General features: G+C 55.9%; 106 protein-coding genes (2 of these 106 running past the window's edge). 85 read left to right on the top strand and 21 right to left on the bottom strand.

Annotation, left to right across the window (positions count from 1 at the left end):
- The 5 genes from rplA to rpoC form a co-directional block, all read left to right on the top strand.
- Positions 1-694: the 3' portion of a 50S ribosomal protein L1 gene (gene rplA / locus ACFPM8_RS03655; RefSeq protein WP_378995073.1), read on the top strand. Its footprint begins 2 nt before the window's first position; only the last 694 of its 696 coding nucleotides appear in the window; its start codon straddles the left edge of the window (only 1 of its three bases is visible, at position 1); it ends in the stop codon at positions 692-694.
- Positions 695-1,039: 345 nt separating this feature from the next.
- On the top strand, positions 1,040-1,537 hold the full coding sequence (gene rplJ, locus ACFPM8_RS03650; protein WP_378995071.1) for a 50S ribosomal protein L10: 498 nt from the start codon (positions 1,040-1,042) through the stop codon (positions 1,535-1,537).
- A gap of 78 nt (positions 1,538-1,615) precedes the next feature.
- On the top strand, positions 1,616-1,993 hold the full coding sequence (rplL, locus tag ACFPM8_RS03645; RefSeq protein ID WP_378995069.1) for a 50S ribosomal protein L7/L12: 378 nt from the start codon (positions 1,616-1,618) through the stop codon (positions 1,991-1,993).
- Between the two features lie 353 nt (positions 1,994-2,346).
- Positions 2,347-6,453, top strand: coding sequence for a DNA-directed RNA polymerase subunit beta (gene rpoB, locus ACFPM8_RS03640; protein ID WP_378995066.1), 4,107 nt, complete (start codon positions 2,347-2,349; stop codon positions 6,451-6,453).
- Between the two features lie 272 nt (positions 6,454-6,725).
- Positions 6,726-10,961: a DNA-directed RNA polymerase subunit beta' gene (gene rpoC / locus ACFPM8_RS03635; RefSeq protein WP_378995064.1), complete on the top strand. Its 4,236-nt coding sequence runs from the start codon at positions 6,726-6,728 to the stop codon at positions 10,959-10,961.
- Between the two features lie 139 nt (positions 10,962-11,100).
- Here the strand turns inward: rpoC and ACFPM8_RS03630 are convergent, their stop codons facing one another.
- Positions 11,101-12,903, bottom strand: coding sequence for a phosphoethanolamine transferase (locus ACFPM8_RS03630; RefSeq protein WP_378995062.1), 1,803 nt, complete (start codon positions 12,901-12,903; stop codon positions 11,101-11,103).
- Between the two features lie 349 nt (positions 12,904-13,252).
- Between ACFPM8_RS03630 and rpsL the strand changes: the two genes are divergently transcribed.
- The 38 genes from rpsL to ACFPM8_RS03440 all read left to right on the top strand — a co-directional run bounded on the left by rpsL (position 13,253) and on the right by ACFPM8_RS03440 (position 37,791).
- Positions 13,253-13,636 (top strand): 30S ribosomal protein S12, encoded by a 384-nt coding sequence (rpsL, locus tag ACFPM8_RS03625; RefSeq protein WP_014004389.1) that lies wholly within the window; start codon positions 13,253-13,255, stop codon positions 13,634-13,636.
- A 162-nt stretch (positions 13,637-13,798) separates the two neighbouring features.
- Complete coding sequence (gene rpsG, locus ACFPM8_RS03620) at positions 13,799-14,269, top strand: 30S ribosomal protein S7 (protein ID WP_378995059.1); 471 nt, start codon at positions 13,799-13,801, stop codon at positions 14,267-14,269.
- 123 nt (positions 14,270-14,392) lie between these two features.
- A complete protein-coding gene (fusA, locus tag ACFPM8_RS03615; protein ID WP_378995057.1) occupies positions 14,393-16,498 on the top strand; it encodes an elongation factor G in 2,106 nt (701 codons plus the stop codon).
- A 99-nt stretch (positions 16,499-16,597) separates the two neighbouring features.
- Positions 16,598-17,794 carry an elongation factor Tu gene (gene tuf, locus ACFPM8_RS03610; RefSeq protein WP_378995055.1) on the top strand — a complete coding sequence of 399 codons (1,197 nt, stop codon included), beginning with the start codon at positions 16,598-16,600 and terminating at the stop codon, positions 17,792-17,794.
- An 83-nt stretch (positions 17,795-17,877) separates the two neighbouring features.
- Positions 17,878-18,195: a 30S ribosomal protein S10 gene (rpsJ, locus tag ACFPM8_RS03605; protein ID WP_108441493.1), complete on the top strand. Its 318-nt coding sequence runs from the start codon at positions 17,878-17,880 to the stop codon at positions 18,193-18,195.
- Positions 18,196-18,380: 185 nt separating this feature from the next.
- Complete coding sequence (gene rplC / locus ACFPM8_RS03600; protein ID WP_378995052.1) at positions 18,381-19,037, top strand: 50S ribosomal protein L3; 657 nt, start codon at positions 18,381-18,383, stop codon at positions 19,035-19,037.
- A gap of 3 nt (positions 19,038-19,040) precedes the next feature.
- The gene (rplD, locus tag ACFPM8_RS03595; RefSeq protein ID WP_378995050.1) at positions 19,041-19,661 is read left to right on the top strand and encodes a 50S ribosomal protein L4; all 621 of its coding nucleotides are present in this window, start codon (positions 19,041-19,043) and stop codon (positions 19,659-19,661) included.
- Positions 19,658-19,975, top strand: coding sequence for a 50S ribosomal protein L23 (rplW, locus tag ACFPM8_RS03590; RefSeq protein ID WP_092394418.1), 318 nt, complete (start codon positions 19,658-19,660; stop codon positions 19,973-19,975). The genes rplD and rplW overlap by 4 nt, the downstream gene beginning before the upstream one ends.
- Positions 19,975-20,802: a 50S ribosomal protein L2 gene (rplB, locus tag ACFPM8_RS03585; protein WP_378995048.1), complete on the top strand. Its 828-nt coding sequence runs from the start codon at positions 19,975-19,977 to the stop codon at positions 20,800-20,802. The genes rplW and rplB overlap by 1 nt, the downstream gene beginning before the upstream one ends.
- A 10-nt stretch (positions 20,803-20,812) precedes the next feature.
- Positions 20,813-21,088: a 30S ribosomal protein S19 gene (rpsS, locus tag ACFPM8_RS03580; protein WP_105530985.1), complete on the top strand. Its 276-nt coding sequence runs from the start codon at positions 20,813-20,815 to the stop codon at positions 21,086-21,088.
- A gap of 6 nt (positions 21,089-21,094) precedes the next feature.
- On the top strand, positions 21,095-21,427 hold the full coding sequence (gene rplV / locus ACFPM8_RS03575; protein WP_172656933.1) for a 50S ribosomal protein L22: 333 nt from the start codon (positions 21,095-21,097) through the stop codon (positions 21,425-21,427).
- A 9-nt stretch (positions 21,428-21,436) separates the two neighbouring features.
- Positions 21,437-22,273, top strand: coding sequence for a 30S ribosomal protein S3 (gene rpsC / locus ACFPM8_RS03570; protein WP_378995045.1), 837 nt, complete (start codon positions 21,437-21,439; stop codon positions 22,271-22,273).
- 2 nt (positions 22,274-22,275) lie between these two features.
- Complete coding sequence (gene rplP, locus ACFPM8_RS03565; RefSeq protein ID WP_378995043.1) at positions 22,276-22,695, top strand: 50S ribosomal protein L16; 420 nt, start codon at positions 22,276-22,278, stop codon at positions 22,693-22,695.
- Between the two features lie 12 nt (positions 22,696-22,707).
- On the top strand, positions 22,708-22,899 hold the full coding sequence (rpmC, locus tag ACFPM8_RS03560; protein WP_378995041.1) for a 50S ribosomal protein L29: 192 nt from the start codon (positions 22,708-22,710) through the stop codon (positions 22,897-22,899).
- A complete protein-coding gene (gene rpsQ, locus ACFPM8_RS03555; protein WP_014004402.1) occupies positions 22,899-23,171 on the top strand; it encodes a 30S ribosomal protein S17 in 273 nt (90 codons plus the stop codon). Before rpmC ends, rpsQ begins: the two co-directional genes overlap by 1 nt.
- A gap of 227 nt (positions 23,172-23,398) precedes the next feature.
- A complete protein-coding gene (gene rplN / locus ACFPM8_RS03550; RefSeq protein WP_014004403.1) occupies positions 23,399-23,767 on the top strand; it encodes a 50S ribosomal protein L14 in 369 nt (122 codons plus the stop codon).
- A gap of 9 nt (positions 23,768-23,776) precedes the next feature.
- Positions 23,777-24,091, top strand: coding sequence for a 50S ribosomal protein L24 (rplX, locus tag ACFPM8_RS03545; RefSeq protein ID WP_378995039.1), 315 nt, complete (start codon positions 23,777-23,779; stop codon positions 24,089-24,091).
- Positions 24,092-24,097: 6 nt separating this feature from the next.
- A complete protein-coding gene (gene rplE / locus ACFPM8_RS03540; protein WP_211460602.1) occupies positions 24,098-24,637 on the top strand; it encodes a 50S ribosomal protein L5 in 540 nt (179 codons plus the stop codon).
- Positions 24,638-24,644: 7 nt separating this feature from the next.
- The gene (rpsN, locus tag ACFPM8_RS03535; protein WP_014004406.1) at positions 24,645-24,950 is read left to right on the top strand and encodes a 30S ribosomal protein S14; all 306 of its coding nucleotides are present in this window, start codon (positions 24,645-24,647) and stop codon (positions 24,948-24,950) included.
- 14 nt (positions 24,951-24,964) lie between these two features.
- Positions 24,965-25,360, top strand: a complete 396-nt coding sequence (gene rpsH, locus ACFPM8_RS03530; RefSeq protein WP_378995036.1) for a 30S ribosomal protein S8 — start codon at positions 24,965-24,967, stop codon at positions 25,358-25,360.
- 10 nt (positions 25,361-25,370) lie between these two features.
- Complete coding sequence (gene rplF / locus ACFPM8_RS03525; protein WP_378995034.1) at positions 25,371-25,904, top strand: 50S ribosomal protein L6; 534 nt, start codon at positions 25,371-25,373, stop codon at positions 25,902-25,904.
- Positions 25,905-25,916: 12 nt separating this feature from the next.
- Positions 25,917-26,279: a 50S ribosomal protein L18 gene (gene rplR, locus ACFPM8_RS03520; RefSeq protein WP_041741098.1), complete on the top strand. Its 363-nt coding sequence runs from the start codon at positions 25,917-25,919 to the stop codon at positions 26,277-26,279.
- A gap of 12 nt (positions 26,280-26,291) precedes the next feature.
- Positions 26,292-26,810 (top strand): 30S ribosomal protein S5, encoded by a 519-nt coding sequence (gene rpsE / locus ACFPM8_RS03515; RefSeq protein WP_378995032.1) that lies wholly within the window; start codon positions 26,292-26,294, stop codon positions 26,808-26,810.
- A gap of 10 nt (positions 26,811-26,820) precedes the next feature.
- A complete protein-coding gene (rpmD, locus tag ACFPM8_RS03510; protein ID WP_061535113.1) occupies positions 26,821-27,000 on the top strand; it encodes a 50S ribosomal protein L30 in 180 nt (59 codons plus the stop codon).
- A gap of 26 nt (positions 27,001-27,026) precedes the next feature.
- The gene (gene rplO / locus ACFPM8_RS03505; RefSeq protein WP_061532022.1) at positions 27,027-27,458 is read left to right on the top strand and encodes a 50S ribosomal protein L15; all 432 of its coding nucleotides are present in this window, start codon (positions 27,027-27,029) and stop codon (positions 27,456-27,458) included.
- Between the two features lie 26 nt (positions 27,459-27,484).
- The gene (gene secY, locus ACFPM8_RS03500) at positions 27,485-28,816 is read left to right on the top strand and encodes a preprotein translocase subunit SecY (RefSeq protein WP_378995029.1); all 1,332 of its coding nucleotides are present in this window, start codon (positions 27,485-27,487) and stop codon (positions 28,814-28,816) included.
- A gap of 35 nt (positions 28,817-28,851) precedes the next feature.
- Positions 28,852-29,070, top strand: a complete 219-nt coding sequence (gene infA, locus ACFPM8_RS03495; protein ID WP_014004414.1) for a translation initiation factor IF-1 — start codon at positions 28,852-28,854, stop codon at positions 29,068-29,070.
- A 34-nt stretch (positions 29,071-29,104) separates the two neighbouring features.
- The gene (gene rpmJ / locus ACFPM8_RS03490) at positions 29,105-29,218 is read left to right on the top strand and encodes a 50S ribosomal protein L36 (protein WP_014004415.1); all 114 of its coding nucleotides are present in this window, start codon (positions 29,105-29,107) and stop codon (positions 29,216-29,218) included.
- Positions 29,219-29,245: 27 nt separating this feature from the next.
- Positions 29,246-29,611 carry a 30S ribosomal protein S13 gene (gene rpsM / locus ACFPM8_RS03485; RefSeq protein WP_378995026.1) on the top strand — a complete coding sequence of 122 codons (366 nt, stop codon included), beginning with the start codon at positions 29,246-29,248 and terminating at the stop codon, positions 29,609-29,611.
- A 111-nt stretch (positions 29,612-29,722) separates the two neighbouring features.
- Positions 29,723-30,127 (top strand): 30S ribosomal protein S11, encoded by a 405-nt coding sequence (gene rpsK, locus ACFPM8_RS03480; RefSeq protein ID WP_378995024.1) that lies wholly within the window; start codon positions 29,723-29,725, stop codon positions 30,125-30,127.
- Between the two features lie 176 nt (positions 30,128-30,303).
- Positions 30,304-30,927: a 30S ribosomal protein S4 gene (rpsD, locus tag ACFPM8_RS03475; protein ID WP_378995022.1), complete on the top strand. Its 624-nt coding sequence runs from the start codon at positions 30,304-30,306 to the stop codon at positions 30,925-30,927.
- A gap of 99 nt (positions 30,928-31,026) precedes the next feature.
- The gene (locus ACFPM8_RS03470) at positions 31,027-32,004 is read left to right on the top strand and encodes a DNA-directed RNA polymerase subunit alpha (protein WP_014004419.1); all 978 of its coding nucleotides are present in this window, start codon (positions 31,027-31,029) and stop codon (positions 32,002-32,004) included.
- Positions 32,005-32,163: 159 nt separating this feature from the next.
- Entirely contained in the window at positions 32,164-32,559 is a 396-nt protein-coding gene (gene rplQ, locus ACFPM8_RS03465) for a 50S ribosomal protein L17 (protein WP_378995019.1), read from the top strand.
- A gap of 117 nt (positions 32,560-32,676) precedes the next feature.
- On the top strand, positions 32,677-33,630 hold the full coding sequence (locus ACFPM8_RS03460) for an ATP-binding cassette domain-containing protein (protein WP_378995017.1): 954 nt from the start codon (positions 32,677-32,679) through the stop codon (positions 33,628-33,630).
- 345 nt (positions 33,631-33,975) lie between these two features.
- On the top strand, positions 33,976-34,752 hold the full coding sequence (locus ACFPM8_RS03455) for an ABC transporter permease (protein WP_378995015.1): 777 nt from the start codon (positions 33,976-33,978) through the stop codon (positions 34,750-34,752).
- Positions 34,753-34,774: 22 nt separating this feature from the next.
- Positions 34,775-35,107 carry a divalent-cation tolerance protein CutA gene (gene cutA, locus ACFPM8_RS03450; protein ID WP_378995013.1) on the top strand — a complete coding sequence of 111 codons (333 nt, stop codon included), beginning with the start codon at positions 34,775-34,777 and terminating at the stop codon, positions 35,105-35,107.
- Entirely contained in the window at positions 35,100-36,947 is a 1,848-nt protein-coding gene (gene dsbD / locus ACFPM8_RS03445) for a protein-disulfide reductase DsbD (RefSeq protein WP_378995011.1), read from the top strand. The genes cutA and dsbD overlap by 8 nt, the downstream gene beginning before the upstream one ends.
- 202 nt (positions 36,948-37,149) lie before the next feature.
- The gene (locus tag ACFPM8_RS03440; RefSeq protein WP_378995009.1) at positions 37,150-37,791 is read left to right on the top strand and encodes a peroxiredoxin; all 642 of its coding nucleotides are present in this window, start codon (positions 37,150-37,152) and stop codon (positions 37,789-37,791) included.
- A 102-nt stretch (positions 37,792-37,893) separates the two neighbouring features.
- On the opposite strand, the gene ACFPM8_RS03435 is transcribed toward ACFPM8_RS03440, so the two are convergent.
- The 4 genes from ACFPM8_RS03435 to yihA all read right to left on the bottom strand — a co-directional run bounded on the left by ACFPM8_RS03435 (position 37,894) and on the right by yihA (position 42,564).
- On the bottom strand, positions 37,894-39,048 hold the full coding sequence (locus tag ACFPM8_RS03435; RefSeq protein WP_378995007.1) for a magnesium transporter CorA family protein: 1,155 nt from the start codon (positions 39,046-39,048) through the stop codon (positions 37,894-37,896).
- Positions 39,026-40,282, bottom strand: a complete 1,257-nt coding sequence (locus ACFPM8_RS03430) for a sterol desaturase family protein (protein WP_378995005.1) — start codon at positions 40,280-40,282, stop codon at positions 39,026-39,028. Before ACFPM8_RS03430 ends, ACFPM8_RS03435 begins: the two co-directional genes overlap by 23 nt.
- A gap of 193 nt (positions 40,283-40,475) precedes the next feature.
- Positions 40,476-41,489 carry a porphobilinogen synthase gene (gene hemB, locus ACFPM8_RS03425; protein ID WP_378995003.1) on the bottom strand — a complete coding sequence of 338 codons (1,014 nt, stop codon included), beginning with the start codon at positions 41,487-41,489 and terminating at the stop codon, positions 40,476-40,478.
- A 367-nt stretch (positions 41,490-41,856) separates the two neighbouring features.
- Positions 41,857-42,564, bottom strand: a complete 708-nt coding sequence (gene yihA / locus ACFPM8_RS03420; RefSeq protein ID WP_378995001.1) for a ribosome biogenesis GTP-binding protein YihA/YsxC — start codon at positions 42,562-42,564, stop codon at positions 41,857-41,859.
- Positions 42,565-42,902: 338 nt separating this feature from the next.
- Between yihA and ACFPM8_RS03415 the strand changes: the two genes are divergently transcribed.
- The 3 genes from ACFPM8_RS03415 (at position 42,903) to ccsB (ending at position 47,023) form a co-directional block, all read left to right on the top strand.
- The gene (locus tag ACFPM8_RS03415) at positions 42,903-43,568 is read left to right on the top strand and encodes a c-type cytochrome (RefSeq protein WP_378994999.1); all 666 of its coding nucleotides are present in this window, start codon (positions 42,903-42,905) and stop codon (positions 43,566-43,568) included.
- Between the two features lie 72 nt (positions 43,569-43,640).
- Positions 43,641-45,770: a cytochrome c biogenesis protein ResB gene (locus ACFPM8_RS03410; RefSeq protein ID WP_378994998.1), complete on the top strand. Its 2,130-nt coding sequence runs from the start codon at positions 43,641-43,643 to the stop codon at positions 45,768-45,770.
- A gap of 107 nt (positions 45,771-45,877) precedes the next feature.
- On the top strand, positions 45,878-47,023 hold the full coding sequence (gene ccsB / locus ACFPM8_RS03405) for a c-type cytochrome biogenesis protein CcsB (RefSeq protein ID WP_378994997.1): 1,146 nt from the start codon (positions 45,878-45,880) through the stop codon (positions 47,021-47,023).
- A gap of 188 nt (positions 47,024-47,211) precedes the next feature.
- On the opposite strand, the gene lysA is transcribed toward ccsB, so the two are convergent.
- The gene (gene lysA, locus ACFPM8_RS03400) at positions 47,212-48,495 is read right to left on the bottom strand and encodes a diaminopimelate decarboxylase (protein WP_378994995.1); all 1,284 of its coding nucleotides are present in this window, start codon (positions 48,493-48,495) and stop codon (positions 47,212-47,214) included.
- Positions 48,496-48,506: 11 nt separating this feature from the next.
- Positions 48,507-48,710 (bottom strand): LPS translocon maturation chaperone LptM, encoded by a 204-nt coding sequence (lptM, locus tag ACFPM8_RS03395; protein WP_378994993.1) that lies wholly within the window; start codon positions 48,708-48,710, stop codon positions 48,507-48,509.
- 41 nt (positions 48,711-48,751) lie between these two features.
- On the opposite strand from lptM, the gene cyaY reads away from it, so the two are divergent.
- The 5 genes from cyaY to ACFPM8_RS03370 all read left to right on the top strand — a co-directional run bounded on the left by cyaY (position 48,752) and on the right by ACFPM8_RS03370 (position 53,309).
- Positions 48,752-49,078, top strand: coding sequence for an iron donor protein CyaY (cyaY, locus tag ACFPM8_RS03390; RefSeq protein ID WP_378994991.1), 327 nt, complete (start codon positions 48,752-48,754; stop codon positions 49,076-49,078).
- Positions 49,079-49,192: 114 nt separating this feature from the next.
- Positions 49,193-49,774: a hypothetical protein gene (locus tag ACFPM8_RS03385; RefSeq protein WP_378994989.1), complete on the top strand. Its 582-nt coding sequence runs from the start codon at positions 49,193-49,195 to the stop codon at positions 49,772-49,774.
- Positions 49,775-49,818: 44 nt separating this feature from the next.
- Positions 49,819-50,967, top strand: coding sequence for a DUF2827 domain-containing protein (locus ACFPM8_RS03380; RefSeq protein WP_378994987.1), 1,149 nt, complete (start codon positions 49,819-49,821; stop codon positions 50,965-50,967).
- A gap of 42 nt (positions 50,968-51,009) precedes the next feature.
- Complete coding sequence (locus ACFPM8_RS03375; RefSeq protein WP_378994985.1) at positions 51,010-52,167, top strand: DUF2827 domain-containing protein; 1,158 nt, start codon at positions 51,010-51,012, stop codon at positions 52,165-52,167.
- On the top strand, positions 52,164-53,309 hold the full coding sequence (locus ACFPM8_RS03370; RefSeq protein WP_378994983.1) for a DUF2827 domain-containing protein: 1,146 nt from the start codon (positions 52,164-52,166) through the stop codon (positions 53,307-53,309). Before ACFPM8_RS03375 ends, ACFPM8_RS03370 begins: the two co-directional genes overlap by 4 nt.
- 51 nt (positions 53,310-53,360) lie before the next feature.
- Here ACFPM8_RS03370 and ACFPM8_RS03365 read toward each other — a convergent pair whose 3' ends face one another.
- Entirely contained in the window at positions 53,361-55,727 is a 2,367-nt protein-coding gene (locus ACFPM8_RS03365) for a penicillin-binding protein 1A (RefSeq protein WP_378994981.1), read from the bottom strand.
- A gap of 378 nt (positions 55,728-56,105) precedes the next feature.
- Between ACFPM8_RS03365 and ACFPM8_RS03360 the strand changes: the two genes are divergently transcribed.
- The 8 genes from ACFPM8_RS03360 to ACFPM8_RS03325 all read left to right on the top strand — a co-directional run bounded on the left by ACFPM8_RS03360 (position 56,106) and on the right by ACFPM8_RS03325 (position 64,942).
- Complete coding sequence (locus ACFPM8_RS03360) at positions 56,106-57,185, top strand: pilus assembly protein PilM (protein WP_378994979.1); 1,080 nt, start codon at positions 56,106-56,108, stop codon at positions 57,183-57,185.
- Complete coding sequence (locus tag ACFPM8_RS03355; protein ID WP_378994977.1) at positions 57,185-57,820, top strand: PilN domain-containing protein; 636 nt, start codon at positions 57,185-57,187, stop codon at positions 57,818-57,820. The genes ACFPM8_RS03360 and ACFPM8_RS03355 overlap by 1 nt, the downstream gene beginning before the upstream one ends.
- 15 nt (positions 57,821-57,835) lie before the next feature.
- Positions 57,836-58,495, top strand: a complete 660-nt coding sequence (locus ACFPM8_RS03350) for a type IV pilus inner membrane component PilO (protein ID WP_378994975.1) — start codon at positions 57,836-57,838, stop codon at positions 58,493-58,495.
- A complete protein-coding gene (locus ACFPM8_RS03345) occupies positions 58,492-59,040 on the top strand; it encodes a pilus assembly protein PilP (RefSeq protein WP_378994973.1) in 549 nt (182 codons plus the stop codon). The genes ACFPM8_RS03350 and ACFPM8_RS03345 overlap by 4 nt, the downstream gene beginning before the upstream one ends.
- Positions 59,037-61,250, top strand: a complete 2,214-nt coding sequence (pilQ, locus tag ACFPM8_RS03340; RefSeq protein ID WP_378994971.1) for a type IV pilus secretin PilQ — start codon at positions 59,037-59,039, stop codon at positions 61,248-61,250. Before ACFPM8_RS03345 ends, pilQ begins: the two co-directional genes overlap by 4 nt.
- Before the next feature lie 74 nt (positions 61,251-61,324).
- Positions 61,325-63,055 (top strand): bifunctional shikimate kinase/3-dehydroquinate synthase AroKB, encoded by a 1,731-nt coding sequence (aroKB, locus tag ACFPM8_RS03335; RefSeq protein ID WP_378994969.1) that lies wholly within the window; start codon positions 61,325-61,327, stop codon positions 63,053-63,055.
- Positions 63,052-64,212, top strand: a complete 1,161-nt coding sequence (locus ACFPM8_RS03330) for a deoxyguanosinetriphosphate triphosphohydrolase (RefSeq protein WP_378994967.1) — start codon at positions 63,052-63,054, stop codon at positions 64,210-64,212. Before aroKB ends, ACFPM8_RS03330 begins: the two co-directional genes overlap by 4 nt.
- 73 nt (positions 64,213-64,285) lie before the next feature.
- Positions 64,286-64,942 carry a DUF4197 domain-containing protein gene (locus ACFPM8_RS03325; protein WP_378994966.1) on the top strand — a complete coding sequence of 219 codons (657 nt, stop codon included), beginning with the start codon at positions 64,286-64,288 and terminating at the stop codon, positions 64,940-64,942.
- Between the two features lie 157 nt (positions 64,943-65,099).
- Here the strand turns inward: ACFPM8_RS03325 and hpf are convergent, their stop codons facing one another.
- The 7 genes from hpf to ACFPM8_RS03290 form a co-directional block, all read right to left on the bottom strand.
- Positions 65,100-65,453 carry a ribosome hibernation-promoting factor, HPF/YfiA family gene (gene hpf / locus ACFPM8_RS03320; RefSeq protein ID WP_378994964.1) on the bottom strand — a complete coding sequence of 118 codons (354 nt, stop codon included), beginning with the start codon at positions 65,451-65,453 and terminating at the stop codon, positions 65,100-65,102.
- Between the two features lie 148 nt (positions 65,454-65,601).
- A complete protein-coding gene (locus tag ACFPM8_RS03315; RefSeq protein ID WP_378994962.1) occupies positions 65,602-67,071 on the bottom strand; it encodes an RNA polymerase factor sigma-54 in 1,470 nt (489 codons plus the stop codon).
- An 8-nt stretch (positions 67,072-67,079) separates the two neighbouring features.
- A complete protein-coding gene (gene lptB / locus ACFPM8_RS03310) occupies positions 67,080-67,826 on the bottom strand; it encodes an LPS export ABC transporter ATP-binding protein (protein ID WP_378994960.1) in 747 nt (248 codons plus the stop codon).
- Complete coding sequence (gene lptA / locus ACFPM8_RS03305; protein WP_378994958.1) at positions 67,823-68,371, bottom strand: lipopolysaccharide transport periplasmic protein LptA; 549 nt, start codon at positions 68,369-68,371, stop codon at positions 67,823-67,825. Before lptA ends, lptB begins: the two co-directional genes overlap by 4 nt.
- 54 nt (positions 68,372-68,425) lie before the next feature.
- Positions 68,426-69,019 carry an LPS export ABC transporter periplasmic protein LptC gene (gene lptC / locus ACFPM8_RS03300; protein ID WP_378994956.1) on the bottom strand — a complete coding sequence of 198 codons (594 nt, stop codon included), beginning with the start codon at positions 69,017-69,019 and terminating at the stop codon, positions 68,426-68,428.
- Positions 69,016-69,612, bottom strand: a complete 597-nt coding sequence (locus ACFPM8_RS03295) for a KdsC family phosphatase (protein WP_378994953.1) — start codon at positions 69,610-69,612, stop codon at positions 69,016-69,018. Before ACFPM8_RS03295 ends, lptC begins: the two co-directional genes overlap by 4 nt.
- Complete coding sequence (locus ACFPM8_RS03290) at positions 69,612-70,631, bottom strand: KpsF/GutQ family sugar-phosphate isomerase (RefSeq protein WP_378994951.1); 1,020 nt, start codon at positions 70,629-70,631, stop codon at positions 69,612-69,614. The genes ACFPM8_RS03295 and ACFPM8_RS03290 overlap by 1 nt, the downstream gene beginning before the upstream one ends.
- Before the next feature lie 167 nt (positions 70,632-70,798).
- Here ACFPM8_RS03290 and ACFPM8_RS03285 point away from each other — a divergent pair, with 167 nt between their 5' ends.
- Entirely contained in the window at positions 70,799-72,787 is a 1,989-nt protein-coding gene (locus ACFPM8_RS03285) for a monovalent cation:proton antiporter family protein (RefSeq protein WP_378995723.1), read from the top strand.
- A 15-nt stretch (positions 72,788-72,802) separates the two neighbouring features.
- Here the strand turns inward: ACFPM8_RS03285 and ACFPM8_RS03280 are convergent, their stop codons facing one another.
- From ACFPM8_RS03280 to ACFPM8_RS03265, 4 genes are all read right to left on the bottom strand, one after another.
- Entirely contained in the window at positions 72,803-73,402 is a 600-nt protein-coding gene (locus ACFPM8_RS03280) for a LysE/ArgO family amino acid transporter (protein ID WP_378994949.1), read from the bottom strand.
- Positions 73,403-74,182 carry a phytanoyl-CoA dioxygenase family protein gene (locus ACFPM8_RS03275; protein ID WP_378994947.1) on the bottom strand — a complete coding sequence of 260 codons (780 nt, stop codon included), beginning with the start codon at positions 74,180-74,182 and terminating at the stop codon, positions 73,403-73,405.
- A 149-nt stretch (positions 74,183-74,331) separates the two neighbouring features.
- Entirely contained in the window at positions 74,332-77,184 is a 2,853-nt protein-coding gene (gene uvrA / locus ACFPM8_RS03270; RefSeq protein ID WP_378994945.1) for an excinuclease ABC subunit UvrA, read from the bottom strand.
- Between the two features lie 386 nt (positions 77,185-77,570).
- Complete coding sequence (locus ACFPM8_RS03265) at positions 77,571-78,398, bottom strand: hypothetical protein (protein ID WP_378994943.1); 828 nt, start codon at positions 78,396-78,398, stop codon at positions 77,571-77,573.
- 917 nt (positions 78,399-79,315) lie between these two features.
- Here ACFPM8_RS03265 and ACFPM8_RS03260 point away from each other — a divergent pair.
- Both ACFPM8_RS03260 and ssb read left to right on the top strand, forming a co-directional pair.
- Entirely contained in the window at positions 79,316-80,569 is a 1,254-nt protein-coding gene (locus ACFPM8_RS03260) for an MFS transporter (RefSeq protein ID WP_378994941.1), read from the top strand.
- A gap of 106 nt (positions 80,570-80,675) precedes the next feature.
- On the top strand, positions 80,676-81,170 hold the full coding sequence (gene ssb / locus ACFPM8_RS03255) for a single-stranded DNA-binding protein (RefSeq protein WP_378994939.1): 495 nt from the start codon (positions 80,676-80,678) through the stop codon (positions 81,168-81,170).
- Positions 81,171-81,359: 189 nt separating this feature from the next.
- Here the strand turns inward: ssb and ACFPM8_RS03250 are convergent, their stop codons facing one another.
- Both ACFPM8_RS03250 and ACFPM8_RS03245 read right to left on the bottom strand, forming a co-directional pair.
- A complete protein-coding gene (locus ACFPM8_RS03250; protein WP_378994937.1) occupies positions 81,360-82,520 on the bottom strand; it encodes a Fic family protein in 1,161 nt (386 codons plus the stop codon).
- A 171-nt stretch (positions 82,521-82,691) separates the two neighbouring features.
- Positions 82,692-84,407 carry a GMC family oxidoreductase gene (locus ACFPM8_RS03245; protein WP_378994935.1) on the bottom strand — a complete coding sequence of 572 codons (1,716 nt, stop codon included), beginning with the start codon at positions 84,405-84,407 and terminating at the stop codon, positions 82,692-82,694.
- Positions 84,408-85,095: 688 nt separating this feature from the next.
- Here ACFPM8_RS03245 and ACFPM8_RS03240 point away from each other — a divergent pair.
- The 23 genes from ACFPM8_RS03240 to ACFPM8_RS03130 all read left to right on the top strand — a co-directional run.
- Complete coding sequence (locus tag ACFPM8_RS03240; protein ID WP_378994933.1) at positions 85,096-85,803, top strand: SDR family oxidoreductase; 708 nt, start codon at positions 85,096-85,098, stop codon at positions 85,801-85,803.
- 162 nt (positions 85,804-85,965) lie between these two features.
- On the top strand, positions 85,966-87,021 hold the full coding sequence (locus ACFPM8_RS03235; RefSeq protein ID WP_378994931.1) for a Rieske 2Fe-2S domain-containing protein: 1,056 nt from the start codon (positions 85,966-85,968) through the stop codon (positions 87,019-87,021).
- A 720-nt stretch (positions 87,022-87,741) separates the two neighbouring features.
- On the top strand, positions 87,742-89,562 hold the full coding sequence (locus tag ACFPM8_RS03230) for a S53 family peptidase (RefSeq protein WP_378994929.1): 1,821 nt from the start codon (positions 87,742-87,744) through the stop codon (positions 89,560-89,562).
- A gap of 181 nt (positions 89,563-89,743) precedes the next feature.
- Positions 89,744-91,606 (top strand): S53 family peptidase, encoded by a 1,863-nt coding sequence (locus ACFPM8_RS03225; RefSeq protein ID WP_378994927.1) that lies wholly within the window; start codon positions 89,744-89,746, stop codon positions 91,604-91,606.
- A gap of 121 nt (positions 91,607-91,727) precedes the next feature.
- Entirely contained in the window at positions 91,728-91,955 is a 228-nt protein-coding gene (locus tag ACFPM8_RS03220; RefSeq protein WP_378994925.1) for a hypothetical protein, read from the top strand.
- A 206-nt stretch (positions 91,956-92,161) separates the two neighbouring features.
- Positions 92,162-94,012: a S53 family peptidase gene (locus ACFPM8_RS03215; RefSeq protein ID WP_378994923.1), complete on the top strand. Its 1,851-nt coding sequence runs from the start codon at positions 92,162-92,164 to the stop codon at positions 94,010-94,012.
- A 102-nt stretch (positions 94,013-94,114) separates the two neighbouring features.
- Positions 94,115-96,010, top strand: coding sequence for a S53 family peptidase (locus tag ACFPM8_RS03210; RefSeq protein ID WP_378994921.1), 1,896 nt, complete (start codon positions 94,115-94,117; stop codon positions 96,008-96,010).
- Between the two features lie 188 nt (positions 96,011-96,198).
- Positions 96,199-98,898 carry a TonB-dependent receptor plug domain-containing protein gene (locus tag ACFPM8_RS03205; RefSeq protein ID WP_378994919.1) on the top strand — a complete coding sequence of 900 codons (2,700 nt, stop codon included), beginning with the start codon at positions 96,199-96,201 and terminating at the stop codon, positions 98,896-98,898.
- Positions 98,899-98,972: 74 nt separating this feature from the next.
- Complete coding sequence (locus tag ACFPM8_RS03200; protein ID WP_378994916.1) at positions 98,973-100,526, top strand: thioredoxin family protein; 1,554 nt, start codon at positions 98,973-98,975, stop codon at positions 100,524-100,526.
- A gap of 159 nt (positions 100,527-100,685) precedes the next feature.
- The gene (locus tag ACFPM8_RS03195) at positions 100,686-102,176 is read left to right on the top strand and encodes an AMP nucleosidase (RefSeq protein WP_378994914.1); all 1,491 of its coding nucleotides are present in this window, start codon (positions 100,686-100,688) and stop codon (positions 102,174-102,176) included.
- Positions 102,177-102,413: 237 nt separating this feature from the next.
- Complete coding sequence (locus tag ACFPM8_RS03190; protein ID WP_378994912.1) at positions 102,414-102,644, top strand: hypothetical protein; 231 nt, start codon at positions 102,414-102,416, stop codon at positions 102,642-102,644.
- A 32-nt stretch (positions 102,645-102,676) separates the two neighbouring features.
- Positions 102,677-102,877, top strand: coding sequence for a DUF1653 domain-containing protein (locus tag ACFPM8_RS03185; RefSeq protein WP_378994910.1), 201 nt, complete (start codon positions 102,677-102,679; stop codon positions 102,875-102,877).
- Between the two features lie 53 nt (positions 102,878-102,930).
- A complete protein-coding gene (locus tag ACFPM8_RS03180) occupies positions 102,931-103,149 on the top strand; it encodes a VF530 family protein (RefSeq protein WP_378994908.1) in 219 nt (72 codons plus the stop codon).
- Between the two features lie 208 nt (positions 103,150-103,357).
- A complete protein-coding gene (locus ACFPM8_RS03175; protein ID WP_378995721.1) occupies positions 103,358-104,089 on the top strand; it encodes a transposase in 732 nt (243 codons plus the stop codon).
- Between the two features lie 172 nt (positions 104,090-104,261).
- Positions 104,262-108,944: a glutamate synthase-related protein gene (locus ACFPM8_RS03170; protein ID WP_378994906.1), complete on the top strand. Its 4,683-nt coding sequence runs from the start codon at positions 104,262-104,264 to the stop codon at positions 108,942-108,944.
- Positions 108,945-109,022: 78 nt separating this feature from the next.
- A complete protein-coding gene (locus tag ACFPM8_RS03165) occupies positions 109,023-110,486 on the top strand; it encodes a glutamate synthase subunit beta (protein WP_378994904.1) in 1,464 nt (487 codons plus the stop codon).
- 250 nt (positions 110,487-110,736) lie between these two features.
- Positions 110,737-111,540: an ABC transporter ATP-binding protein gene (locus ACFPM8_RS03160; RefSeq protein WP_378994902.1), complete on the top strand. Its 804-nt coding sequence runs from the start codon at positions 110,737-110,739 to the stop codon at positions 111,538-111,540.
- Positions 111,537-112,316 carry a lipid asymmetry maintenance ABC transporter permease subunit MlaE gene (mlaE, locus tag ACFPM8_RS03155; protein ID WP_378994900.1) on the top strand — a complete coding sequence of 260 codons (780 nt, stop codon included), beginning with the start codon at positions 111,537-111,539 and terminating at the stop codon, positions 112,314-112,316. The genes ACFPM8_RS03160 and mlaE overlap by 4 nt, the downstream gene beginning before the upstream one ends.
- Before the next feature lie 123 nt (positions 112,317-112,439).
- A complete protein-coding gene (gene mlaD, locus ACFPM8_RS03150) occupies positions 112,440-112,913 on the top strand; it encodes an outer membrane lipid asymmetry maintenance protein MlaD (RefSeq protein WP_378994898.1) in 474 nt (157 codons plus the stop codon).
- A complete protein-coding gene (locus tag ACFPM8_RS03145) occupies positions 112,910-113,629 on the top strand; it encodes an MlaA family lipoprotein (RefSeq protein WP_378994896.1) in 720 nt (239 codons plus the stop codon). The genes mlaD and ACFPM8_RS03145 overlap by 4 nt, the downstream gene beginning before the upstream one ends.
- Before the next feature lie 136 nt (positions 113,630-113,765).
- Positions 113,766-114,398: an MlaC/ttg2D family ABC transporter substrate-binding protein gene (locus ACFPM8_RS03140; RefSeq protein WP_378994894.1), complete on the top strand. Its 633-nt coding sequence runs from the start codon at positions 113,766-113,768 to the stop codon at positions 114,396-114,398.
- Positions 114,399-114,432: 34 nt separating this feature from the next.
- The gene (locus ACFPM8_RS03135) at positions 114,433-114,735 is read left to right on the top strand and encodes an STAS domain-containing protein (protein WP_378994892.1); all 303 of its coding nucleotides are present in this window, start codon (positions 114,433-114,435) and stop codon (positions 114,733-114,735) included.
- Between the two features lie 154 nt (positions 114,736-114,889).
- On the top strand, positions 114,890-115,343 hold the beginning of the coding sequence (locus tag ACFPM8_RS03130; RefSeq protein ID WP_378994889.1) for an ABC transporter ATP-binding protein. It continues 488 nt past the right edge of the window; only the first 454 of its 942 coding nucleotides appear in the window; it begins with the start codon at positions 114,890-114,892; the stop codon falls past the right edge of the window.

The raw sequence follows: 115,343 nt of genomic DNA, 5'->3' as shown, positions 1-115,343 counted from the left end.
GGCTAAGTTAACTAAACGCGCAAAAGCAATCAAAGCTAAAGTTGATCGCACCAAGGCATATCCATTCGATAACGCTGTTGCGTTGATCAAGGAATGCGCAACTGCAAAGTTCAACGAATCGATCGACGTGTCCGTCCAATTGGGCGTTGATGCAAAGAAATCGGACCAAGTGGTTCGTGGTTCTGTCGTGTTGCCAGCTGGCACCGGCAAGAGCGTTCGCGTAGCGGTATTTGCTTCCGGCGAAAAAGCCGAACAAGCTAAGGCTGCTGGCGCCGACGTGGTTGGTATGGACGACCTGGCTGAACAAATCAAAGCCGGCAACATGCCTTTCGACATCGTGATCGCCTCGCCGGACACCATGCGTATCGTTGGTACGCTGGGTCAGATCCTGGGACCACGTGGCTTGATGCCAAACCCGAAGGTCGGCACTGTTACTCCTGACGTCGCTACTGCCGTCAAGAACGCCAAAGCCGGTCAAGTGCAATACCGTACCGACAAGGCCGGTATCATTCACGCAACCATCGGTCGTAAATCGTTTAGCGATGCAGAATTGAAGTCCAACTTGTTGGCACTGATCGACGCATTGAGCAAAGCCAAGCCAGCAACCAGCAAGGGTGTCTACCTGCGCAAGATTTCGCTGTCGTCAACCATGGGCGCTGGCGTCCGTGTTGATCAGTCGACTTTGGCTGCTTAATACTGCTTAGGCATATTGAATCAAGTCCTGACCGCGATGTGCAAAGCGCATCGCAATCAGGCGAATCTTTGGGCTGGTCCCGCATGGTTAATAGCGATGCTGGGCCAGACAATCAAAGACCGTTGGGCAGTGTGCATGCAGGTGGTGCACAAAGTTAAACGTCAAACGAGAAATCATTTGGCACCCAGCGCAGATGGTGTACCCGAACAAGTTTTGTAGTCTCAACGCTGCGTTTTAACGCGCCAGTACTGAACTCCTAACTTCGGACGCCGTGTTCGAACCGATGTGAGGTAAGTAACCACTTGCGGTTATGTAGTTACCAAGCATCATTTTTGGAGGTTGATCTTGAGTCTCAATCTGAATGACAAAAAGGCCGTCGTCGCCGAAGTTTCTGCCCAAGTGAAAACTGCGCAGACCATCGTCGTGGCCGAATACCGTGGCATCCAGGTTGGTCACTTGACGCAACTGCGCGCCAATGCGCGTACCCAAGGTGTGTACTTGCGTGTATTGAAAAATACACTGGCACGTCGCGCTGTTGAAGGTACCGCTTTTGCCGACCTCGCCCCGCAAATGACCGGCCCGTTGATCTATTCGATCTCCGCGGATGCTGTTGCTGCTGCAAAAGTCATCAATGACTTTGCAAAAACCAACGACAAACTGGTCGTCAAGGCAGGTAACTACGCTGGTAAGTCGCTTGATAAAGCGGCTGTGCAAGCGTTGGCAAGCATTCCAAGTCGCGAAGTTCTGCTGGCCCAAGTTGTGGGCATGATGCAGATGCCGATTGCTGGATTTGCGCGTGCTTTGGCTGCTCTGGCAGCAAAAAAAGAAGCCGAAGCTGCTTAATATTAAGCAAAGCCTCGGCGCTTTTTTTAGCGTTAATACCAATCAGATGTATTTATAGTAAAAAATTAGGAGTTTCACATGGCTTTTGATAAAGACGCATTCCTGGCACAAATCGATTCCCTGAGTGTTATGGAATTGAATGACCTGGTTAAGGCATTCGAAGAGAAGTTTGGCGTTTCCGCAGCTGCTGTTGCAGTTGCTGGTGGTGGTGCTGGCGGCGGCGCAGCTGCTGCAGCTGAAGAGCAAACCGAGTTCACCGTTGTTCTGTCGGAAGTCGGCGCGAACAAGGTTGGCGTGATTAAGGCAGTTCGCGAAATCACCGGTCTGGGCTTGAAAGAAGCTAAAGACCTGGTTGACGGTGCACCGAAGCCAGTTAAAGAAGGCGTTTCCAAAGCCGACGCAGAAGCAGCACAGAAGAAGCTGGTTGAAGCTGGCGCAAAAGCTGACCTCAAGTAATTTCAGCTTTTTAGAGCGCATTCGTGCGCTGGAGTCAAAGTGCAGAATTCCCAAAAATGGGAATTCGGCTTTGGCTCCTTTGTCGTTTTCGATTTTTGTTGTTGAATTTGTTGTCGTATTTGTTGTGTTGAGTATTTTTTGTGTCGGCTGACGTACTTTCAACCCAGTCGAATCCTTATCGCCATCAAGCTTGAAGGGCTGAGACTTGAGGTTTCGCAGTTGTTGGGTTTGGCAGTTTATCCAGCGCATTCACTAAATAAATGATGGTCCGGTTTCTTTAGTGTTGTCTGGTTCGACTGAAAAATCTAGCGAATCCTGAATTCTCTATCCTTCCTGTCACTCACGGAGTGTTCATGCACTACTCATTTACTGAGAAGAAGCGTATTCGTAAATCCTTTGCGAAACGCGCTAACGTTCACCACGTTCCGTTCCTGCTGGCAACCCAGCTCGAGTCGTATCTTGGCTTTTTGCAAGCAGACAAAGTACCGTCTCAACGTAAAAATGAGGGCCTTCAATCGGCTTTCACTTCTATTTTCCCTATCGTTTCGCACAATGGTTTTGCGCGTCTCGAATTCCTGTCGTACGTTCTCGGTGATCCACCGTTTGACGTCAAGGAATGCCAACAGCGCGGATTGACTTTCGCGTCGCCACTGCGCGCCAAGGTGCGTCTGGTGATTCTGGATAAAGAATCGCCGACCAAGCCGGTCGTCAAAGAAATGAAAGAGCAGGAAGTTTACATGGGCGAATTGCCGCTCATGACAACCACCGGCTCGTTCGTGATCAATGGCACCGAGCGCGTGATCGTATCGCAGCTGCACCGTTCGCCAGGCGTGTTCTTTGAACATGACCGTGGCAAGACTCACTCGTCCGGTAAATTGCTGTTCTCGGCAAGAATTATTCCTTACCGCGGTTCCTGGCTCGACTTCGAATTCGATCCGAAAGACATCCTGTTCTTCCGCGTCGACCGTCGCCGCAAGATGCCGGTCACGATTCTGTTGAAAGCGATCGGCATGTCGGTCGAACAGATCCTGGCTAACTTCTTCGTGTTCGACAACTTCGCGTTGCGCAACGAAGGCGCCGAGATGGAATTCGTTTCCGAGCGTCTGCGCGGCGAAGTTGCGCGTTTCGATATCACCGACAAGTCGGGCAAGGTATTGGTCGCGAAAGACAAGCGTATCAACTCCAAGCACGTGCGCGATATCGAAGCTGCCGGCATCAAGCATATCTCGGTACCGGAAGACTACTTGCTGGGCCGCGTACTGGCTCGCAACATTGTCGACGGCGATACCGGCGAAGTGGTTGCCAACGCCAACGATGAGTTGACCGAAGAATTGCTGGCCAAGCTGCGCGAAGCCGACATCTCCGACATCCAGACTCTGTACACCAACGACCTGGATCAAGGTGGCTACATTTCGCAAACTCTGCGCAGTGACGATACCAACGACCAGATGGCTGCCCGCGTTGCGATCTATCGCATGATGCGACCAGGCGAACCGCCAACCGAAGACTCGGTTGAGGCGTTGTTCAACGGTCTGTTCTATAACGAAGATCGTTACGATCTGTCGGCTGTCGGCCGCATGAAGTTCAACCGCCGCATTGGTCGCGATGAGCTGACCGGCGCGATGACCTTGTCGAACGAAGACGTATTGGCTGTTATCAAGATCCTGGTTGAATTGCGTAACGGCCGCGGCGAAGTGGACGATATCGATCACCTGGGCAACCGTCGTGTGCGTTGCGTCGGCGAACTGGCAGAGAACCAATTCCGTGCCGGTCTGGTGCGGGTTGAGCGCGCAGTCAAGGAACGTCTCGGCCAAGCCGAAGCGGACAACCTGATGCCGCATGACCTGATCAACTCCAAGCCGATCTCGGCCGCTATCCGTGAGTTCTTCGGTTCGTCGCAGTTGTCGCAGTTTATGGACCAAACCAATCCGTTGTCGGAAATCACCCACAAGCGCCGCGTATCGGCACTTGGACCGGGCGGTTTGACCCGTGAACGCGCCGGCTTTGAAGTCCGCGACGTGCATCCGACCCACTATGGCCGCGTATGCCCGATCGAAACACCGGAAGGTCCGAACATTGGTCTGATCAACTCGCTGGCGTTGTATGCCCGCCTGAACGAATACGGCTTCCTCGAAACACCGTATCGTAAGGTTGAAGACAGCAAGGTGACCGATCAGATCGACTACCTATCGGCGATTGAAGAGGGCCGCTACATCATCGCTCAGGCGAATGCGACTATCGACAAATCCGGCAAGCTGTCCGATGAACTGGTATCCGCACGTGAAGCCGGCGAAACCATCCTGGTCTCGCCAGAACGCGTTCAGTACATGGACGTGGCGCCAGGCCAAGTGGTTTCGGTTGCAGCCTCGCTGATCCCGTTCCTCGAACACGATGACGCGAACCGCGCATTGATGGGCGCCAACATGCAACGTCAGGCGGTTCCTTGCCTGCGTCCAGAGAAGGCATTGGTCGGTACCGGTATCGAACGTACCGTGGCAGTCGACTCCGGCACTACCGTGCAGGCATTGCGTGGCGGTATCGTCGATTACGTCGATGCCGGCCGTGTTGTGATCCGGGTGAACGATGAAGAAGCGACTGCCGGCGAAGTCGGTGTCGATATCTACAATCTGATCAAGTACACACGTTCCAACCAGAACACCAACATCAACCAGCGGCCTATCGTGCAAGTGGGCGACCGCGTCGCCAAGCACGACGTGATCGCCGACGGCGCATCGACCGACCTGGGCGAACTGGCTCTGGGTCAGAACATGCTGGTCGCGTTTATGCCATGGAACGGCTACAACTTCGAAGATTCGATCCTGATCTCCGAAAAAGTTGTGGCTGACGACCGCTACACCTCGATTCATATCGAAGAACTGTCGGTTGTTGCACGCGACACCAAGCTGGGCGCTGAAGAAATCACCCGCGACATTTCCAATCTGGCCGAAAACCAGTTGGCGCGTCTGGATGAGTCCGGCATCGTCTACATCGGTGCTGAAGTGGAAGCCGGCGACACGCTGGTCGGTAAAGTGACACCGAAGGGTGAAACCCAGCTGACGCCGGAAGAAAAACTGCTGCGCGCGATTTTCGGCGAAAAAGCATCGGACGTAAAAGACACCTCGCTGCGCGTGCCATCCGGCATGGTCGGCACCGTGATTGACGTGCAAGTGTTCACTCGCGAAGGCATCCAGCGCGACAAACGCGCACAGCAAATTATTGACGACGAACTGCAACGCTATCGTCTGGACCTGAACGACCAGTTGCGGATCGTTGAAGGCGATGCCTTCGAACGTCTGGAGCGGATGCTGATCGGCAAGGTTGTCAACGGCGGTCCGAAGAAATTGGCCAAGGGCACCAAGCTGACCAAGGAATACCTGGCAGACCTGGACAAATACCATTGGTTCGACATTCGTCCGGCAGATGACGATGCAGCAGTAGCGCTGGAAGCGATCAAGGAATCGATCGCCGAGAAGCGCCACCAGTTCGATCTGGCATTTGAAGAAAAGCGCAAGAAGCTGACCCAAGGCGACGAACTGCAGCCTGGCGTGCAAAAGATGGTCAAGGTTTACCTGGCTGTCAAGCGCCGTCTGCAACCCGGCGACAAGATGGCGGGTCGTCACGGTAACAAGGGTGTGGTTTCGCGCATCCTGCCGATCGAAGACATGCCGCATATGGCCGACGGTACACCGGCAGACATCGTGCTGAACCCGCTGGGCGTTCCATCGCGGATGAACATCGGTCAGGTGTTGGAAGTGCATTTGGGCTGGGCTGCCAAGGGGCTGGGCCTGCGTATCGGCGAAATGCTGAAGGCGCAAACCAAGATCGCCGAACTGCGTAAATACCTGGGCGTTATTTATAACGAATCGGGCAAGACGGAAGATCTGGACAGCATGTCGGATGACGAAATTTTCCATCTGGCCAACAACCTGAAGCAAGGCGTGCCGTTTGCGACGCCGGTGTTTGACGGTGCGCACGAAGAAGAAATCCGTCGCATGCTCGATCTGGCTTATCCGGACGCTATCGCCAAGCAGTTGGGCATGACGCCATCGAAGAACCAGGTCACGATGTATGACGGTCGTACCGGCGAGGCTTTCGAGCGCAGCGTCACGGTCGGCTACATGCATTACCTGAAACTGCACCATCTGGTCGATGACAAGATGCATGCGCGTTCCACCGGTCCGTACTCGCTGGTGACGCAGCAACCGCTGGGTGGTAAAGCGCAGTTCGGCGGCCAGCGCTTCGGTGAGATGGAAGTTTGGGCATTGGAAGCTTACGGCGCATCGTATGTGCTGCAAGAAATGTTGACAGTGAAGTCGGATGACGTGAACGGCCGTACCAAAGTGTACGAGAACCTGGTCAAGGGCGACCACATCATCGACGCTGGCATGCCGGAATCCTTCAACGTGTTGTTGAAAGAAATCCGCTCGCTGGGGATTGATATGGATTTGGATCGCGAATAAGCGATCCAAATCGACCGTCCATCCTTGCGGGACAGAGTTTAAGAGGCACCGAAGCGTGCCGATTTACTCTGTCCCCAACTGACTAGAAAAGCAGTCCGAGCCAAACTCGGTGTCAGCAGAAGAAAAGATGGGGTGGCGGTTCCGTCAGAAGCCGTATTTGAGCATCAGCAAAAAGCATAAATAGTGTTGGGGGCAGAGTAAGTCGTCGCAAGGTCAATCTTGCTGCCGCTTGAACCCTGTCCCGCAATTGAGTCAATCACCTGGAGTGATACATGAAAGCACTGCTCGATTTATTCAAGCAAGTTCAGCAAAATGAACAGTTCGACTCGATCAAGATTGGTCTGGCGTCGCCCGAAAAAATCCGTTCTTGGTCTTACGGCGAAGTTAAAAAGCCGGAAACCATCAACTACCGTACCTTCAAGCCAGAGCGCGACGGTCTGTTTTGCGCCAAGATTTTTGGCCCGATCAAAGACTACGAATGCCTGTGCGGCAAGTACAAACGCCTGAAGCACCGCGGCGTCATCTGCGAAAAATGCGGCGTTGAAGTCACGCTGGCCAAAGTGCGCCGCGAGCGCATGGGCCACATCGAATTGGCATCGCCAACCGCGCACATCTGGTTCCTGAAATCGCTGCCGTCCCGTCTGGGCATGGTGCTCGACATGACGTTGCGGGACATCGAACGCGTCCTGTATTTTGAAGCCTACGTCATCACCGATCCAGGCATGACGCCGCTGAAGCGCTGCCAGATCATGTCGGAAGACGACTACGCCGCCAAGTACGAAGAGTACGGCGACGACTTCACCGCATTCATGGGCGCCGAAGGCATCCGCGAGTTGCTGCGCGCGATCGATATCGACCGCGATGCGGAAACTCTGCGTCAGGAATTGAAAGATTCGAAATCCGAAGCCAAGATCAAGAAATACGCGAAGCGCCTGAAAGTGCTGGAAGCGTTCCAACGTTCGGGCATCAAGCCGGACTGGATGATCATGGAAGTGTTGCCGGTGCTGCCGCCAGAGTTGCGTCCGCTGGTGCCGCTGGATGGCGGCCGTTTCGCTACCTCCGACCTGAACGATCTGTATCGCCGCGTCATCAACCGTAACAACCGTCTGAAGCGCCTGATGGAATTGCGCGCTCCGGAAATCATCACCCGCAACGAAAAGCGGATGTTGCAGGAAGCGGTTGACTCGTTGCTGGACAACGGCCGTCGCGGCAAGGCAATGACTGGCGCCAACAAGCGTCCGCTGAAATCCCTGGCAGAAATGATCAAGGGTAAGGGTGGTCGTTTCCGTCAGAACTTGCTGGGTAAGCGGGTCGACTATTCCGGCCGTTCGGTGATCGTGGTGGGTCCGCAACTGAAACTGCATCAATGCGGCTTGCCGAAATTGATGGCGCTGGAATTGTTCAAGCCATTCATTTTCCACAAGCTGGAAGTGATGGGCATCGCCAGCACCATCAAGGCAGCCAAGAAGGAAGTCGAGAATCAAACTTCCGTGGTGTGGGACATCCTGGAAGACGTGATCCGCGAACATCCGGTCATGCTGAACCGTGCGCCTACCTTGCACCGCCTGGGTATTCAAGCGTTTGAACCGGTTCTGATCGAAGGCAAGGCAATTCAGTTGCATCCGCTGGTTTGCGCTGCATTCAACGCCGACTTCGACGGTGACCAGATGGCGGTCCACGTTCCTTTGTCGATTGAAGCACAGATGGAAGCGCGCACCTTGATGCTGGCTTCCAACAACATCCTGTTCCCATCGAACGGCGAACCGTCGATCGTACCGTCGCAGGATATCGTGTTGGGTCTGTACTACGCCACCCGTGAGCAAATCAACGGCAAGGGCGAGGGCATGATGTTCCCTGACGTGTCGGAAGCCATCCGCGCTTACGACAACAAGGAAGTCGAGCTGACTACCCGCGTGACAGTGCGCATCACCGAGTATCCGAAAGATCCGGCGACAGGCGAATTCGTCAAGACCATCAAGCGTTACGAAACCACGGTTGGCCGCGCGATCCTGTCGGAGATTCTGCCTAAGGGTCTGCCGTTCACCGTGCTGAACCGCGCGTTGAAGAAAAAAGAAATTTCGAAGCTGATCAACACTTCGTTCCGTAAGTGCGGTCTGCGCGCGACGGTGGTGTTCGCCGATCAACTGATGCAGTCCGGTTTCCGTTTGGCGACCCGTGCCGGCATCTCGATTTGCGTCGACGACATGCTGGTGCCGCCACAAAAGGCGACCATCATCGCTACCGCAGAACATGAAGTTAAACAGATCGAACAGCAATATTCGTCCGGTCTGGTGACTGCCGGCGAACGCTACAACAAAGTGGTGGACATCTGGGGCAAGGCCGGCGACGACGTCGGCAAGGCCATGATGGAACAGCTCAAGGTGGAAGACGTGACCCGTCGCGACGGCACCAAGGGCACACAAGAATCGTTCAACGCGATTTACATGATGGCCGACTCTGGTGCGCGTGGTTCCGCTGCACAGATTCGTCAGCTGGCCGGTATGCGTGGCCTGATGGCGAAACCGGACGGTTCGATTATCGAAACGCCGATTACCGCGAACTTCCGCGAAGGTCTGAACGTTTTGCAGTACTTCATCTCGACTCACGGTGCACGTAAAGGCTTGGCCGATACCGCGCTGAAGACGGCGAACTCGGGTTACCTGACCCGTCGTCTGGTCGACGTGACGCAGGATCTGGTGGTGATCGAGGACGATTGCGGCACTTCGAACGGCGCCTCCATGAAGGCAATGGTCGAAGGCGGTGAAGTGATCGAAGCGCTGCGCGACCGTATCCTCGGCCGTGTTGCCGCGAACGACATCGTCAATCCGGAAACCCAAGGCACGCTGTACGAATCCGGCACCTTGCTGGACGAAGACGCAGTGGAAGAAATCGAACGTCTGGGCATCGACGAAGTCAAGGTCCGCACCCCGCTGACTTGCGACACACGCTACGGTCTGTGCGCGCAATGTTACGGTCGCGACCTGGGCCGCGGCATGCTGGTCAACAACGGTGAAGCAGTCGGCGTGGTGGCTGCGCAGTCGATCGGTGAGCCAGGTACCCAGCTGACCATGCGTACCTTCCACATCGGTGGTGCGGCATCGCGTTCGGCAGTGGCATCCAGCGTCGAAGCGAAGTCGAACGGCACGGTCCGTTTCACGGCAACCATGCGTTACGTGACCAATGGCAAGGGCGAGCTGATCGTGATTTCCCGTTCCGGCGAAGTCCTGATCACCGACGACCACGGCCGTGAGCGCGAGCGTCATAAAGTACCTTACGGCGCGACCCTGATCGTCAAGGACGGCCTGAGCATCAAGGCTGGCACGCCATTGGCAACATGGGATCCGCTGACCCGTCCGATCATTACCGAGTACACCGGTACGGTGCGCTTCGAGAACGTCGAAGAAGGTTCGACCGTGGCTCGCCAGATCGACGAAGTTACCGGTCTGTCGACTTTGGTTGTTATCGATGCGAAGCGTCGTGGTTCGGTCACCAAAACCGTGCGTCCGCAGGTCAAACTGTTGAACGAACAAGGCGAAGAAGTCAAGATCGCCGGTACCGAACATGCTGTAACGATCGGCTTCCAGGTCGGTGCGCTGATTACCGTGAAAGACGGTCAGCAAGTGCACGTCGGTGAAGTGCTGGCACGTATCCCGACCGAATCGCAAAAGACCCGTGACATTACCGGTGGTCTGCCGCGCGTTGCCGAGTTGTTCGAAGCGCGTTCGCCGAAGGATGCAGGTATGCTGGCCGAAGTGACCGGTACAGTTGCGTTCGGTAAGGAAACCAAGGGTAAGCAGCGTCTGGAAATCACAGACATGGACGGCAACAAGCACGAGTTCCTGATTACCAAGGACAAGCAAGTGCTGGTACATGACGGCCAAGTCGTGAACAAGGGTGAAATGATTGTCGACGGCCCAGCCGATCCGCAAGACATTCTGCGCTTGTTGGGTATCGAAGCGCTGGCCCGTTACATCGTCGACGAAGTGCAGGACGTGTACCGTTTGCAAGGCGTGAAGATCAACGACAAGCATATTGAAGTGATCGTCCGCCAGATGTTGCGCCGGGTGCAGATCGTTGATGCAGGAGATGCTTCCTACATCACCGGTGAACAGGTCGAGCGTTCCGAACTGCTGGACGAAAACGACCGCGTGATCGCCGCCGGCAAGATCCCTGCAACTTACGAAAACGTATTGCTGGGTATTACCAAGGCATCGCTGTCGACCGATTCGTTCATCTCGGCTGCATCGTTCCAGGAAACCACACGGGTGTTGACCGAAGCCGCAATCATGGGCAAGAAAGACACGCTGCGCGGCCTGAAGGAAAACGTCATCGTCGGCCGTCTGATTCCAGCCGGTACCGGTCTCGCGTTCCACCGTGCTCGCAAGGAAAAGGACAGCTGGGAAGCGGAAGAGCGCACAGCACTGTTGCAAGCCGAACAAATGGCACGCAACGCCGCTGCCGAAGCGCGCTCGGCAGAAGCAATGGGGACGCCTGACGGAGAAGCGTAATTCTCTAGTCTCGTTTCAATGCAAAACGGCACCGGGTAGTCTACCGGTGCCGTTTTTGTTTGTACTGTCATACGCGTCTACGGCAAGTTTTGCCGCGAGACTTTACAGTCCCCTCGATCGGCCGAACTCCGCATCGTAATTAGTGACGAATTTGTCGCAGCGGTTTGCCGTTGTCGATTACTTCCCGGCAGTCGCCCTTGAGGGTGGAATTGTCGTAATCGCTCCAGCCGTAACTGTCGACATAACGTGTGTGCGGCCGCAGCTTGCCGCTCAAGAAGCTCCACTCCAGGTGCTCGCTCGGATAGCGTATATCGGACAGGTCCAGCAGCGAATGGAACACGTTTTCAGTAGTCATCCTGGCGCGTTTATGGCGAATCAGCTGCTTCACTTTTTCGGGATAGGTCTGCTGGTATAAATCGGAGTACCACATCAGCGCCGGAATATGGAATTCGTATTGCGTGTTGTGTCCATGAAACGCAACCTTGCAGCTGCCGTCATAGAGCGTTTGACCATGGTCGGCAAAATACATCATCGCGCTTAACTGGTTCGACGCCTTCAGCTCGGCAATCACTTGCGATAAGAACCAGTCGACGTAGAGAATCGAGTTGTCGTAGCTATTGTTGAGTGCCGGCTTATTGGCAAGGTTGGTGTAGGCTGGATTGGCAATGCCGAACAGCGATGGCTGCCATTTGTCGAATTCCTGCGGATAGCGATGGCTATAGTTCCAGTGATTGCCAAGGGTGTGCAGCACGATTAACTTCTTCGGCGCCGGGTCCTGCATCGCCTTCTGTAGTGACGACAGCAGCACATTGTCAAAATTGGAGGTGTCGGTAAAGCCGCCGAGATTAAGGAATTCGGTCACATCGGCCTCATTCGCGAAAACCGACACCGGGGTATCGAACTTGCCGTATGACATTTGATTCGAAATCCAGTAAGTCTTGAATCCAGCTTCCTTGTAGCCGGTGACAAAGGATTTCTCGGAAAAACCGGCGTTCAGGCTTTCGAGCGCCGGTTTGCGGGAAATCATGACCGGCACCGACAGCCGGGTCGCCGATACCGGCGTGACCACATCTGAAAAGCTGACCAGATTGGCCTCTTGCTTCAACAGTGGATTGGTCTCGCGCTGATAGCCATTCAGGCTCCAGCGATCATAACGGGAAGACTCGCCGATCACCATGACCACAATCTGCGGAGCGCCTGGTTCGGGCGTCTGGCGTGCGCCAAAACTGAAGTGATTATTTTTCTGCTCAAGGTTAGCCAGGTATTTGCGTTCGTTCCAGAAGTCATAAGCGCGAACCGCGAGCCCGAATGGCCAGGTGTGTCCAAATGCTTCCGCTTCGAACGGGATGCTGGCCCAATTGGGCAGTTCTCCGAAGCGCTGGCTGGCCGCATCCGGGGTGATCGGATGGGAGGTGGTAGACGCGGTTTTAACCGGCGTCTGGATGCCGACTTCCTGTCCATACAGCCAGATGCAAAAGCCGGCGGTCAGCAGCGCGCCGCATGTCCAGCGCGATTTGTGGCTCCAGTCCAGGTCGCGGGTGCGACCAGCAGCGAACCAGCTCAGCCCCCACCAGATCACAACGCAAATAAGGATAAATGCCAGCAGCCAAATCTTGTCGCTCAAGAATTCGATGGCTTCGGTCGGACTTGTCTCGGCAATGATGCCGAGATGATGTGTAGAAATTCCCTGGCCGTAAAACTTGCGCAGATATAACTCGAGCGGCAATGCAATGAATGCGGGAAGCAGCAGCCAATGAAAACGTGCCGGTCGTTTGAATGCCGCCCATATTGCCAACCACGAGATGATTTCTATCGTCGCGACACGGCCCGGGCGTTCGATTGTTTGTCCAAACAGTAAGCCTGCAAACGGTACCAGCGACAGCGCCAGATAGGTGGTCAGCACGAACAGATTATTACGGCGCAGCAAGGAAGGCATCGTCATTTAGAAAGGCAAAGGAGAGGGATTATCCAGCAAAGCAGAGGCGCCAAGTTCGGAGGACGACCTGGGAGTGCAAGCCGGAGATAGGGCATGTTGTAATATGCGCCGAATATTCCCAGTGCTGATTGACTGGATGAAATCATTGGAGTACACTCGCGGGTTCTCGATTGTAGGCTCTTCTGGGCTGAGCGTTCTTTGGTCTGCTTCCGCTTTCTATAGCGCGTTTCCCCTTTATTGCCGAATTGAGCTGTGTGCGAACTGCGCGGTTTCTCGTGCAAGTATCTGTCCAATCCCGGACAACCGATTTCGGGATTGTTGTTATTAACGTCGTAATTTTGTTGGATATATAACGATGCCAACCATCAATCAATTGATTCGCCAACCGCGCGTTTCTGCGGTCGTAAAGAGCAAATCACCGGCGCTGGAAAACAGCCCGCAAAAACGTGGCGTATGCACCCGCGTTTATACGACAACTCCAAAGAAGCCAAACTCGGCTTTGCGTAAAGTTGCCAAAGTTCGCCTGACCAACGGTTTCGAAGTTATTTCGTACATCGGCGGTGAAGGCCATAACCTGCAAGAACATAGCGTCGTGCTGCTGCGCGGCGGTCGTGTAAAAGACTTGCCAGGTGTGCGTTACCACATGGTTCGCGGTGCACTGGATACCCAGGGCGTCAAGGATCGTAAACAAGCGCGTTCGAAGTACGGTGCAAAGCGTGCTAAGGCTGCAAAGAAATAAGTGTTTTCGTCCGCTCTAAGTGCTAACCGCAAGGTGGTTGCTTAGCTAGGTCGATCATGTGTCGGTCCCCAATGGGCCGAGTAAGTGGGTGCTATGATGGCTCCCTCGAGTGTGCAGAAACAAAAGATCTGCGTGCTCAACTGAAGATTGAAAGGAATCGAAATGCCACGTCGTCGTGAAGTTCCCAAGCGGGAGATTCTGCCGGATCCAAAGTTCGGTAATGTTGATGTTGCGAAGTTCGTCAACGTCCTGATGCTGTCCGGTAAGAAGTCGGTCGCAGAAAATATCATTTACGGTGCTTTCGAGCACATCCAGGCTAAATCCGGCAAAGATCCGCTGGAAGTGTTTGCTGCCGCAATCGGCAATTGCAAACCGCTGGTTGAAGTAAAGTCGCGTCGCGTTGGTGGTGCAAACTACCAGGTGCCAGTAGAAGTTCGCCCTGTCCGTCGTATGGCGTTGTCGATGCGCTGGTTGCGTGAAGCAGCTAACAAGCGTAGCGAAAAATCGATGCCGCAACGACTCGGTGGCGAATTGATGGAAGCCGCAGAAGGTCGCGGCGGCGCTATGAAAAAGCGTGACGAAGTGCACCGTATGGCAGAAGCGAACAAGGCGTTCTCGCACTTCCGCTTCTAATGGAATGGATGGCCGGCCCCTATATGGCGCCGCCTGTTCGCATCTGAAATTTGTTCGAGCCGAGCGCATATTTTTTCCAAAAATAGCGCTCGGTTTCGTACATTAAAGACTTAGGAATAAATCATGGCTCGCAAGACCCCCCTAGAGCGTTACCGCAATATCGGTATTTCGGCTCACATTGATGCAGGTAAGACCACGACGACAGAGCGCGTGCTGTTTTACACCGGCGTAAATCACAAGATTGGTGAAGTGCATGATGGCGCGGCCACCATGGACTGGATGGAGCAAGAGCAAGAGCGTGGCATCACGATTACTTCTGCTGCGACTACCTGCTTCTGGAAGGGTATGGCGAGTAATTTCCAGCCACACCATATCAATATCATTGATACTCCGGGCCACGTTGACTTCACGATTGAAGTTGAGCGTTCGATGCGCGTGCTGGACGGCGCCTGCATGGTTTACTGTGCGGTCGGCGGTGTGCAGCCGCAATCGGAAACCGTTTGGCGTCAAGCTAACAAGTACAAAGTCCCACGTTTGGCATTCGTCAACAAGATGGACCGTACTGGCGCGAACTTCTTCAAGGTCTTCGACCAAATGCGCGCGCGCTTGAAGGCTAACCCGGTTCCTATGCAAGTGCCTATCGGCGCCGAAGACAAGTTCGAAGGCGTGATCGATCTGGTCAAGATGAAGGCGATCTATTGGCACGATGATACCCAAGGGATGACCTTCGATTACCGTGATATTCCTGCTAATTTGGCTGACGAAGCTGCCAAGTGGCGTGAAAACATGGTTGAAGCCGCGGCCGAAGCATCAGAAGAATTGATGAACAAGTATCTGGAAGAAGGCGATTTGACTGAAGCCGAGATCAAGGCTGCGATTCGTCAACGTACGCTGTCCAGCGAAATCGTTCCAATGATGTGCGGCACCGCGTTTAAAAACAAGGGCGTGCAAGCGATGTTGGACGGCGTGATCGAATACCTGCCATCGCCAATGGATATTCCTCCGGTGCCAGGCCTGGATGAAGATGATCAGCCGATCGTCCGTAAAGCGGAAGATACCGAGAAATTCTCGGCATTGGCATTCAAGATCGCAACCGATCCATTCGTCGGTCAATTGTGTTTCGTGCGCTGCTACTCCGGTACCTTGAACTCGGGCGATACAGTTCTTAATTCCGTTAAGAACAAGAAAGAGCGTATCGGCCGTATCGTGCAGATGCATGCTAACCAGCGCGAAGAAATCAAAGAAGTTCTGGCCGGCGACATCGCAGCGGTAGTGGGTCTGAAAGACACGACAACTGGCGATACATTGTGTGATCCAGCTGCATTCGTTGTGCTGGAGCGCATGGTGTTCCCAGAGCCGGTGATTTCGCAGGCAGTTGAGCCTAAGACCAAGGCTGACCAGGAAAAAATGGGCTTGGCGTTGAATCGCCTGGCTGCGGAAGATCCGTCGTTCCGCGTCCGTACCGATGAAGAATCGGGTCAGACCATCATCGCCGGTATGGGTGAATTGCACCTGGATATTATCGTCGACCGCATGAAGCGTGAATTCAACGTTGAAGCGACCGTTGGTAAGCCACAAGTTGCGTATCGCGAAACCATTCGCAAGACTTGCGAAGAAATCGAAGGCAAGTTCGTTAAGCAATCCGGTGGTCGTGGTCAATACGGTCACGTGGTATTGAAGATCGAGCCGCAAGAGCCGGGCAAGGGTTTCGAGTTCGTTGACGCGATCAAGGGTGGTACCGTTCCGCGCGAATACATCCCTGCGGTAGAAAAGGGCGTGCGTGAAACACTGAACACCGGCGTGTTGGCCGGTTATCCAGTGGTTGACGTCAAGGTCACGCTGTTCTTCGGTTCTTACCATGATGTCGACTCGAACGAAAATGCGTTCCGCATGGCCGCTTCGATGGCATTCAAAGACGGTTGCCGTAAAGCCAGCCCGGTTATTCTGGAGCCAATGATGGCGGTTGAAGTCGAGACCCCGGAAGACTACGCTGGTACCGTGATGGGTGATTTGTCCTCACGTCGCGGCATGGTGCAAGGCATGGATGAGATCGCCGGCGGTGGCGGCAAGATCATCAAGGCTGAAGTGCCTCTGTCGGAAATGTTCGGTTACTCGACTTCGTTGCGTTCGGCTACTCAAGGCCGTGCAACGTACTCGATGGAATTCAAGCACTACTCCGAAGCGCCGAAGAATGTTATCGATGCAATCGTAACGTCCAAGGCTAAGTAAGCTAACAAATTGCGGGACGGAGTTTAAGAGCCATCCAATGTGGCGAATTACTCTGTCCTCAACTGATTAACACATCGTTCTTTTTGAAGGAAAAGTAAAATGGCAAAAGGTAAATTCGAGCGGACCAAGCCGCACGTGAATGTGGGCACGATTGGCCACGTTGACCATGGCAAGACCACGCTGACCGCGGCAATCGCGACAGTATTGTCGAAGAAGTTTGGCGGCGAAGCCAAAGCCTACGATCAAATTGACGCAGCGCCAGAAGAAAAAGCGCGCGGCATCACGATCAACACCGCGCACGTTGAGTACGAAACTGCCAATCGCCACTACGCCCACGTTGACTGCCCAGGCCATGCTGACTATGTGAAAAACATGATCACCGGCGCGGCGCAAATGGACGGCGCGATCCTGGTCTGTTCCGCAGCTGACGGCCCAATGCCACAAACACGCGAACACATCCTGTTGTCGCGTCAAGTTGGCGTGCCATACATCATCGTGTTCCTGAACAAAGCCGACATGGTCGACGACGAAGAGCTGCTCGAGCTGGTCGAAATGGAAGTGCGCGAACTGCTGAGCAAGTACGATTTCCCAGGCGACGACCTGCCTATCATCAAGGGTTCGGCCAAGCTGGCACTGGAAGGCGACACTGGCCCACTGGGCGAGCAAGCGATCATGGCATTGGCAGAAGCACTGGATTCCTACATCCCGACACCGGAACGTGCTGTTGACGGCGCTTTCCTGCTGCCAGTGGAAGACGTGTTCTCGATCTCCGGCCGCGGTACTGTGGTGACCGGTCGTGTTGAGCGCGGCATCGTCAAGGTTGGTGAAGCACTGGAAATCGTCGGTATTAACCCGACCCAAGCCACTACCTGCACCGGCGTTGAAATGTTCCGCAAGCTGCTGGACCAAGGTCAAGCCGGCGACAACGTTGGCGTGCTGCTGCGCGGTACCAAGCGTGAAGATGTGGTGCGCGGCCAAGTGTTGGTCAAGCCAGGTTCGATCAAGCCGCATGCGAATTTCACCGGCGAGATCTATGTTCTGTCGAAAGACGAAGGTGGCCGTCACACGCCATTCTTCAACAACTATCGTCCACAGTTCTACTTCCGTACCACGGACGTGACCGGCTCAATCGCGCTGCCAGAAGGTAAAGAAATGGTGATGCCAGGCGATAACGTGTCGATCACCGTGAGTTTGATCAACCCGATCGCGATGGAAGAAGGTCTGCGTTTCGCGATTCGCGAAGGTGGCCGTACCGTTGGTGCAGGCGTTGTTGCCAAAATCCTGCCTGACGCGTAATCAGGAAATTTGATTCACACGTAGTTTGTTAAATATAGCCGTGGATGAGGAGTCGTCCACGGTTCGTTCTTTAAGGGAAAACCATGTCAGCTCCTAACCAAAAAATCCGCATTCGCCTGAAGGCATTCGACTATCGTCTGATCGACCAGTCCGCTCAGGAAATCGTTGATACCGCCAAGCGCACTGGCGCAGTTGTCAAGGGTCCAGTGCCTCTGCCAACACGTATCCAACGTTTTGACGTATTGCGTTCGCCGCACGTCAACAAGACTTCGCGCGATCAGTTCGAAATTCGCACGCATCAACGTTTGATGGACATCGTTGACCCAACTGACAAAACAGTTGACGCATTGATGAAGCTGGATCTGCCTGCTGGCGTTGATGTAGAAATCAAACTGCAATAAGTGTTGTAAATAAGGTGAGCCGGGAAATTGCATTTACATACCATGACAAACTTGGTGTTGCAAATAAAAATTTACCCGGTTATACTGATCGGCTTCGGTGCGATTACAGCTTTTTGTGATCGCGCGTATTTTAGTTGTACAAACAGTCAGCCCCGCCCAATCGTAGGTGGGAATGGAGAAAAACAATGAGCTTAGGCCTTGTTGGTCGCAAGGTTGGTATGATGCGCATCTTCACGGATGACGGGGATTCGATTCCTGTAACCGTGCTGGACGTGTCGAACAACCGCGTGACCCAAATCAAAACGCCTGAAACAGACGGTTATACCGCTGTTCAAGTTGCATTCGGTCAGCGTCGCGCTTCACGCGTGAATAAAGCTGCAGCTGGTCACTACGCCAAAGCCGGCGTTGAGGCTGGTACCATCCTCAGAGAATTCCGTATTGATTCGAGCAAAGCTTCCGAGCTGAAGACTGGCGACGTCGTCGCTGCCAGCCTGTTCGAAGTCGGCCAAAAGGTTGACGTTCAAGGCGTCTCGATCGGTAAAGGTTACGCTGGTACCATCAAGCGTCACAACTTTGCATCCGGTCGTGCCAGCCACGGTAACTCCCGTTCGCATAATGTTCCAGGTTCCATCGGTATGGCGCAGGATCCAGGTCGTGTTTTCCCTGGTAAGCGCATGACCGGTCACATGGGTGACGTTACCGTAACCACGCAAAACCTCGAAATCGCACGCGTTGACGCAGAGCGTCAGCTGTTGCTGGTTAAGGGCGCGGTTCCAGGTGCAAAGAACGGCCAAGTCGTGGTCAGCCCTGCGATCAAAATCAAAGCAAAGAAGGGAGCCTAATTCATGGAACTCAAGCTCCTGAATGACCAAGGTCAAGCTGCTTCGAACGTTGCGGCACCGGATACTATTTTCGGTCGCGACTACAACGAAGCGCTGATTCACCAGGTCGTAGTTGCTTATCAGGCTAACGCTCGTAGCGGTAACCGTAAGCAAAAAGACCGTGAAGAAGTTCATCACACGACTAAAAAGCCATGGCGCCAAAAAGGTACTGGCCGCGCTCGTGCCGGTATGTCGTCTTCGCCACTGTGGCGCGGCGGTGGTCGGATTTTTCCGAACTCGCCTGATGAAAATTTCTCGCACAAAGTCAACAAGAAGATGTATCGCGCAGGTGTCTGCTCGATTCTGTCTCAGTTGGCACGCGAAGGTCGCTTGTCGGTCGTCGAGAACTTCTCGGTCGAAGCGCCAAAGACCAAGTTGCTGTCGCAAAAGCTGAAGAGCATGGGCTTGGATTCAGTGTTGGTGATTACCGACAATCTGGAAGACAACCTGCTGTTGGCGTCGCGCAATCTGCCGGGCGTACTGGTAGTTGAGCCGCGTCACGCTGATCCGGTTTCCTTGGTGTTCTACAAGAAGATCCTGATCACCAAGCTGGCTTTGGCTAAGATTGAGGAGATGCTGGCATGAACGCACTAGTTAAACATAGCGAAGAGCGCTTGATGAAAGTGCTGTTGGCGCCGGTAATTTCCGAAAAGGCAACGATGGTTGCGGAAAAGAACGAACAAGTTGTTTTCCGTATCGCGCCAGACGCAACCAAGCTGGAAGTTAAGGCTGCTGTTGAGTTGCTGTTCAAAGTTCAGGTGGAGTCGGTGCAAGTTGCCAATCGCCAGGGTAAGCAAAAGCGTTCCGGCAAGACCATGGGTCGCCGTAACCACACCCGTCGCGCATTCGTATGCTTGAAGCCGGGTCAAGAGATCAACTTCACCGAGGAGGCTAAATAATGGCACTCGTTAAAGTTAAACCGACCTCGCCAGGTCGCCGCGGAATGGTCAAGGTCGTTAATCCCGACCTGTACAAAGGCCGTCCGTTCGCTGCCCTGGTTGAGAAGAAGTCGAAAACAGCTGGTCGTAACAACAACGGTCACATCACCACCCGTCATATCGGTGGTGGTCATAAGCAGCACTACCGTGTTATCGACTTCAAGCGCACCAAAGATGGTATCCCTGCGAAAGTGGAGCGTATCGAATACGATCCAAACCGCACCGCGAATATCGCTCTGTTGTGCTACGCCGATGGTGAGCGTCAGTACATCATTGCAACCAAGGGCATGGCCGTTGGCGATCAAGTGATGAGTGGTTCGGAAGCGCCGATCAAGTCAGGTAACTGCCTGCCGATCCGTAATATTCCAGTCGGTACGATTCTGCATTGCGTCGAAATGCTGCCAGGTAAAGGTGCTCAGATGGCACGTACAGCTGGCGCTGGCGTGGTGTTGATGGCGCGTGAAGGTACTTACGCCCAGATCCGTCTGCGTTCCGGTGAAGTACGTCGCGTTCACATCGAATGCCGTGCAACCGTTGGTGAAGTCGGCAATGCCGAGCACAGCCTGCGCAAGATCGGTAAAGCGGGTGCGATGCGTTGGCGCGGTGTTCGTCCTACCGTTCGCGGTGTGGTCATGAACCCGGTTGACCATCCTCACGGTGGTGGTGAAGGTAAGACTGCAGCTGGTCGTCATCCAGTTTCGCCATGGGGTCAACAGACTAAGGGGAAGAAGACTCGCCGTAACAAGCGTACTACTTCAATGATCGTCTCGCGCCGTGGCAAGAAATAAGGGGTAACACATGACACGTTCATTGAAAAAAGGGCCGTTCTGCGACGCCCACCTGGTGAAAAAAGTCGAAGCTGCGCAAGCAATCAAAGACAAAAAACCAATCAAGACTTGGTCCCGTCGCTCGACCATCATGCCGGACTTTATCGGTTTGACGATTGCTGTGCATAACGGCAAACAACACGTCCCGGTATATGTGTCCGAAAATATGGTCGGTCACAAGCTCGGCGAATTCGCGCTGACCCGTACGTTCAAGGGTCATGCAGCTGATAAGAAGGCTAAGAAATAAGGTCCGATGATGGAAACTAAAGCTACCCTCCGCGGTGTGCGTCTTTCGGCCCAAAAGGGCCGTCTGGTCGCCGATCTGATTCGCGGCAAAAAAATTGATCATGCGCTTAATATCCTGACCTTTAGCCCGAAAAAAGGTGCGGCAATCATCAAGCGTGTTCTGGAATCCGCAATTGCGAATGCCGAACACAATGACGGTGCTGATATCGACGAGCTGAAAGTTACGACGATTTACGTCGAAAAAGGTTCGGTCCTGAAGCGCTTCACGGCGCGTGCAAAAGGCCGTGGCGATCGTATCTCGAAGCAATCCTGTCACATTTACGTGACTGTCGGAAACTAAGGAGTCACGATGGGACAGAAGATTCATCCAACCGGTTTTCGCCTTGCGGTTACACGCAACTGGGGATCCCGCTGGTATGCAGGCAATAGCAATTTTGCCCAAATGCTTAGCGAAGATCTGAAGGTTCGTGCTTTCCTCAAGAAAAAACTGAAGAACGCCTCGGTCGGTCGCGTTGTTATCGAGCGTCCTGCAAAGAACGCACGCATCACGATTTACAGCTCGCGTCCTGGTGTTGTCATTGGCAAAAAAGGCGAAGACATCGAAGTACTGAAGTCGGCGTTGACCAAGCTGATGGGTGTGCCGGTTCACGTCAATATCGAAGAAATTCGTAAGCCTGAAATCGACGCACAACTGATCGCTGATTCGATTGCGCAGCAGCTCGAAAAACGTATTATGTTCCGCCGTGCGATGAAACGCGCGATGCAGAACGCGATGCGTCTGGGCGCGCAAGGTATCAAGATCATGTCGTCCGGTCGTCTGAATGGAATCGAAATCGCACGTACCGAATGGTATCGCGAAGGTCGTGTACCACTTCACACACTGCGCGCTGACATCGACTATGGTTTCGGCGAAGCTGAAACGACATACGGCATTATCGGCATCAAAGTCTGGGTTTACAAAGGTGATCGTTTGGCTAACGGCGAAGCGCCGGTAATCGACGTGCCTAGTGACGACGACAAGAAGCGCCGTGGTCCGCGTCGTGATGATGGCAAGCCAGCCGGTCGTCCGCGTCCTAAAACTACAACGGCAGGTCCTGGAGCGCCAACAGCGCGCCCGGCACGTGCCAAGAAGCCGGATGGCGCTGCTGAAGGTGTTGCTGCACCGGCTGAGAAAGCGGGAGAATAATCATGCTGCAACCAGCACGCAGAAAATATCGTAAAGAGCAAAAAGGCCGCAACAAAGGCATTTCGCATTCGCGCGGTACCGCCGTGTCGTTCGGCGAATTTGGCTTGAAAGCGGTTGGCCGTGGTCGTATCACGGCACGCCAGATCGAGGCAGCTCGTCGCGCAATGACCCGTCATATCAAACGGGGTGGTCGTATCTGGATTCGTATTTTCCCGGATAAGCCAATTTCGCAAAAACCTGCCGAAGTCCGTATGGGTAACGGTAAGGGTAATCCTGAGTACTACGTGGCTGAAATCCAGCCAGGTAAAGTGCTGTACGAGATGGATGGCGTCGACGAAGCTCTGGCGCGTGAGGCATTCCGTTTGGCTGCAGCTAAATTGCCGCTATTGACTACGTTCGTCGTGCGTCAAGTCGGCCAATAATTGGAGTGAATTATGAAAGCATCTGAACTCCGCGACAAAGATCAAGCGGCATTGGCGAAAGAGCTGACCGAGCTGTTGAAGGCGCAATTTAGTTTGCGCATGCAAATCGCTACCCAGCAATTGAGCAATACGTCGCAATTGAAGAAAGTTCGTCGCGATATCGCACGCGTAAAGACCGTCATCAATTCGAAGGGCGCCCTGTAATGAACGATCAAGTGAAACAAGCGCTGAAGCGCACGCTGGTTGGTAAGGTCGTGTCCGACAAAATGGATAAGACGGTTACCGTCCTGATCGAACGCCACGTCAAGCATCCTCTGTACGGGAAAATCATAGTGCGTACTAACAAGTACCATGCACATGACGAAACCAACCAGGCCAAGGAAGGCGACGTTGTCGAGATCCAAGAAGGTCGTCCAATCTCCAAGACTAAAGCTTGGAGCGTGACGCGCGTGGTACAAGTAGCACAGGTACTATAAGTATTTGTTGCGGGCCAAGCATTTTGATGTAATAATGCTTGGCTTCGCTCTTCTTGATTCCAGGTAAGAGCGAAAAGAACACTCTGCAGTTGAAGTTAAGAGCTAGCAAGAAGTTTTGGAAGTCGTCCACCTAAGCAGTGCGCTCATCAAGGGTTGCTCTGACAGGACCAAGACTGACCGTAAATCCGCATCGTGCGGCAGCGAGTTAAGTTGGGAAAGAAAATATTATGATTCAAACGGAAAGCCGGCTCGAAGTAGCCGACAACACTGGTGCGCGCGAAGTCATGTGCATCAAAGTTCTGGGTGGTTCCAAGCGTCGCTATGCCAGCATTGGTGATGTGATCAAGGTTACCGTCAAAGTCGCTGCCCCGCGTGGCCGCGTAAAGAAAGGCGAGATCTATAACGCCGTTGTGGTGCGAACCGCAAAGGGTGTTCGTCGCCAAGACGGTTCGTTGGTCAAGTTCGATGGCAATGCAGCAGTATTGCTGAATGCGAAGCTTGAGCCAATTGGTACGCGTATTTTTGGACCAGTCACTCGTGAACTGCGCACTGAGCGCTTCATGAAGATTGTGTCGCTCGCGCCTGAAGTGCTGTAAGGAGTCGAGATGGATAAGATTCGGAAAAGCGACGAGGTAATCGTCCTGACTGGTAAAGACAAGGGCAAGCGCGGTGTTGTTAAACAGCGCGTGGACGCTAGCTATGTTGTCGTAGAGGGTGTGAATGTCGCTAAAAAAGCGACCAAGCCAAACCCGATGACTGGCGTAACTGGTGGCATCGTCGATAAGCTGATGCCAATTCATGTGTCAAATGTTGCGTTGTTCAACGCAGCAACTGGCAAGGCAGATCGTGTGGGCTTTAAAGACGTGGACGGCAAGAAGGTTCGCGTTTTCAAGTCCAGCGGCGAAGTTGTTAAGGTTTAAGAGATCATGGCCCGTCTCCAAGAATTCTATAAAGAAAAGGTCGTTGCCGACTTGACCGCGAAATACGCGTACAAGTCAGTGATGGAAGTCCCGCGTATTCTGAAGATCACCCTGAACATGGGGTTGTCCGAAGCAATCGCCGACAAGAAAATTATTGAGCACGCTGTTGGCGACTTGACCAAGATTGCAGGTCAAAAGCCAGTCGTGACCAAGGCGCGTAAAGCGATTGCGGGTTTTAAAATCCGTGAAGGCTACCCGATTGGTTGCATGGTCACATTGCGTGGCGCTCATATGTACGAATTTCTGGATCGCCTGATCACTGTTGCGTTACCACGCGTACGTGACTTCCGTGGTGTGTCCGGTCGTGCATTCGACGGTCGTGGCAACTACAACATCGGTGTGAAAGAGCAGATCATTTTCCCCGAAATTGAGTACGACAAGATCGACGTGTTGCGTGGTATGAATATCAGCATCACAACGACTGCAAAGACCGACGACGAAGCAAAATCGCTTCTCGCCGCATTTAAATTTCCGTTCAGAAACTGAGGTTGCCATGGCAAAACTGGCACTGATTAACCGTGAACAAAAGCGCGCTGACCTGGTAAAGAAGTATGCCGGCAAGCGGGCCGAGTTGAAGGCAATCATTGATGACCAATCGAAGTCGGAAGAAGAGCGCTACGAAGCTCGCTTGAAATTGCAAGCGCTGCCACGTAACTCGGCTCCGACCCGTCAACGTAATCGTTGCTCCCTGACTGGTCGTCCACGTGGCACTTTCCGCAAGTTCGGTTTGGGCCGTATTAAACTCCGTGAAATCGCCATGCGTGGCGAGATTCCGGGTATGACAAAAGCAAGCTGGTAATAGGAGAATATGCAATGAGTATGAGCGATCCTATCGCCGATATGCTGACCCGTATCCGCAATGCGCAAGTAGTTCACAAGACAGCAGTGGCAATGCCATCGTCGAAGGTCAAAGTTGCGATTGCCAATGTCCTCAAGGACGAGGGTTACATTGAAGATTTCGCTGTTACCGAAGAAGGTGGCAAAGCGGAACTCAAAATCGGTTTGAAGTATTACGCCGGCCGTCCTGTCATTGAACGTCTTGATCGCGTGTCCCGTCCAGGGCTGCGTATCTATAAAGGCAAAGATGACATTCCTAACGTGATGAACGGCTTGGGTGTGGCAATTATTTCGACACCAGCTGGTGTCATGACGGACCGCAAAGCGCGCGCAACCGGTGTCGGTGGCGAAGTTATTTGCTACGTCGCCTAAGGAGTGCAATATGTCTCGTGTAGGTAAAATGCCGATTGCACTGCCAACTGGCGCGGAAGCGACCATTACAGCAGCGCAGATCACAGTTAAGGGCCCGCTGGGCTCACTTTCCCAGGCTTTGAATGGCCTGGTAAAAATCGAAAACAACAACGGTACGCTGAATTTCGCTGCCGCTGACGACAGCCGCGAAGCCAATGCGATGTCCGGCACCTTGCGTGCTCTGGTCAACAACATGGTGAATGGTGTTACCAAAGGCTTTGAAAAGAAGCTGAACTTGGTCGGCGTTGGTTTTCGTGCGCAAGCACAAGGTGACAAGTTGAATCTGTCGCTCGGTTTCTCGCATCCGGTTGTTCACCAAATGCCGCAAGGCGTGAAGGTTGAGACACCGACGCAAACCGAAATCCTGATCAAGGGTATCGACAAGCAACGTGTTGGTCAGGTTGCTGCCGAAGTTCGTGCTTACCGCGAACCTGAGCCATATAAGGGCAAGGGCGTTCGTTACTCGGACGAAGTGGTAATCCTTAAAGAAACCAAGAAGAAGTAATAGGGGTTGACGATGGATAAGAAACAATCACGTCTGCGCCGTTCACGCCAAACGCGTGCCAAGATCGCAGAGTTAAAGGTGAACCGCCTGGCAGTGCATCGTACCAACTTGCACATTTACGCCAGCATCATCGGCCCTGACGCTAAAGTGCTGGCTTCGGCCTCCACACTGGAAGCTGAAGTACGTGCAGAACTGGCCGGCAAGTCCGGCGCAGGCGGCAATACGGCAGCTGCATCTCTGGTTGGCAAGCGCGTTGCCGAGAAGGCACTGAAAGCAGGAGTTACCGAAGTCGCGTTTGATCGCTCCGGTTTCCGTTACCACGGCCGCGTCAAGGTGCTGGCAGATGCCGCCCGTGAAGCCGGTCTGAAGTTCTAAGGAAGAATCGTCATGGCAAAAATGCAATCAAAAATGCAAAGCGATAAGCCGGATGATGGCATGCGCGAAAAAATGATCGCGGTCAACCGTGTGACCAAAGTGGTCAAGGGTGGTCGTATCATGGGTTTCGCTGCATTGGCTGTTGTTGGTGATGGCGATGGCCGTATTGGCATGGGCAAGGGCAAATCGAAAGAAGTGCCAGTCGCTGTGCAGAAGGCAATGGAAGAAGCACGTCGTAAGATGATCAAGGTAACGTTGAAGAACGGTACCCTGCAACACACCGTTACCGGTAAGCATGGCGCTTCGTCAGTTCTGATGACGCCAGCTAAAGACGGTACTGGTGTTATCGCCGGCGGTCCAATGCGCGCAATTTTTGAAGTGATGGGTGTTACTAACGTTGTGGCCAAGTCCAACGGTTCCACCAATCCATACAACATGGTTCGCGCCACTTTGAACGGTTTGGCAAAAATGAACACTCCTTCGGAGATCGCTGCTAAACGCGGCAAGTCCGTTGAAGAAATTCTGGGCTAAGGTGATCAAAATGACAAAGACTGTAAAAGTACAATTGGTCAAGGGTTTGATCGGCACGCGCGAAACTCATCGCGCAACTGTTCGCGGTCTCGGTTTGCGTCGCGTAAATTCGGTCTCCGAATTGCAAGACACTCCAGCTGTGCGCGGCATGATCAATAAAGTGTCATATCTTGTGAAAGTGGTTTCGTAAGCTAACGCTTGCGAACGGAGCAAATTATGGAATTGAATACTATTCAACCTGCTGATGGCGCCAAGCATTACAAGCGTCGCGTTGGTCGTGGTATCGGCTCTGGCCTGGGCAAAACGTCCGGCCGTGGTCACAAGGGTCAAAAGTCGCGTTCAGGCGGTTTCCACAAGGTCGGTTTTGAAGGCGGTCAAATGCCTTTGCAACGTCGTTTGCCTAAGCGTGGTTTCAAGTCGATGGCAACTCCGTACAAAGCGGAAGTTCGCTTGTCTGACCTGGAAAACCTGCCAGTGACAGAAGTCGATATTCTGGTTTTGAAGCAAGCTGGCGTGATCGGCGAGCTGGCACGTGTGGTACGCGTTATTCTGTCGGGCGAAGTCACTAAAAAAGTAACGCTCAAGGGATTGATCGCTACCAAAGGTGCAAAAGCTGCGATTGAAGCGGCCGGCGGATCCGTTGCTTAATTTGGCATCCTAACTCGGAGCAATAATTGGCGACTTCCCCCCAACTTGCAAAGAGTGCTGCGAGCGGCTTCCCATGGGGCCGTCTGTGGTTCCTGCTTGCGGCACTGGTTGTTTATCGTATTGGTGCGCACATTCCTGTTCCAGGGATTGACCCATCACAGTTAGCTCAATTGTTTAGGCAGCACCAGAGCGGTATTCTGGGAATGTTTAACATGTTTTCGGGCGGTGCGCTGTCGAGGTTCACAGTATTCGCATTGGGTATCATGCCGTATATTTCGGCGTCGATTGTTATGCAATTGATGTCGATCGTTTCGCCTCAGCTGGAAGCATTGAAAAAAGAGGGTGAGTCGGGGCGTCGCAAGATTACGCAATATACGCGTTACGGTACGTTGCTGTTAGCGACCTTTCAGGCCTTAGGTATTGCTGTAGCTTTAGAGTCGCAACCTGGATTGGTGCTGGATGCAGGTCTTGCCTTCCGTTTCACTACTGTGGTTACGCTGGTGACAGGGACCATGTTTTTGATGTGGTTAGGTGAGCAAATTACCGAACGTGGTCTTGGTAACGGGATCTCTATCATCATCTTTGCAGGTATCGCAGCTGGCTTGCCAAGTGCTGTCGGCGGTTTGTTTGGCCAAGTTAGTACTGGTTCGATGAGTGCGTTGTCGGCAATCTTGATTTGTTTGATTGCAGCAGGCGTAACTTTCCTGGTCGTGTTTATTGAACGTGGTCAGCGCAAAATATTGGTGAACTATGCCAAGCGCCAGGTCGGTAACAAGATTTATGGCGGTCAAAGCAGCCATTTGCCTTTGAAGTTGAATATGGCTGGTGTGATTCCTCCTATTTTTGCTTCCTCGATCATCTTGTTTCCTGCGACAATCACGGGTTGGTTTACTTCTGGTAATTCTACGAATCCAGTAGTCAATTTCTTGAAAGACCTGTCGGCATCGATGGCTCCTGGTGAACCGATTCATGCTCTGTTGTATGCAGTTGCCATCATGTTTTTCTGCTTCTTTTATACCGCGTTGGTATTCAATAGCAAAGAGACTGCAGATAACCTGAAGAAGAGCGGTGCTTTTGTGCCGGGGATTCGTCCAGGTGAACAGACTGCACGTTATATCGACAAGATCTTGATGCGTTTGACGCTAGTTGGCGCGGTTTATATTACGGTTGTCTGTTTGGTGCCGGAATTCTTGATCGCTCGCTGGAAAGTACCGTTTTATTTTGGTGGTACATCGCTGTTGATTATCGTTGTAGTTACCATGGACTTCATGGCACAAGTGCAGAATTATGTGATGTCGCAGCAATATGATTCGCTGCTACGTAAAGCAAACTTCAAGGGCGGCATTTCGACGCGCTAAGTTGAAATGAGCGACCAGAGGAACCAGTAGACCGAATGGCAAAAGACGACGTTATCCAGATGCAAGGCGAGATTCTAGAGAATCTCCCCAATGCAACATTTAGAGTCAAGTTGGAAAACGGACATATCGTCCTCGGTCATATTTCTGGCAAGATGCGCATGAACTATATTCGCATCCTGCCAGGAGATAAGGTGACGGTAGAATTGACGCCTTATGATTTAAGCCGGGCACGGATTGTGTTCCGTACCAAGTAACAGCAATTAGAACCTAGAACGAAAGAGGGCAAAAATGAAAGTGCTCGCATCAGTCAAGCGGATCTGCCGCAACTGTAAGATCATTAAGCGCAAAGGCGTTGTCCGCGTCATTTGTACGGAACCGCGCCATAAACAGCGCCAAGGTTAATTAACGTTATTGATCGAGGAATAACGAATGGCACGTATTGCAGGGGTCAATATCCCCAACCATCAGCACACTGTTATCGGCCTCACAGCCATCTACGGTGTTGGCCGCCCACGCGCACAGGAAATCTGCGAAAGCACGGGTATTTTGACTACGAAGAAGATCAAAGATCTCGACGATAGCGAACTGGAAAAGCTGCGCGACGAAATTGCAAAATTCGTCGTTGAAGGTGATCTGCGTCGTGAACTGTCGATGAACATCAAGCGTTTGATGGATCTCGGTTGCTATCGTGGTATGCGTCATCGCAAAGGCTTGCCTTGCCGTGGTCAACGCACTCGTACCAATGCTCGTACCCGCAAGGGCCCGCGCAAAGCCGCTCAATCGCTGAAGAAGTAATTTAGGCGCTTATTAATTAGTTGGGGACAGAGTAATTCGTCGCGCTGCGGCGACTTTTAAACTCTGTCTCGCAAATAATTAAATTTAGGTAGTCGGATCAAGGAAATTATTATGGCAAAGTCCCCAAATAGCGCCGCAGCAGCACGTGTGCGTAAAAAAGTTAAAAAGAACGTTGCAGAAGGCATCGCACACATTCACGCGTCCTTTAACAACACCATCATCACGATTACCGATCGTCAAGGTAACGCGTTGTCATGGGCGACATCTGGTGGTGCTGGCTTTAAAGGCTCCCGCAAGTCGACTCCATTTGCAGCGCAGGTTGCAGCTGAAGCGGCCGGTAAAGTGGCTGTGGAATGTGGCGTAAAGAATCTGGAAGTTCGCATCAAGGGCCCAGGCCCAGGTCGTGAATCTGCAGTTCGCGCATTGAACAATCTGGGTATAAAAATCACCGAGATTCAAGACGTGACTCCAGTTCCGCACAACGGCTGTCGCCCACCTAAGCGTCGTCGTATCTAAGTCGATTCTGATATTCGCTGTTTTTCTTGAACAGCAGAATACAAGTTACCCGCCAATGACCTTGGCGGGTTTTGTTCTTAAGCCCACCGTCTGATTGCAAGTGAGTCAGACTAGCGCAGGGTCAGCCGACGACATCAAGTTACGGCTGCCGGCGTCATATTTTTAAAGGAAGCATTGTGGCACGTTATATCGGACCTAAAGCAAAACTCTCCCGCCGCGAAGGCACGGACCTGTTCCTGAAGAGCGCTCGTCGCTCGCTGGATTCCAAGTGCAAACTGGACTCCAAGCCAGGCCAGCATGGTCGTACTTCTGGTGCCCGTACCTCTGACTACGGTAACCAACTGCGCGAAAAGCAAAAAGTAAAACGCATGTACGGCATTCTGGAACGTCAGTTCCGCCGCTATTTCGCTGAAGCGGACCGTCGCAAGGGCAACACCGGTGAAACACTGTTGAAGTTGCTGGAAGCGCGTCTGGACAACGTCGTTTACCGTATGGGTTTTGGTTCGACCCGTGCTGAAGGCCGTCAATTGGTCTCGCACAAGGCGTTCACCGTTAACGGTAACGTGGTCAACATCGCTTCGTACCAAGTGAAACCAGGCGACGTCATTGCTGTTCGCGAAAAAGCCAAGAAGCAAGTGCGTATCGTTGAAGCGTTGTCGCTGGCAGAACAAGGTGGCGTGCCATCGTGGGTTTCGGTTGATGCGAAGAAAATGGAAGGTACTTTCAAGTCCCTGCCGGATCGTAACGAAATCGCTAACGACGTCAACGAATCGCTGATCGTCGAACTGTACTCGCGTTAATTTTAGTTTTTCCTGCCCATCCATTCGTGGATGGGCTTTTTTCATAATGCCATCAGCCTTATCGGTGTAACGAACCGAGGGTATTGAAGAGGACATTTCATGCAAAACAGCTTGTTGAAGCCACGTATTATCGAAGTAGAAGCCCTGGGTGCCGGCCACGCTAAAGTCGTGATGGAGCCGTTTGAACGTGGTTACGGCCACACTCTGGGTAACGCATTGCGCCGCGTATTGTTGTCCTCCATGGTGGGTTACGCGCCAACCGAAGTGACCATCGCTGGCGTGGTTCACGAATATTCGTCGCTGGACGGCGTGCAAGAAGACGTAGTCGATATCCTGTTGAATCTGAAGGGTGTCGTATTCAAGCTGCACAATCGCGACGAAGTCACACTGACATTGAAAAAAGATGGCGAAGGCGCTGTACTGGCTTCCGACATCGATCTGCCACATGACGTCGAACTGGTTAATCCGGATCACGTGATCGCGCACCTGACCGCCGGCGGCGCGTTGGATATGCAGATCAAGGTTGAAAAAGGTCGCGGTTACGTTCCAGGTAACGTCCGCCGTCTGACTGAAGATGCGAACAAGACCATCGGCCGTATCATTCTGGACGCGTCGTTCTCGCCGGTTCGTCGTGTTTCCTACGCGGTTGAATCAGCACGTGTGGAACAGCGTACCGACCTGGACAAGCTGGTCATCAACATTGAAACCAATGGCGTGATCACACCGGAAGAAGCGATTCGTCAATCGGCACGCGTGCTGGTCGATCAACTGAATGTATTCGCTGCACTGGAAGGCACTGAAGCAGCTGCTGAAGCGCCATCCCGCGCACCGCAAGTCGATCCGATCCTGTTGCGTCCAGTGGATGATCTGGAATTGACCGTGCGTTCGGCCAACTGCCTGAAAGCAGAAAACATTTACTACATTGGTGACCTGATCCAACGTAGCGAAAATGAACTGTTGAAGACTCCGAACCTGGGCCGTAAGTCCTTGAATGAAATCAAGGAAGTTCTGGCATCCCGTGGTCTGACCCTGGGCATGAAGCTGGAAAACTGGCCGCCTGCCGGTCTGGAAAAGTAATATTTGTTGTTCCGTCAGGGGTGGGATAAAATCTCGCCCCTGATGTCGTTTTATAGCTTCACCATTTGCTTCATTCACATAAACCGGCCCGCGACCAGGCAGCATTGCTGAAATCGATCGAAGAGCTGGATTTAAACTCAAAAACTGAAAGGAATTACCATGCGTCACCGTCACGGTCTTCGTAAATTAAATCGTACTTCTTCCCACCGTCTGGCAATGCTGCGCAACATGACTGTTTCGCTGCTGCGTCACGAAGCGATCAAGACCACTCTGCCAAAAGCAAAAGAACTGCGCCGCGTCATCGAGCCGATCCTGACATTGGGCAAGACCGATACACTGGCTAACAAGCGTCTGGCATTCAGCCGTCTGCGCGACCGTGAAATGGTCTTGAAGCTATTCGCTGAACTGGGCCCACGCTACGCAAATCGCAATGGCGGTTACCTGCGTATTCTGAAGATGGGTTTCCGTGTTGGCGACAATGCGCCGATGGCATACGTCGAGCTGCTCGACCGTCCGGAAGTCAGCGATGCTGCAGAAGTAGTGACTGCAGAGTAATGCAAAGCGTCAGCTTACGAGCTGCGTTAAAATGAAAAGCCAGGCCTAGCCTGGCTTTTTTATTTTCAACGACGATTTTGTGTTTCTTCGCTCACTGTAAAAATCTGTCAACCCAACATGCCGCCAATTCCAGTGCCCCATATCGAATCGAATATTCTTACGGTCACGAATTTACGTAAATCCTTCAACAGCGCCGGCGCAAGTTCGGTTGTCATTGACGATTTGTCGTTTGCGTTGCGACGTGGCGAATGCTACGGCCTGCTCGGTCCCAATGGCGCAGGCAAGACCACAACCTTGCGCTTATGTCTTGGACTGATCACTGCCGACAGCGGCGAAATTACCTTGGCTGGACATGCGATTCCTTCTCAGGCGCGTTCGGCGCGGCTGCGGGTCGGGGTGGTGCCGCAGGCGGATAACCTGGATCCTGATTTCACTGTGTCGGAAAACCTGCAAGTGTTTGGGCGTTACTTCGGCATAGGCGACGCCGAGATCCGGGCCAGGATCCCGATGCTGTTGGAGTTTTCCAATCTGACAGCCAAAAAAGATGCCCGAATCAGCGAACTGTCCGGAGGCATGCGGCGTCGCCTGACGCTCGCGCGGGCGCTGATCAACGATCCCGATCTGCTGTTCATGGATGAGCCGACCACCGGTCTTGATCCGCAGGCGCGGCATATGATTTGGGAACGGCTGAAGATGCTGCTGAGTCAAGGCAAGACCATTTTCCTGACGACCCATTTTATGGACGAGGCCGAACGCCTTTGTGATCGCCTGGCCGTGGTGGACCATGGCCGCAAGATCGCCGAGGGCACGCCGCGCAACCTGATCGCCGAGCATATCGAGGCGGAAGTTGTAGAGGTCTACGGCGAGAATGCCAAGGCCTGGGTCGAGGCCGCCGGCAAGCATAACTCCGTACGGATTGAGATCAGCGGCGAAACCGCATTTTGCTACACCGACGATGCCCAGCTCTTGCTGCAAGAACTGCAAGTGACCAATGGCGTGCGCTATATTCATCGTCCTGCCAGCCTGGAAGACTTATTCCTAAAACTGACCGGTAGAGAGATGCGGGACTAGGGCCTGTTGACATATAAATTGGGAGATGCGTTCAAACCAAAACGTGTGCCGGCAAGGGTGAAGCAGGGAATTCGCGCAGTATGCTGCGCGCCTGCGTAACGATCTGCGCTTACCAGCACAGATGCGCCCTGCAAGGGTGTGGCGCGGCAAGGGGTGGTTCCCCCTTGCAAGGCGCACAACGCAGTCCGGCGCGCGTTTTGGTTTGAACCCGGAGGGAATGGGCCTAAAACGCTGCATGGCGTTGTTGCAGGTCACTTGTTTGGCTCGCCAAACTGCGCAACCTGCGCCTAGCCCTGCAGCGTTTTAGACCCATTCGCACTCCCAATTTATATGTCAACAGGCCCTATGAATATATATGCATTACCCGAATTTTCGGGCCGCTTCAGGCCGATCTGGCAGCGTAACTTCCTGGTCTGGAAGAAACTGGCGCTGGCTAGCGTGCTCGGCAATATCGCCGACCCGCTGATTACGCTGATTGCTTTCGGCTACGGTCTGGGCAGTTTGCTGCATCAAATCAACGGCATTCCGTATATCCATTACCTTGCGTCCGGGTCGATCTGCATGTCGATCATGATGGCGTCCTCATTTGAGGCGCTGTACTCGGCGTTTTCCCGGATGCATGTCCAGAAGACCTGGGATGCATTGTTGAATGCGCCGCTGGCGTTGGACGACATTGTGCTGGCAGAGATGTTGTGGGCGGCTACCAAAGCGCTGATTTCTGGCGTCGCGATCCTCGGTGTGATGTTCGCACTCGGCATCGGCTTGCATCTGCATACGGTACTGGTGCTGCCGCTACTGTTTTTGATCGGTATGACGTTCGCCTCGCTGGGGCTGGTGTTTAACGCGCTGGCTAAGGGCTATGACTTTTTCACTTACTATTTCACTTTGATGCTGACGCCGATGATTTTCCTGTCCGGCGTTTACTACCCAACCGCGCAATTGCCCGGCTGGTTGCAAATCGTGTCGCATTTGTTGCCGTTGAGTGCTGCCGTCAACTTGGTGCGGCCATTGTTGCTCGGTAGCTGGCCTGTCGCGCCGATAGCCGATCTGACGATTCTGCTAGCCTATTGCGGACTCGGTTTTTACGTCGCGGTGGTGTTGACCCGCCGCCGTTTATTGTAAGGAATCGGTGGGAGGAACGACTATGTCAGACGCGTTGTTGGTACTCACCAACTTGCCCGATTTGCTGGTCGCCGAGGCATTGGCGCGACAACTTGTGGAACGTAAATTAGCTGCCTGTGTCAATCTGCTACCAGTCGTACAATCTGTTTATCGTTGGCAAGGCGTGGTGGAACAGGCAAGTGAAGTAGCGCTGCTGATCAAGACCAGTGCGGCACGTTACGCCGAGCTGGAACATGCGATCAAGGCAGTGCATCCGTACGCATTGCCCGCAATTATTGCGCTACCGATTGTGGCAGGCTTGCCGGCCTATCTCGACTGGATCGCCGCAGAAACTCAAAAGGATGTGAATGTTTAAATCTCTCAAACTATGGTCGGTGTGCCTGGTCATGCTGTCCCTGCTGGGTCTGTCTGCGGCACATGCGGAAGATGACGATTACCTCGCGCCCGAGGTCGCATTCAAGTTTTCAGCACGCATGGCGGATGCCAAAACGGCCGAAGTGACCTATGCGATTGCGGACGGTTACTACATGTACCGCGAGCGTTTTCATTTCAAAGCCGAAGGTGCAAGCCTGGGCGAACCGCAAATCCCGGCCGGCACCGTGAAGTTCGACCAGACTTTCCAAAAGAATGTCGAAACTTATCACCACAGCGTCACCATCCGGCTCCCGGTTGAAACCAGTGCCGGCTTTACGCTGATTGCCACCGGTCAGGGCTGTGCCGACAAGGGCTTGTGTTACCCGCCGATGGAATCCCGCATTAGTTTGTCGCCGACCGGTAAAAGCGGCGGCGGTTTGTTAAAGGCAATCGCTGACGCCAGGAACGCTGACAGCGCAATCGACACCCCACTCTCCAATGCCGCCAATAGCGCTAGCCCACTCAACGTCAATACCGCGGTCGCCCCTGCATCGGGAGATGCTGCGCCCGCCGCCGACATCGGTCGCATCGAGTCGTCGTTAAAAGGCGGTAAATTGCTCGTCATCATGCCCTTGTTCTTTGTGCTCGGCGTCGGCTTGTCGTTTACACCTTGCGTATTGCCGATGGTGCCGATCTTGTCATCCATTATTGTCGGCGAAGGTACGCAGGTGCGGCGTCGACGCAGCTTTATGCTGTCAGTCGATTATTCGCTGGGGATGGCGCTGGTATATACCGCACTCGGTATCGCCGCCGGATTGATTGGTGAAGGCTTGTCTGCGACCTTGCAGAATCCGTGGGTGTTGTCGGCGTTTGCGTTACTGATGGTGCTGATGTCCTTGTCGATGTTCGGCGTGTATCAACTGCAGATGCCGGCAGCGTTCCAAACCAAATTGACGCAAGCATCCGACCAGCAATCCGCCGGCAAACTGATCGGCGTTTTTATGATGGGCGCGATTTCGGCGCTGATCGTCGGACCATGTGTGGCGGCGCCATTGGCCGGCGCATTGGTTTATATTAGCCAGACGCGCGATGTCGTGATCGGCGGCAGTGCGTTGTTTGCGATGGCTGTCGGCATGAGCGTACCGTTGCTGCTGGTCGGCATTTCAGCCGGCGAGTTATTGCCGCGTGCCGGCACCTGGATGGAATCGGTGAAACGCTTCTTCGGCGTGTTGATGCTGGGCGTCGCATTGTGGATGGTGTCGCCGGTGATTCCGGTGTCGGCGCAAATGCTTGGCTGGGCGCTGTTGGGCGCTGGCTACGGCGCATTTCTTTTATGGAGCAAGCCGTCCGGCTGGCCGGCGAAAGCGGTTGGCACGGTGGTGATGGCGTGTGGACTGCTGCAACTGGCTGGTGCGGTCACCGGCGGTCGCGATGTATTGGCGCCGCTGGCACATTTAAGCGGCCAGCAGAGTACTCATACGCAATTTGTACGGGTCAAGTCGGTCGCGGATCTGGATGCGGCGCTGGCGCAAACCAATGGCAAAACGGCGCTGCTGGATTTTTATGCGGACTGGTGCGTGTCATGCAAGGAAATGGAGAAATTCACTTTCTCCGACTCACGCGTGCAAGCGCGTTTCGCCAATATGGTGTTGCTGCAAATTGACGTGACAGCCAACAATGCCGACGACAAGGCTATGCTCAAGCGCTTCAATTTGTTTGGCCCCCCAGGAATTATATTTTTCGACCGGCAGGGCCGTGAAATACCTCGGAGCCAGGTGATCGGCTATCAAAATGCCGATAAATTCCTGCAGTCGCTGTCGGTGCTGGATCTGCAAAAATAATCACCTGGCGAGGCCGCAGGGATTGACGTAGGGATTGAGGATAGTGCTGGTATCGGCCTCATAGCGACAGGTTATTTAAGTAGTCGAAAATATTCGTTAGCTTCTCTTTGCAGCAAAGATATAGTTTTGGATCTATGTATCTAGTGGTCTGAATTAATAGCCCAGGGCACTAGCAACCCGATGCAACTTAAAGGAGACTGATATGAGCCTACATCTTGGTGATACCGCCCCTGATTTTGAGCAAGACTCTTCGCTCGGCAAGATCAATTTTTACGATTGGGCCGGGGACTCGTGGGTGGTGCTGTTTTCCCACCCGGCCGACTTCACGCCGGTCTGCACCACCGAGCTTGGCCTGACGTCCAAATTGAAATCGCAATTTGAACAACGCGGTGTCAAAGTGATTGCACTGTCGGTCGATCCGGCCGACAAACATCTGGAATGGATCAAGGACATCAACGAAACACAAAACACCGTGGTTGGTTTTCCGATCATTGCCGATGCCGACCGCAAGGTATCGGACCTGTACGACCTGATTCATCCGAACGCCAGCGCCACGGCCACTGTCCGCTCCTTGTTCGTGATCGATCCAGCCAAAAAAGTGCGTCTGACCATCACCTACCCGGCCAGCACCGGACGCAACTTCGATGAAATCCTGCGCGTCATCGATTCCTTGCAATTGACGGATAACCACCTGGTTGCAACGCCAGCCAACTGGAAGGATGGCGATGAGGTTGTGATCGTGCCGTCGTTGCAGGATGAAGCAGAAATCAAGCGCAGATTTCCAAAAGGGTATAAGGCTATACGGCCTTATTTGCGGCTGACTCCGCAACCGAATCGCAATTGAAAATAGCGCATCCGCTAGTGAAGATCTTTGAAGCCCCGTCAAATTCAAGCATCGAGTTTGGCGGGGCTTTCTTGTGTGCCTAACAGGCTGCGTGCAGCGCTGTTAGCGCCGGTCAATAATCTGATTCTCCAGGTAACGACGACGCTGGAAGAACAGCAGCATGGCGATCACAATCACGCCCATGCTGGCCATCGTGATCCAGAATCCGGCATTGTTTTTGAGTAGCGGCATCTCGTTGAAATTCATGCCGAAAATCCCGGTAATCAGCGTCAATGGCATGAACAGCGCAGTGATCACCGTCAAGGTTCGCATGATCTCGTTGGTGCGATGAGCAACCGCCGAGAAATGAATCTGTACCGCCGATTCGATCGAAGACTCAAGCCGCCGCGCATGATTCAGCACGCGGGTAATGTGTTCCATCACGTCATGGATGCGTACCAGCAGCAAATCCTTGGCGCGGCTTATTTCAAGGCCGTCTTCAGTGTCGACGAAATAATCGCGTAACTCCTGTATCGCGTCGTGCTGTTCTTCGCACAGGTTTTCCAGCTTGCGCAATTCGATCCGCGCATCCAGCAAGGCCAGCCAATCCTTGAACGGGCGCCGCGGGTCGAGCAAGGCTCGTTGCCAGCGATCCAGTTGGGTCGTGAGCGGTTGGCGCAAATCCAGATATTGATCGACCATCGCATTGATCAGGCGCAGCAATAAATCTTCCGGCGAGGTCGGCAGCCGAGTGGCGTGCAGCGCTTTCTCGGATCGATTGCAAAAGTCGAGCAAGCGGTTGCGCGTAGCGCTGATAGTGCGGCTATAGCGCTCATGCACGGTAATCAATGCGCGATCCATGATCAGGAACATGACCGGCTGCGTCGCCAGCTTGCTCAGTGCCGCAGGTATTCTGCGTTTGCTGCTGGCGCTTTCAACGGTTGCGGATTGAGGGGCGGTGCTTTCGAGCGTGCTGCTGCCATTGGCGTCGGTGACATTGTCGGCATCGCCATTCAGTGAAAGTTTGCGAAATATGACCATGCCGTAATCCTGGGTCGAATCGAAGTACGACGGATGATTCGGATTGATTGCATCGGTCAGATGCGGCTCGTATATCTGGGTGCCTGTGGCGCGGGCAATCGCATCGCGCCAGGCCTCGGGATTGGCGGCGATTTCTTCATGGGTGGCGTCAATCCACAGAAAACCTTGAGCTGGTGCCGAGTCTGGTGTTTCGCTGATTTGCGTGACTTGGTTGTCACTGATGAGAAAGATATCCATGCGTGGTCGGTAAGCGTTTGAAAATGCGCCAGAGTGCGGTTAGCGACGCGAGCGACAGCGCGATGATACAACCTTGTGCCAGCGGTGCTAACGGTACAGCCCCAAACCACGCATGACCGAGTAATACACCGGCAGCCGTTGCCATCAGTCGAAGCGCTTCCAGTGCGACATATAGCGGGCGCATTTCCATCAAGCCGCCAACTATCCACAATCCGGCGCCGAGCCAGACTGCATAGGCGAGGCACTCCAGTTGCGGAACGGTGGCTTGTGCCGCGAGGAAGTGGGTGGTGACTAGCAGCACGATGGTGAATTGCAGCAAGCAATAGATTTGTGCCGGGCGTGTAAGTTGCGGATGATAAAGCGGACGTCCGATGTCGAACTGCGAGCTGGGCCACGCGGCGGCGACATCGGCCGGACGCCAACCGGGCCGGGCAATCCAGACGCGCAATTTGTCGCCGACCTGGCGCGCGCGCCAGGCGTCGAGCCAGAGCGCTTTATACACTTCCAAATTTGCCCACACCGGGTTCCAGCTGCGTAGCGGACTGCGGGTGCCGTAGACCACCGGCTCCTGATCTTGCTCTTCGGTGAAGGTGCCGAATAAGCGATCCCACAAAATCAAAATGCCGCCGTAATTTTTGTCGAGATAGACGTCGTTGACGGCGTGATGCGCACGATGATTTGATGGCGATACAAACACCCGGTCAAACCAGCCGAGCTTGCCGATCTGTTGCGTATGCACCCAAAATTGATAGATCAAGTCGATCAGTGCCACTGCCGCAAAAACTTCCGGCGGGTAGCCGAGCAGCGCCATCGGCACATAAAAAATCCAGCCCAAAAGCGCGCCGCTGCTGGTCTGGCGAAGCGCGGTCGACAGGTTGTATTCCTCGCTTTGATGGTGCACCACATGGGCGGCCCACAGGATGTTGACTTCATGGCCAAAGCGATGCAGCCAGTAGTAACAGAAATCGTACAGCAGCAAACCGGAGACCCACACCCAGATGCTATTGGCTGGCAATTCAAGTAGTGCCACATGCCGAACCAGCCAGGCATAAATGCCGATCCGCAGTAGTTGCATGAAGGCGCCGGAGATCTGGCTCAAGACGCCGAGACTGATGCTGTTGATGGCATCGTTGACGCGGTAGGTGTTGCGTTTCCTGAGCAGGCCGACGATTAGCTCAGTGAAGATTAATAGGAAGAAAACCGGCGTCGCCAGCGTGATCACTTTTTCTTGCATGAAGGTCTCCTTGTCGCATTGCATGCGATCGGTCGTTATTGGTTTGAATGGTAACCGAGAGTGCAAGAAAAAGCGGGGGCATTTTTGCGCATGGGCAACTAGCCTGGATGCGGACGCTGGATCGATTCCAGGCAGGGCTAGGCGGGGAGGGGGGCAAAGCAGGCGGATCTCGCGGATCCGCCTGCTTGTTTTATCAGACCTTCTTCAAGTGGCGGGCGATGTCCAGCGCAAAATAAGTCAGCACGCCGTCGGCGCCGGCGCGCTTGAATGCGAGCATGGCTTCCATCATGGTTTTGTCGTGATCCAGCCAGCCATTTTGCGCCGCCGCCTTGATCATCGCGTATTCGCCGCTGACCTGGTAGGCAAAGGTCGGCACTTTGAATTCATCCTTCACCCGGCGCACGATATCCAGGTAAGGCATGCCCGGCTTGACCATCACCATATCGGCGCCTTCCGCCAGATCGAGCGCGACTTCGTGCAGCGCTTCGTTGCTGTTGGCGGGATCCATTTGATAGGTGTTTTTATTGCTTTTGCCAAGCGTCGCGGATGAGCCGACGGCGTCGCGGAAAGGGCCGTAGAAAGCCGATGCGTACTTGGCGGAATACGCCATGATGCGGGTGTAAATATATTGATGCGATTCCAGTGCGGCGCGGATGGCGCCGATGCGGCCATCCATCATGTCGGACGGCGCCACGATATCGACGCCGGCTTCGGCCTGAGCCAGCGCCTGCTTGACCAGGATTGCACAGGTCTCGTCGTTGAGTACGTAACCGTCGGCATCCAGTACGCCGTCCTGGCCGTGGCTGGTGTATGGGTCGAGGGCAACGTCGGTCAACACACCGAGTTCCGGGAAGCGCAGTTTCAACTCGCGCACCGCGCGCGGGATCAAGCCTTTTGGATTGGTCGCTTCAATCCCGTCCGGGGTTTTCAGCGATGGATTTATCACCGGAAATAACGCGATGACCGGGATGCCCAGTGCGACACATTCTTCCGCGACGTTCAGCAGCAAGTCGATCGACACGCGTTCGACGCCGGGCATCGAGCTTACTTTTTCGCGCTGATTTTTGCCGTCCAGTATAAACACCGGATAAATCAGGTCGGCGGTGGTCACGGTGTTCTCGCGCATCATTGCGCGCGAAAATGCATCTTTGCGCATACGGCGCATGCGAATTGCAGGGTATCTGGCGGTGTTTTGTGAGCGTGGCATATCGTTGTCAGAGATGGGGGGTGAGTGGGTCGTTGCAACTTGCTCAGGATTGTATCGCGCGTTCAATATTTCGGAGGATGTGCGGCGGACCGCGGTTCGTTCACTGTCGATCTTGAGCAGATTGTTCGATGATATTTTTGCGGATAATAAAAAATCATAAAAAAACGTGAACTTTTTCGGCGTAGTCCATCTCCTAGCAATAGGTGCATTATTCGCCTCCCGCTTTCCTCCCTGAGCGGGGCCGTATCGCTTCTAGTGATAAGGCATTGTGCCCTGGAGATATTCCCCTTTCTCCAGGGCCTTTTTGATTTATGCCTGAGCATTCTGACGTACGCATTGCCGTGCTTGCTCGCCAGTTTCCTCTCTACTATTTTTCCGGATCAACTGCCGCATCGCTACCCGCATCATCCGGGGTTGCCAGGCCGGCCAGCGCCAGAATACGTTCATTGGCTTCTTCCAATCCATTGCGATTCAATGCCGAAAATAATTGTGCGGTGAATGGCAGCGGCTGGTTGTTTTCATCGACATAACTCGCCAGGAAGGTGCGCGCCTGGCGCAATGCATTGGTGGCGTCGTTGCGATTTAACTTGTCGGACTTGCTCAGGATGCAGTGAATCGGTTTTCCGGTGGGAGCAAACCATTCGACCATCTGGACATCGAGTTCGGTGAAAGGCCGGCGCGAGTCCACGATCAGGATCAGTGCGGCCAATTGCTGTCTGCGGCGAACATAGTCACCGAGCAATGCTTGCCAATGCAGTTTGGCGGAGCCGGACACTTCCGCGTAGCCATAGCCGGGCAAGTCGACCAGCATCGAGCGGATTTCATCGACCTTGGTTTCATCCTTGCGATGCTGGCCGACATGCGCGCCGCCAATCGAAAAGTAATTGATGTGTTGCGTGCGGCCCGGTGTTTTGGACGCAAATGCCAGCTTTTTTTGATTGCACAGCAGATTGATGGCGGTCGATTTGCCAGCGTTGGAACGGCCGGCGAAAGCTATTTCGGGAACTTGCAATGTTGGCAAGTCGCGAAGGTGGTTGACCGTAGTAAAGAAGCGGGCTTGCCAAAGTAGGGACATGGAGTGAGCAGAAAATGCAGTAGGGGAAGACAAAAATGCCGGAAAGCTATTGTACAATAAGGGGTTATGTCTTGTAGCAGTACCGAGCTATGCGGGGCATGTCGATGAAGTGGCCTCAGGGTTTTCGTCATACGCAGACATAGTGGGGGCACCTCGAAAAACCGTAGCGAGCGACCCAAGGTCGGGGCGAGAAGCGCAGTCGTACTGAGGTACGGCGAGCATCACAGCTCCGAGATTGGGACGCGCAGTAGGTTTTCCGAGGTGTCCAGTGGAAGTGCCGGCAATAATACCGTCGCCATTAGGGCAGAATTTCAATAATTTAGTCTCAGGGTGTGTGAATGAACCGTGCGTTTTTTCCAATAGCAAAATCCTTGTTCGCCGCAATGCTGGCGTTTGCTTCTGTTGCTCATGCAGCCGAAGATCCAAAAGCCGGAGCTGCCAAAGCAGATCCAGCCAAAGGCGAAGCGCTCTATACCAGTGGCGACGCGGCCCGCAATATTACCGCCTGCGTTTCCTGCCATGGCGCAGCCGGTGCATCCACCATCAGCCAAAACCCGAAACTGGCCGGTCAGCACAGTGCATACATCCACAAGCAATTAACCGATTTCAAAGGCGCCGATCGCAGCAATCCGATCATGTCGCCGTTGGCCAAGGTCTTGACCGACGATGAAATGAAAAACATCGCGGCCTATCTGGAAGCGCAAGCACCCAAACCGGGCGCAGCAAAAAACAAGGATACGCTGGCCCTGGGCAAGAGAATTTACCGTGCCGGTATCGCAGAGAAGAATGTCCCCGCCTGCGCCGCTTGCCATGGTCCGACCGGCGCCGGCATCCCGAACCAATTCCCACGCATTGGCGGCCAGCATCAGGACTACACGGTTGCCGAGTTGGCCAACTTCGACAACCGCACACGTAAGAACAGCCCGCAAATGGATGCCATCGCCAGACGCATGTCCGCTGATGAAATGAAGGCGGTTGCCGATTACATCGCCGGATTGAAGTAACGCCAATAGTCAATTCATGCATTCAGGGGGTGGCCTAGGCCGCCCCTTTTTCTTTTAAAAGACCAACTTGCTATGCGGACAAATAACAGTGACAGCACCAGTACTGCAGGAATTGAGTTGAAGACAAATCGTCGCTGGCTGGCCGATGCCGTCGAGTTGCTGTCGTCGATGCGCTTCGCCATCAGTTTGCTGACGATCATTGCGATTGCATCGATCATCGGTACCGTGCTCAAGCAAAATGAGCCGATGCCGAATTACGTTAATCAGTTCGGCCCATTCTGGTTTGAAGTGTTCGGCAAGCTGGGTTTGTACGCCGTGTATTCGTCGTGGTGGTTCCTGTTGATCATGACGTTTCTGGTCGCGTCCACCTCGCTGTGCATTATCCGCAATGCGCCAAAGATGCTGAAAGACATGCGCAGCTGGCGCGAACATGTGCGCGAGCAATCATTGCGCAACTTTCATCACAAGGCCGAGTGGACCTCGATCACCGCGCCGGCTGTGCTGACACAGCAATTGGCGGCGCGGATTGCGGCCAAAGGCTACAAGACCAAGATCGTCGCCAAAGACGATGCCACCTTGATTACCGCCAAGCAGGGCGCGGCCAACAAGTGGGGCTATATTTTCGCGCACAGTGCGATCGTGATCATATGTCTCGGCGGTCTGCTCGATTCCGATTTGCCGATTCGCGTACAGCAATGGATTTATGGCAAAACGCCTTTTAACGGCAACGGCATCATTGCCGAAATCCCGGCAGAACATCGCCTCGGTCTCGGCAATCCGACTTTCCGCGGCAACACCCTGATCCCCGAAGGTTCGGCCAGCAGCACGGCGATCATCCCGCAGAAAGACGGTGTGCTGATCCAGGATTTGCCGTTCACCATTCAGCTGAAGAAATTCATTATCGACTTCTATAGCACCGGCATGCCGAAGCTGTTCGCCAGCGAAGTCGTGATCCGGGACAACGTCAGCGGGGAGACTTTCCCTGCCACGATTAAAGTCAATCAACCGCTGATTTACAAGGGAATTGCGGTTTACCAGTCGAGCTTCGAAGACGGCGGCAGCAAGCTGAAATTGAGCGCGTATCCGATGGTCGGGGCCAATCAGGCAAGCTTCCCGCTATCCGGCGAAGTGAATGGCTCAACGCCGTTGGCCGGCAATACCGACTATACGATTGAATGGTCTGGCTTCCGTCCATTTAATGTGGAGAATATGGCGCAGGCTGGGGATGATTTGCGGGCCGTCACCAAGGCCAAGAGTCTGCATCAACGCCTGTCGGACGATCTGAGCGAGCACCTGGGTTCCGGCGCCAAAAGCGCCAATAAGAAAGACTTGAAAAATGTCGGGCCCAGCGTGCAATACAAGCTGCGCGACAAGACCGGCCAGGCGCGTGAATTCAGCAACTACATGCAGCCAATCAAGGTTGGCGATGCGTATGTATTCCTGGCCGGCGTCCGGGATATGCCGGATGAACCGTTCCGCTATTTGCGTATTCCGGCGGACGACAACGACTCGGTTGAAGAGTGGATGCGGCTGCGCGCGGCATTGATGAATCCGGAGTTGCGCAGCATGGCGGCGCAGCGTTATGCGCAACGTGCGCTGCCCGCAAGTCGCGACGGCATCGAACTGTTGCGCACGCAGTTGCAGCAATCCGCGATCAAGGGTTTGTCATTGTTCGCGGGTGACGGCAAGCAGGGCGGATACGTGGCGATTTCCAACTTCCTGGCGCGGGTGCCGCCGCAAGAACAGGAAAAGGCTGCCGATATTTTCATGAAAATTCTCGACGGCGGCATGTGGGATTTGTGGCAAGTGGCGCGTCAGAAAGACGGCCTGAAAGAAGTGCCCAGCGACGACAAACACGCGCGCTTTTTGCAGCTGAGCACCAATGCGATGTCGGATGCAAACTTTTATAATGCGCCTGTGTATCTGCAAATGACCGGCTTTGACGAAATCAAGGCGTCGGTATTCCAGGTCACTCGTTCACCCGGTAAAAAAGTGGTTTATCTGGGCTGCCTGCTACTGGTATTAGGAGTGTTCTCGATGCTGTATGTGCGTGAGCGCCGGGTGTGGGTGTGGATCCGGCCCGGCAAGGATGCGGATGGGCAGTCGCATGCGCTGATGGCGATGAGCTCGCAGCGCAAGACGCTAGACTTCCAGAAAGAATTTGAAGTGTTGCGAACGCAATTGATGCAATCAGAAACTTAAATCGAACTGGCGTGCAACGATGTGCAGACGTCATCCACGACATGCAAGCAACAACATGAGTTCCAGTGCACGCCACCGGCGCTGCTAAAGAACGATACGGAGAAAATATGGAACTGACGCAAACTTATTCGCCCCCGAACGGCTTTTTCAAGCGCCTGTCGGTGTTGGACTGGCTGTACGCGGTGGCGCTGGTGGCGGCCTCGTTGTTCGCGCTGACGCGCTACGGCGCGCACATGGATTATTACGAAAAGGCGGTACTGGTGCTGGCGGCCCCGACCTTCGCCTGGCTCGGCTGGCACTGGAAGTCGGTGCGCTGGCTGATCGCATTGCTCGCAGTATTGTCGTTGTCGGCGATTGCCATGTACGGCGGTGCGCTCGAGATGGCCAACCAGAAATTTTTCCTGAAATATATGCTCTCCAGCCAGTCCGCGATCCTGTGGATGAGCACGCTGTTTTTCCTGTCGACGCTATTTTTCTGGGGCGGATTGATTACGCGTTCCGGATTTGGCGCATCGATCGGTTCCAAGTTGTGCTGGGCTGCGGTGGTGATGGGCTTTACCGGCATGCTGGTGCGCTGGTACGAGTCCTACCTGATCGGCGCCGATATCGGCCATATACCGATCTCCAACCTGTACGAAGTATTTGTCCTGTTCAGCCTGATCACGGCCTTGTTTTACCTGTATTACGAACATCACTACGGCACCCGCCAGCTAGGCGCTTTCGTGCTGCTGGTGATTTCGGCCGCGGTCGGGTTCTTGCTGTGGTACATGGTGTCGCGCGACGCCGCGGAAATTCAACCGCTGGTGCCGGCATTGCAAAGCTGGTGGATGAAAATCCATGTGCCGGCAAACTTTATCGGCTACGGCACCTTCTCGCTGGCGGCCATGGTGTCGGTGGCGTATCTGCTGAAGTCGCACGGCTATCTGGTCGATCGCCTGCCGTCGCTGGAAGTGTTGGACGACGTGATGTACAAGGCGATCGCAGTCGGCTTCACGTTCTTTACGATCGCGACCATCCTGGGCGCGCTGTGGGCGGCTGAAGCTTGGGGTGGTTACTGGTCATGGGATCCGAAGGAAACCTGGGCCCTGATCGTCTGGCTCAATTATGCGGCGTGGCTGCATATGCGTTTGATGAAGGGACTGCGCGGTCAGGTAGCTGCGTGGTGGGCGCTGATCGGCTTGCTGGTGACGACATTTGCCTTCCTCGGCGTCAATATGTTCCTGTCCGGCTTGCATTCCTACGGCGAATTGTGATGGGCACCTCGAAAACCTACTGCGCGGCTCAATCTCGGGGCTGTGATGCTCGCCGTACCTCTTGTACGGCTGCGCTTCTCGCCCCGACCTTGAGCCGCTCGCTACGGTTTTTCGAGGCGCCCTGATGTGTCGCTGGCGACGCTGTCGCCAGCTAACTTTTTCCGCTAAAAAAAGCTGGGTGGCGCCGTTCAGGCCAAGGTCGATTCCAGCGCAAACAGGTCGCCCGGGTTTTCGCGCTTGCGAATCAGGTGCGCCTGATCACCGTCCACCATCACTTCGGCCGCGCGCCCGCGCGTGTTGTAATTGGACGCCATCGTCATGCCATAGGCGCCGGCCGACATAATCGCCAGCAAATCGCCTTGCTCGATCGCCAGCGAGCGCGAGCGCGCCAGCCAGTCGCCCGATTCGCATACCGGACCGACCACGTCGTAGGTCTGGCTGGCGGTAGGGCGTTGCAGCACAGCTTGCACGCCGTGCCACGCTTCATACATCGCCGGCCGCATCAAGTCGTTCATGGCGGCATCGACCACCGCGAAATTTTTCGCCGCAGAGTGTTTCAGGTATTGGACTTCGGTCAGCAGGATGCCGGCATTGCCGACGATGGAACGGCCCGGTTCAAACATCACCTTGATCGGCGCACCCTGGTATTTTTGCTGACGCCAGGCGTCGACACGGGCAAACAAGCGGCCCAGATAGTCGGTGATGGCAACCGGCTTTTCATCGTCGTAAGTGATGCCGATGCCGCCGCCGATATCCAGGTGGTGCAGCTGAATTCCTTCGCTGTGCAACTGGTCGATCAGCTCGATCACCTTGTCGAGTGCTTCCAGCAACGGTGCATCGTCCAGCAATTGCGAACCGATATGGCAGTCGATCCCGACCACCTCGATATGCGGCAGGCTCGCAGCGGTGCGGTAGCAAGCCAGCGCTTCGTCGTAGGCGACGCCGAATTTGTTTTCCTTGAGGCCGGTCGAGATATACGGATGGGTCTTGGCATCGACGTTCGGGTTGACGCGTAGTGAAATGGCGGCGCGCTTGCCCATTGCGCCGGCCACCTCGTTAAGCCGATGCAACTCGGGAATCGATTCAACGTTGAAGCAAAAAATATCGTGCGATAGTGCCAGTCGCATTTCGTCCCGGGATTTACCGACGCCGGAAAAAATCACCTTGCGAGGATCGCCGCCGGCTGCGATTACGCGCAATAATTCGCCACCCGAGACTATGTCGAAACCGGAGCCGAGCTGGTTCAGCAATTGCAGGACTGCCAGGTTCGAGTTGGATTTGACCGAATAGCAGATCATTGCGCCGGTGTCGTCGCGGCCATGCAGCTTGCAGGTATCGTGATAGGCGGAAAAATGTTCGACCAGTGCGGCCTTGGAATAGACGTAAGTGGGGCTGCCGAACTGTTGGGCAATAGCACTCAGTGCAACGTTTTCAGCGTGCAGGACGCCATTCTTGTACGAAAAATACGACATAGGAAAGCCAATTATCTGGTAGCAGGTGGTGAGGTTGCCGGTGCGTCCGGCGTTTCCGGCACATCGGGTTTAACGGGTGTTGCTGGTGTCGTCTTGACCGCTGGCGGCGGCAGTTTTGCGGGCATGAACAGCGGACCTTTTTGGCCGCAGGCGGTCAGCAGGGCAAGCATGGCGGTAACCATCGCGACGCGCGGCAAATCAAAAGTGGGTTTCACGGATTAGAATCACTGTTTAACGAAACGGATTGGAGTGTAGCATGACGGAATCAGAATTCCTGGCCGCGGCCGAGGCTGCTTTGAGCAAGATAGAGACGGCGCTGGAGCAGGTCAGCGATAGCACCGATCTCGATGTGGAATGTAGCCGCAATGGCAACGTGCTGGAGATCGAGTTTGTCGGCTCCAAGATCATCGTCAACAGCCAGGCGCCGATGCAGGAATTATGGATCGCCGCAAAGTCCGGCGGTTTTCATTACCGGCAGCACGGCGACACCTGGTTGAATACGCGCGATGGATCCGAATTTTTTGCCGCGTTATCGGTGATGATCAGTCAACAGGGTGGCGTGCCTGTGGTATTGCAGTCATAAGCGATGACATATTTCGTTGCCGCCAAGATACGCGCAATATAATGCCGTTCTGACATTCTGATGCGGCCGGCCGACCAAGAGTCGACGGTTGCAGCGCTTATCCAAAAAGATCAAATGACAATCCCCCGAATGGCGGCCGGTGCCGCGATTTTCCTGATGCTGACAAGCGCTGCACTGCATGCGCAAACGCGTCCCGCAACAGCGGCGCGCGCCGCCCCTGCCGCTCCGTTGAACTTGCTGGCCGAGGCTGCGCGCAGCGTCGGCGTCAAACAGTGCCAGCCCGCCATCACGCGCTTGTCGGGATTGGCGATCAACGGTACGCGCGCGCACGATGTGCTGGTCGACTGGGATCGGGCGCATCCGGATCGCGGGCCGTTTTTCTCGCTGACCGGGGTCGAATATGCCGGAGCCTCCGCAGCGGTTTCGATCACCGCGGTGCCGCAGGAAAATGGCGCCTGCTCGATTGCCGCAGAACGCATCTCGATTGCGCCTTACTCTTGCAAGAGCATCGCCGAAACGGAGCTGAAAGGGTATCGCGCCAGTGCCTTGCTGCCGACTTTTACCGTGTATGTGTCGGCGGCTGAGCCAGGCGGCTCGGTGTCGCTGGTCGATTCGCCTCCAGGTTGTCTGATCATTCGCCGCTACGTGCAGTACGGCTGGACAGAACAGACGCAATCGCCCGCGCTGACGCGCTAACGTCTTTATCCGCACTCATTCCACCGCACGTTTACAACAAAAATATGAACGCATCCACAGGCGCCACAGGCTCATTACGCATAGGCATCACGATTGGTTTGCATCAGGAAAACGAATCCTTATGGAATAACGGCATCAAGCAGAACGCGGTGTATCTGGCCGAGGCGCTCAAGCAGTGTCCGAGCGTGCAGTCGGTACGCCTGGTCAATACCACCGCAGTTGCCATCACCGCCGCTTTGCCGTGGGATCAAACGCGCTGGCCGACCGTGACGTTCGAGCAGGCCAAAGACGACCTGGATATCATGATCGAACTGGGTGGCCAGATCGACGCCAATCAGACCGACTATCTGAAGCAGCAAGGGACGCGGCTGGTTTCGTATTGCTGCGGGTTTGAGTACGTGCATGTGATGCAGTCGGTGCTGTTCAATCGGCCGATGTGGGGTTACGACTTGTTCGTCAACCAGCGTTACGACGCCATCTGGATGGTGCCGCAGGTGGCTACCAACAGCCAGTCCTACTTTGAAACCTTGCGCCGGCGTCCGGCCCAGGTCGTGCCGTTTGTCTGGGACCCGGTATTCGTCGACGAGCGCAGCCGCGGCTTCGAGCATCACGGCGAATATCGCCCACGCAGCGGCCCCAGGCGCCTGACCGTGATGGAGCCCAATCACGATATTGTGAAGTTTTGCATGTATCCGGCTTTCATCGCGGAAGAAGCGTTCCGCCGGCAGCCGCAAGACATCGCCATCTTGCAGGTCACCAATGCCGAGCGGCTGGCGCGCGAGAGCAAGGAATTCATCGCCGTCATGAATCAGCTGGATATCGTGCGTCAGCACAAGGCGGTTTTTCTTGGCCGCTTCGATACGCCGCAGTTTCTTAACCAGATGACCGACGTGGTGATTTCTCACCAGATCGAAAACGCGTTGAATTATTTTTATTTCGACGTTTGCTGGCAAGGTTATCCGCTGATCCATAACGCCTATATGTGCAGCGATCTTGGCTACTACTACGATGGCAATGATGTGCAGGCCGGCAGCCGCAGACTGCTCGATGCATTGGCCAATCACGATGCCGTCTGGCAGGATTACCTGACTCGCCAGCGCCAGGTGCTGGGACGTTATTTGCCAGGCTGCCCCGAGGTCAGCGCGGAGTATGAGCGCTTGCTGACGACGCTGATGCGGCAGACGATTGCGTGATGAACAGTCATTTCCAAAACGGTTTTTAATACGTCGCCCTCCATGAAAAAAATCAATGTAGGAATTTCAGTATTTGCGGTCCAGGGCGCGCAGCTCTGGTCCAACGGCATCAATCAAAATCTGGCTTTTCTGGTGCTGCTGTTGCAGAGCAGCCCTCAGGTCGGACGCGTGTTTTTGCTGAACGGCGGCAATCTGGATCACATACCTGTCGAGATGGGATTCGATGGTCTCGACGCGCCGCTGGTCAAGCCGCAGGACGTGACGCACGAGCTGGATGTGGTGATCGAGATGGGGGCGCAACTGCCGCTGGAGTGGCTGCTCCATGTGCGAGCACTGGGCGTCAAGATCATCACTTTCTTCGTCGGCCACACCTATGCCGATAACGCCGAGAGCCCGATGTTCGATGGCCCTAGCGGCCAGATTTTCAACGGCACGCCGTGGCATGAAATATGGACCTTGCCGCATCACATGAAAGCCAGCGGTCCGCTATTGCGCACGGTGTCGCGGGTGCCGGTCTGCGCCATGCCGCATATCTGGTCGCCGCTGTTTATTCAAAGGCAGATCGACCAGGTCGAACAAGACGGCCATCGTTTCGGTTATCAGCCGAACGCCAAGCCGAATGCCGGTGAAAATCGGCGCGGTTGGCGCACCGCGATTTTCGAGCCGAATATCTCGGTCGTCAAAAGCTGTTTTATTCCGATGCTGGTATGCGAGCAAGCCTTCCGTCTGGAGCCGCAATCGGTGAGCACGATGATGGTCATGAACACGCTGCAGATGAAGGAACATCCGACCTTCAACCGGTTCGCCATCAATCTCGACCTGACCCAGCAAAGCAAGGCCACTTATGAACCGCGCGTGGCGTTTGTAGAATGCATGGCGGTGCACAAAATGGATGCGGTGGTATCGCATCAATGGGAATGCGAGATGAATTATTTGTATTACGACGCGCTCTACGGCGGCTATCCGCTGATCCACAATTCGGACTATTTGAAGGCGGCCGGCGTCGGCATTCATTATCCTGATTTCGAGGCCAGCGCCGGCGGTCGCGCACTGCTCGACGCTTGGCATAAAGAGCCGGATTTCTGGGACGACTACAAACGCGCCGGCGCGGCGTTTTTGGGTGATCTCAGTCCGACCCACCCCGCCAATGTGGAAGCATTCGTGAAACGGCTGCAACACACCGTAGAGGGGCAGGCATGAGCACTTTGAATAGCGCTTTACCGCAACGCAAACTGCGGGTCGGCGTGACCCTGCATGTGCGCAAAGGGCCGCAGTCGATCTGGGAAAACGGCATCTTTCAGAACTGTGCCTTCCTGGTGCAACTGTTCAACCAATCGCCGGCGGTGGAGCGCGCGGTGCTGGTGCTCGACGGCGAGACACAGCAGGTCAGCGACGCCATGCTGCTGAGCGATCTCGGCATCGACATGATAGGACTCGACGAGGCGCTGAACACGCTGGATGTGGTGGTGGAGATGAGTGCCCAGCTCAATGAAGACTGGGTGCGGCAATTCCGCGAGCGCGGCGGGCGCTACGCCTGGATGCGGGTCGGCAACGACTACGTGATCGACATCGAGCGCGCCATGTTCAACAAACCGCATGGCGGCTTATGCAGCAACAAGCCCTATGACGCGGTGTGGACGCTGCCGGAATACGAGCGCAGCTGCAAAGATTATTTCGCCCTGACTGCGCGGGCGCCGGTGCATATTGTTCCGCATTTGTGGACGCCGCTGTTTTTTGAAAAGGGCATCGCCACGCTGCCCGGCCATCTCAGTTACGGCTATCAGCCGGGCAAGCCGCGCTGGCGGGTTTGCGCTTTCGAGCCCAATGTCTGCATGGTCAAAACTTCGCTGATTCCGATGCTGGCTTGCGAAGAAGCCTACCGCGCGCAACCGGCTTTCCTGGAGTATCTGCGGGTCTGCAATACGTTGCACCTGAAAGAGCATCTGAAGTTTTCGCACTTCGCCCGCACGCTGGACGTGGTCAAGCACGGTCTGGCTTCTTTCGAGGGACGTTTCGCGGTGTACGAATTCATGGCCAATTACGGCGACTGCATTATTTCGCATCACTGGGAAAACGGTCAAAACTACCTGTACTACGAGGCGCTGTACGGCGGCTACCCGCTGATCCACAACTCGGAGTTCATCAAGGATTACGGCTATTACTATCCGGAGTTCGATTGCCATGCCGCTGGCCAGGCCGTGCTGCGCGCCTTTGCCACGCACGATGCGCAATTGGAGGATTACCGGCGCCATGCGCAGACCTTGCTGCGCTCGCTGGATGTGAGCTTGCCGGAAAATATTGAAATTTATACGCGCCAGTTGCTGAGTCTGTACGCGAAGTAGGATGCGCTGCGTGCGTGCGGGGTGGCTGGCACGGCACGCAGCGTCAAGCGATCAGAACAATTCGTTCTTGACCTCATCCTGTGCTTTTTCTTCATCCGAACGCGGAGCGGTGCCGACGCCGAGACTTTGCGTGCCGGCTCCCGGCGGATATTCGGCATAATAATATTCGGCCCCTGCCTGGATCAGGCCATCCGGCACCGTGCGATCTTCCATCGGTACGCCTTTCAATGCCTGCTGCATGAAACTCATCCAGACCGGCAGTGCCAGGCCGCCGCCGGTTTCACGGTCGCCCAGGCTTTTCGGCTGGTCGTAACCGATCCAGGCTACCGCTGCCAACGACGGTTGATATCCGGCGAACCAGGCATCCATCGAGTCGTTGGTGGTGCCGGTCTTGCCGGCCAGGTCGGTGCGGTTGAGCGACATCGCCTTGGCTGCGGTGCCGTAGCGCACCACATCGCGCATCATGCTATCCATCAAATAAGCATTGCGCGGGTCGATCACGCGGTTGCCTTCATCGCCCGCTGTTTCCGGGTTGACCTGCGACACCACGTTGCCGTTGGCATCGGTAATTTTGCTGATGATATAGGGGCTGATTTTATAGCCGCCGTTGGCAAATACCGAATAGGCGCCCACCATCTGCAGCGGCGTCACCGCGCCGGCGCCCAGCGCCAGCGTCAGATAAGGCGGATTTTTGTCGGCGTCGAAGCCGAAGCGGGTGACGTATTCCTGTCCGTACTTGGCGCCGATTTTGTCCAGGATGCGGACTGACACCATATTCTTGGATTTGGTCAGCGCACGGCGCATGCTCATCGGGCCTTCATATTTGTTGCCGTAGTTCTTCGGCTCCCAAACCTGGCCGCCGGTCTGGCCGCCGCCGTAGCTGATGGGTGCATCGTTGATGACGGTGGCAGGCGACAAGCCTTTTTCCAGCGAGGCGGAATAAATGAACGGTTTGAACGACGACCCCGGTTGGCGCCAGGCCTGGGTGACATGGTTGAACTTATTGCGATTGAAGTCGAAGCCGCCAATCAGAGCGCGGATCGCGCCGTCTTTGGTGTTGGCGGCGACAAATGCCGATTCCACGGATGGCATCTGGGTGATGGTCCAGTTTTTTCCTTCCAGCATGACGCGGATGATGGCGCCGCGTTTCACTTTGCGTTGCGGCGGCGCTTTGTCGCTCAGCAGGTTGGTGGCGATGCTCAGGCCGGCTCCTGAAATATTGATTTCCTGTCCCGACGACAGTAACGCGCGCACCAGCTTGGGGCTTGCCTCCAGCACCACCGCGGCGACGATTTCATCGCTGTCGGGATGTTCGGCCAGTTCCACTTCCATCGCGTTTTCGGCTTCTTCTTTAGAGCCGTCTGGGATTTCCATATAGCCCTCGGGGCCGCGATAACCGCGTCGCTTCTCATAGTCCATGATGCCGCGACGCAGCGCGATATAGGCCGCATCCTGATCGGCCTTGGTGATGGTGGTGAAGACGTTGAGGCCGCGGGTGTAAGTGGTTTCCTTGAACTGGTCGTATACCAGCTGACGCGCCATCTCGGCTACGAATTCTGCATGGATGCCGAATTCGCTGGTGCCGCTCTTGATGTGGAGCTGTTCGTTTTTGGCTTGTTCGTATTGTGCCGGCGTGATGTAGTGCAATTGCAACATCCGCAACAGAATATATTGCTGGCGCGCCGTAGCGCGTTTCGGGTTGACCACGGGATTATTGGCCGATGGCGCTTTTGGCAAGCCGGCCAGCATCGCCGCCTCGGCAGTGGTGATGTCTTGCAGCTTCTTGCCAAAATAGACTTGTGCGGCGGAGGCGAAGCCGTAGGAGCGCTGTCCCAGATAAATCTGGTTCATATAGACCTCCAGAATCTGGTCCTTGGTCAGATTGCGCTCGATTTTCCAGGCCAGCGGGATTTCATACAGGAACTTGCGCGAGGCTTTTTGCAGAAAGGTCGGTTCGTTGCTGGTAAGGAAAAAATTACGGGCGACTTGTTGCGTAATTGTGCTGGCGCCGCCGCCGCCGCCGCTCAGATTGTTCAATGTTGCGCGCACGATACCTTGGTAGTCGACGCCGCCGTGTTGATAAAAGCGATCATCCTCAATCGCCAGCACGGCCTTCTTCATGACATCGGGAATCTCGTTGATACGCACCAGGCTGCGTCGCTCTTCGCCGAACTCGCCGATCAGGACGCCGTCGGCAGAAAAGATACGGAGCGGGATTTTGGGCCGATAGTCGGTCAGCGAATCCAGTTCCGGCAGATTGGGATAGGCCATCGACAGCATGAAGAAGATTGTTAGCACGCCGATAATTATCAGGCTGAGAACAATGCCAAACAAGCCGAATACCAGCCGCAACAACAACGGCATGCGGCGACGTGGGGTGGGAGTTTGGGTGTCGCTGGCAGATTCTGGGGGCGTCATGCGTGGCGTTGTAAGTGGAGTAAGAATGCCTCGCATTATAGCGGTACAGGGCATGGCTCAAAACTTGCTGTGCATCATGTAGTTCTACTTGCGTCAGAAATCCGTTGCGAAATTCAGACGGAATTTGTCTGTCGGGAGCCAATTACCATGAATAGTGTTGGCATGTAGCAAAGTTCAATGATATTTAAGCAATTGCCTATGGGAAAATTTCTTTACAGCCATGCGCTCTTATTGTTACGATTTCGCATAACTAAATTTAACATTGCTGTGAACCCTGGTTGTTACAGGGTTTTTCTAACTTCGAATCGGTTTACTGCAGATGCGACCGCTTAGTAGGCAGTATGTTCCCCAAATATTAAACACACGGGAGAAATGCTCTTGGCATTAGATCTTGGATCGCTAATCGGTAAAAAGAACCCACCGCTGGTGGGCATTGACATTAGTACGTCGGGCGTCAGGCTGGTCGAACTGTCCGAGTCAGGCAAGGATCAATTCCGTCTTGATCGTTATGCTTCTGAGCCCCTGCCACGCGGTGCGGTGGTGGATGGCAATATTGAAAATATCGAACAAGTCACGGAAGTGGTGCGGCGGCTTTGGAAAAAAAGCGGTTCCGGTACCAAGCTGGTCGCTTTGGGCATGCCGCCGGCGTCGGTGATTACCAAAAAAATCATCCTGCCGAACGGGATGTCCGAGGATGAGCTGGAAATGCAGGTCGAATCCGAAGCCAGCCAGTACATTCCGTTTGCGCTGGATGAGGTCAGCCTCGACTTTGACGTCATCGGACCGGCGCAGCACTCGCCAGAGGATGTCGAAGTGCTGCTGGCCGCGACCCGCAAGGAGAAGGTCGAAGATCGCGTGGCGGTGGCCGAGGCTGCAGGCCTGAAGCCGGTCGTGATGGACATCGAGTCCTACGCGGCGCGTGCTGCCATCAATCGCATCATCGACCAGTTGCCGAAAGCCGGACAGGGTCAGATCGTCGGTTTGTTTCAAATCGGCACCCAGACCACGCATGTGTCGGCATTGTTGGACGGCCAGCTTATTTATGAGCGCGAGCAGCCATTTGGCGGCAACCAACTGACGCAGGACATTGTGCGCGCCTACGGCTTGTCTTACGACGAAGCTGAAACCAAAAAGCGCAGCGGCGATTTGCCTGAAGGCTATCAACAAGAGATTCTCAATCCATTTTTGGAAAGTGCAGCGTTGGAAGTGACACGGGCGATTCAATTCTTCTTTACTTCGACCCCTTACACGCGGGTTGATCAATTGTTCCTGGCAGGCGGTTGCGCCACTATCCCCGGCTTGGTGGAAGTGGTGGCCGGTCGGACCAAGATCTCGACCTCGGTCGTCAGCCCTTTCACGGGCATGCAACTTGGCTCCAACGTGCGCGAGAAGCAATTGCGAATTGAGGCGCCGTCTTATCTGGTTGCCTGTGGTTTGGCCATGCGGAGGTTCGGCTGATGATCAAGATTAATCTGCTGCCTCATCGCGAGGCCAGCCGCAAACAACGCCGGAGCGCTTTTTTCGCCATGCTGCTGCTATCGGCGATCATCGGGCTGATAGTGGTGCTGCTGGTGGGGGCATTTTTCGCCAACAGTATTGCCAACCAAAACGAACGTAATCGCTTTATCAAAGCAGAAAACACACGACTTGATGCAGAGATTCAGGAAGTCGCGTCGCTGAAGCAAGAAATCGCTGCATTGAAGGCGCGCCAACAGGCGGTCGAGGATTTGCAAAGCGATCGTAATCAGCCTGTGTATCTGATGGATGAGCTGGTCAAGCAAACGCCGGAAGGCATTTACCTGCGATCCTTCAAGCAAGAGGGGCAGCGCGTCGCTTTGAACGGTTACGCTCAATCGAATGAACGGGTCTCGGAGCTGTTGCGCAATTTGAGTAATAACTCCGCCTGGCTGGAACGTCCCGATCTGATTGAAATCCGGGTGGCCAATATCGGCGCCGGCAGAGATGCCAAGCGGGTGTTCGAGTTCACTGTCAATGTCGGCATCAAGCGACCATCCGACAATGAGCCGGGAGCAACGCCAAAAAGCGCCGATGGCGCCGCTGCAGGTGCGGCAGCCGCAAAGAAGCAACCTTGATATGAAAGATGCTCGATGACCGATTTGAACAGTATGGGCGCCTCGATCGGTGCCCAGTTTAATGGACTAAATGGCCGCCATCCTGGTCAATGGCCCATTGTGCCTCGCGCTTTGTGTGGGGTTGGCGTGTTTTTGCTGGCGTTGCTAGTGGGCTGGTACTTCTACTGGAGCGATCAGCAGGATGAACTCAATAGCGGTGAGCAGAAAGAGGCCCAGCTGAAGGAAGAGTACAAAGGCAAGATTCAGCAGGCCATCAACCTGGAAGCTCTGCAAAAGCAAAAGAAGCAAGTGGGCGAATACGTTGCCACGCTTGAAAAGCAATTGCCTAGCAAGGCGGAAATGGATGCGCTGCTGTCCGACATCAACCAGGCTGGTTTGGGACGCGGTTTGCAGTTTGAGTTGTTCAAGCCAGGCCAAGTGCTGGTGAAGGACTACTACGCCGAACTGCCGATCAACATCAAGGTGACCGGCAATTATCATGATGTCGGCTCGTTTGCCAGCGACATCGCCAACCTGCCGCGGATTGTTACGCTGAATAATATGAACGTTGCAACCGGCAAGGACGGTGCACTCACCCTGGATGCGATTGCCAAGACCTTTCGATATCTGGACAAGGACGAAGTGGCCGCACAACGTAAGGCCGCTGATCCAGCTAAACAGAAAGGACAAAAATGACGTTTTTTCGCATTGGCCATTTGGCCCGCGTGACATTTTTTGTCGTGTTGTTACCAAATTTGTCAGGCTGCGGTGACAGTGGTGTACCGGAAATCAAGGAGTGGATGGCGCAGGTCAAGAGCCAGACGCACGTGGGAATTCCGAAGTTGACCGAACCCAAGAAATTCATTCCTTTTGTGTACGGCGGCGCTACCAGCATTGATCCTTTTAGCCCCAGCAAGTTAATGGTGGCACTGGCCAAGTTACAAGGCAGTTCGTCAGGCTTGAAGCCGAATCTTGAACGTCGTCGTGAAACGCTGGAGAACTATCCGCTGGACACCGTCAAGATGGTCGGGACACTGCAAAAAGTTGGTCTGAGTTATGCCTTGCTGCAAGTCGACAAGACTGTTTTTCAAGCCAAAGTGGGTAACTACATTGGACAGAATTTCGGCATGGTGACCAAAATTACGGAATCCGAAGTGATTCTCAAAGAAATCGTACAAGATGCGTCCGGCGAATGGGTCGAGCGCGAAGCCAAGTTAGCGTTGCAGGAGAGCACAAAATGATTGCAGCAGTAAAAAGATTCGTTAACCTGAACGTGATTCGCCAGAAAGCGCTGATGCTTTGCGCGCTGGTTTGTTTGGTCGGGGTGGGGCGTTCGGCGATGGCTGAAGAAAACGCCATTACTTCGATCAAAGCAAGCCAGCAAGGGGCGAATGTCATCCTTGCGGTCAATTTCAGACAAGCACTGACCAAGGAGCCGACTGGCTTTTCGGTGCTGAACCCGGCGCGGATTGCGCTGGATTTCCCCGGCGTCAGCAATGCTACCGGCCTGACCACGCAAGACATTAGCCTGGGCGACGTGCGCAACGTGATCCTGGCGCAAAGCGACGGCCGCTCGCGTCTGATCATCAACCTGAAGCGCACGCTGACCTACGCTACGGCGATTGACGGCAAGGCTCTGGTGGTGACGATTGACGGCTCGGGCGGGATTGCGACGCCGGTCAATGCGGTCGGCGTGCCGGTGGCACGTACGGCTTCTGCTGCAGCGCCTGTTTCCCCTGCAGCACCGGCGCCAGCGCCGCTGTTGAACGGCAAACCGGCCTTGCGTGATATCGACTTCCGTCGCGGCACGGCTGGCGAGGGACGAGTCGTGATCGACTTGCCGAACACGCAGGTAGGCGTTGACGTGCGTCAGCAAGGTCAAACGATTGTGGTCGATTTCGCAAAAACCGCGTTGCCGGACATTTTGCGTCGCAAGCTGGATGTCGGCGATTTCGGTACGCCAGTGCGGACCATTACCACCATGACGCAAGGCGACAACGTGCGTATGGTGATTGAGCCAAAAGGCCTGTGGGAGCACAGCGCTTACCAAAGCGACACGCAATTGGTGATCGAAGTCAAACCGATCAAGGAAGATCCGAACAAATTGGCGCAAGGAACTGCGAAAGGTTATCGCGGCGACAAGCTCTCGCTGAATTTCCAGAACGTTGAAGTGCGCTCCGTGTTGCAAGTGATTGCTGACTTTACCGGCTTGAACATCATCACCAGCGATACCGTTGGCGGCAATCTGACGCTGCGCCTTAAAGACGTGCCTTGGGATCAGGCGCTGGACATCGTGATGCAGGCCAAAGGTCTGGACATGCGCAAGAACGGTTCGGTGATCTGGATTGCACCTAAAGATGAATTGCTGACCAAAGAAAAGCTGGAACTTGAACAGCGCGCGCAAATTGCCGAGCTGGAGCCGCTGCGTACCGAATCGTTCCAGTTGAATTATCAAAAGGCCGAAGCATTCAAGAAAGTGTTTGGTATTGATGAAAGCGGTGGTGGCGGTTCCGGCAAGAAAAACAGCATCCTGTCGGCACGTGGTAGCGCGGTGATTGACCCACGCACCAATCAATTGTTTATTACCGACACGCCGACTGTCTTGCAAAATATCCGCAGTCTGGTGCAGAAAATCGACATCGCCTCTCGTCAGGTTCTGATCGAGGCACGGATGGTCGAAGCCAATGATAGTTTCAGCCGTAACCTTGGAGCCAAACTTGGATTCGGATCTCACAGCGGCAACCGGCCGATTGTTGAAGTTGGCGGACAGCAAACTGGCACTGTAGGTGCGGCTGGCGGTAGTTCGGCCAATGTACCAGGCTTGAACTCTTCAGCACTGAAAACGGTTAACGGCAACTCGGTCAACTTGCCGGCAGACGGCTTGAATGGGAATCTGGCAGGTTCAATGGCATTGACTTTGTTTAATGCTGCTGCAACCAAGTTCATCAGCCTGGAATTGTCGGCACTGGAAGCAGATGGACAGGGCAAGATCATCTCTAGCCCACGGGTTGTCACAGCTGACCAGCAAAAAGCGCTGATCGAGCAAGGAACCGAGATCCCTTACCAGAACGCGACCAGCAGTGGTGCTACTGCGGTTGAGTTCAAGAAAGCCAATCTGAAACTGGAGGTAACGCCGCAAATCACACCCGATGGTAATGTCATCCTGACGGTTGACGTGACCAACGATAGCCCGGGTGACCCTACTTCCGGTGGTCTTGCGATTAACACCAAACATGTGCAAACGCAGGTGCAAGTGGAAAATGGTGGTACCGTAGTGATCGGCGGAATTTATACCCAGATCGAGAAAAATCTCGTTAATAAAGTGCCACTCCTTGGAGATATCCCGGTTCTAGGGTATCTTTTCAAGAAAACGAATCGCGTCAGCAACAAGACCGAATTATTAATTTTCTTGACACCGAAAGTCGTGATCGACCGTATTGCTGGGCGCTGATTGCACAGGGACACCGGTCATGCACCGGTGTCTGCACTTGTGCAAAAGGTAAGCAGTGAAATGGTACGGTGTACATGAAAGGTAATATCTTTTTGGTCGGCCTGATGGGTGCCGGCAAGACCACGGTCGGCCGTGCCCTGGCCAAAAAGCTAAATAAGCTATTCATTGATTCGGACCATGAGATCGAGGCGCGTACCGGCGTCTCGATTCCGTTGATCTTTGAAATTGAAGGCGAAGAGAGCTTCCGTCAACGCGAAGCTGAAGTCATACGCGACCTGAGCGCGCGCCAAGATATCGTCTTGGCTACCGGCGGCGGCGCCATTCTGAGGCCGGAAAACCGCGAATATCTGAAAACCAGAGGCACCGTGATTTACCTGCGTGCCAGCATTCACAGCATTCTTCAGCGCACTAGCCGCGACAAAAAACGACCGCTGCTGCAAACTGCCGATCCGCGCAGGCGGCTTGAGGAACTGTCACGCCAGCGTGAGCCTTATTATCGCGAAGTCGCTGACCTTGTCATCGATACCGGGCGACCTAACGTACAATTTCTGGTGCACAGCATTTTGAGCCAGCTTGAATTGTTGTCCGATAACTCTGATCTGGAGCGAGAGTCCGCCCTGCCTGGTGCCGGCGTCGGATGCCGCACTCATCATATTTCACCGGATTTCCCCATGACCCAGCCGCAAGCGACTCCACAAGCCCCATCCCCGGCGATCACGTTGCAAGTAGATCTCGGCGAACGCAGTTACCCGATCGTAATAGGCCCATCGCTGTTGACCGACCGCGATCGCATCTCGCGCCTGATTGTCGGCAAGCAGGTTGCCGTGGTGACCAATACCACGGTCGCGCCGCTCTATCTTCAGCGCTTAACCCAGACCTTGCAGGCGGTAGGCAAGAAAGTCATTGAAATCGTCTTGCCCGACGGTGAAGAAGAAAAGAACTGGGCAAGCCTGATGCAAATTTTCGACCGCCTGCTGGCAGAAAAATGTGATCGCAAGACCACATTGCTTGCCTTGGGCGGCGGCGTGATCGGCGATCTGACCGGTTTCGCGGCTTCCGCCTATATGCGTGGCGTACCGTTTGTACAAATTCCGACAACGCTGTTGGCGCAAGTCGATTCGTCGGTTGGCGGCAAAACCGGGATCAATCACCCGCTTGGGAAAAACATGATCGGTGCGTTCTACCAGCCGCAAGCTGTGATCGCCGATACCATGACCTTGAACACGCTGCCAGCGCGCGAGTTATCGGCCGGCTTGGCCGAGGTGATTAAATACGGGGCTGTGATCGATGCTGAATTCTTTACCTGGATCGAAGCCAATATCGGTAAATTGATGGCGCGCGATACAGACGCGCTGGTACATGCAATCCGCCGCTCATGCGAACTGAAGGCTGATGTAGTGCGGCAGGATGAGCGCGAAGGCGGCATGCGTGCCATCCTCAACTTCGGTCATACCTTTGGCCACGCAATTGAATCCGGTCTCGGTTATGGCAAATGGCTACATGGCGAGGCAGTCGGTTGCGGGATGGTGATGGCGGCCGATCTGTCGCATCGCCTTGGCTATATCGACGCCGTGGTCAAAGAGCGCGTTTGCGCGTTGATACGCGCCGCCGGCTTGCCGACCGAGGCGCCGAATCTTGGCGCGCAACGCTGGCTTGATTTGATGCAGGTCGATAAGAAAAACGAAGATGGCCAGATCAAATTCATCCTGATGAAGCCGTTGGGGGGATCCCTGATCACGACGGCGCCGCAGGACGCATTGCTGGCGACGATTCAGCAACTGGCATCCGGGGAAATCCCGCGATGAGCTCGGAAGCGTCTCTCGCGCCATATGCCGCACATTCAGCGACATCGCAAGGACGCCTGTTTGACGAAGCATCCCCAAACTCACGTACCGAATTCCAACGCGACCGCGATCGCATCGTTCATTCCACCGCATTTCGCAGGCTTGAATACAAGACGCAAGTGTTCGTCAATCATGAAGGCGACCTGTTCCGCACGCGTCTGACGCATAGCATCGAGGTCGCGCAAATCGGACGTTCGATCGCCCGCAATCTTCAGCTCAACGAAGATCTGGTAGAGGCCATTGCACTGGCACATGATCTCGGTCATACGCCGTTTGGCCACGCAGGGCAGGACGCCTTGAATGCCTGCATGGACGCTCATGGAGGCTTCGAGCACAATCTGCAAAGTCTGCGCGTGGTAGACAAGCTGGAACAGCGCTATGGTGCGTTCGACGGCCTGAACCTGATGTTCGAAACGCGCGAAGGCATTCTGAAGCACTGTTCGTTGGCCAACGCAAAAAAACTGGGACAGATTGGCCTGCGTTTTATCGAGCGCAGACAGCCGACGCTGGAAGCGCAAGTGGCGAACCTGGCAGATGAAATCGCTTACAACAATCACGATATCGACGACGGTTTACGCTCGGGTTTGTTGACGCTTGAGCAGATGCATCAAATCGATTTCTATGCGGTTCACAGCCGCGAAGTCGAGGCCGTTTTTCCTGGCTTGAGCGGGCGACGCGCGATCAACGAAACCGTTCGCCGAATGATTAATGCGCTGATCACCGATCTGATCCGGACCTCGCAGCAGAGGATTCTGGAAGCGCGGCCGCAGACCCTGGACGACGTGCGCAACGCGCAGCCGTTAATTGCATTTTCCGATGCGATGGCACAGCAAGCGGCGGTGCTCAAAGGCTTCCTGCGTGAAAATCTTTATCGTCACTATCTGGTGAACCGCATGACCAGCAAAGCGCGCCGTATCGTGGTCGATCTGTACGAGTGCTTCATGCGTGAGCCAACCTTGTTGCCGCCGGATTATCAGCTGTCGTCGAATGACGCCGGGATTGCCGAGAGCACGCAATTGCAGGCGCGCCAGGTAGCAGATTACATCGCCGGCATGACCGATCGTTACGCGATACGCGAGCATAGGCGCCTGTTCCTGGTAGATGAAGGGCATCTCTAAGATATCGTTATTGTTCATTTAAACTCACCAAGGACCAAGTATGAAAATTCTCCGGCTATCCACACTGGCGTTGATGCTGGCCGTATCGGCATCTGCAGTATTCGCTTTTTCGCTCAGCGATCTGAGCAATCAGGATGCGAGTAGCGGTCTGAAAGCGGCGCTACAAAAAGGGGCTGATAGCGCGGTATCCAAATTGGGTGTCGAAAACGGCTTCCTGAATAACGACAAAGTGAAAATCGGTTTGCCGAGAATACTCGAACAAGCGATGCCCATATTACGAATGACAGGTAAAGGGCAGCAATTGGATGAGCTGGTGGTGTCGATGAATCATGCTGCCGAGTCTGCCGTGCCATTAGCCAAACCGCTGCTGCTGAACGCAGTGAAGTCAATGTCGATAAGCGACGCGAAAAATATTCTGACCGGCGGCGATACTTCCGTGACCAATTTTTTCAAGCAAAAGACGTCAAGCCAGTTGGGTGAAAAGTTTTTGCCAATGGTGAAGAAGATTACCGATCGTAACGGTCTGTCGGCGCAATATAACGCTACCATGGAGCAAGTCAGCAAAACCGGCCTGGTTCCAGTGCAGCAAGCGACTGTCGAAGGCTATGTCACGCAACGTGCGCTGGACGGCTTGTACACCATGATTGGTGAAGAAGAGAAAGCAATTCGCAACGATCCGATCGGTGCGGGAAGTGCGATTATCAGCAAAGTGTTTGGCGTACTTAAATAAATTGCTGAATGATAGTTTGAGACGCTGATCAGCGAGCATCAAGGCCGAGGTGGCCCGGGTTCCAAAATAACAAAGGGCGCATTGACTGCGCCCTTGTTCATTTATAGGCTAGAACCGGTTCCAGTTCATATGCCTATAGGTTCATTTGACGGCCGGATCAGGTCACGGCGGCGGGAATCTCTTCCGGGAAATGCTTGATTGCATCGTGTTGGTGATCCTGGATCTTGTCCTTGTATTTCTTCACCTGGCGATCGAGCTTGTCGATCAGCCCATCGATGGCAGCATAAAGATCTTGGGCAATATGTTCTGCATGCAGGTCTTTTCCTTTTACGCGCAGATTGATTTCCGCTTTTTGGCGCTTTTCTTTTTCAGTGATTTTGTCGACGGTCAGAATGACGCTGATATCGATGACATGGTCGAAGTGGCGTTTGATGCGCTCCATTTTGCTTTGTACATATTCGCGAATGGCAGGGGTTAATTCGAGGTGATGCCCACTGATTGTGAAGTTCATACAGCGCTCCTATCAAGGATGTTGCTGGAGGTCCGGATCCGATATGAGCTTAATCTTTAGCTGACCAATCTTTTGGGGGAGATCAATCTTATAAGATGCGCTCTGTCCGAACGCAGCAACGGGGTCCAACAGTCAAACAAAAAGAGAACTACAAGGCCTTGCGTAAATTTACTGGCGGGATTTTTAACGCTTCGCGATATTTTGCGACGGTCCGGCGAGCTACCACCATCCCTTGTTCCGCGAGCATTTCGGCAATCTTGCTATCAGAGAAAGGATTTTTTGAATCTTCAGCTCCTATCAATTGCTTAATGAGCGCCCGTATCGCTGTTGAGGAGGCCTCTCCACCTGCCTCAGTAGCGACGTGGCTACCGAAGAAATACTTGAGTTCGAACATCCCGTGGGGTGTCAGCATGTATTTCTGAGTGGTTACACGAGAAATAGTACTCTCGTGTAAACCTAGTGTATCAGCTATTTCACGCAACACAAGCGGCCTCATGGCGACCGCGCCATGTGAAAAGAAATTCCGCTGGCGTTCTACGATGGCCTGCGCGACCCGCAAGATCGTGTCGAAACGCTGCCGCATATTCTTGATCAGCCACTTGGCTTCCTGCAGCTGCGAAGTCAGCGATCCTTCGCCTTTGCTTTGTTTCAGGATATTGGCGTACAGCGCGTTGACGCGCAGTCTTGGCATCACGTCATTATTCAACATCACTTGCCAGCCGCCTTTTGTGCGCCTGACAATCACATCCGGCACCACATAATCAGAAGCGTTGGCTGCAAACGGAGCACCTGGATGCGGATTGCATTGTTTGATGACCGCCTGCGCCTCGCGCAAATCCTCGTCGTCGCAGTCGAGCGCTTTCTTGATTTTATTGAAGTCGCGCTGGGCGAAAAGCGTCAGATGTTCTTGCACAATGATCAGCGCCAGGCGCCGGGTTACAAGCGGCACTTTGGCAAAACGTCTGATTTGCAGCGTCAGGCATTCTGCGGCGCTGCGGGCGCCTACCCCGGCCGGATCGAAGCTTTGGACCATCTTCAATGCCATCGATAGCTCTTCGATTTCAATCCCTAGCTCGGACGGCAAGCGCGCATGGATTTCTTCCAGCGGTTCTTCCAGATAGCCGTTATCGTCAAGCGCATCGATGATCAGTTCGACCAGCGCGCGGTCTCGCAGGTCATGCAGCGTTTCCCGCATTTGCTGCTGCAAGTGTTCTCGCAGTGTTGTTTCCTGCGCCTCCAGTTGAGGCCGCGAGTCTTCGTCGTCCGGTGTTTTTGAGCTGTGCGCGACGTCGTCAAAACTCCACTCGGTGTCGCCATTTTCCGCCGCCGCCGGCGCATCGACGGGAGCCTCGCTTTCGCTCGGCGAGCTGCTTACTTCGCTGTCGCCGGTCGGCGCATCCATGGTCGATTGGGTGCCGCTAATGGCGCCATCCGCCAGCAGCCGCACCGAGTTGTCGAGCGGGTCGTCGAGGCGCTCCAGCAACGGATTGTCCGACAGGATTTGTTCCAGCTCCTGATGCAGTTCGAGCGTCGACAGTTGCAGCAGTCTGATCGACTGTTGCAACTGAGGCGTCAGCGCCAGATGCTGGGAGGTGCGGAGTTGGAGAGATTGTTTCATCTGTGCCGTTACATGCGGAAGTGTTCACCCAAATAAACGCGGCGTACCGACTCGTCGGCGATGATGTCATCCGGACTGCCGCTAGCCAGCACGCTGCCCTGGTTGATGATGTAGGCGCGATCGCAAATGCCCAGTGTTTCGCGCACATTGTGATCGGTGATCAGGACGCCGATGCCGCGCTCTTTCAGGAAGCGCACGATGCGCTGGATTTCGATGACGGCGATCGGGTCGATGCCGGCAAAAGGTTCGTCCAGCAACACGAAGCGCGGATTGGTTGCCAGTGCCCGGGCAATTTCAACTCGCCGTCGTTCACCGCCCGAGAGCGACAGTGCCGGACTCTCGCGCAGTTTTTCAATCTGCAGTTCGTGCAGCAATTTTTGCAACTGGGCCTCGATCTCGTCCTTGCTCAGCGCTTTGCCATTCGGCCGCTGCAATTCAAGCACGGCGCGGATGTTGTCTTCCACCGTCAGCTTGCGAAATACCGATGCCTCTTGCGGCAAATAAGACAGCCCTAGCACGGCCCGGCGATGAATCGGCAGTCGCGAAATGTCGACGCCGTCCAGATCGATCTCGCCGCCGTCCGAAGGGACCAATCCGACGATCATGTAAAACGAAGTGGTTTTGCCGGCGCCGTTAGGACCCAGCAGGCCAACCACTTCACCGCACTTCACTTCGAGCGAGACGTCGTGCACCACCTGGCGCGCACCGTAACTTTTTTGCAGGCCTTTGACGATCAGGGTGCTGGCAGCTGTCATTGGGTCGCCTTGTCGCGTGGCTGGATGATGACCTTGATGCGTCCGGCGCCGGGCTGGCTGGTGCCGTTGACCGTATTGTTGACCGAATAGTATTCGGCCCGGCTGTCATAGGAAATGAATTCGCCGTTGACTTCATCGGTCGGCTTGACGCCTTCAAGACGCCGCATTTGGGCTTTTGAATACAGTTTGACGATTTCTGTCTTGCCATCGTATTCGATCCGTTCGGCGTGGCCGTCGATCCACAAATCGGGACCGCCGTCGCGCTTCTGGCGGAAGGTCGCCAGGCCGCCCGGTTTTGCATACAGGGTCGCAAACTCATAGCCGGATGGGTCGGTGGTCAGCACCACGCGGTCGGCTTTCATCAGCAGCGTGCCGCGTGTCATGACCACGTTGCCGGTAAAGATCTTGACCTGCTTGACGTCGTCGTAAGTCAATTGGTCGGCGTCGACATTGGCAGGCTTTTCGGAGTCCGCCTTTTCCGCATGTGCGACCGGCATTGCCGTTAGCTGCAGTGCGAGTAAGGACAGAAAAAATATTCGTTTCATGTTGAATCCTGGGTGAAGAATAGGGCCGCGTTGCATCTGACGAAGTCCGATCGGTTAATGCGGCGCTGGGTGAAATACGCCTCGCACCTTGCTCGACAACTTCAATTCGCGCGTGGCGTTGTTGAAGTGCATGCCGGTGCCATTCAATATCGATTGCCCCAGCGTGATCTCGACCGGCTTGTCGGTCTGTATCACGTCATCGTCAGGCAGCAGCAACAAGTATTCGGACTTCAGGTGAAAATTGTCAGCCAGCGGTGTGCGCGGGCGATCCGCATTGACGTCGCCGTACAAGTGCACCTTGCTGTTGTTGTCCTCGATCTTGGCGCGCTCGGCGCGCAGATTCATTGGCGGCTTGGTTTTGTCCAGGCTGTGGATCAGCGGCTTTTGAACGTCAAATGAATCGTCTGCCGGATTGTGCGTGAGGAGGTCGCCCGAGATGTTGTAGCGCGCCTGGCCGCTCAATGACATCTGCACATAGTTGAATTTCTCGACGTAATAATCAGGCTCGGTCCGCGTCTGATGCGGCAGCATGTCTTCGGTATCCTTGCGCATCACTTGCACCAGCCAGAAACTGCCGAGCGCCAGCAAGGTAACCAGCACCAGCAGCAGAATGAAGCGAAAGCGATAAGCGGAACGGAGGTTCTTCATGCCGGATTTTTATTCAGCGGATTGGTGCGCAGATAAGTGGCCAGCGTGGCGTCATAGGTATGTTGCGCACGCATGATCAAATCGCACACCTCGCGCGCCGCACCATGGCCGCCGCTGGCCTGGGTCACATAGTGGACGCGGGATTTGACGTCGCTATGGCCGTTGGGGACGCTGACGGCAAATCCTGCGCATGACAGGATAGGCAAGTCGATCACGTCGTCGCCGATGAATCCGCAGGCATCTTCGCTTAATCCGAGTTGTGCCATTAACTTTACAAATGCAGCGTATTTGTCGTGCACGCCTTGCTGCACATGCGCAATGCCGAGATCGCCGGCGCGGCGGCTGACAATGCCGGACTGGCGCGCGCTGATGATCGCGGTGGCGACGCCCGATTGCTGCAATTGCTTGATGCCGTGACCATCCAGCGCGTTAAAGCGCTTGAGCTGTTCGCCATCGGCGCCATACAGCAGGCCGCCGTCGGTCAGCACGCCATCGACGTCAAAGATCATCAGGCGCACCCGTGCCGCGCGTGCCAGCACGTCTGCGCTCGGCGTCCCGCTATCGGTGGCAATGATCGAAGTGGCGGCCGACATCAGATAACCTTGGCGCGGGTCAGATCATGGATGTGCAGGGCGCCGACCAGCTTGCCTTCGGCATCCGCCACCAGCAATTGATTGATGCGGTATTGCTCCATCATGTGCACCGCATCGACCGCCAGTTGATCGGGACCGATGGTGCGTGGATTGGCATGCATCACATCGGCAATCGTGACATTGGTGAAATCCTGGATCTGTTCGATCAGGCGGCGCAGATCGCCGTCGGTAAACACGCCGATCGCGTGATAACGATCATCCACCACGGCGGTCATCGCCATCCCCTTGCGGGTGATTTCAAGCAGTGCCGCCGACAGCGAGACCTCGGCGGTCACCGCCGGAATCGCATCGCCGCTGCGCATCACATCGCGTACATGGGTCAGCAGCCGGCGTCCGAGCGCGCCGCCCGGGTGCGAGCGGGCGAAGTCTTCTTCGCGGAAGCCGCGCGCGTCCAGCAGCGCTACCGCCAGCGCATCGCCCAGCGCCAGCGTGGCGGTGGTGCTGGCGGTCGGCGCCAGGTTCAATGGACAGGCTTCCTGGTCGACCCGCACGTTGAGGTGGACCGTGGCCAGTTGCGCCAGCGCCGAGCTGTCGCTGCCGGTCATCGCAATCAGGGTGGCGCCCATCCGCTTGACGGTCGGCACAATCGCCATCAACTCGGAGGTTTCGCCCGAGTTGGAAATGGCGATGAAAGTATCGTTTTCAGTCACCATGCCAAGATCGCCATGCGCCGCTTCGGCAGGATGGATGAACAAGGCAGGGGTGCCGGTGGAAGCCAGTGTCGCCGCAATTTTGCGGGCGATATGGCCGGATTTGCCGATGCCTGATACGACCACCCGGCCGCTACAGTTGAGCAGCAATTCAACGGCGATGGCAAAAGGATCGTCGGCCTGATCGGAAATCCGATTTCTCAATGCGATGATGGCATCGGCTTCGATTTGCAGGGTTTCGCGAGCAAGCTCAAGCGCACGGATGGCGTGAAAGGATTTTGGCAAGATTTTGGCGTCGGTTACACTCATCCCGAAAGTATAAACGAATTCTCAAAGCAAAAAACTTGCCAGTGTCAGTCGGAAACAATTAATCTGCTTCTTGCAGCAATTGATGATAGTTGCTGTAAAAAATACAAATTATTAATAAGCTTGATTCTTAAGCTTGACTGCAAGACTAATTGACTAGATTGGCGATGATGCTTTCCGGACTTGAACTCACGATTCTTTTGCTTGGATGCGCCGTGCTGGGGGTGGTGGCGTTTCGCACCTTTCATCTGCCGCCGATGCTGGGCTATCTCGCGGTCGGCATTCTGATCGGGCCGCATGCGTTGGGGTTTGCCGAGGATAGTGCGGCGACCCATGCGCTGGCCGAATTCGGCGTGGTGTTTTTGATGTTCTCGATCGGGCTGGAGTTTTCGCTGCCCAAGTTGACGGCCATGCGTCACTTGGTATTCGGCCTCGGCCTGGCGCAAGTGATGGTGACAATCGCCGCCACCATGCTGTTGGGCTGGGCGCTGGCCACACTGCTGCCGCGATGGTTCCATATCAGCTGGCAAGCGGCGTTCGCGCTGGGCGGAGCCTTGAGCATGTCGTCCACCGCCATCATTTCGAAATTGCTGAGCGAACGGCTGGAGCTGGAAACCGAACACGGCCGCCGCATCATCGGCATCCTGCTGTTCCAGGATCTGGCGCTGGTGCCGTTGCTGATCATCGTTCCGGCCTTGGCCCAACATTCTGACAACCTGCTGCTGACCTTGGCCTGGGCCAGCGCCAAAGCCGTCGTCGTGCTGGTGCTGCTGCTGTTTTTCGGTCAGAAGCTGATGCGCAACTGGTTCCAGGTCGTGGTCAGGCGCCGCTCGCAAGAGCTGTTCATGCTCAACCTGCTGCTGGTCACACTGGGCGCCGCCTGGATTACCGAGCGTGCGGGGCTATCGCTGGCGCTGGGAGCGTTTATCGCCGGCATGCTGATCTCGGAAACCGAATACAAGCACCAGGTGGAAGAGGACATCAGATCGTTTCGCGATGTGCTGCTGGGGTTGTTCTTCATCACCATAGGCATGCTGCTGAATTTGCGTTTGGTGATCGAAAACTGGTGGCTGGTATTGCTGCTGCTAAGCGGTCCGGTGCTGCTCAAATTTGCGCTGATCGCCGCGCTTTCAAAAATATTCGGCTCGTCCAGCGGCGTTGCCTTGCGCACCGGTCTGGCGCTGGCGCAGGCCGGCGAATTCGGCTTCGTGCTACTGAGCCAGGCTGGTGGCTTGCGGCTGATGGATCCGTTGATCATCCAGTTGATCCTGGCGTCGATGGTGTTGTCGATGCTGGCCGCACCGTTCATCCTGGCGCAATCCGATGCGATCGCGATGAAGCTGTCGGCCAATGAATGGATGATGCAATCGCTGGCGCTGACCCAGCTCGCGGCCCGCACCATGGCGACCAAGAAGCACGTGATCATCGCCGGCTTCGGCCGTAGCGGTCAAAGTCTGGCCAAGTTGCTGGAAGAGGAGGGCATCGCTTATCACGCACTCGACCTCGATCCCGATCGGGTGCGCGATGCGCGGTCGGCCGGCGCCCAGGTGTCCTACGGCGATGCCTCGCGCCGCGAAAGCCTGGTGGCGGCCGGCTTGCATCGCGCCGCCGCGCTGGTGATCACTTACGCCAGCACGCCATCGGCATTGAAAGTGCTGCGCCATGTGAACGAGCTGGCGCCGGCGCTGCCGGTGATCGTGCGCAGTTACGACGACACCGATCTCGACAAACTGCGTGCCGCCGGCGCGACCGAAGTGGTGCCGGAGGCGATCGAAGGCAGCCTGATGCTGGCCTCGCACGCGCTGGTCATGCTGGGCGTGCCGTTGCGCCGGGTGGTGCATCGGGTGCAGGCGTCGCGCGACGAGCGTTATGCAGCGCTGCGCGGGTATTTCCACGGCGTCAGCGATGTTCCCGACGATGAAGATCACTTGCAGGTACGTCTGCATTCGGTGGCGCTGCCGGATGGCGCGGCCGCCGTCGGCAAGTCGCTGGCGCTGCTGGCGCTGGCGGAATGCGGCGCAGAAGTCACGGCAGTGCGGCGCGGCAGGGCGGGCATCGCCGTGACGCCGGAAACAGTGCTGGAGGCGGGTGACATCGTGGTGCTGCGCGGCGCGGCGGAGGGCATTTCCAGGGCTGAGGGGCGGCTGCTGCAAGCTTGAGGTGCCCTGAGGGGTTTATTCAATAATCAAACGCAGGGCGATGGCCCACATCACGATCCAGATGATGCACTCCAGGATTTTCCATGATCGCGGTTTTTCGAAAACCGGCCTTAGAAATGCAGCGCCATAGCCGAGCATAAAAAAGAATAGAAAAGAGGCGGTGGCAGCGCCTGCCCAAAACGGAAAAGACTCGCCGGGAAATTTTGTCGATACCGAGCCCAGCAACACAACCGTGTCCAAATAGACATGCGGATTGAGAAACGTCAGCGCCAGGCAGATGCCAAGCGTCCTGATTAACGAAGCTTCCTCCTTCTCGCTTGGCAACAACGAAGCGGAAGTTTTCAACGCAGCCATCAAGCTGCGCCAGCCATACCAAAATAAGAATGCGGCGCCGCCATACCTAGACAAAGTATCGATCCACGGCATTTCTTTGATCAACACATAAAAGCCGGAAACGCCAATGGCGATCAATAGCGCGTCGGAAACGGCGCAGCTGAGACAGACCCAGAAAACATGCCGGCCGCGAATACCCTGCTTCAGAACGAAGGCATTTTGGCTTCCTATCGCCAGGATCAGCGAAAGCCCAACCAGGAAGCCATAGCTAAATACCGCCATTCAAACGCCCAGCAAAATACTTTCGGCCGCAGCCGAGCGGCTGCCGGCGATCGGCGGATTGCTCAGTCCGTGATAGGCAAACACGACGGATTCTTTCACCAGTTCGCTGTTGTTCCGGCCGGCGGCATGGAACAGGCCGCTATGGAAAAACACCACATCGCCCCGGTTCAGCTGCACCGCTTTGCCCTGCGCAAACAAGGCTTGATTTTCCGCCACGTCGGGACGCAGGAAATCCAGATCGTCCATTTGCCCGCGCTGGATGTCGATCCGATGCGAGCCGGGGATGAAGCGCAGGCCGCCGTTGTTTTCGTCCTCGTTGTCGAGTGCCAGCCAGACCGAAATCAGTTCATTGCGAGGGAAGGACCAATAGCGGATATCGCGATGCCAGCCGGTCGCGGTGCCGAAGTGCGGGTGCTTGGTCATCACGCAATTGTGGTGCGACAAAGTAAGGCAGACGCGCTCGCCCAGCAGTTGTTCCAGCATCGCCACCAGTTGCGGATTGGTGGCCCACCGGCGGTACGAATCGTGCCGGTGGTAAGCATCGCGCAAGCGGCGCGCTGTGCGGCCGCCGACGCTGTCGAGCGAAGTCGGCGCGCCGGCGTAACCGACATCCGCTTCGTATTCCAGCGGCGGCAGCGCCTGCGCCAGATGGGCGTTGGTGGTCGCGACCATCACTTCGCAGTCGGCGGCCGCTACCATGCGCGGCAGGATCAGGAATCCGTCTTTTTCAAAAGCATTTACTTGCGCAGCAGAGAGCGCTGCTTTGGTGCTGGTGGACATTGCCGCTATCTCCGAAAACGATGATGGTCAGGGCTTACGCAAAAATATGAAGAAGTAGGGCGGATGAGCGTAGCGTTATCCGCCATTGGATGTACCACATGCGTTCGACGCATCCAGAACGGCGGAAGGCGCTGCGCTTTTCCGCCCTACTATTTTTTCTTTAGTAATGGCCCCAGGTATTTCCCGGTGACGCTGGCCGGGTTTGCGGCCACTTCTTCCGGCGTGCCGGTGGCAATGATGCGGCCGCCGCCGGCGCCGCCTTCCGGTCCCAGGTCGATCAGCCAGTCGGCGGTTTTGATGACGTCCAGATTGTGTTCGATGATGACCACCGTGTTGCCTTGATTGCGCAGGCGATGGATCACTTTCAGCAGCAGGTCGATGTCGTGGAAGTGCAGGCCGGTGGTCGGTTCGTCCAGGATGTAGAGCGTGCGGCCGGTGTCGCGCTTGGACAGTTCCAGCGACAGTTTGACGCGTTGCGCTTCGCCGCCGGACAGCGTGGTCGCGCTTTGGCCGAGGCGGATGTAGCCGAGGCCGACATCCAGCAGCGTGTGCAATTTGCGGGCGATGACCGGCACCGGTTTGAAGAATTCATGCGCTTCTTCGACCGTCATGCCCAGCACTTCGGTGATGTTCTTGCCCTTGTATTGCACTTCCAGGGTTTCGCGGTTGTAGCGCTTGCCGTGGCAGACGTCGCAAGGTACGTAGACGTCCGGCAAAAAGTGCATCTCGACCTTGATCACGCCATCGCCCTGGCAGGCCTCGCAGCGTCCGCCCTTGACGTTGAACGAGAAACGCCCGGCGTTGTAGCCGCGTTCCTTGGCGGTCGGCACGGTCGAGAACAAATCGCGGATCGGCGTAAACAAGCCGGTATAGGTGGCCGGATTGGAGCGCGGGGTGCGGCCGATCGGCGCCTGGTCGACCGAAATCACTTTGTCGAAATGTTCCAGGCCGCTGATCGATTCATGTGCTGCCGGTTCCGCCTGCGAGCCGTACAGATGGCGGGCCGCGGCGTGGTACAGCGTGTCGTTGACCAAGGTCGATTTGCCCGAGCCGGAAACGCCGGTGACGCAGGTCAGCAAGCCGACCGGCAAATGCATGGTGACGTTCTTCAGGTTGTTGCCGGTAGCGCCGTTGATGACGAATTGGCGATCGGGATTCTTGGCGGTGCGCTTTTCCGGCAGCGCGATTTTGAGCGTGCCGTTCAGGTATTTCGCGGTCAGCGATTTTTTGCTTTTGAGAATTTGTTCCAGCGTGCCTTCGGCGATCACTTCACCGCCGTGCACGCCGGCTCCGAGTCCCATGTCGACCACGTAGTCGGCGGTGCGGATCGCGTCCTCATCGTGTTCCACCACCAGCACGCTATTGCCGATGTCGCGCAGGTGGCGCAAGGTTTCGATCAGGCGATCGTTGTCGCGCTGGTGCAAGCCGATGGACGGCTCGTCCAGCACGTACATGACGCCGGTCAGGCCGGAGCCGATTTGCGACGCCAGACGGATGCGTTGCGCTTCGCCGCCGGACAGGGTGTCGGCGCTGCGTTCCAGCGACAGGTAATCGAGGCCGACATTGTTGAGGAAGGTCAGGCGCGAGACGATTTCCTTGATGATGCGATCGGCGATTTCCTTTTTTGCGCCGGTCAGCTTCAGCTTCTCGAAGAAGGTCAGCGTCTCGCGCAGCGGCGTCGCGGCGACTTCGTAAATGGCGCGTTCCTGCTTGCCGTTGCCGACCTTGACGAAGCGCGCTTCGATCCGCAGGCGGGCGCCGCGGCAGGACGGGCATTCCTTTTCATTGATGAACTTGGCCAGCTCTTCCTTGACCGCCATCGAGTCGGTTTCGCGGTAGCGCCGTTGCAGGTTGTTGACCACGCCTTCAAAGGTGTGTTCCTTGATGACGGTGCGGCCGCGCTCGTTGACGTAGGTGAACGGAATGGTTTCGCGGCCGGAGCCGTACAGCACTGCTTGCCGGGATTTTTCCGTCAGCTTTTCAAACGGGGTGTCGATATCGAAATCGTAGTGGGCGGCGATGTTGGTCAACATCTGGAAGTAAAACTGATTGCGCCGGTCCCAGCCCTTCACCGCGCCGCTGGCGAGCGACAGGTTGGGGAAGGCGACGATGCGCTTCGGATCGAAAAATTCGATATGGCCGAGGCCGTCGCATTCCGGGCAAGCGCCCATCGGGTTGTTGAACGAGAACAGCCGCGGTTCCAGTTCCTGCAACGAATAGCCGCAGATTGCGCAGGCGAATTTGTTGGAGTACAGGTGTTCGGCGGCGCTATCCATTTCCAGCGCGATGGCGCGGCCGTCGGCGATGCGCAGCGCGGTTTCAAAACTTTCCGCCAGCCGCTGCTTGCTGTCGGCCTTGACCTTGAGCCGGTCGATGACGACATCGATCGTGTGCTTCTCGGTCTTCTTAAGCTTCGGCAGCTCGTCGACTTCATAAATCTTGGCGGCGCCGGTGCCGCTCTGGACCCGGAAGCGGACAAAACCCTGGGCCTGCATCTGTTCGAACAGATCGGCGTGCTCGCCCTTGCGGTTGGCCACCACCGGCGCCAGGATCATCAGCTTGGTGTCTTCCGGCATCGCCAGCACCGCATCCACCATTTGCGATACCGATTGCGCCGCCAGCGGATTTTCGGGATGGTCGGGGCAGTACGGGGTGCCGACGCGGGCGTACAACAGGCGCAAATAATCGTGAATCTCAGTCACCGTGCCGACCGTCGAGCGCGGGTTGTGCGAGGTGGCTTTTTGTTCGATCGAAATCGCCGGCGACAGGCCCTCGATCAGATCGACATCCGGTTTTTCCATCAATTGCAGGAACTGCCGCGCATACGCCGACAGCGACTCGACGTAGCGGCGCTGCCCTTCCGCATACAGCGTGTCAAACGCCAGCGACGACTTGCCGGAACCGGACAGTCCGGTAATCACGATCAGTTTGTTGCGAGGTAAATCCAGATTGATGTTCTTGAGGTTGTGCGTGCGCGCACCCCGGATGCGAATCTCTTCCATGTACCGCTTTCAGCGTAAATTTTTTGGCAGTGTTGGCTTGTTGGAATGGCAAAAGTCCCAGTAGCGCCGCGTCGTTTGGCCTTTGGCAGCTACGTTTGCCGTAAGCGCGAGGCGCTATGTCGAACGGACCAGCCCGATACTATATCAGGTTTGAAAATCATAAATCGGAGCTCTTATTCGGTCTGCCGGGGGTTTGCGCCGCATAAAATTCAACCGGCATTTGCTCTCCTTCGGCATCGCGACTTGATCCCCTCTGCGCAAAAAAACCGCCGGTCCCGTGAGGGTGTCGGCGGTTTGCGAGGTCATTGCGCTGTAATCATGCTTGCCCGGTTCTGGCGCCGGGCGCAGCTGCTTGCGCAGTTATCGATTTTTTGTGTTGCAAGGAATTAATGCGTGGACATGATGCCGTTCAGCGTATTCCACAGCGGTTTGGTGTTTGGCATCAGGTCTTCCTTGGCATACCACCAGAAATAACCACCGATGTAGTTTGCAACTGGTGGTTTGGTCGTGTAGTAGCGTGTCATGTAGGCGGCCTTGTTGGTCGTCGTGGTGCCGGTCTCGCCGAAGCCCACTTTCGAGTAAGGGAACATCGCCGACAATTTTGTAAACACTGCGTTCCAATCCGGCTTCAGACCGTTGCAGTCTTCCTCGTAATAGCTGACCAGCACATAGTCCAGACCCTGCTTCATGCGCGCCGGTACATTGGCGGCCGCCCATTTGAACATTTCATTGTCCGGGTTATCCCAGCAGTCCTGGTTGTAGTACAGCGTCAATGCGGCTGTCTTGCCTTGTGCTTTGACCAAGTCGTAAGCGCCGGTCATCTTGGCGACGACGTCGGCATTGTTGCCCAGCCATTCGCCATTCACTTCGTTGGCGACTTCCCAGATATTCACAACGTCACCCAAAGTACTTAAGTATTCTTTGGTGCGGTTCAGATATCCCGACACAGAGTAGGTGTCAACGTACTGGGAATCCAGAATCTCGCCCATGACATAGCTGACTCGGTTGATGGCGACCGCCGCGTTGCGATAGTCGGCGGCAGGCACTTGCTCATCAAAAACAATACGTGTAGTCGGCTTCTTCGGCAGCTTGCTCAACGCAGTCGTGATCGAGGACAGCCCGGAAATGTCGTCTACCGTCACACCCCAGATTTGCGGATTGCTGTATACCGCCGCGGCGATGCTATTGCTACCAACCGCACTAGCTCCCAACATCAAAATGCTAGACCAAATAACTTTTTGAATCTTCTTCGATACCATGCAAAAACGCTCCTTAAGAAAGTTGACGGCAGTTGCTTTTCACTACCAAGCCAGTGTTTAAGGTTCACACAACCGTTTTCAAAAAAACTTACAGCTAGCGCCGATAGTGCTTATCCATCGTTACCGGGTGGTAATTTTCTGAGGGATTGCCGGTACTGCCGGATGCTTTAGTCCGTCGTTATCCAGCCGGAAGCACGAGGGATCGCGCCTCCGGAATGGACTGGGTCGGGATGTCTAGCGGTGAAGTGCCGAGGGAGGCCCAAGTGCACTTGCAGAGAAAATCAGCCACGGCAACGTTGCGGCTGCTTGTCGTCTCGTAATATTTTTTTTAGGGTGTTTCTCAAAATCATGTTGGCTGACATTAGTGGTTTAAATAATGCAAACAATATGAATTATTTAAAAAATATTAATGTTTCCGATTATTTTAATAATGTTATTAAATCCTGTGATTTAAAAAAAATTAATAAATAAAATAATTTAAAAAAATCCAACAAAATCAATAATTTAAATAAAGTTAATGGATAAACTTTATCGCCAATATTTGCTGTCAAGCCTGAACCATACTTTGAAAAAGCAGTCGAGTGCAATAGCAGAAATACTAAAAAATTTAATCGATAGGTAAATAAAGAATTAAATTAGTTTTTTCTGCTTATATTCTATTAATAATACTGTTATTTCTACCGGCAATATTGCCATCTGTAATCATTAATAGTTCAATCCCCCGTTCAACCATCTCCAGGCGCGCCCTGCATTGCCTTGCATGCAAGTTTCGGCCTCATGCAAGCGGATCGAATTTCGAACTCTGATACCATGGCGGGTTTCGATCTTCGCCCTCATTCAAGCCCGTCTGCGGGCTTGGCATCAGCTCCAACATGAACAGTCAGTCTTCCGCTCTCCCTACAGAAAACAGTGCCGGCATGCAGCGTGCCGAAGTCCTGGCAAGTGCCTGGCTGGCGTCCATTTTTGCGTTGCGCATGCTGGGCCTGTTTTTGGTTTTGCCGGTGTTCGCGGTGTATGCCAAGACTTTGCCCGGCGGCGACAGCGCGGCCATGGTGGGTTTGGCCATGGGCATTTACGGTCTGGCGCATTCGTTCGGGCAAATCCCGTTTGGCGCCGCCTCCGACAAATATGGCCGCAAGAAGGTCATCGTCGTCGGCCTGATCCTGTTTGCGCTGGGATCGTTGATAGCCGCCGGTGCCGGCAATATTTATTGGGTGATCATCGGCCGCGCGGTGCAGGGCGCCGGCGCCATTTCAGCCGCGGTCACCGCTTTCATTGCCGATTCCACGCGCGAAGAACACCGCACCAAGGCGATGGCGATGGTCGGCGGCTCGATCGGCCTGACCTTTGCGCTATCGCTGATCGTGTCGCCGTTGTTGTATCAATGGGTCGGCATGAGCGGGATTTTTGCGCTGACCGGCGTGCTGGCACTGGCCGCAATAGCGGTGGTGCTGTGGCTGGTGCCAAGCGCGCCGATGATCAAGGCCAAACGCGTGGCCTGGTCGGAAGTCCTGCGCAATCGCGAATTGATGCGTTTGAATGCCGGCGTCTTTGCGCTGCATATGATGCACATGGCGATGTTCGTGGTGATGCCGTCGGCGCTGGTGAAATACGCCGACCTGCCGCTTGCGGCGCATTGGAAAATTTATTTGCCGGTGGTGCTGGCCTCGTTCTTGTTGATGCTGCCGCCGGTATTTGTCGGCGAGAAGCACGGCAAGATGAAGCAGGTGCTGATGGCCGCCATCGGCTTGCTGCTGCTGGTGCAGCTCGGCATGTGGCTGGCGTTTTCGCAAAACACGGTGCATTGGCAGTGGCTGGTGGGTTTGCTGCTGGGTTTTTTCATCGCCTTCAATGTGCTCGAAGCCAGCCAGCCCTCGCTGGTGTCGCGCATCGCGCCGGCCGCCGCCAAAGGAGCGGCCTTGGGTGTTTACAACACGGTGCAGGGGCTGGGTTTGTTTTGCGGCGCGGCGCTGGGAGGTTTGCTTCAGCAGCACCTTGGCGCATCTTCCGTCTTTGTATTGGGTGCCGTGGCAAGCCTCGGGTGGCTTATAATCGCGTCCGGCATGAAGAATTTACCGCGTCGCGGCCAACAAGCAGTTGCGGTTGCGGTAGCGCAATTTAATTAAGTAGGCGCAGTTTAAGGCACCTCTAAAAACCGTAGCGAGCGGCCCAAGGTCGGGGCGCGTAGTAGGTTTTTAGAGTGCCCTTTAAAGATTATTTAGGAGAAACAACATGGCATCGGTCAATAAAGTCATTATCGTCGGCAACCTCGGCCGCGACCCGGAAACGCGCTATATGCCAAACGGCGAAGCGGTCACCAACATCGCCGTTGCCACCACCGAAAGCTGGAAAGACAAGAATAGCGGCGAGAAAAAGGAATTAACCGAATGGCACCGGATCACCTTCTATCGCAAGCTGGCTGAGATCGCCGGACAGTACTTGAAGAAAGGTTCGCAGATTTACGTCGAAGGCCGTCTGCAAACCCGTAAATGGCAAGACAAGGATGGCGCCGAGCGCTATACCACCGAGATCATCGCCGACACCATGCAAATGCTCGGCGGCCGTGCAGGTCAGGGCGGCAGCGCGCCGATGGACGACGGCGGCTACAGCAGCGCACCGGCGCCGCGTCAAAACACCAGCGCGCCATCCGCGCCTGCGTCCCGTCCGGCACCAGCATCGCGCCCGGCACCGAACTTCTCGGATATGGATGACGATATTCCGTTCTGATTGGCGTAAATTTTGTGAAGCTACAGTGGCCGGATGTTGAGCCAGGTCCTTCATAAAAACAAATCAAAAAAGCCTCTTAATCCTGTGCAGGATTAAGAGGCTTTTTGATCTGCATTTGTGCGTGGCCGTTGACGAAAAGCCGGATTGTTCAGGCCCGCGTCATCAGCGCTCAAATGCATGGTTATTCATTTACGGTGTTTCCTGATTCAGAACGTCGATGTATGCGCTGTAGGCATATACCCGGTTGCGTTTGTGACCAGTCAGTTCGTGCACCATGCCGAGATTGTGTTCCATAGCGTCCAGCGCCTTGCCGATAGTGGCCGGAGTCAGGCCGGTGGCGCCTGTCAACGCGGCGATATTCGATATCGGATGGGCAAACAGCGCATCGAGGATTTGCGTGGCGGAGCCTGCCATGCGGCCGAGTTCTGCCAGTCGGGTTTTATCGGCGGCGAGTAATTGATTGAGCTGTTGCGCGGTGCTGACGGCTTGGTTGGCGGTGGCGGCGATGGCATCGACAAAAAACAGCACCCAGGCTTCCCAGTCGCCGCTGATGCGCACTTGTTGCAACAGGCGGTAATAACTGTCGCGGTATTGCTTGAAAAATACCGATAGATATAACAGCGGCTCTTTCAGAATGCCAGCCTCGACCAGGATCAGAGGAATCAGCATGCGTCCGAGACGGCCATTGCCATCCATGAAGGGGTGGATGGTTTCAAACTGCACGTGCGCCAGCGCGGCCTTAACAACTGGCGCGGTGGTTTCCGGCACGTCGTTGATAAATTGTTCCAGCGCGGCCCAGCAATCGGCTATCTGGTTGGCAGGCGGCGGCACGAAGGTGGCTTGGTCGGCACGGTAGCCGCCAATCCAGACCTGATTGCGGCGGAATTCGCCCGGCCCGCGTTGTGCGCCCCGGCCTGAAGTCATTAGCGTCTGGTGGACTTCGGTCAGTAGCCGAAAGCTGATCGGATGGCCTTGGCGTATCCGATCCACGCCCAGCGTCAGGGCTTTGACGTAGCAGGAAACCTCTTGCACATCATCCATCGGCACGCCGGGCTGCCCCTCCATCTCGTACAGCATTAAATCGCTGAGTGAGGATTGGGTGCCTTCAATTTGCGAGGACATCACCGCTTCTTTGCGCACATAGCTATATAAAAACAGCTTGGCATCGGGCAGTAAGGTGCTGATCGCATCCAGTCGTCCAAGCGCAATCAGTGCCTCATCCAGCCGCGCTTGCAGCTTGCCGTGCAAATCCAATCGGGGTCGCGGCGGCAAAGGCAGCGGCACAAAGGCTTGACAGGGGATCCCGCCGGCAACGGTTGGGGTGAAATGGCCGGTTATTCCGCGTTCCATTGGTATAGGGAAAGTTAAAATTAGCCGAGCCGCTATTTTAACTTATCGTAAAAAGTAAAATAGCGTGCTCGACTAATTTAGCTTTGCGGGGCTTATGGGGTGTTATGCGGCTTTCGGCCGCGAAGCATCAGCGAATCGGCTGTTACAGTCCACTAGTTGGCCGCTGAACAACTACTCTCCCACCATCCCCAATTGCTCTGCCGCCAGTTCCGCCAGCGTCAGGATCGGCACTTGCGTGTTGACCGCCGTCACTTCCGGAATCACCGAGCCGTCGACCACCATCAGGCCATCGACTCCCCATACGCGGAAGCGCGAATTGACTACGCTGTTGGCCGGGCTGCGGCCGGCTGAACAGGTGCCGACATAGTGAAAACCGGCGCCGCCGTTCTGGGCGATAAACGCCAATTTCTCGCTGCGCGTTTTCGGCGCCGGCGACGGATACAAGCCGGCGGAGAAGCCCTTGAGCGCGTTGCTATTGCCGATATCGATCGAGCGATCCAGGGCCATGATCAGGTTGTCCTGGTCGATGGTCTCCTGCAGATAACGCGGATCGATGCTCAATGGCTTGCGCGGATCTGCGCTGACCAACTTGGCGCAACCCCGGCTGCGCGGTTTCGACAGGAATGGGGCAATGCTGAAGCCTGATCCAAGCGGCAAGGCATTGGTCAGGAATGGACTCTGCAAGCACATGATTTCCACGTCCGGCGCCCACAAGCGGGAGCGATTGCTGAAATACGCCAGTGCCGCTGCCGCGTTCATTAGCGGCGGCGGCAGCGCTACTTGCGACTTGAACAAAATGTTTTTCAACAGGATGTGGTCCTGCAGATTTCGGCCGACGCCAGGCATTTCATGCCGCACCTGGATGTCTACCGCTCCAAGTTGGTCGGCGCTGCCGATGCCCGATAACATCAGCAACTTCGGCGACTCAAAAGTTCCTGCGCACAGGATGGTCTCCCGTGCGGCGGTGATCCTGGTCGATACGCCATCGATGATCGCGTTGATGCCGCGGCAGTCGTCGCCCTCCAACACAAGACTCGTGACTAGCGTGTTCGACAGCACCGTCAGATTCGGGCGAGTCAGCGCCGGGATCAAATAGGCTTGCGCCGGTCCGGACCGGCGGCCATCCGGGGTGGCATTGACTTCTGCAATGCCGATTCCGTCCAGCGCGCCGCCGGCGTTCACCTCGATCTCTCCGAGGCCCAGCTCGCTGCCCGCTGCGATGTAGGCCGCTGTTAGTGGATGGGCCGGGGCGTAGCGGCCGAAGGTGATCGGACCGGTACCTGACGGCGAGCGCAACGGGCGTGCGCTCGGCAGCGGCGTTGCAAGACGCAGGTACGCGCGCTGCAGCGCGGCGAGATTCCATTCCGGCCCGACATGCTGTTCCCAGTGCCGAAAGTCGCGCACGTCGCCGCGCAGCCAGATCATTGCGTTGATGCTGCCCGAGCCGCCCCAGATTTTTCCGCCGGATGCCGGTTGCGGCCGATTTCCCAAACCTGGCCGCGGAACACTTGTGCGCCCCCAATCCGTATCGCTGAAAATGTTCTCCGGCCATCGCTTGACGTCGCTAATCTTCGGCTGCTCGATGTCGGCGCCGCCCGCCTCGACCAGCAATACCGACGCGCCGGTGGCCGAAATGCGACTCGCCAGTACGCAACCGGCCGAGCCGGCGCCGACGATGATGTAGTCGTATTCATCGCGCAGCGCCGCCCGTCTGGCTCGCTGATTGCGGTTGGCGGCCTCAGCATGGTTTGCCAGCAAACCGGCCGATGTGGCGCTGACGCCGAGTGCCAACAAGCGCGCGAGAAAGTCGCGACGGCCAATTTTCCCGCTGAGCGCTGCCCGCTCCAATTCGTCGATCTTCGGTCCTACGCTGGCGTCATGGTCCATTGAAATAGCTCCTTGGTATATGAGTGGAAATTGTTCGCTATACGCCGCAACAGCACCGCCCGATGCGAATTCCTGCACGATTTTGACGGGGTGTCAGTTATTACCGCTGGCGTGAATCGTGCGGATTGACACACGAAACAGCCGCCTATAGTATGCATATACACATAATTGAGCAAGCATATGTTGACTGCGCGAGTCAGCTGATTTGTCGCGTGTTGCAAACATATTGGCACCTCTAAAAAACGTTGCGAGCGGCCTGAGGCAGCGCGCAACGGTCCGTGTTATCGGTAACGCCATCCTGCCGGCAAGGCGCCGAGCGCGCCGCAATGGTCGCACCGATATCGTCTTCTGCCATCGCTCAAAAGAGCATGCCGGGACGACTTGAACAACCACATTTTTCAGGAGATATCTTCATGCGCAACTGAACTCGATGCTTCCTTCAATGGGCACCTCTAACAACCTACTGCGCGGCCCAATCTCGAAGCTGCGATGCTCGCCCGCTCCGTACGGCTGCAGGTGTTGCAACTTCGTCCCTCCGACCTTGGGCCGCTCGCTACGGTTTTTAGGGGTGCCCCAATGTCCTGGGTAGCCTCAAATGGGATTGTTCGGTTTTGACAATTCAACACAAATTTTTCGTCAGTTTAGGGCCGTCAAATGGCCTGGATCTCACATACAAAGGAGTAATCAATTGAATATCAATGGTTCCGTAGTATTTGTCACCGGCGCGAATCGCGGCCTCGGTCTTGCGTTCGTAAAGGGGTTGCAGGCGGCCGGTGCGCGAAAAATTTATGCGGGCGTGCGCGATCCCAACATCTTCGATGTACCGGGTGTGCATCCAATCAAGCTCGACATCACCAATGCCGAACAGGTGCTGGCAGCGGCACGGGAAGCGTCGGACACCAATGTGCTGATCAACAATGCCGGGATCATGGTGCCTAGCGGTTTCCTTGGCGAGAATGGCGTCGCCGCCAGCCGCCATCACTTCGAGACCAACTTTTTCGGCACGCTGGCAATGGCCCAGGCGTTTGCACCGGTTCTTCAAAAGAATGGCGGCGGCGCGTTGGTGAATGTGCTGTCGGTGCTGAGCTGGCTCAACATCCCGACGATTGGCGCCTATTGCGCATCGAAGGCCGCGGCATGGTCGCTGACCAATGGCCTGCGCAATGAGTTGCGCGCGAACCAGACGCTGGTGGTCGGCGTGCATGCCGCCTATATCGACACCGACATGGCGAAGCAAGTCCAGGCGCCGAAGACCAAACCGGAGGAGGTTGTGCGCCTGACGCTGGAAGCGATCGAAAGCGGGCGTGAGGAGGTGTTGAGCGATGAGATCACGCACAAAGTAAAAGGCGAGCTGAATGCGGAACTGCCTGTCTACGTCCGTGAGTGGGGCAAGTAAATCCGAGCACCTCGAAAAACCTACTACGCGACGCAATCTCGGGGCTGCGATGCTCACCGTACCTTCGTACGGCTGCGCTTCTCGCCCCGACCTTGAGCCGCTCGCTACGGTTTTTCGAGGTGCCCGCCGTCGACGATGCCATTGTTTGGCCGAAGGGCTGCGTTGGCAGCCCAACAAGAAACCGAAAGAGGACTAATGATGATCCGAAATTCCTGGTATATGGCGGCACTGTCTTCCGAGATCAAAGCCGAATTGTTTGCGCGGACAATTTTGAATGAAAAAGTGGTGATGTATCGCACCTCTGGCGGAAAGCTTACTGCGCTTGAAGATCGCTGCCCGCACCGGCAGGTGCCGTTATCGAAAGGGCGTTTGCAAGACGACACGATCGAGTGCTGGTATCACGGCATGCAGTTCGACGCCAGCGGCAAATGCATCCACATTCCCAGTCAGAAGGTGATTCCGGAACGTGCCTGCGTAAGGACTTATCCGGCGGCTGAAAAATACGGTTTCGTCTGGCTATGGATGGGGGATGCCGAGCGTTGCGATGAAGCGCTGATCCCGGATCATTCGGTTTGCAGCTCGGCGCAATACGCGGGTGAGATGTGCTATACCCATGCGCACACCGATTACCGGCTTGCGATCGACAATTTGCTCGATCTGTCCCACATCGCCTATGTTCATCCGGAGACGATCAGTTCATTGGCGGTTGCCGAAACGTCTCCCGAGATCACGGTTAGCGACAGCGAGGTGCGCGTGCGCCGGGTTTTGCGCAAGGAAAAGAACTCGCCTTTGTTGAAGCAAATGATGAAACTCGACATCATCGATCGTGTTCAGGAAGTTATTTATTGGCCGATAGGCAATACGCGTGTCGAGACAATCGCACATGCACCCGACGAGCCGGATGGACTTGCGCTTCGCTTGTTCACAACGTCCATTTTCACCCCTGAAACCGTGAACAGCTGTCATATCTGGGTCGGCATTCATCGCGACTTTGCGCTCGACAATCAAGCGCTGACGCAGCTGATTCTTGATCAGGTCAAGAAAACTGTACTTGAAGATAAAGATGTCACCGAACATTTACAGGCAAACTGGAAGACGGATGCCCCGATCATCCATCTCGCCGTCGATCATGCCGGGCACGCGGCACGTCGCATGCTGACCAGACTTCAACAGCAGGAACCTGAGGTCCGCGAGCGCGGCATTGTCGAACTGATGTAAGAAGCAGGGGCGCCGCTGAATTTTCAGTCCACCCTTCCCAGTTTGTAAGCAATCCGAACGGAGCCCTGGTGGCTCCGTTTTTTTTTGCCTCCGACGCGGCGCTTGACGAAAATTGTATAGCTGGTTTTGGCAGCACTTTTTAGGTGCAATCGCACTGGAATGATGCAGCGACGCGATAGCTTGAGGTGCGCTCAAGAAGCGCTTGCACTGTAATGATGCGGCCCGTCGAGGCCAATAAAAAAAAGTTTTGGATATGCAAAAATATCGCAAATTTTGTATTGCGCTTGGGCAATTAAATCACTATCCTAAACTTAATAAGAGAGCCAGCTGCAATATAAGACAGTAGCCAAAAGCAGCGCACCTCCGTCCCGGGGCACTCACTCCATAAGAGTCGTGGTGCCGCATCAATCCACACCTTGGCCGTTGTAAGTCCCTAAAAAGGAAAAGATATGACTTGCGCTGGATCCGACTCGACACAGGCAGTTCTCCTGCCGTCGCCGCTTGGCGATCTTCTGCTATCTCTGCGCGACATCTCCCGCTGTTTGCTGGCACAGGTAGCGATCACGCACCGGCCATCCCAATAACGGATCAGGTCCGTTATCGACTGCATCGCAGTACGCGATGCAGGATCCTGCGCTTAGTCGACTCATGCATTGGATAGACCCAGTGCAGGGGGACTATTGCGTCCTTTTATGCAGTTCATTCAATAGGAACAAGCACATGAAATCGAAAGTCTCTACACGAAATTTTGCGATTCCCCAGGCTTCGGCGCTGTCGTTGGCGCTGTCCCTGGCGTTTGGTTCTTTGGCCGCACAAGCAGCAGTATCCGACAACAGCGCCTGGGTCCCGACCAAGACCCAGGCCTTCCTGCATCGGGTGCAAGTGAACACCAGCGCAGGGCCGCAGTCGGCCGCGCAATCGGCAGTCGACATGGCGCAAGGTGAGCCAGTGCACGTGGTGCTGAGCCTGAACCTGCGCAACGAAGCGCAGCTCGACCAGTTCCTGCAAGAGTTGCATCAGCCCGGCAGCGCTGCATACGGAAAATTCCTGACCCCGGCGCAATTTGCCGCGCAATATGCGCCGACTGAAAAGCAGGTCGCCGCCGTAGTCACGCATTTGAAAAAGGCCGGCTTTGTGAATATCAACGTCGCCAAGAACCGGCAACTGGTGTCTGCCGACGGTACCGCAGCCACGGTCGAAGCCGGCTTCCGCACCACGCTCAAGCGTTTCGTGCACGAAGGCCGCGGCGTCTATGCCAATACCGCCGCCGCGCAAGTGCCGTCGGCGCTGGGCGATATCGTCGGCTCGGTGCTCGGCTTGCAAAACGTCGAGATCAACCAGACCCATCATCACCGGATTGCTCCCGTGACTGCGGCCGGCAGCGCGTTGCAGGCAACCCAATTGGCAGCCGCCGCCGGATCCGCAACTTCGCACAATCCGGTGGAATTCTCTGCGTTGTATAACGCCGGCACCACGCCGACCGCAGCCAACACCACGGTCGGCATCATCTCCGCCGGCAGCCTGGATCAGACCATCGCCGATTTGGGCACTTTTACCTCCAACAACAACCTGGCGACGGTCAATACCTCGGTGGTGCTGACCGGCCCGGCCGGCAGCGACTATAGCGATACTTCCGGCCAAGTCGAGTGGAACCTGGATAGCCAGTCCATCGTCGGCGCTGCCGGCGGCGCGGTGAAGCAGCTGGTGTTTTATGTCGCACCGACCCTGGATAACAGCGCCATCACCACTGCTTACAACCATGCGGTGAGCGACAACAAGGCCAAGGTCATCAATGTCTCGCTGGGCGAATGCGAAGCCGCCGCCAATGGCGACGGCACCCAGGCCGCGGACGACAAAGTGTTCAAGCAGGCAGTGGCGCAAGGCCAGACCTTCTCGATCTCAACCGGCGATGCCGGTCCTTACAACTGCAGCGTCGACGCCAGCGGCAATCCCGGCGTGCCGAACGGCCGCAATTATGACGTCAGCGAACCGGCCAGTTCGCCATACGTGATTGCGGTCGGCGGCACCACGTTGCTGACTTCGTCGAGCGGCGCGTATAGCAATGAAACCGTGTGGAACGAAGGATCGAGCACAGGACGCCTGTGGGCCACCGGCGGCGGTTTCAGCAAATTCGAGGCAGTACCCAGCTGGCAGAAAGCAACGACCAAGAACGCCAAGCGCGGTTTGCCTGACGTCTCGTTCGATGCGGCTGGCAGCAGCGGCGCGATGATCGTGATCAACGGCGTCGCCGACGATACCACCGTGGTTGGCGGCACCAGTCTGGCGGCGCCGATCTTCAGCGGCATCTGGGCTCGCCTGCAATCGGCCAACGGCAACAAGCTGGCGTTTCCGGCGGCGCACATTTACCAATATGTGCCGATCAATCCGACGCTGGTGCATGACGTGGTGTCCGGCATCAACGGCGACGGCGGCTATGGCTATAAAGCGGCAAAGGGATGGGATGCGGCGACCGGTTTCGGTAGTTTGAATATCTCGAAACTGAACGCTTTCATCAAAACGCATAGCTTTATAACTCCTTAAACCGGTAGCAATGAAACTCAGCTATCGGCTCCTCCTTTACGGACTTTAGGTCTGTTATCGACTGCATCGCGATACGCGATGCAGTCTCCCGCGCTTAGTCGACCCGTGCATTGGAGACGTCCAATACAGGGCCGCGCTATGGCGTTTTTTATGTAGTGCATTTTTCAATAGGAACCTGTACATGAAATCGAAAGTAGCAACAGCAAAATTTGCGATTCCCCAAGTCTCGGCCTTGTCGTTAGCGCTGTCCCTGGTGTTTGTATCTTTGTCGGCGCAAGCAGCGGTGGCGGACACATGGGTTCCCACCAAGACCCAGGCCTTCGTGCATCCGTCGCAACTGAGCACCAACGCCGGGCCGAGAGTGGCGCCGGCATCGAAAATGGAAATGGCGCACGGCGAAGCGGTGCATGTGGTGCTGAGCCTGAAACTGAGAAACAAAGAACATCTCGACCACTTCCTGCAAGAACTGCATCGTCCCGGCAGCGCCTCGTATCGCAAATTCCTGACACCGGCCCAGTTCGTCGCGCAATACGCGCCGACCGAGAAGCAAGTCGCCGCAGTGGTTGCGCATTTGAAAAAAGCGGGCTTTGTGAACATCAAGGTCGCCAAGAACCGGCAACTGGTGTCGGCTGACGGCACCGCCGCCACGGTGCAGGCCGGCTTCAACACCACACTCGAACGCTTCACGCATGAAGGCCGCAGCGTCTATGCCAATACCGCCGCCGCGCAGGTGCCGTCGGCGTTGGGCAATATCGTCAACTCGGTGCTTGGGCTGCAAAACGTGGAGATGAATCACACCCACCATCGCCTGGTTACCGAGACGCCGCTCGACCAGTCCGCCCATACCGCTGTGCTGGCCAAAACCGCCGCCACCGGCACTGCAAAACCGCACAACCCGATGGATTTCTCCGCGCTGTATCACGCCGGCAATACGCCGACCGCAGCGCAAACCACGGTCGGCATTATTACCGCCGGCAGCCTGGACCAGACCATCGCCGATTTGGGGCAATTTACCAATGACAACGGGCTGGCGACTGTCAATACCTCGGTGGTGCAAACCGGCCCGGACGGCAGCGACTATAGCAATACGGATGGCGCGGTCGAGTGGAATCTGGATAGCCAGTCCATCGTCGGCGCTGCCGGCGGCGAAGTGGGGCAGCTGATATTTTATGCGGCGCCTTCGATGAGCTTTGCCGACATCACCGCCGCCTATAACCAGGCGGTGAGCGACAACGTCGCCAAGGTCATCAATGTTTCGCTGGGCTACTGCGAGTCTTATGTCAACGGCACCGGCACGCAGGACGCGGACGACCAGATCTTCCAGCAGGCCGTGGCGCAAGGCCAGACCTTTTCGGTGTCGTCTGGCGACGAGGGTACCTACAACTGCAGCTTCAGCAGCATTTCCCATGGCGCCGGGGTGCCGAACAAAGGCACTTATGACGTCAGCGAGCCGGCCAGTTCGCCTTACGTGATCACCGTCGGCGGCACCGAAGTGCTGACTTCATCGAGCGGCGCCTATAGCAGCGAAGTGGTGTGGAACGAAGGCTTGAAAGCGATTAGCTCGCAGGATCCAACGCTGCGGCTGTGGGCCACCGGCGGCGGTTTCAGTCAATTCGAGGCCGCACCAAGCTGGCAGAGCGGAGTGACCCACAATGCCAAGCGCGGCTTGCCCGATATCGCTTTCGATGCGTCGGGACGCAGCGGCGCGAAGATCTTCATCACGCTGCCACCCCGCAATGGACAAGTCATGACCGGCTATCACGTGGTCGGCGGCACCAGCCTGGCGGCGCCGATTTTCAGTGGCATCTGGGCCCGCCTGCAATCGGCTAACAACAATGGCTTGGGCTTCCCTGCCGCCAGCATCTACCAATATGTGCCGACCAATGCCTCACTGGTGCATGACGTGATCTCCGGCAACAACGGCTCCGGCGGCTACGGCATGAAAGCGAGCAAGGGTTGGGATGCGGCCACCGGCTTCGGTAGTCTGGATATCTCGAAACTGAACGACTTCATCCAGAACACGCCGGACTTCGCACATCAGTAATCCCGGCTTGCATGGTTACTGCGTTTGAAGACTAGTGGACTGTAACAGCCCACTAGCCACTTCGGCCGCCAACCGCGCTCTGAGGGCGCGGATTGGCGGCGTCGCCTGGAGAGGAGATTAAATGAACAAGTCAAATATCGTTTGGGGCATCGTCGCCCTTATGCTGGGCGTCGGTGCTGTCGCCAGCGTGGTGTCGTATGGCGACTCGGATCAGGCCGGCGGAAGCGGCGCCTCGATCGGCGATGGCAAGCCGTTGAACGGGACTGGTTCAGGAGCACGCTCGCGGTCGCCGCAATCGCCGCAGAAAGCCACGGACAGCGTCAGCATCAATCCGTTCGGCAAATCCTGAGCAGCGGGCCGCTAACGCCATGCGTTTGGATTGCGCTTGCTCTAGCATATTTTGTTCGTCTCACCGGCGCGACTCTTTCGCCAAATATTCACTGCATCGCAGCAGGCGATGCAGTCTCTTGCGCTTGGCCGACTCTGGTATTGGTTAGCTCCAATGCGGGAACGCCAGCGCGATTTTTATGTAATTCACTCAATAGGAAGCAGCACATGAAATTTAAAGTATCAGCAGGAAAATTTTCGATTCCCCAGGTAACCGTACTGTCCTTGGCGCTGTCCCTGGCGTTTGGTTCTTTGGCTGCGCAAGCAGCCGTGACGGATAACAGCGCGTGGGTTCCGACCAAGACCCAGGCTTTCTTGCCGCAGGTGCAGGTGAATACGCATACAGGTCCGCAGTCGGCCACACAAGCGGCCGCCAAAATGGCAACCGAACTGGCGCACGGCGAGCCAGTGCACGTAGTGCTGAGTCTGAACCTGCGCAACGAAGCGCAGCTAGACCAATTCCTGCAAGAACTGCATCAGCCTGGCAGCGCCTCATACGGCAAATATCTGACGCCTGAGCAGTTCGTCGCGCAATACGCGCCGACCGAAAAGCAGGTCGCCGCAGTGGTCGCGCATTTGCGACAAGCCGGCTTTGTGAATATCCAGGTCGCCAAGAACCGGCAACTGGCGTCGGCCGACGGTACCGCAGGCACGGTGCAGGCCGGCTTCCGCACCAGCCTCAAGCGCTTTGTCCGTGACGGCCGCAGCGTCTATGCCAATACCGCTGCCGCCCAAGTGCCGGCGGCGCTGGGCAATATCGTCGGCTCGGTGCTCGGGCTGCAAAACGTGGAAATCAACCGCACCCATCACCGGCTGACTCCGGTGGCTGTGGCCGAACATGAAGTAGGTGCCATGACGCTGGCAAAAACGGCTGTCGCCGGCACCGCGAAACCGCACAATCCGGTGGAATTCTCCGCGCTGTATAACGCCGGCGCGACGCCGACCGCGGCGCAAACCACGGTGGGCATTATTTCCGAGGGTGACCTGACGCAGACCATCGTCGATCTGGGGCAATTTACGTCGAACAACGGGCTGGCGACGGTTAACACTTCGGTGGTGCAGACCGGTCCGGCCGGCAGCGACTATAGCGATACGTCCGGCATCGACGAGTGGAATCTCGATAGCCAAACCATCGTCGGCTCTGCCGGCGGCAGCGTGAAGCAACTGATATTTTATGCGGCGCCGTCGATGGAGTTGAGCGCCATCACCGCTGCCTACAATCGCGCCGTCAGCGACAACGTCGCCAAGGTCATCAATGTTTCGCTGGGTGTCTGCGAAGCCGCATCCAATTCCGACAACGCGCAAGCAGCCGATGACCAGATCTTCAAGCAAGCGGTGGCGCAAGGCCAGACTTTCTCGGTCTCGACCGGCGATGCCGGCACCTACAATTGCAGCGTCACCGCTTCCGGTACGCCAGGCGTGCCGAACAAAGGCGTGTATGACGTCAGCGAACCGGCCAGCTCGCCCTACGTGATCGCAGTGGGCGGAACCGAGTTGCTGACTTCGGCGAGCGGCGCCTACAGCAGCGAAACCGTATGGAACGAGGGCTTGGCTGCGACCGACGACCCGGCCAAGCCGAACCGTCTGTGGGCTACCGGCGGCGGCTTCAGCAAGTTCGAAAAAGCGCCGAGCTGGCAGACCGCAGTGACCAAAAAATCGACCCGCGGCTTGCCCGATGTCTCATTCGATGCGTCGCAAAGGAGCGGCGCAAATATCATCGTCCGCGGCAATACGTATACCTCTGGCGGCACCAGCCAGTCGGCGCCGATTTTTGCCGGCATCTGGGCCCGCATCCAGTCGGCCAACAAGAATGCATTGGGCTTCCCGGCCGCCAGCATTTACAAATATGTGCCCACCAATCCGACGCTGGTGCATGACGTGATTTCCGGCATCAATGGTTCCGGCGGCTACGGCTATAAGGCGGCAAAAGGATGGGATGCGGCCACCGGTTTCGGCAGTCTGAATATCTCGAATCTGAACGCCTTCATCAAGAAAACGCCGGACTTTGCACGTCCGTAATTCCGGCTCGGATTGTTCTTGGATTGTTACTGCGCGTTTCTGCATTGCCTGCGGCAATGCAGAAACGCCTTTTTATGTCGTCAACTCAATAGGAACCAGCACATGAAATCGAAAGTATCGGCAGGAAAATTTTCCATTCCCCAGATCTCGGCATTGCCGTTAGCGCTGTCCCTGGCGTTCGGCTCTTTGGCCGCGCAGGCCGCGGTGACGGACACGTGGGTCCCGACCAAGACTCAGGCCTTCCTGCATCTGGTGCAAGCGAATACCCGCACGGGCCCGCAGTCGGCCACACAAGCGGCCGCCAAAATGGCAGTCGAAGTGGCGAAGGGCGAGGCAGTGCACGTGGTGCTGAGCCTGAACCTGCGCAACGAAGAACAGCTCGACCAGTTCCTGCAAGAGTTGCATGAGCCGGGCAGCGCCTCGTACGGCAAATTCCTGACGCCTGAACAGTTCGCCGAGCAATACGCGCCGACCGAAAAGCAGGTGGCCGAAGTGGTCGCGCATTTGAGAAAAGCCGGCTTTGTGAATATCAATGTCGCCAAGAACCGGCAACTGGTGTCGGCCGACGGTACCGCAGCCACGGTCGAGACCGGCTTCCGCACCACGCTCAAGAGTTTCGTCCACGAAGGCCGCCGCGTGTACGCCAATACCGCCGCCGCCCAGGTGCCGCCGGCGCTGGGCAATATCGTCGGTTCCGTGCTGGGCTTGCAAAACGTCGAGATCAACCACACCCATCATCACCTGATTGCTCCTGTGGCCGAGGCTGAGCATGAAGTCGGCAGCACGCTGGAGGCAAGAATGCTGGCAAAAGCAGCCGATCCAGGCAAACCGGTTCCGCACGATCCGGTGGAATTTTCCAAGCTGTATAACGCCGGCAATACGCCGACCGCAGCGCACACCACGGTCGGCATCATCTCCGCCGGCAGCCTGGATCAGACCATCCTCGATTTGGGAAAATTCACGTCGGACAACAAGCTGGCGACGGTGCACACCTCGGTGGTGCATACCGGTCCGGCCAACAGCGACTACAGCGATACTTCCGGTGCGGTTGAATGGAATCTGGACAGCCAGTCCATCGTCGGCGCTGCCGGCGGCGCGGTGAAGCAGCTGGTGTTTTATGTCGCGCCGACGCTGGATAACCAAGCCGTCACTGCCGCCTACAATCAGGCGGTGATCGACAACATGGCTCGGGTCATCAATGTCTCGCTGGGCGAATGCGAAGCCGCCGCCAACGGCGACGGAACCCAGGCAGCCGACGACAAGATCTTCAAGCAAGCCGTGGCGCAAGGTCAGACTTTCTCGATCTCGACCGGCGACGCCGGTCCTTACAATTGCAGCGTCACTTCCGACGCCACCAACAACCAGCCAGGGGTGCCGAACAAAGCTACCTATGACGTCAGCGAGCCCGCCAGTTCGCCTTACGTGATCGCGGTTGGCGGCACCACGCTGTTGACGGATGCGAAGGGCGGCTATAGCGGCGAAACCGTGTGGAACGAGGGCTTGGACCAGACCGGCGACCCGGCTAAACCAGAGCGTCTCTGGGCTACCGGCGGCGGCTTCAGTCAGTTCGAGAAAACGCCAGCCTGGCAGCGGAAAACCACCAAGAAACCGACCCGCGGTTTGCCTGACATCGCGTTCGATGCGGCCGGCAGCAGCGGCGCCAAGATTTTCATCACCATGAAAGCCAAAGACGGCACCACCAGGTCCGGCTATGGCGTGGTCGGCGGCACCAGCCTGGCGGCGCCGATCTTCAGCGGCATCTGGGCCCGTCTGCAATCGGCCCACGGCAATCAGCTGGCTTTCCCGGCGGCGCATTTTTACCAATATTTGCCGCACCATCCCGAGCTGGTGCATGACGTCACCTCCGGCATCAACGGTTCCGGCGGTTACGGCTATAAGGCGGCCAAGGGTTGGGATGCGGCCACCGGTTTCGGCAGCCTGGATATCTCGAAACTGAACACCTTCATCCAGAAAACACGAGGTTTTGCACACCCGTAATCCCAAAAAGGCCGGCGACACTCAAGCGCATATGGATATGTAAAACCATACGTTTGGATTGTTGCCGGTCCAGACTATTCTGTTCGTCCAACATATTTTTATAAATTCTTCAGTCCAGCTTCACTAGGGCCACAAGCTCTAGTGAAGCTCAATGAAAAATGAAAAATCCGGGGAAGGAAGAATTGCAAATGCTCAGATTCAAGACGTTGCCGGTGCAAGCTGCATTGGCGGTGCTGATTGCCGGCGCCGAGGCATCTTATGCACAAGCAGAGCCGACGGCAGGCGAAGTGCAGCAGGTGATGGTGACCGGCTCGCGGATTCCGCGCGCCAGCAAGGAAGGCCCCAGCAGCGTGACGGTGATCACCGGCGACGACATTGAAAAGCAGGGTTATAAAAATGTGTTCGATGCGTTGAATTCGCAAACCCAGAATACCGGCATGACGCAGGGCGCGGATTTCGGCAATACCGCCACGCCCGCGGCCAACACCATCAGCTTGCGCGGTCTGGGGCCGAACCACACGCTGACCCTGGTCAACGGCAGGCGGATTGCGGATTATCCGGTGGCGTATGAGGGCGCGGTGAATTTCGTCAATCTGGCCAATATCCCGTCGGCGCTGGTCGACCGGATAGAGATCTTGAGCGGCGGCGCATCGGCGGTCTACGGCTCCGACGCGATTGCCGGCGTGGTCAATATCATCTTGAAGAAACAGGCCAGCGGCTTCGATATCAATCTGAAGGCCGGCGGCACCCAGGACGGCGGCGGCGCCAATAAGCGAATCCAGTTCAGCGGCGGCGGCAGCAGCGGAAAATTGAGCGGCCTGTTCGGTATCGAGCTGAGCCAGCGTCAGCCGATCTGGAGCCGGCAGCGCGATTTCATGGCGTCGTCCTCATCCGACGGCAGCGTGCCGCCTAAGGCGTTCTCGCGACTGGATGTCGATAGCGGACGCTACATCGATCCCGGTGCGGATACTTGCAACCGGCTCGGCGGGCTGTTCTACGACAGCGTCACGCGGGTGCAAACCAAAAAGGGCGCGTATTGCGGCAGCGGCAAAGTGCAGCCCGCCTACTGGACCACGGAAACGCAAAACCAGAGCGAAAACGCGTTTGGCAGTCTGAACTATCAGCTGAGCGGCAAGACCGAACTGTTCGGCGACCTGATGCTGGGATTTAACTCGACGCAAAACAATACGCGCGGCCCCAGCTGGAATTCCGAAGCGGCCAACGGCGGCTATTTTTTCAACCAGAATACCGGCGGCTACGAAAGCTGGTCGCGCCGCATCGCACCGGAAGAAATCGGCGGAGCGACGCGCTTCAACCGCAAATGGGACGATGCCGCCGCCAATCTGACGTTCGGCATCCGCGGCGATATCCCGCGCACCAGCTGGAACTATGAAGCGGCATACAACATCTCCGGCTACAGCAGCCGCACCACCACGCCGTTGTTATTGAGCAGTGTCGACAGTTATTTTCTGGGGCCGCGTCTCGGCTTCGATGCCAGCGGCGCGGCCATCCATGCGCCGGATTCGAACCGGCTCTATCAGCCTTTGACAGCGGACCAGTTCAACGCCATCACCGGCCAAGCGCAGAGTCATAACAAATCGTGGACCCAGACCTTGAGCCTGAGCGCCAATGGCGAGCTGTTCAAGCTGCCGGCCGGTCCGGTGCGGCTGGCCGGCATCACGGAATTCGGCAGCCAGGGTTTCAGCAATACCCCGGACCCCCAGCTCAACCAGGGCGTGTTCTACAACCAGAAGGAGGCGGTCGGCGCCAGCGGCTCGCGTCAGCGTTATGCGCTAGGCGCGGAGCTGAATATCCCGCTGCTCAAGGAACTGATTGTGACCGCCGCCGGCCGCTATGACGACTACGCATTCGCCGGACGGCATGACGGCAAATTGACTTACAACACGGGTTTGGAATTCCGTCCGGCCAGAACGCTTTTATTCCGCGGCAATTACGCCACCAGCTTCCGCGCGCCCGACATGAATTACATCTATTCATCGACCACCCGCGGCTATTACGCCTCGACCACCGACTATTATCGTTGCGCGCTGGCGGGCCACGGACTGGCCGGCTGCGAGTTCAATAATTATTCGCCGGGAGCCAACTACATTCAGACCGGCAGCAAGGATTTGAAATCGGAAAACGGCAAATCATGGAGTTACGGCGTGGTCTGGTCGCCCAGTTCCAACTTCGATGTGTCGGCGGATTTCTGGCGGATCCAGATCGACAATCTGGTCACCAATCTGGACCCCGATAAAATTCTGCGCGACGAGGCCGATTGCCGCGCAGGCCAACTGGATATCCACTCGCCCACCTGCGTCGACGCCTTGAACCGCGTGCGCCGCAATCCGGCCAATGCGACCTTCGACCCGAATGCGATCCAGAATATTCTGGTCAATCCGATCAACGCTGCGCAGCGGCGCACCAGCGGCCTCGACATGAGCGGCAAATGGCATGTGAAGGCGGGCGGCATCGGCGATTTTCTGTTGAAGGGGAATTACACGCTGGTGCTGAGCCACCACTTCAAGCAGTTCGCCAGCGATCCGGATCAGAACCTGCGGGATGCGCTGGACAACCCCGACTGGCGCTCCAAAATCAATGCCAGCCTGACCTGGGTCCGCCAGCAGTGGTCGAGCACGGTCCAGGTCACGCGTTACGGCAGCTTGCCGAATGCGGCCGGGACCGCGCGCACCTCGCCATTTTCACTGGTCAATATGAGCGCCAGCTACCAGATCAGTCCCGCAGCGTCGCTGTCGCTGATCGTCAACAATGTGCTGAATTCTCATAAGGAAGATAATTCTTCCGGCTGGCCGTATTATCCTGTGGGCAACTATGATCCGTATGGGCGGCAGGGCTGGCTGGAGTTCAATTATCACTTCGGTTCTTGAAATCCCGTCGTGATCAATGACTTGTCTGCCTATGCATTTTTGATTAATTCACAGACCTTTTTACAGGGGCAAAGATGAAAATTCGCTACCTTGCTTTCGCCGCAATGATGTTTGCCGCCGCACCTGCGTTGTCGCTAGCCGCCGCTGAAAAAAGCGCGGTTCCTGCCGCCGCCGCGGGTATTGATTGGTACGAGGGCGATGTCGATGCCGCCTTCGCCTTTGCCAAGACGCACAACAAACCGCTGTTCCTGTACTGGGGCGCGGCCTGGTGCCCGCCGTGCAACCAGGTCAAAGCCACCATTTTCAATCGCCAGGGCTTCATCGAGCGCTCGCGCTTTTTTGTGCCGGTGCATATCGACGGCGATAGTCCGGGCGCGCAAAAACTCGGCGCCCGCTTCAAAGTGCGCGGCTATCCGACCATGATCCTGTTCAAGCCCGACGGTACCGAGATCACCCGCTTGCCGGGCGAGGTCGATGCCGAACGCTATTTGAAAACGCTGACCCTGGGCCTCAGCGCCAATCGTCCGATCAAGGACACGCTGCAACTGGCGCTGTCCGGCAAAGGCAAGCTGACAGCGGACGATTGGCGCTTGCTCGGCTACTACTCATGGGACACCGATGAGCAGCAATTGGTCAGCAGCAAAGATTTGTTGCCGACCTTGAAGCGGCTGGCAGCCGCTTGCCCACCGGGCGACACCGCCAAGCGGCTTGCTTTAAGCGTGCTGGTGGCGGCTGCGACGGCCAAGCCCGAGGCGGCAGCAGCGGTCGATCCGACGGCAGCGGCGCAATTGAGCCGGGTGCTGAGCGATGCCCGCAGCGCCCGCGACAACATGGATCTGCTGACCAATTACCCGGCCGAACTGGTTGGCTTGGCGTCCGCGCCGAAGTCGGCACCACGCGCCAAACTGATCGCAGCCTGGAACCTCGCCATGCAGCGCCTGACGGCCGACGCCACCTTGTCCAAGGCGGACCGACTGTCGGCGCTGGCGGCGCAAGTGTCGCTGGCGCGGATCGAGACGCCGACCGGCGCGCTGACTCCGGCGCTGGTCAAGGACGTGCGGCAACAGGTGGCGCAAGCCGACCATGCGACCACCGATATCTACGAGCGGCAGTCGGTGATGAGCACGGCAGCCCATACCCTGAGCGAGGCCGGCTTGTTGGATGAATCCGACAGCTTGCTCAAGGCCGAACTCAAGCGCTCGCATTCGCCGTACTACTTCATGCTCAGCCTGGCATCGAATGCGAAAAAGCGCGGCGACAAGCCGGCCGCGATCAACTGGTATGAACAAGCCTACCAAGCCGCACAGGGGCCGGCGACGCGCCTGCAATGGGGCGCCGCGTATTTGAACGGCTTGCTTGAACTGGCGCCGCAGGATGACGCCCGGATAGAGCAGGTCGCGCACAGCGTGTTGCAGGAGTTGGGCATGACGCAAAATGCGTTCTATGAGCGCAACCGCTCGGTGCTGGAAAAGCTGGGACACAAACTGGCCGACTGGAATGCGAACGGCAGCCACGATGCGGCATTGCGCCGGATACAGAGTCAGCTGGATGGCGTCTGCGCCAAATTGCCGGTTGGCGATCCGCAGCGGGCCACTTGCCAGGGTTTGTTGAGTCCGACTCGCGCGTAAGGCGCTTCTAAAAGCTGTCTGCTGGGTTTGGCAAGCCCGGCTTCCACCTCTCGTGCGCCAATCCCAGTAAAATTGATTCTTACCGACCGGACATGGAAGTCCGGTCGGCGACGCCGACACCGGCGTTGTCGTATTTGTCGATGTCACCACGGAGAGTCAATGTTCCCGACTGAGCAATTTACCGATCCCACCGCCGCGGTTGAACGCGTGCGCGAAATTTACGAGCACCATACCGCGCTGTTGCGCGACGCTTTCAAGCGCTTTGCCAGCGGCGAGGTATTGCCGGGCCGGGTGCGCGCCTGTTATCCGTTTGTGCGGATCACTACGGAATTCAATACCCGGGCCGATACCCGGCGCTCATTCGGCTATGTGGCGCGCCCCGGGGTGTATCAAACCACGCTGACGCAGCCGACGCTGTATACCAACTACCTGGTCAGCCAGTTCAAATTGCTGCGTGAAAATCACGATGTGCCTTTGGAAATCGGCGTCAGCGAAATGCCGATTCCGGTTCACTTCGCCTTCTCCGAAGGGATACACGTCGAAGGCAATCTCGACCCGGACCATTTGCGCGACTTGCCGGATATCTTCGATCTGCCGAACCTGTCGACGATGGATGACCGCATCGTCAATGGCACCTATGAAGAACAAGCGGGCGAACCGCATCCGCTGGCTTTGTTTACGGCGCCGCGCATCGATTATTCGCTGCATCGCCTGAAGCATTACACGGCCACTTCACCGGATCGTTTTCAACGCTACGTTCTGTTCACCAACTATGCGTTTTATGTCGATGAATTCATTCGCATGGGACGCGAGCTGATGCAAGTCAGCAGCGACCCCGAGCAGCGCGCATATCGCCAGCAATACACCGCGTTTGTCGAACCCGGCGATTTGACTACCTGGAATGCCAACCTCGATTTGCCGGCGGACCGTGCGATCAACGGCGTCGCCCCGGCGCGCCAGCCGCAAATGCCGGCCTATCATTTGCAGCGCGCAGACGGCTCGGGCATTACGCTGATCAATATCGGCGTGGGCCCGTCGAACGCCAAAACCATCACCGACCATATCGCCGTATTGCGTCCGCATGGCTGGATCATGCTGGGGCATTGTGCCGGGCTGTCGGCGTCGCAGCGGATGGGCGACTATGTGCTGGCCCATGCGTATGTGCGCGACGATCACGTGCTGGACGACGATTTGCCGCTATGGGTGCCGGTGCCGGCGCTGGCCGAAGTGCAACTGGCGCTGCAGGATGCGGTCGCCCATATCACCCAGCTGGAAGGCTATGAGCTCAAGCGCATCATGCGTACCGGCACCGTGGCCTCGGTCGATGACCGCAACTGGGAGTTGCGCGACCACCGGATGCCGCTGTTGCGCTTCAATCAAAGCCGTGCCATCGCGCTGGATATGGAAAGCGCAACTGTTGCCGCCAACGGCTTCCGTTTCCGTGTACCCTACGGCACCTTGCTATGCGTATCCGATAAACCTTTGCACGGCGAAATCAAATTGCCCGGCATGGCTAATCGCTTTTATGAACAGCGCGTCAATCAACATCTGAAGATAGGCATTAAGGCGCTGGAATTGTTGCGCAATCAAGGCGTGGAACAACTGCATAGCCGCAAGTTGCGCAGCTTCAGCGAACCGGCATTCCGTTAAATACGCTCTGCAACACCCTGTTGATCCCCTAATGACTGCGCGACTGTGCGGTTACAGTGGGATTTTAGCGATGCAAATGGGGCGCCTCGAAAAACCTACTGCAGGGTTTTGCAAGCCCGGAAATCTCGGGGCTGTGATGCTCGCCGTACTTCCGTACGGCTGCAGGTGTGGCAATCTCGTCGCCCCGACCTTGAGCCGCTCGCTACGGTTTTTCGAAGTGCCCAAAGGGAGAGCAAGATGCCAGTAGTTGTTAAACACAGAAACACGAACATTGTTACGCTGGAGCGCGGCGAAACCATCCCCGCGCATTGCGGCCCCGGCGACATAGCGATTGTCCAGGGCGATGGCGGCTGGTGGACTCATTTCGTCGGCGAGAATGGCGAGGTCGATAGCTATGACGCTCCTTTCGAGAGTCACAACAAAGCGCTCGGGACGGCAAAGGCAGCGGCGGAATTCGATGCTGAATAAGGTCGCCGTCGCAGAAATCAGGAAAAATTCGGATGCAATATAGACATTTCAAAGGCGGGATTTACGATTTCGTCTGCGAGGCCACACTGGAATCGGACCCCACGGTAACGATGATCGTTTATCGCGCCGCGAACGGTTCGATCTGGACGCGGCCAAGCGCGGTATTTTTTGAACTGGTCGAAGTCGACGGGGCAATGGTGCAGCGTTTCACGCGGATTGAAGAAGCGAAGTGATAAAACCAAGCAATGCGGCAGCTGGTGATTCAGCTAATAGATACACAAACGTCATGAACCAAGAAAAGCCAAAAGACCAGCTTCACGGCATTACCCTGGAAAATATACTGATTGCGCTGGTGGATCACTATGGCTGGGATGGGCTTGGACAACTGATTGATATCCGCTGTTTCCAAAGCGATCCCAGTGTGAAGTCCAGTCTCAAATTTCTCAGAAAGACACCCTGGGCACGCGCGAAGGTTGAAGCCCTGTATCTCAAATTAAAAGAATAAAGGGCGTCTCTAAAAACCTACCGCGGGGTTTGGCAAGCCTGCCAATTTCGATGCTGCAGGGTGGCATATTCATCGCAGTACACGCGGAAATAATCAAATAATTGGGGTCAGAGTCAAATTAATTTTTCGATTGATTATTTTAATTGGGGTCGGAGTCGTATTATTGCTTAGAATACGACTATCAATAACCATCGAATGCCTCCTGCTCATGGCCCGCTTACCCCGACTCGTCATCCCCAAACAGCCGCACCACCTGATCCAGCGTGGCATCGACCGCCAGGCAATTTTCCGCGAGACCGAAGACTATTCGGCTTTCCTGGCCTGGCTGAAGGATGGCGCCAAGCAGTACAAGGTGCAGATACACGCCTATGTCCTGATGACCAATCACATCCATTTGCTGGCGACGCCGGCTGATGCGCAAGGTTTGGCACGTGTGATGCAATGGGTGGGTCGATATTACGTGCCGTATTTCAATCAAAAATACGGACGGGTCGGTACCTTGTGGCAGGGACGTTACAAGGCGACGGTGATCGATACCGAGCGGTATTTCATGCTTTGTAGCCGTTACATCGAGCTCAATCCGGTGCGTGCCGGCCTCGTTGCTGCGCCCGGCGAGTATCCGTGGTCGAGCTATTTGCACCATGTCGGGATTAGGCCGGATGGCTTGATTGTGGATCATCCGCTGTACTGGGCACTGGGCAATACACCTTTCGATCGCGAGGCTGCATATAAGGCAATGGCTGAGCAAGCACTCACGTCAGGCGAGATGGCGGAACTCGTTGACGCAACCAACAAGGGTTGGGCGTTGGGCTCGGAAAAATTCAAACGCAGCCTTGAGCGGCAAGGCAATCTTCGGGTTCGCCCCGGCAAGCGCGGTCGACCATTTAAAGAGCCTGCTGGCGTGTCTGAGGCCGATGAGAGCAGTGCATCGTCAAAATAAGTCCTTGAGCGTTGGTTGAAGGAAAGTTGCCACATTGACTATGTCCCCATTTAAATATGTTGCGTAACATTAGATTTTTAATTTGACTCTGACCCCAATTGTTGTGGTTGAAGTCTATTCTGGTCTGCTCTATTCTCAATGTCCTTACTGACAATGTGGTGGAGTTGCCGTTATGCATGCGCAAGGTTTATACGACCCGACCAATGAACATGATGCCTGTGGTGTGGGCTTCATTGCTCATATCAAAGGCAAGAAGAGTCATTCGATCGTCGAGCAGGGCTTGCTCATCCTGAAAAATCTCGACCATCGGGGTGCCGTGGGTGCCGATAAGCTGATGGGCGACGGCGCCGGCATTCTGATCCAGCTGCCCGACCAGTATTACCGCGAAGAGATGGCGAAGCAGGGCGTGGCGCTGCCGCCGCCCGGCGAATACGGCGTCGGCATGGTGTTCCTGCCGAAAGAAAACGCGTCCCGCATCGCTTGCGAGCAGGAAATCGAGCGTGCGGTGCTGGCCGAAGGTCAGGTCGTGTTGGGATGGCGTGCGGTGCCGGTCGATATCGAGATGCCGATGTCGCCGACGGTGCGCGACAAGGAACCCGTGATTCGCCAGATTTTTATCGGCCGCGGTCCCGACATCATGGTTACCGATGCGTTGGAACGCAAGTTGTACGTGATTCGCAAATCGTCCGGCCACGCGATTCAGGCCTTGAATCTGTTGCACGGCAAAGAATTCTTCGTGCCGTCGATGTCGGCGCGCACGGTGGTGTACAAGGGCTTGCTGCTGGCCGATCAGGTCGGCGTGTATTACAAGGATTTGCAAGATCCGCGCTGTGAATCGGCACTGGCATTGGTGCACCAGCGTTTCTCCACCAATACTTTCCCCGAATGGCCGCTGGCGCACCCGTATCGCCTGTTGGCGCATAACGGCGAGATCAATACCGTCAAAGGCAATTTCAACTGGATGCGGGCGCGCGAAGGCGTGCTGAAATCGGCCGTGCTGGGCGACGATCTGCGCAAGCTGTTTCCGCTGATTTATGAAGGCCAATCCGATACCGCCTGCTTCGACAATGTGCTTGAATTGCTGCTGATGGCCGGTTATCCGATTGCGCAGGCAATGATGATGATGATCCCGGAAGCCTGGGAAAACCACGCGACGATGAACGACAATCGGCGCGCTTTCTACGAATATCACGCAGCGATGATGGAGCCCTGGGACGGCCCGGCGGCGATGGCGTTTACCGACGGTCGCCATATCGGCGGCACGCTAGACCGCAACGGCCTGCGGCCGGCGCGTTACATCGTGACCGACGACGATCTGGTGGTGATGGCATCGGAGTCCGGCGTACTGCCGATTCCAGAGTCGAAGATCATCCAGAAATGGCGTTTGCAACCGGGCAAGATGTTCCTGATCGATCTCGATGCCGGCCGCATCATCGACGACAAGGAACTGAAGGACACTTACGCCAACGCCAAGCCGTACAAGCAGTGGATTGCGTCGGTGCGGGTCAAGCTCGATGCGCTCAAGGCGGAGCCAGCCGAAGCCGGCTCCAGCGTGCCTTTGCTGGAACTGCAGCAGTTGTTCGGCTACACCCAGGAAGACATCAAGTTCCTGATGTCGCCGATGGCCGCCGCGGCGGAAGAAGCGATCGGCTCGATGGGCAACGACTCGCCGCTGGCGGTGATGTCCAACAAGAACAAGACGCTGTACAACTATTTCAAGCAGCTGTTCGCGCAAGTGACCAACCCGCCGATCGACCCGATCCGCGAAGCGATGGTGATGTCGCTGGTGTCCTTCGTCGGACCCAAGCCGAACATGCTGGACACCAACAACATCAACCCGCCGATGCGTCTGGAAGTGTCGCAACCGATCCTGAATTACGCCGACATCGCCAAATTGCGCAATATCAGCGCGCATACCGGCGGCAAGTTCAAATCGCATGAGCTGAACATTTGCTATCCGGTGGCCTGGGGCCGGGAGGGGATCGAGGCGCGTCTGGCATCGCTGTGCGCGAAAGCCGTCGATGCGGTCAAATCCGGCCACAACATCCTGATCATTTCCGACCGCAAGGTCGATGCCGAGCATGTCGCGATTCCGGCGCTGCTGGCGACGTCGGCGATTCACCAGCATCTGGTGAGCAAGGGCTTGCGCACCTCTACCGGCCTGGTGGTGGAAACCGGTTCCGCGCGCGAAACACATCATTTTGCGCTGCTGGGCGGCTACGGCGCCGAAGCCATCCATCCGTATCTGGCAATGGATACGCTGACCGAAATGGCCAAGGGATTGCCGGGCGCTTTGACTGCGGACAAGGCGATTTACAACTTCCAGAAGGCGATCGGCAAGGGCCTGATGAAAGTGATGTCGAAGATGGGCATTTCGACTTACATGTCGTATTGCGGCGCGCAGATTTTCGAAGCGATCGGTCTCAACAAGAGCATGACCCAGAAGTATTTCAAGGGCACCGCATCGAATGTCGAAGGGATAGGCGTATTCGAAGTCGCTGAAGAAGCGTTGCGCCTGCATCGCGCTGCGTTCAGCGACGATCCGGTGCTGGCCAACGCGCTCGACGCCGGCGGCGAATACGCGTACCGGGTGCGCGGCGAAGATCATATGTGGACGCCGGATGCGATCGCCAAATTGCAGCACTCGACTCGCGCCAATAATTTCAATAGCTATAAGGAATACGCGCAACTGATCAACGATCAATCGAAGCGCCACATGACCTTGCGCGGCTTGTTCGAGTTCAAGCTCGATCCGAGCAAGGCGATTGCGCTGGACGAAGTCGAACCGGCCAAGGAAATCGTCAAGCGCTTTGCGACCGGCGCGATGTCGCTCGGTTCGATCTCGACCGAAGCGCATGCGACCTTGGCGGTGGCGATGAATCGTATCGGCGGCAAGTCGAACACCGGTGAGGGCGGCGAGGATGAAAATCGCTATCGTCAAGAGCTGAAGGGCATCCCGATCAAGCAAGGCGAAACGCTGGCGTCGGTGATCGGCAAGGACCGGATCGAAGTCGATATCCCGTTGCAAGCCGGCGATTCCTTGCGTTCCAGGATCAAGCAGGTGGCGTCCGGCCGCTTCGGGGTGACGACCGAATACCTGATCTCCGCCGACCAGATCCAGATCAAGATGGCGCAAGGCGCCAAGCCCGGCGAGGGAGGCCAGCTGCCGGGGCATAAAGTATCCGAGTACATCGCCAAGCTGCGTTTCTCGGTGCCCGGTGTCGGCCTGATTTCGCCGCCGCCACATCACGATATTTATTCGATCGAAGATTTGGCGCAGCTGATTCACGACCTTAAAAACGTCAATCCAAGAGCCTCGATCTCGGTCAAGCTGGTATCCGAAGTCGGGGTCGGCACGGTCGCCGCCGGCGTCGCCAAAGCCAAGTCCGATCACGTCGTGATCGCGGGCCATGACGGCGGTACCGGCGCTTCGCCGTTGTCGTCGATCAAACATGCCGGCGCCCCATGGGAATTGGGCCTGGCGGAAACGCAGCAAACCCTGGTGCTGAACGGCTTGCGCAACCGGATCCGGGTGCAGGCCGACGGCCAGATGAAAACCGGCCGCGATGTCGTGATCGGCGCTTTGCTGGGGGCGGACGAATTCGGTTTTGCGACCGCGCCGCTGGTGGTCGAAGGCTGCATCATGATGCGCAAATGCCATTTGAATACTTGCCCGGTCGGGGTCGCGACGCAAGATCCGGTGCTGCGCTCCAAGTTCTCCGGCAAACCGGAGCACGTGGTCAATTTCTTCTTCTTCATCGCGGAAGAGGTGCGGCAGATCATGGCGCAGCTGGGACTGCGCACTTTCAATGAATTGATCGGTCGCGCCGACCTGTTGGACAAGTCGCGGGCGATTACTCACTGGAAGGCGCAGGGGCTTGATTTCAGCCGTATTTTCTATCAGCCGGCGCTGGCTGAAGGCGGGGTGTATTACCACACCGAAGAGCAGGATCACGGTCTGCAGAAGGCGCTCGACAACAAGCTGATTGCGCAGGCCAAGGCGGCGCTGGACAAGGGCGAGCGGGTGTCGTTCATCTCGCCGATCAAGAATTTGAACCGCACTGTCGGCGCCATGCTGTCCGGCGAAGTGGCGAAAAAATACGGCCACGAAGGTCTGCCCGACGACACCATCCACATCCAGCTGCAGGGCACCGCGGGCCAATCGGCCGGCGCGTTCCTGGCGCACGGCATCACCTTGGACCTGGTCGGCGAAGGCAACGATTACGTCGGCAAGGGACTTTCCGGCGGCCGCATTATCGTCCGTCCCAACACCGAATTCCGCGGTCGTGCGGTCGACAATATTATTGTCGGCAACACCGTGTTGTACGGTGCGATTGCAGGCGAAGCCTTCATCAACGGCGTTGCCGGCGAGCGCTTTGCGGTGCGCAATTCGGGCGCCATCGCAGTGGTCGAAGGCACGGGCGATCACGGCTGCGAATACATGACCGGCGGCACGGTGGTGGTGCTGGGCGCAACCGGCCGCAACTTCGGCGCCGGCATGTCGGGCGGGGTGGCTTATGTGTACGACCCGGACGGCGAGTTCGGCGCGCAATGCAATTTGTCCATGGTGGCGCTGGAGCCGGTGTTGAGCCAGGGCGAGCAGGAAGCCACGATAGACCGCGCGATCTGGCACAGCATAGGCGGCGAAGCGCAAGTCGACGAGGCGATTTTGAAGGGCTTGATCGAGCGCCATTTCAAATACACCGGCAGCACGCGCGCACGCAATTTGCTGGACAACTGGGTGGCTTCGCGCAGCAAGTTCGTCAAGGTGTTCCCGACCGAATACAAGCGGGCGCTGGGTGAATTGAACGCGGTCAAAAGCGTTAAGCCGGTCAAGGAAAAAGCGCTTGCTTAGTCCGACTCCGGTAGTGAGATCGAGAGTGCCGGCATGGCCCGGCCTTGCTGAATTCGGTAGAAAGAATGTGAGTGGAAAATGGGAAAAGTAACAGGTTTTATGGAATTTCAGCGCGTCGGCGAAACCTATGAAGCGCCGCAGGCACGCAAGAAGCATTACAAGGAATTCATCCTGCAACTGGGCGACGGCGAGGCCAAGATCCAGGGCGCGCGCTGCATGGATTGCGGGATTCCGTTCTGTAACAGCGGCTGTCCGGTCAATAACATCATCCCCGACTGGAACGACCTGGTGTATCGCGGTGCGTATCAGGAAGCGCTGGAGACTTTGCAATCGACCAATAACTTCCCGGAATTTACCGGCCGCATTTGCCCGGCGCCATGCGAAAGCGCCTGCACGCTGGGGATCAATAGCGACCCGGTAGGGATCAAGTCGATCGAACATTTCATCGTCGACAAGGGTTGGGAAAACGGCTGGATCGTGCCGCAACCGCCGCTGGTCAAGACCGGCAAGAAAGTCGCCGTGGTCGGCTCCGGCCCGGCCGGCCTGGCTGCCGCGCAACAGTTGGCGCGGGTTGGCCATGCGGTCACCGTGTTTGAAAAAAGCGATCGGGTCGGCGGCTTGCTGCGTTACGGCATCCCCGATTTCAAGATGGAAAAATCGCATATCGACCGCCGCGTGGCGCAGATGGAGGCGGAGGGCGTGGTGTTCCGCACCAGCGTGTTGATCGGCAAGGATTTCCCGGCCAATGTGAATAACTGGGCCAAGAAGACCATTTTCCCGGAAGAGCTGATGGCTGATTTCGACGCCGTCGTGATCGCCGGCGGCGCCGAGCAGCCGCGCGACTTGCCGGTGCCGGGGCGGGAGCTGAAGGGCGTGCATTTTGCGATGGATTTCCTGCCGCAACAAAATCAGGTCAATGCCGGCGACAAGGTCAAGGACCAGATCCTGGCTAAAGGCAAGCATGTGGTGGTGATCGGCGGCGGCGATACCGGTTCCGATTGCGTCGGCACTTCCAACCGTCAGGGCGCCGCGTCGATTTCGCAGTTCGAACTGATGCCGCAACCGCCGGAGCAGGAAAACAAGCCCTTGGTATGGCCGTACTGGCCAACCAAACTGCGCACCTCTTCTTCGCATGAAGAAGGCTGCGAGCGCGACTGGGCGGTGGCGACCAAGCGCCTGGAAGGCAAAAACGGCAAAGTCGAGAAACTGGTCGCGGCGCGGGTCGAATGGAAGGACGGCAAGATGCAAGAAGTGCCGAATTCCGAATTCGAAATGAAGGCCGATCTGGTGTTCCTGGCGATGGGTTTCGTATCGCCGGTGGCACAGGTGCTGGACGCGTTCGGCGTCGACAAGGATGCGCGCGGCAATGCCAAGGCGAGCACCGACGGCGACGGCTGCTATCAAACCTCGGTCGACAAGGTCTTTGCCGCAGGCGATATGCGGCGCGGTCAATCGTTGGTGGTATGGGCAATCCGCGAGGGCCGTCAATGCGCGCGCGCCGTCGATGAATTCTTGATGGGGGCGTCGGTATTGCCGCGCTAACCGCTAGTCGTTGAGTGGTTGTCGTGGTGGTAAAGGAGCATGTTTGCGAATTAACGCGCAAACATGCTCTTTTTTCTTGTACTTGCTGCATCACAATTTTTCCTCTGGGCAGCCTTTTTTTGAAAACTGTTTTTAACAGCTATTAAACTGTTGTAACGGCGGCACATGCAGGCGAGTGCGCTATCGTCTCGCTCGGAACGATTGTTGCATTTGTACTACAATACGGCCTTTGTTTAAGTCGGTGGATGCTGTGTCAAATATCGTCGAAATCCGGGATTTGCAGTTTGGCTATGGTGAGAGGTCGATTTTGTCGGCGCTCGACATGGACTTTCCGCGCGGTAAAGTGATCGCCGTCATGGGCGGCTCCGGCTCAGGCAAGACCACGATTCTGCGGCTGATCGGCGGTCAGCTGAGTCCGCAAGCGGGCACTGTCAGCGTCGACGGCCAGGTCGTGCACAAGCTCGACACCGCGGCCTTGTACGCGTTGCGGCGCAAGATGGGGATGTTGTTCCAGGGCGGCGCGCTGTTTACCGACCTCACGGCATTTGAAAATGTCGCCTTCCCGTTGCGCGAGCATACCGATTTGCCGCCTGAATTAATCCACAACCTGGTCTTGTTGAAGTTGAATGCGGTCGGCCTGCGCAATGCGGCACAACTCAAGCCTTCGGAAATTTCCGGCGGCATGGCGCGCCGGGTGGCGCTGGCGCGGGCGGTTGCGCTGGACCCCTCGCTGATCATGTATGACGAACCGTTTGCCGGTCTGGACCCGATTTCGATGGGCGTGACCGCCAACTTGATTCGCCAGCTGAATGACGCGCTGGGTTCGACTTCTATCCTGGTCTCGCACGATATCCACGAATCATTCGCGATTGCCGATTACGTTTATTTCCTGTCGCAAGGCCAAATTGTCGCGCAAGGTACGCCGGCGGAAATGCTGGAATCGACGCACCCGTATGTGAAGCAATTTGTGCATGCCGAATCCGATGGGCCGGTGCCGTTCCATTATCCCGGCAAGTCGCTGGCCGCGGATCTGGGGCTGGAGGTGTCTCGATGATCAGCAACGTACTTGGCGCGCTGGGGCGCAAACTGCGCGAGTCCCTGATCGGCCTGGGCCTGGCGACGCGCATGTTCTTTTCCATTTTGCAGGCGTCGGCTGGCTTGTGGCGGCGGCCGCGGCTGATCACCGATCAGATTCATTTCATCGGTAACTATTCCCTGGTCATCATCGGCGTGTCCGGTTTGTTTGTCGGTTGCGTGCTGGGCTTGCAGGGGTATTACACGCTGAACAAATACGGCTCCGAACAGGCGCTGGGTTTGCTGGTGGCGTTGTCGCTGGTGCGCGAACTGGGGCCGGTGGTGACCGCCTTGCTGTTCGCCGGCCGCGCCGGTACTTCGCTGACTGCCGAGATCGGGCTGATGAAAGCCGGCGAGCAGTTGTCGGCGATGGAAATGATGGCGGTCAATCCGCTGCAGCGCGTGGTGGCGCCGCGCTTCTGGGCCGGTGTGGCAGCGATGCCGATGCTGGCGGCGTTGTTCAGCGCGCTGGGCGTATTCGGCGGTTATCTGGTCGGCGTAAAACTGATTGGCGTCGATGAAGGTGCGTTCTGGTCGCAGATGCAGGGCGGGGTCGATGTCTGGCTGGATATTGCCAACGGCGTGTTGAAAAGTGTTGTGTTCGGGGTCGCCGTGACGTTCGTGGCAGTGTGGCAGGGCTATGAGGCGCAACCGACGCCGGAGGGTGTGGCGCGGGCCACTACGCGTACCGTCGTGATTTCATCGCTGGCGGTGCTGGCGCTGGATTTCCTGTTGACGGCATTGATGTTTAGCTGAGTTTATTTCTTGCGGCTTATTTTCTCCAGGGTTTATTCACGAAGAGCGGCGTAGCTGCACGGAGCTGTGGCAGTATGTCGGCGATTGAGTAAATGCCGGATGGTATTTTTAAGGTGATGAATCATGCAACAAAAATCTGTAGATGTCTGGGTCGGCTTCTTCGTGCTGGTGGGTGTACTGGCGTTGGCTTTTCTGGCGTTGAAAGCAGGCAACCTGAGTGCCACGACCTATGATAAAACCTATCAGGTGACGGCCAAATTCGACAATATCGGCGGCTTGAAAGCGCGTGCCGCGGTCAGGAGCGCGGGCGTGGTGGTCGGCCGGGTCGCTTCCATCAATTTCGACGACAAGCATTTCCAGGCGGTAGTGGCCTTGAACATGGACCAACGCTACAAGTTCCCGAAAGATAGTTCGGCCAAAATACTGACTGCCGGCTTGTTGGGCGAGCAATATATCGGCATCGAACCGGGCGGCGACAGCAAGGACCTGGCTGCCGGCGACACGATTAAATTGACACAATCTGCGATTGTGCTGGAGAACCTGATCAGTCAGTTTTTATACAGCAAAGCTGCAGACGGAAAGGAAGAATCGAAATGACCAACATGACTCGCTTGGCTGCCGTTGCCATGATCGCCGCGTTGAGCGGCTGCGCCACTACCCATAACCCGCAGGACCCGCTGGAAGGCTACAACCGGGCGATGTTCAGCTTTAACGACACCGTTGACAAGGTTGCCCTGAAGCCGGTCGCTACCGCCTACCGGAACTGGCTGCCGTCATTTGTGCAAACCGGCGTACATAACTTTTTTGGCAATCTTGGCGATATCTGGAGTTCGGTCAACGGCTTCTTGCAAGGCAATGTCGCGGACGGCACCTCGGACGTGATGCGGGTGGCGGTCAATACCACCTTTGGTCTGGGTGGTTTGCTGGACGTCAGCTCCGAAGCCGGCTTGCAAAAGCACAATAAAGATTTTGGTCAAACTCTTGGTAAATGGGGCGTAGGATCCGGCCCATATCTGGTGTTGCCATTGTTCGGACCATCCAATATTCGCGATACCGCCGCGCTGCCGGTCGATTTCCGCGGCGATTTGTGGTCCTACAAATATCCGGTGCGCTGGCGCAATACCGGCTCGGTGGTGCGCCTGATCGATAAGCGCGCCAATTTGCTGGATGCTTCTGAAATGCTGGAAGACGCCGCTCTCGACAAATACGAATTCGTGCGCGACGCCTATACTCAACGTCGTCAAAGCCAGATTCGCGGCAACGATGAAGATGCGCCTGCGGATAAGCCGGCAACGACCAAGCCTGCTGAGTAAGCATGGCTTGCCTTGCACCCGCGGCGCGTGTCATGCTGCGGTGCGGGAACCTGTGGTGGCAGTTGCCGTCTTAGCGGGTGCCGGGAGCGAGGCAGCTGTAGCATCCGCCAACAATCACTAAAATTATTGGAAAAACATGAATATCTTCAAGAAATACCTAGCGGTGACACTGACTTTTGGTAGCTTGGCATTTTCTGGCGCCTCCTTTGCGCAGGAAGCGCCGGATGCACTGGTGAAACGTATCAGCCTGGATGTGTTGAATACCGCCAAGGCTGACAAGAGCATTCAGGGCGGCAATAAGGAGCGTATCAAGGCGCTGGTTGAAGAAAAGATCATGCCGTATGTCAACTTTGAGCATACAACCGCATTGGCAGCCGGGCGCTACTGGCGTGAAGCGACGCCGGAGCAGCAAAAACAGCTGATCGAGCAGTTCCGCATCCTGTTGATCCGCACTTATTCCGGGGCGTTTTCCCAAGTGCATGACCAGACCATCGAACTCAAGCCGATGCGCAGCGATGCGGCCGACACGGACGTGATAGTGCGCTCGGCAGTGGTGCAGTCGGGTCGCGAGCCGATTCAACTCGATTACCACATGGAAAAAATTGGCGCGGGCTGGAAAATCTATGACGTCAACGTGCTGGGCGCCTGGCTGGTCGAAACATATAAAGGGACTTTTGCTTCCGAAATCGGCAAATCAGGTATCGACGGGCTGATCAAGACGCTGACTGAAAAGAACCAGAAACTTGCCGCCGCCAAAGCTGCAAAGTAAGAAAGTTATTACATATCCTTATTGATTGACCACCATGTTCAGGCCATCTCACTCGCTCACCGTCAGCAACGCCAAAGCCACTCTGGAAGAGGGCTTGCGCGCCATCGCCGAGGGCGAGACCGGGATAGACCTGAGCAATGTGCTGGCGGTCGATTCGGCCGCCGTTGCAACATTGTTGGCATGGCAATCAGCTGCCCGCAAGCAGGGCGGCACGCTGCATTTTTCCGGCTTGTCCGCCAATCTGCAAAGCCTGATCGAGTTGTATGGCGTCGCCGAGCTGTTGTCGCTGACAACGACGCCGCCGCAGCCAGTCAGCCGCATCACCGAATATCACTAATCCATTTCCCTTCTCTTCCCTCGGATGTTTTCGGGTTTGCGCCCATCCCCGGTTCTCGGCCTGGAATTCCAATATAATCAAAGGTTTCGCCACCAGGCTCTGCTTCAGGCAACGCCGGTGGCGCTACCATTTTAATCGTACGTATCCAGGCGTTATGGCGGCCATACAAATCACCAATGTCAAAAAACGCTACCAGTCGCTGCAAGCGCTGGGCGGTGTTTCGCTGACCATCGAAGAGGGCGAATTCTTTGGTTTGCTGGGTCCCAACGGGGCTGGCAAAACCACGCTGATCTCGATCATCGCCGGCCTTAATCGGTCCGACTCCGGCACCGTCACGATTCACGGTCACGATGTCGTCAGCGACTATCGTGCGGCGCGCAGGAAGCTGGGCGTAGTGCCGCAGGAGCTGGTGTTCGATCCGTTTTTCACGGTGCGCGAAACCTTGCGCATGCAGTCCGGTTACTTCGGCCTGAGAAATAACGATAAATGGATCGACGAGGTGATGGAAAACCTCGACCTGACCAATAAGGCCGATACCAATATGCGCGCGCTATCCGGCGGCATGAAGCGGCGCGTGCTGGTGGCTCAGGCGCTGGTGCACAAGCCAC

It is taken from the genome of Paraherbaspirillum soli (assembly GCF_042654985.1).
GTDB lineage: Bacteria > Pseudomonadota > Gammaproteobacteria > Burkholderiales > Burkholderiaceae_D > Paraherbaspirillum > Paraherbaspirillum soli.
The sequence above is the reverse complement of the archived record's forward strand: the minus strand, read 5'-3'. Positions and strand labels throughout refer to the sequence as shown.

What these genes read in the sequence shown, in the direction of transcription:
- rplL (WP_378995069.1), top strand. Translation starts at nt 1,616, where the DNA reads ATGGCTTTTGATAAAGACGCATTCCTGGCACAAATCGATTCCCTGAGT.
- rpoB (WP_378995066.1), top strand. Translation starts at nt 2,347, where the DNA reads ATGCACTACTCATTTACTGAGAAGAAGCGTATTCGTAAATCCTTTGCG.
- rpoC (WP_378995064.1), top strand. Translation starts at nt 6,726, where the DNA reads ATGAAAGCACTGCTCGATTTATTCAAGCAAGTTCAGCAAAATGAACAG.
- ACFPM8_RS03630 (WP_378995062.1), bottom strand. Translation starts at nt 12,903, where the DNA reads ATGACGATGCCTTCCTTGCTGCGCCGTAATAATCTGTTCGTGCTGACC.
- rpsL (WP_014004389.1), top strand. Translation starts at nt 13,253, where the DNA reads ATGCCAACCATCAATCAATTGATTCGCCAACCGCGCGTTTCTGCGGTC.
- rpsG (WP_378995059.1), top strand. Translation starts at nt 13,799, where the DNA reads ATGCCACGTCGTCGTGAAGTTCCCAAGCGGGAGATTCTGCCGGATCCA.
- fusA (WP_378995057.1), top strand. Translation starts at nt 14,393, where the DNA reads ATGGCTCGCAAGACCCCCCTAGAGCGTTACCGCAATATCGGTATTTCG.
- tuf (WP_378995055.1), top strand. Translation starts at nt 16,598, where the DNA reads ATGGCAAAAGGTAAATTCGAGCGGACCAAGCCGCACGTGAATGTGGGC.
- rpsJ (WP_108441493.1), top strand. Translation starts at nt 17,878, where the DNA reads ATGTCAGCTCCTAACCAAAAAATCCGCATTCGCCTGAAGGCATTCGAC.
- rplC (WP_378995052.1), top strand. Translation starts at nt 18,381, where the DNA reads ATGAGCTTAGGCCTTGTTGGTCGCAAGGTTGGTATGATGCGCATCTTC.
- rplD (WP_378995050.1), top strand. Translation starts at nt 19,041, where the DNA reads ATGGAACTCAAGCTCCTGAATGACCAAGGTCAAGCTGCTTCGAACGTT.
- rplW (WP_092394418.1), top strand. Translation starts at nt 19,658, where the DNA reads ATGAACGCACTAGTTAAACATAGCGAAGAGCGCTTGATGAAAGTGCTG.
- rplB (WP_378995048.1), top strand. Translation starts at nt 19,975, where the DNA reads ATGGCACTCGTTAAAGTTAAACCGACCTCGCCAGGTCGCCGCGGAATG.
- rpsS (WP_105530985.1), top strand. Translation starts at nt 20,813, where the DNA reads ATGACACGTTCATTGAAAAAAGGGCCGTTCTGCGACGCCCACCTGGTG.
- rplV (WP_172656933.1), top strand. Translation starts at nt 21,095, where the DNA reads ATGATGGAAACTAAAGCTACCCTCCGCGGTGTGCGTCTTTCGGCCCAA.
- rpsC (WP_378995045.1), top strand. Translation starts at nt 21,437, where the DNA reads ATGGGACAGAAGATTCATCCAACCGGTTTTCGCCTTGCGGTTACACGC.
- rplP (WP_378995043.1), top strand. Translation starts at nt 22,276, where the DNA reads ATGCTGCAACCAGCACGCAGAAAATATCGTAAAGAGCAAAAAGGCCGC.
- rpmC (WP_378995041.1), top strand. Translation starts at nt 22,708, where the DNA reads ATGAAAGCATCTGAACTCCGCGACAAAGATCAAGCGGCATTGGCGAAA.
- rpsQ (WP_014004402.1), top strand. Translation starts at nt 22,899, where the DNA reads ATGAACGATCAAGTGAAACAAGCGCTGAAGCGCACGCTGGTTGGTAAG.
- rplN (WP_014004403.1), top strand. Translation starts at nt 23,399, where the DNA reads ATGATTCAAACGGAAAGCCGGCTCGAAGTAGCCGACAACACTGGTGCG.
- rplX (WP_378995039.1), top strand. Translation starts at nt 23,777, where the DNA reads ATGGATAAGATTCGGAAAAGCGACGAGGTAATCGTCCTGACTGGTAAA.
- rplE (WP_211460602.1), top strand. Translation starts at nt 24,098, where the DNA reads ATGGCCCGTCTCCAAGAATTCTATAAAGAAAAGGTCGTTGCCGACTTG.
- rpsN (WP_014004406.1), top strand. Translation starts at nt 24,645, where the DNA reads ATGGCAAAACTGGCACTGATTAACCGTGAACAAAAGCGCGCTGACCTG.
- rpsH (WP_378995036.1), top strand. Translation starts at nt 24,965, where the DNA reads ATGAGTATGAGCGATCCTATCGCCGATATGCTGACCCGTATCCGCAAT.
- rplF (WP_378995034.1), top strand. Translation starts at nt 25,371, where the DNA reads ATGTCTCGTGTAGGTAAAATGCCGATTGCACTGCCAACTGGCGCGGAA.
- rplR (WP_041741098.1), top strand. Translation starts at nt 25,917, where the DNA reads ATGGATAAGAAACAATCACGTCTGCGCCGTTCACGCCAAACGCGTGCC.
- rpsE (WP_378995032.1), top strand. Translation starts at nt 26,292, where the DNA reads ATGGCAAAAATGCAATCAAAAATGCAAAGCGATAAGCCGGATGATGGC.
- rpmD (WP_061535113.1), top strand. Translation starts at nt 26,821, where the DNA reads ATGACAAAGACTGTAAAAGTACAATTGGTCAAGGGTTTGATCGGCACG.
- rplO (WP_061532022.1), top strand. Translation starts at nt 27,027, where the DNA reads ATGGAATTGAATACTATTCAACCTGCTGATGGCGCCAAGCATTACAAG.
- infA (WP_014004414.1), top strand. Translation starts at nt 28,852, where the DNA reads ATGGCAAAAGACGACGTTATCCAGATGCAAGGCGAGATTCTAGAGAAT.
- rpmJ (WP_014004415.1), top strand. Translation starts at nt 29,105, where the DNA reads ATGAAAGTGCTCGCATCAGTCAAGCGGATCTGCCGCAACTGTAAGATC.
- rpsM (WP_378995026.1), top strand. Translation starts at nt 29,246, where the DNA reads ATGGCACGTATTGCAGGGGTCAATATCCCCAACCATCAGCACACTGTT.
- rpsK (WP_378995024.1), top strand. Translation starts at nt 29,723, where the DNA reads ATGGCAAAGTCCCCAAATAGCGCCGCAGCAGCACGTGTGCGTAAAAAA.
- ACFPM8_RS03470 (WP_014004419.1), top strand. Translation starts at nt 31,027, where the DNA reads ATGCAAAACAGCTTGTTGAAGCCACGTATTATCGAAGTAGAAGCCCTG.
- rplQ (WP_378995019.1), top strand. Translation starts at nt 32,164, where the DNA reads ATGCGTCACCGTCACGGTCTTCGTAAATTAAATCGTACTTCTTCCCAC.
- ACFPM8_RS03460 (WP_378995017.1), top strand. Translation starts at nt 32,677, where the DNA reads ATGCCGCCAATTCCAGTGCCCCATATCGAATCGAATATTCTTACGGTC.
- ACFPM8_RS03455 (WP_378995015.1), top strand. Translation starts at nt 33,976, where the DNA reads ATGAATATATATGCATTACCCGAATTTTCGGGCCGCTTCAGGCCGATC.
- cutA (WP_378995013.1), top strand. Translation starts at nt 34,775, where the DNA reads ATGTCAGACGCGTTGTTGGTACTCACCAACTTGCCCGATTTGCTGGTC.
- dsbD (WP_378995011.1), top strand. Translation starts at nt 35,100, where the DNA reads ATGTTTAAATCTCTCAAACTATGGTCGGTGTGCCTGGTCATGCTGTCC.
- ACFPM8_RS03440 (WP_378995009.1), top strand. Translation starts at nt 37,150, where the DNA reads ATGAGCCTACATCTTGGTGATACCGCCCCTGATTTTGAGCAAGACTCT.
- ACFPM8_RS03435 (WP_378995007.1), bottom strand. Translation starts at nt 39,048, where the DNA reads ATGGATATCTTTCTCATCAGTGACAACCAAGTCACGCAAATCAGCGAA.
- ACFPM8_RS03430 (WP_378995005.1), bottom strand. Translation starts at nt 40,282, where the DNA reads ATGCAAGAAAAAGTGATCACGCTGGCGACGCCGGTTTTCTTCCTATTA.
- hemB (WP_378995003.1), bottom strand. Translation starts at nt 41,489, where the DNA reads ATGCCACGCTCACAAAACACCGCCAGATACCCTGCAATTCGCATGCGC.
- yihA (WP_378995001.1), bottom strand. Translation starts at nt 42,564, where the DNA reads ATGTCCCTACTTTGGCAAGCCCGCTTCTTTACTACGGTCAACCACCTT.
- ACFPM8_RS03415 (WP_378994999.1), top strand. Translation starts at nt 42,903, where the DNA reads ATGAACCGTGCGTTTTTTCCAATAGCAAAATCCTTGTTCGCCGCAATG.
- ACFPM8_RS03410 (WP_378994998.1), top strand. Translation starts at nt 43,641, where the DNA reads ATGCGGACAAATAACAGTGACAGCACCAGTACTGCAGGAATTGAGTTG.
- ccsB (WP_378994997.1), top strand. Translation starts at nt 45,878, where the DNA reads ATGGAACTGACGCAAACTTATTCGCCCCCGAACGGCTTTTTCAAGCGC.
- lysA (WP_378994995.1), bottom strand. Translation starts at nt 48,495, where the DNA reads ATGTCGTATTTTTCGTACAAGAATGGCGTCCTGCACGCTGAAAACGTT.
- cyaY (WP_378994991.1), top strand. Translation starts at nt 48,752, where the DNA reads ATGACGGAATCAGAATTCCTGGCCGCGGCCGAGGCTGCTTTGAGCAAG.
- ACFPM8_RS03385 (WP_378994989.1), top strand. Translation starts at nt 49,193, where the DNA reads ATGACAATCCCCCGAATGGCGGCCGGTGCCGCGATTTTCCTGATGCTG.
- ACFPM8_RS03380 (WP_378994987.1), top strand. Translation starts at nt 49,819, where the DNA reads ATGAACGCATCCACAGGCGCCACAGGCTCATTACGCATAGGCATCACG.
- ACFPM8_RS03375 (WP_378994985.1), top strand. Translation starts at nt 51,010, where the DNA reads ATGAAAAAAATCAATGTAGGAATTTCAGTATTTGCGGTCCAGGGCGCG.
- ACFPM8_RS03370 (WP_378994983.1), top strand. Translation starts at nt 52,164, where the DNA reads ATGAGCACTTTGAATAGCGCTTTACCGCAACGCAAACTGCGGGTCGGC.
- ACFPM8_RS03365 (WP_378994981.1), bottom strand. Translation starts at nt 55,727, where the DNA reads ATGACGCCCCCAGAATCTGCCAGCGACACCCAAACTCCCACCCCACGT.
- ACFPM8_RS03355 (WP_378994977.1), top strand. Translation starts at nt 57,185, where the DNA reads ATGATCAAGATTAATCTGCTGCCTCATCGCGAGGCCAGCCGCAAACAA.
- ACFPM8_RS03350 (WP_378994975.1), top strand. Translation starts at nt 57,836, where the DNA reads ATGACCGATTTGAACAGTATGGGCGCCTCGATCGGTGCCCAGTTTAAT.
- ACFPM8_RS03345 (WP_378994973.1), top strand. Translation starts at nt 58,492, where the DNA reads ATGACGTTTTTTCGCATTGGCCATTTGGCCCGCGTGACATTTTTTGTC.
- pilQ (WP_378994971.1), top strand. Translation starts at nt 59,037, where the DNA reads ATGATTGCAGCAGTAAAAAGATTCGTTAACCTGAACGTGATTCGCCAG.
- aroKB (WP_378994969.1), top strand. Translation starts at nt 61,325, where the DNA reads ATGAAAGGTAATATCTTTTTGGTCGGCCTGATGGGTGCCGGCAAGACC.
- ACFPM8_RS03330 (WP_378994967.1), top strand. Translation starts at nt 63,052, where the DNA reads ATGAGCTCGGAAGCGTCTCTCGCGCCATATGCCGCACATTCAGCGACA.
- ACFPM8_RS03325 (WP_378994966.1), top strand. Translation starts at nt 64,286, where the DNA reads ATGCTGGCCGTATCGGCATCTGCAGTATTCGCTTTTTCGCTCAGCGAT.
- hpf (WP_378994964.1), bottom strand. Translation starts at nt 65,453, where the DNA reads ATGAACTTCACAATCAGTGGGCATCACCTCGAATTAACCCCTGCCATT.
- ACFPM8_RS03315 (WP_378994962.1), bottom strand. Translation starts at nt 67,071, where the DNA reads ATGAAACAATCTCTCCAACTCCGCACCTCCCAGCATCTGGCGCTGACG.
- lptB (WP_378994960.1), bottom strand. Translation starts at nt 67,826, where the DNA reads ATGACAGCTGCCAGCACCCTGATCGTCAAAGGCCTGCAAAAAAGTTAC.
- lptA (WP_378994958.1), bottom strand. Translation starts at nt 68,371, where the DNA reads ATGAAACGAATATTTTTTCTGTCCTTACTCGCACTGCAGCTAACGGCA.
- lptC (WP_378994956.1), bottom strand. Translation starts at nt 69,019, where the DNA reads ATGAAGAACCTCCGTTCCGCTTATCGCTTTCGCTTCATTCTGCTGCTG.
- ACFPM8_RS03295 (WP_378994953.1), bottom strand. Translation starts at nt 69,612, where the DNA reads ATGTCGGCCGCCACTTCGATCATTGCCACCGATAGCGGGACGCCGAGC.
- ACFPM8_RS03290 (WP_378994951.1), bottom strand. Translation starts at nt 70,631, where the DNA reads ATGAGTGTAACCGACGCCAAAATCTTGCCAAAATCCTTTCACGCCATC.
- ACFPM8_RS03285 (WP_378995723.1), top strand. Translation starts at nt 70,799, where the DNA reads ATGCTTTCCGGACTTGAACTCACGATTCTTTTGCTTGGATGCGCCGTG.
- ACFPM8_RS03280 (WP_378994949.1), bottom strand. Translation starts at nt 73,402, where the DNA reads ATGGCGGTATTTAGCTATGGCTTCCTGGTTGGGCTTTCGCTGATCCTG.
- ACFPM8_RS03275 (WP_378994947.1), bottom strand. Translation starts at nt 74,182, where the DNA reads ATGTCCACCAGCACCAAAGCAGCGCTCTCTGCTGCGCAAGTAAATGCT.
- uvrA (WP_378994945.1), bottom strand. Translation starts at nt 77,184, where the DNA reads ATGGAAGAGATTCGCATCCGGGGTGCGCGCACGCACAACCTCAAGAAC.
- ACFPM8_RS03265 (WP_378994943.1), bottom strand. Translation starts at nt 78,398, where the DNA reads ATGTTGGGAGCTAGTGCGGTTGGTAGCAATAGCATCGCCGCGGCGGTA.
- ACFPM8_RS03260 (WP_378994941.1), top strand. Translation starts at nt 79,316, where the DNA reads ATGAACAGTCAGTCTTCCGCTCTCCCTACAGAAAACAGTGCCGGCATG.
- ssb (WP_378994939.1), top strand. Translation starts at nt 80,676, where the DNA reads ATGGCATCGGTCAATAAAGTCATTATCGTCGGCAACCTCGGCCGCGAC.
- ACFPM8_RS03250 (WP_378994937.1), bottom strand. Translation starts at nt 82,520, where the DNA reads ATGGAACGCGGAATAACCGGCCATTTCACCCCAACCGTTGCCGGCGGG.
- ACFPM8_RS03245 (WP_378994935.1), bottom strand. Translation starts at nt 84,407, where the DNA reads ATGGACCATGACGCCAGCGTAGGACCGAAGATCGACGAATTGGAGCGG.
- ACFPM8_RS03230 (WP_378994929.1), top strand. Translation starts at nt 87,742, where the DNA reads ATGAAATCGAAAGTCTCTACACGAAATTTTGCGATTCCCCAGGCTTCG.
- ACFPM8_RS03225 (WP_378994927.1), top strand. Translation starts at nt 89,744, where the DNA reads ATGAAATCGAAAGTAGCAACAGCAAAATTTGCGATTCCCCAAGTCTCG.
- ACFPM8_RS03220 (WP_378994925.1), top strand. Translation starts at nt 91,728, where the DNA reads ATGAACAAGTCAAATATCGTTTGGGGCATCGTCGCCCTTATGCTGGGC.
- ACFPM8_RS03215 (WP_378994923.1), top strand. Translation starts at nt 92,162, where the DNA reads ATGAAATTTAAAGTATCAGCAGGAAAATTTTCGATTCCCCAGGTAACC.
- ACFPM8_RS03210 (WP_378994921.1), top strand. Translation starts at nt 94,115, where the DNA reads ATGAAATCGAAAGTATCGGCAGGAAAATTTTCCATTCCCCAGATCTCG.
- ACFPM8_RS03205 (WP_378994919.1), top strand. Translation starts at nt 96,199, where the DNA reads ATGCTCAGATTCAAGACGTTGCCGGTGCAAGCTGCATTGGCGGTGCTG.
- ACFPM8_RS03200 (WP_378994916.1), top strand. Translation starts at nt 98,973, where the DNA reads ATGAAAATTCGCTACCTTGCTTTCGCCGCAATGATGTTTGCCGCCGCA.
- ACFPM8_RS03195 (WP_378994914.1), top strand. Translation starts at nt 100,686, where the DNA reads ATGTTCCCGACTGAGCAATTTACCGATCCCACCGCCGCGGTTGAACGC.
- ACFPM8_RS03190 (WP_378994912.1), top strand. Translation starts at nt 102,414, where the DNA reads ATGCCAGTAGTTGTTAAACACAGAAACACGAACATTGTTACGCTGGAG.
- ACFPM8_RS03185 (WP_378994910.1), top strand. Translation starts at nt 102,677, where the DNA reads ATGCAATATAGACATTTCAAAGGCGGGATTTACGATTTCGTCTGCGAG.
- ACFPM8_RS03180 (WP_378994908.1), top strand. Translation starts at nt 102,931, where the DNA reads ATGAACCAAGAAAAGCCAAAAGACCAGCTTCACGGCATTACCCTGGAA.
- ACFPM8_RS03175 (WP_378995721.1), top strand. Translation starts at nt 103,358, where the DNA reads ATGGCCCGCTTACCCCGACTCGTCATCCCCAAACAGCCGCACCACCTG.
- ACFPM8_RS03170 (WP_378994906.1), top strand. Translation starts at nt 104,262, where the DNA reads ATGCATGCGCAAGGTTTATACGACCCGACCAATGAACATGATGCCTGT.
- ACFPM8_RS03165 (WP_378994904.1), top strand. Translation starts at nt 109,023, where the DNA reads ATGGGAAAAGTAACAGGTTTTATGGAATTTCAGCGCGTCGGCGAAACC.
- mlaE (WP_378994900.1), top strand. Translation starts at nt 111,537, where the DNA reads ATGATCAGCAACGTACTTGGCGCGCTGGGGCGCAAACTGCGCGAGTCC.
- mlaD (WP_378994898.1), top strand. Translation starts at nt 112,440, where the DNA reads ATGCAACAAAAATCTGTAGATGTCTGGGTCGGCTTCTTCGTGCTGGTG.
- ACFPM8_RS03145 (WP_378994896.1), top strand. Translation starts at nt 112,910, where the DNA reads ATGACCAACATGACTCGCTTGGCTGCCGTTGCCATGATCGCCGCGTTG.
- ACFPM8_RS03140 (WP_378994894.1), top strand. Translation starts at nt 113,766, where the DNA reads ATGAATATCTTCAAGAAATACCTAGCGGTGACACTGACTTTTGGTAGC.
- ACFPM8_RS03135 (WP_378994892.1), top strand. Translation starts at nt 114,433, where the DNA reads ATGTTCAGGCCATCTCACTCGCTCACCGTCAGCAACGCCAAAGCCACT.